Origin of the sequence: Methylobacillus gramineus, from assembly GCF_020532675.1 — a bacterium.
Classification (GTDB): Bacteria; Pseudomonadota; Gammaproteobacteria; order Burkholderiales; family Methylophilaceae; genus Methylobacillus; species Methylobacillus gramineus.
In genome coordinates this window covers 115,344-230,686 of the sequence record NZ_JAJAVE010000003.1, presented here as the reverse complement: position 1 = coordinate 230,686, position 115,343 = coordinate 115,344, and the positions used below count along the sequence as shown (strand labels likewise).

Genomic DNA, 115,343 nt, shown 5'->3' with positions numbered 1-115,343 from the left:
CGGCACAGGCGTGATATAAGGACGGTAGGCAGGAAGGACTGCATAGCCAGCCTGGAAATAAGGCCGGTGATCCCGATTGACCATGCGCAGGCTGCGATCATACTGGTGACGCAAGCGATACCGGTCATCATCGCGAAAATGGTAGTGCACATCCTGCTGGATAATCACGGGACGTGCTGCCTGCCGATGATTCCAGCGCCTGTCGTCATGACGGTCACGACCGCGCTTTTCCCACTGGCCATGATCATGACCACGGCCCCTGTCTCCACGCTGCTCATGCCGGTCTCGACGATCTTCGCGATCATCCCGGTCAGCATAAGCGCTAGTAATGCTCATTGTTCCTGTCATCAGCACCAGCAATAAGGCTGGCAAGCTATGTGTAATGGACTTTTTCATGACTTCCTCCTGTGATACTGCTAAAAAGCTGTATTCGCTATTTAAATAGGGTGGCTGGGTTAAGTTTCAGCCCCACCCACTTATTCCCGATAATCTGGCGGGACTGTGGCTGATAATGGTTGCCCTTTGTAACCGGGTGGCGGGGGAGGCGCAACAGCAGGAGCAGCACTAATGGACTGGCCCTGCGGACGGCTTTGTGCCAGCCTGCCAGACACTGCCACCTTGTGACCCTTGGCGTACATGCATTGGGTATATGCGTTGTCATAGCGCTGCTGGGCAGAATAATAAGAATCAGATGACGCTTCAGAGCCCGCCACCGTTCCCACCAGCAACCCAGAGCCAGCGCCAATCGCTGCACCTTGATGACCACCAACCGCAGCCCCTAGCAAACCACCCACCACCGTGCCCACAGCGGCACTGGTCAATGCGCTTTCCTTGGTGGCGGCCTTGACTGAGCCACTCTGCTCCAGGCCAAACTGGCGACAAGTACTATCGTCATAACGGAACTGATCGAAACCCTTACCTGTTCCTGGCAACGCCATCCTGCTGGGGCCATCAGGTGGCACCGTGGCACATCCCGCCAGCAAGGCCAACGGGATCAATACAGCTGCAATTTTCATGATGCGCCTCGTTTACTGTGAAGGTGGTTGAGGGTTTACCTTTTGCCAACCTTGTGGGCATTCCTTGACATACGGGTAGTAGCCTTCAGGCTGATTGCAGTGGTACCAGAAACTACCTGCCTGGCTTGAGGCCGGTGGTACTGGTGCTGCTTCCTGCGGTGCCTGTTCTATGTAGACCGGTGGTGGTACCGGAGCGGGAGCAGGTGCCACAATCACAGGCGGGTAGTAGGGATAGGTGGGTACTGCATAATAGGGCCTTGGATAGTAAGGGCCCCAACCCGGACCATAATAACCAGGGCCTGGACCGAAGCCGGAACCATAACCGGGGCCAAAATAGAAACCGATATTGGCGCCGCCGCCATGACGATGACCACCATGCCAGGGGTCAGCACTGGCTGATCCACTGATGACCACGCCAGCCAGCAAACCAACTAACATGATCTTTTTGAATGTACGCATTTTCAACCTCGCCTGTATAAACCCATCAAGTGGGCATTAATTAAGACTGGTGGAGCAAATGCTAAGTTTTAGCGGTTTTTGTAAAGATGCGTAATTTTTCGTAAGTCATCATGCCGCTGTGTAAAGCACTATCCCCTATTCATTACTTTGCAACATTGTTGCTAAATAGAGCCAAAATCGACTAGAATTTACGTCTTTAGCAAAACTGCGTATTAACCATTCACTCTTTCAAGCAAAAATTGATCAACTGGGACAAGCTGGGTAACGCCCTGTCCTTCCTCTGCCTGATTCACTGCATCATGTTGCCGTGGCTGGCCGTGACACTGCCTTTATCCATTTTCCTGGATGAGCGTGTGCACGTCTGGCTATTTATTGCGTTACTGCCAGCCGCTATATTTGGCGCATGGTCAGGCTGGCGCCACCATCATGACCTCAAGCCGAGCATCCTGTTAGCGGGAGGTTTGGTTCTGGTAGGCATTGCTGCCTTTTTGCCAGTCAGTGAAGCCACGGAAATCGCCGTAACAATACCGGGTAGTTTGCTCCTCATTGCAGGACACAGCCTTAATCGTCGCTTGAAAACCCTCTCCCACATGCTCGCTTCCCAAGCAGCTAATCCTTAATCAATATCAATTTTTCCAAAATTCCCGGAACTCCGGCTTTGTGCCTTTTGCCATATAGGTCTATAGTTTGACTTGAAAGTCGCTGTACCGATTTGTATATATCGTGATGTGACGTCGGCTTTCGTTCCTTTCCACCCTACTTAATAAGAAGCAATCATTATGAGTACAAATACGGCAGATATTGGCCTCATTGGTTTAGCAGTCATGGGGCAAAACTTGGCATTGAATATCGCAGATCACAATTACACGATCTCGGTATACAACCGCAATCCGGAAAAAACCCGCGATTTCATCGCACATTGCAAGGAAAACGAACCGTCAGCAGACCGTCTCATCGGCTTTGAAGATCTTGCCACCTTTGTTCTGAGTATCAAGCGACCACGCAAGATCGTGCTGCTGGTCAAGGCTGGCAGTGCCACCGACGTGACGATTAATGCCCTCGTCCCTTTTCTTGAAGAAGGCGACATCATCATCGATGGGGGCAACGCGCTTTGGACAGACACCATACGCCGCGAGAAAGAGTTGCGCGCCAAAGGCCTTGAGTTCATAGGCTCAGGCGTATCCGGTGGCGAAACGGGTGCCCGCTTCGGCCCATCGCTCATGCCTAGCGGCACGCGCAAAGCCTGGTCTTCACTGGAGCCGATCTGGCGTGACATTGCCGCCAAGGTAGATCCCCGCACTGGCAACCCGATCGAGGGCGCCACGCCTGGCAAACCAGTTCAAGGCGGATTTGCATGTGCTGAATACATAGGGCCGGACGGTGCAGGCCACTACGTGAAAATGGTGCACAACGGCATTGAATACATCGATATGCAGCTCATCTGTGAAGCCTACTGGCTCATGAAGAACTTGCTGGGCATGCGTGCTGATGAAATCGGCAAGGTGTTCGAAGAATGGAACAAAGGTGAGTTATCAAGCTTCCTGATCGAGATTACCGGCGATATCCTGCAACAAAAAGACCCGGCAGGTGATGGGTTCCTGGTCGACAAGATCATGGATGCCGCAGGTCAAAAAGGCACTGGGCAATGGACAGCAGCGAATGCGCTTGAGTTGGGCTCCCCAGCCAATGCGATTGCAGCGGCAGTATTTGCACGCGCACTTTCCACGGTCAAGGATGAACGTGTCGCCGCCAGCGCTATTCTCAAGGGCCCTGAAATCAAGCAAGAGGGAGATCGAAAGAAGATCATCGAGTCGATCCGCAATGCGCTGTATTGCTCCAAGATATGTGCATATGCCCAGGGTTTCCAGCTCATCGACAAGGCACAAGAGGCTTACAACTGGAAACTCAACTTTGGCGAGATTGCCCAGATCTGGCGCGGTGGTTGTATTATCCGCGCACGCTTCCTGCAGAAGATTACCGATGCTTACGCGCTGGATTCACGCCTGAAAAACCTGATGTTGGATCCTTACTTCACCCTGGCCCTGGAAGAAGGTCAATCCAGCTGGCGTGATGTAGTAGCATTGGCTGTGCGCAATGGTATTCCAGCCCAGGCATTCTGCGCGGCACTGTCATACTATGATGGCTATCGTAGCGCTTCCTTGCCAGCCAATTTGCTGCAAGCCCAGCGCGATTATTTCGGTGCCCATACCTATGAGCGTATAGACCAGCCTCGCGGTAAATTCTTCCACGTAGACTGGCCCGAAGCCGAGCGCCCACAACTGGAAATCTAAAGCAAGCAAGGCGGAACTGTGTTCAGGTCCGCCTTGCCTCAACGCACATAGCATCTCATTCGGATTGAGCTTCTAACTGCTTGGCAATCGCATGCAATTCAGCATGCACGTCATCAAAATCCTCATATCGCTGTTGCGTATGCCGATACCAATAGCGGCTATTCCATTCATCGCCTTCAATCTTGTGTAATACCGCGTGCAGCCAGTGAGCCTCCTGTGTACTGGAGTCCTGGGCAATCTGATGTGCTGTATCCCAATCCCCTTTTAAAGCTGCCTCTACTGCCGCCAGCAAGCTGGTGTTCATATTGTCCTCCTCAACTCCGTTCTGCAATCACCATGCAAAACTTGCAGGATCTTGCGTTTAGTTAACCGTCAGCACGCAAATAATGCAGACATTCACTGCATGCATACCTCTCCTATCAAGGTATTGAATGAGGCTGCCAGGATAAACAGGCACCCAAACCATAAATAACACAATGAATACAAAGCGTATTTACACATCTTTTCTTTCAGGCACATCCCTTGCTGAGTATTGTGCCTATCGCACCCAATGTTAACGACTTTATGCCCAGCCTGACGAAAGCCATCAATACCAACAAAATCCTGGCTTGTTATTTTCTACTGACCTATCTGCTAGTCCTCTTCATTGCCGCCGACTCCATTGAACTCATCAACGCATGGCATGCAGGCGCTGGGGCATTCGGCTTGGTCATGGCAAGCTGGCTTTGTTATGGCTGGTATTACCTGTTGCCTGCAGTTGCGCTCACCAGCGCCACAAACCTTATCAGCCATTGGTTTACCCGACATCACTCATCGCAATCTCCCTGGCCAGCTTATATCGTTGCCATTCTCACGGGAGGCATCACCACCTTGTTGTTTTACGCCAATGCCAAGATTCATGCGCTCTATGGCACCTTTATCAACGGCTTCATTATCAATCTGATCACCACCCCTGGCGGCATTGAGTCACTGGGCGGAAGCAACGCATCCAATCTAAGCCTTGCCTTGATAGGACTTGGTTTTTTTGCGTTACAAGCCCTGCTGCTATTGGCTATACACCAGATCTATCAGCGCCCACTCTTTACCCGTTATACATCGCCTAGCAACAAGGCAACAAGGCGGCTAGCGCTATTAAGCCTCATACTCACCAGCCTGGGAGTCCATCTTGGTTATGCCGCGGAGGATGCATTTGGCAAGGCCTCCGTGACGGAATTGATCGAACAAGTACCATTCTTCCAGCCTGTCACGGCCAAAAGTTTTTTCAAACTGCTGGGGGCAGAGGTCAAACCCAAAGCCAAGCTGAATGTGGATGGACGCCTGAACTACCCCTTAAAGCCATTCAATATCCAGGCACCCAGACAACCCTACAATATTATCTGGCTCACCTCTGAGTCATGGCGCGCAGACATGCTGAACCCCGACGTCATGCCTGAAACCTGGAGATTTGCTGCCCAAGCACAACGCTTCACCAACCACTATAGCGGCGGCAATGGCACCCGCATGGGCGTGTTCTCCATGTTCACCGGCTTGCCTGGCAACTACTGGTTCCCGTTCCTGCGCGATCAACGCGGGGCCGCCATGATTGACGTATTGCAGCAACAGCAATACCAGATCAGCCTCTATACCAGCGCACTATTCAGCTACCCGGAATTTGACCGCACCATTTTCAGCCACGTGCCTTCAGCCAATACGCAGGCCTTGCAACACAATGGCCGGGCAGGCTGGGAAAATGACAGGTCCAATGTGGATGACATGCTGCATTTCATCGACACCAGAGACCCGCTCAAACCTTTCTTTACCTTTATGTTCTTTGAGTCCCCGCATGCGCGCTATCACTTCCCCGAGGAGAGCGTGATTCGCCGTCCGTACAAGGATGACATCAATTACGCCACGCTCAGCAAGGCTGCACTGGCCCACGATATGCCGCAAATCAAGAACCGCTACATCAATGCCGTACATCATCTGGACAGCCAGTTTGCGCGCGTCATGCAGCATCTGCGTGAAAAAAACCTGCTGGATAACACCATTGTCATCATGGTCGGCGATCATGGCGAGGAATTCATGGAGCACGGCTACTGGGGACACAACTCCACCTTCGTCAATGAACAGGTACGTACCCCTTTAGTGCTTTGGCTGCCAGGAATGAAGGCAAAAGTGCATACGGAACTCAGTAGTCATATGGATATCGTGCCGACGCTGATGCCCTATCTGGGAGTTACCAACACTCCAGCGGATTATTCTCTGGGGCACGACTTGATCAATGGAGCAGAACGGCAATACACCTATATGTCGGACTGGAACCGTATCGCTTATCTGGACCACACGATTAAATCCACCATGAATATCAACGGATACTCTTCCGGGACATTGACCAGCGCCAATGACCAGGCACTGTCAGCGAGCCAGACGGCAGATATCAACCGCAACAAAAGCCGCATCATGCTGCAAATCATGCATGACCTGACCAGATTCATAGACAAAAAATCCTGAATTGGTCACCCATATATCGCATACAAAGGACATCGTATGATGGAAATTATCAGCCAACTTTCTTTACGCATTGCCAATGGCATTGCCTTAATGATCTTGTATGCCCAGCATATCGTCAGCCTCATCGCGGGTTGAAACCTGTTGTGCGCCGGATAACTCGATAACTCATGGTGTATTTGACAATAGATCACAATCTCTCCCCTCCTCTTTTCCTGTAATTGGCATAAGATAGTGTGGCTGTTTATTCCACAACAATATGATGAGGAGTTATGCCCATGAAATCACTGATCACTGCTGTCTTGCTTGCTTCGCTGGCCATCAACGTGGCATATGCTGGTACTCAGCAAGACAAGATGAAAGCCTGTAACGCAGAGGCTTCTGGCAAGAGCCTGACTGGTGACACGCGTAAGGCTTTCATGAAAGTCTGCCTCTCGGCCACACCAGACACGGCAGACACGGCAGAAAATACGCAACAGCAAAAAATGAAATCCTGTAATACCGAAGCAGGGGATAAAAGCCTGAAAGGCGATGAACGCAAAGCCTTCATGAAAAACTGTCTGTCGGCCAATCCCCAAGCTAGCAGCAACACCCAGCAACTCAAGATGAAGACCTGTAATACCGAAGCCTCCAGCAAAAAACTGGAAGGTAATGAACGCAAGACCTTTATGCAAAGCTGCCTTTCCTCCAGCAAGTAAGCCATACAGCGGGTTGGCCCATACAGACAATCCGCTGTCTTTACCGCGTGATTAATCCTGCATTGCGCGCTGTAGCACGATAGAATATCGGTCATTATCAATAGACCTACTGTGGGAGGAACCACGCAATGCTGATTCAAAGCCATATCGTCGATCTGGAAACCCCAACCGGTGTCATGCGAACCTATGTTCACCGCCCTGCAGGTGAAGGCCGCTTCCCGGCCATCCTGTTCTACTCGGAAATTTTCCAGCAAACCGGACCGATTGAACGTGCTGCCAAAATCATCGCGGGCAGCGGTTACGCCGTGTTGGTGCCAGAAGTTTTCCACGAGCTCAATCCAATTGGCACCGTGCTGGCATATGATGATGCAGGCCGTGACAAGGGCAATGCCGACAAGTCAGCCAAGGATGTACAAGGCTACGACAGCGACAACCGCGCCATGATCGAATGGGCAAAGACCCAACCCTGGTTCAACGGTAATATCGGTGCTGCAGGCTTCTGTATCGGCGGCCACCTGGCATTCCGTGCTGCATTGCAACCAGAAGTAAAAGCCACTGCCTGTTTCTATGCCACTGACCTGCATACCCAGGTCATCCCCAACCAGCCAGGTCAACACAGCATGGAACGCCTGGCCGACATCAAGGGCGAACTGCTCATGATCTGGGGCAAGCAGGACAACCATATCCCCACCGCAGGCCGTATTCAGGTCTACCAGCAACTGACAGACGCTGGCCTCAGCTTCACCTGGCACGAGTTCAACGGCCAGCACGCATTCATGCGCGACGAGGGAGAACGTTACGATCCACAACTGGCAGCGACTGGCTACCAGCTTGCACTGCAATTGTTTGGTCGCACCTTGTAAACTCTGCATCAAATTGCCAGTAGGAATGTCTACTGGCACCACGTGAATCCCCCTGTCCGTAACCCACGGACAGGTTTTTTTGTATCTAGAAGGACGTTTTATCCACCACTGACTACTGAAAAAAGGAGCACTCCATGAAGAGAATGGCAATTTTCGCTGACGGCACCTGGAACTCACCCGAACAGGGAAACCCGACCAACGTATTGAGCATGGCGCAAGCTGTGCAGCCCAAAGTCAAGGATATTGACCAGGTGGCATTTTACGATTGGGGGGTTGGCTCTGACGGCAATAAAATCAGTGGTGGGATTACCGGCGCAGGTATAGACAAGAACATCATGGATTGCTACCGGTTCATCGTGCATAACTATGATCCCGGCGATGAGTTGTATTTTTTTGGCTTTAGCCGCGGTGCCTACACCGTGCGTTCCTTGGCTGGTTTCATCCGTAACAGCGGCCTGCTCAAGCGTGAATTCGCTAACAGGATTCCCGATGCTTACAAGCTGTACCGCAAACGCTCACGCACCAGTGGCCCCAATCAGCCCGAGGCCATCAAATTCCGCCAGGATTATGCCGTAGCCGACATTACTTACATCAACTTCGTGGGTGTCTGGGACACTGTCGGGGCGCTGGGCATTCCCATTCCATTCTGGGGTACCCTGGGTGAGCGCGAATTCCTCTTTCACGATACCGAACCCAGCAAGATCATTCTCCGTGCACGTCATGCCGTGTCGATTGACGAGAATCGCAAGGATTTTGAACCGACCCTATGGAGCGAAAAACCCGAACTGGACTTGAAGCAAGTCTGGTTTGCTGGCGTGCATTCTGACATAGGCGGAGGCTATGATCAGCCAGGATTAAGCTACTGTGCAGCACAGTGGATGATCTATGAAGCAGAAGAATGTGGACTGATTTTTGAACCTCACCTGAAGAATACCATCCAACCTGATGAGAACGGCCAGCAACACAACGAACGGAAAGGCATTTACTTGGCGCGTGAAGAACATGTCCGCGATATTTCAGGGCCACTTCATATATCAGTTAAACAGCGCTGGGACGCCAACTCAGACAATTACCGCAGCAAAAGCAAAGCCCTGGCCCGATTATTGGAGGCAGCAGGTAACGACTGGACGAAGATACAGCTGACCAAGTAATCAATTGCCACTCAACTCCGTATTTATGCGCAGTTGCCGTTCACGGTAAATAAAAAAGGAGCAACATTGGCACTTAACAAGCGAAATTTCAAACAAGAAAACGGCCATGCTGTCGCCATTTTCGGCGAAGTACTGGCCGATATCTTCCCTGATGGAAGCGTACTCGGCGGCGCACCTTTCAATGTTGCACGTCACCTGCATGCATTCGGGCTACACCCGGTCATGATCACGCGAATCGGCCATGATGCCCTTGGCCAGGAACTGCTGGATGAAATGACGCATCTGGGCATGGACACTACCGGCGTGCAAGCCGATCCCATTCATCCCACGGGTCAAGTCAAGGTACATATGGCGGACGACGGCCATCGCTTTGAGATTCTGCCTTCCCAGGCCTACGATTACATCAATGCGGGTGTCACCCATATGGTGACCATGTCGACCAAGCCTGATCTGGTGTATTTCGGCACCCTCGCCCAACGCAATATGGAAGCCCGGCTGGCCCTGGATAACTTTCTCAATTACGGCACCAGCCCGCGCTTTCTCGATATCAATCTGCGGGATCCATGGTATGACAAGCACACGGTACGACGCTCCTTGCTGCGCGCAGATATCGTCAAGATGAACGATGATGAGCTGGATGTGCTGGCTTCCATGTTGCGCCTGCCTGGCAAGACTGCGCTCGAATATGCCACAGCCATGCTCAAACGCTTCAACCTGGACATGATATTGGTCACTGCCGGCGCAGAGGGCGCATGGATACTGAACAAGGATGGCAAGGTGACGGAAATCACTGGAAGTGACGTACCTGATCCTTTCATGGACACCGTAGGCGCAGGTGATGGTTTTGCCTCCGCCTACATTCTCGGCATTCTCAAAGGCTGGCCTATTGAGCTCACGCTTCAACGCGCCAACCAGTTTGCCGCCGCTTTATGTACGATTCGTGGTGCAGCCCCTAGCTCTGCCGATTTTTACCTGCCATTTCTCAAGGAGTGGCAGTCATGACACCCCCCAAGCCATCGCCAGAGAGAAACAACGAGCACCCCATCTACATTCTGATGATCAGCATGCATGGCCTGATTCGTTCCGAAAATCTGGAATTGGGCCGCGATGCCGATACAGGCGGGCAGATTACTTATGTCGTTGAATTAGCACATGCACTATCCAAGCACGCACAGGTAGAAAAAGTCGACCTCCTCACCCGCTTGATCGACGATGACAGCCTGCCTGAAGATTACAAGCGGCCGCAAGAGAACCTGGAGGACAATGCCCGCATTATCCGCCTGCCATGTGGCCCCAAGCGCTATTTGCGCAAGGAATCCTTATGGCCGCATCTCGATCAAATGGTGGATCAGTGCCTGCATTTCCTGCGCCAGCAAGGGGGGCGTCTGCCGGATTTACTGCATACGCATTACGCAGATGCGGGTTATGTCGGGCAGCAGTTGTCGCTGCTACTCGGCATTCCCCAAGTACATACCGGTCACTCCTTGGGCCACACCAAACGTGAACGCTTACTAGCTTCCGGAAAGAAGCCGCAAAGCATAGAACGTCAATTCAATTTTGAGCGGCGTATTGCAGTAGAAGAATCCGTGCTGGAGCATGCCTCCATGATTATCACCAGCACGCAGCAGGAAATTGATGAGCAATACAGCAAGTATCGCCATTTTGACCATCAGCGTTTTCGTGTCATTCCCCCCGGCACCAATACTTCACGTTTTTCCCCACCGGGCCGCAAGAAAATGTCCTCCACCCTGCAGGAAACAGTGGACCGTTTTTTCAGCCAGCCAGACAAGCCCTTGATACTCACCATTTGCAGACCCGAGCTCAGGAAGAATATCAAAGGACTGATTGCCGCTTATGGGGAAGATGAACAACTGCAGCAAAGCGCCAATTTGCTGATTGTGGCCGGTACCCGCCAGAACATTCTCGACCTGGAGGAATCCCAGCAGCAGGTCATGCTGGATCTCTTGCTGGATATTGACCGATATGACCTTTGGGGCAAGGTATCCATTCCCAAGCACATTACCCAGGACGATATCCCTGAGCTTTATCGCCTGGCAGCACGCCGCCGTGGTGTCTTCGTCAATGCCGCCCTCACAGAACCTTTTGGCTTGACCTTGATAGAAGCGGCTGCCAGCGGCTTGCCCTTTGTTGCCCCGGATGACGGCGGCCCGCGAGATATTGTCGGCAATTGCCGTAGTGGCGTGATCGCCAATACGCTGGATAGCCAGGCAATTGCCGGGGCATTGCGTGAGGTGCTGGAAGACAAGAAACGCTGGAGACAATGGGCCAAGAATGGCCTGGTTGGCGTCAAGCGTCATTACAACTGGCCTGCCCACGTCAACACCTACATGAAGCAAGTGCAGCATGTGTTACGCCGTGATCGCAAGCGCTGGCGCCGCCAGCTGGTTATCACACTAGATTCGGGAAAATCCTATATGCCACTGGTGAACTCCGCCCTCATCAGCGATATCGACAACACCTTGCTTGGCGACAAGCGCGCCTTGCGCAAACTGGTGACCTGGCTGAAGGAACACAAGGGCAAACAGGCCTTTGGCATTGCGACTGGTCGTCCATTGGAGAGTGCAGTTGCGATCCTGAAGGAATGGCAGGTGCCTATCCCCGAAGTGCTGATCACCTCTGTAGGTAGTGAAATTCATTATGGCTCCCGCCTGATTCCTGACACCGGCTGGGCTAACCACATCCGGCATAAATGGCGTCGGGAAGACCTGGCTGCTGCCATGAGCAAGATAGCAGGACTCACCTTGCAAGCCCCGGAGAATCAGCGTGAATTCAAGCTGAGTTATATCGTTGATCCAGCCACCATGCCATCACTAGAAGAGATCAATCACCAGCTGCGTGAACAGCAATTATTTGCCCAACTCATCTATTCGCATGGCGAGTTTCTCGATCTTCTGCCTATCCGCGCATCCAAGGGTCATGCCATTCGCTATCTTGCTTATAAATGGGGAGTGCCGCTAAGAAACTTCCTGGTAGCTGGTGACTCTGGCAATGACCATGAAATGCTGGTGGGCGACACCCTAGGCGTCGTGGTGGGCAACCACAGCGAGGAGCTGGAAAAACTACGTGGCATGGAACAAGTGTATTTTGCCCAGGGCCATTATGCTGCAGGCATTCTGGAAGGTATCGAGCATTATCGCTTTGAAGAGATTGAGCCAGAACCCGTGGCGGAACACTGAGCCAGGGCATTCCGTGTAGAGCTAATCAATAAAAAAGAAAGTGAATCGGCATGTATGAACAAGTCTCGCACTCACTACTCAACGACATCCTGATTGGGCTTGACCCCAAGGTCGATAGTAATGATCTCAAGCACTTTTATATCCGGCTGGGGGCCAATTTTTACGCCATCCATTCGCTGTTTCACCAGCTTTATGGGGACCGCCGCGATTTCCGCCTGCAAATGCACAAGCTGGTGGAGGTCATGGCCAAGCAATACACCAACCGCTCCAGCGAGCTCAGGCAAAGTGACCTTGCACGAGAGAAAGACCATGACTGGTTCCTGAGCCAGAAGCTGGCAGGGTATGCGCTGTATTGCCAGGAGTATGCAGACAGCATTCACGGCATGCATAGCAAACTGGATTACCTGCAGGAACTCGGCATCAACCTGGTGCACATCATGCCTTTGCTGGATGGCCCCAAGGGACGTAACGACGGGGGCTATGCGGTACGTGATTTCCGCAAGATTGATAGCAAATATGGCACCCTGAAAGACCTGGATAACCTGAGCGCTGATATGCGCTCTCGCGACATGCTGCTGGTATTGGATGTCGTGGTCAACCACACTTCCGATGAACACGAGTGGGCCACCAAGGCACGCAAGGGCCAGAAAAAATACCAGGATTATTACTACACCTACACCGACCGCAAAATACCTGACCTGTTCGAGCAAACCATGCCGGAGGTCTTTCCCGAAACTGCACCAGGCAATTTCACCTGGAACGCGGAAATGGAGAAGTGGGTGATGACGGTATTCAATGATTTTCAGTGGGATCTCAATTACAAAAATCCCGCTGTTTTCATTGAGATGATCGATATCATCCTGTTCTGGGCCAATCATGGGGCCGACGTCATCCGCCTTGATGCAGTCGCTTTTCTCTGGAAAAAAGTCGGCAGCACCTGTCAGAATGAACGTGAAGCTCACCTGATTTTGCAATTGATGAAGGACTGCTGCCAGGTGACCGCACCAGGTGCCTTGTTCATTGCCGAGGCCATTGTTGCACCAGTGGAAATCATCAAGTATTTTGGTGAAGATGCAGTCAATGCCAAAGAATGTGAGATCGCCTACAACGCGACTTTCATGGCCCTACTATGGGAAGCGGTTGCCACCAAAAAGACCATCCTGCTGGAAAAAGGGGTACGTAGCCTGCCCACCAAATTGGATCGGGCTACCTGGCTCAATTACATCCGCTGCCACGATGACATCGGCCTGGGCTTTGATGATAACGATATTCGCGAGGCAGGTTATGACCCTCAGCTACACCGGCGATTCCTGGTCGATTATTACACTGGACAATATCCCGCCTCCACCGCCACCGGCGTTGCGTTTGGCCGCAATGAAAAAACCGGGGATGCCCGCATTTCCGGCTCATTAGCGTCCCTGGCAGGCCTGGAAAATGCCTTGCTGATCCACGATGAAGCTGCCACTGCGATCAGTATCAATACCATTATCCTGTTGCACAGCATGATTGCCTCTTTTGGTGGCATTCCACTGCTGTATTACGGGGACTCGATTGGCACCCTTAATGACAATACTTACCTGTCGGATGAGAACAAGCACCATGACAGTCGCTGGGTACATCGACCACGCCTGAACTGGGACAATGCAGAAAAACGCCATGTGGAAGGCACTGTGGAATATCGCATTTTCCACCCGATCAAAAAAATCCTTGCCATCCGCAAGCAGATCCCCGCCTTTGCCGACCTCAATAATCGCGAGATGCTGACGATCAGCAATCCGCACCTGTTTGCATTCTTGCGCTTCACGTCTAGTGGCATCCACTCCCGTGTGCTGGTCGTCGCCAATTTTGATACCGCAGCACAAACCCTGGAGCTGAAGGACCTGGAGGCGGTGAATGTGTTTGAACACACTCAGGTACGTGAACTCTACACGGACAAAGTGCTGTCTACCCGCCATGGCCAGCTCGTGATCCCGCCACTAGGCTTTTACTGGCTGCAACTTTAACTCTCTGTAAGGAACCTCATGGAACAATATTTAAGCTCACTGGGTATCTCCAACACGGCAGGCCTCGCACACTTCATTCAATCAGGCCTCCGCATCGTGCTCGTCATCATCGCCGCAATTGTACTGATTCGCCTCAGCAACAATGCCATCCGCCTGCTCAAGGGCAGGTTGCGCCAGCATGCCCAGCAAAACCTTGAAGAACTCAAACGCATTGAGACCCTGGGACGTGTCATCAGCTATATCGCTACCACCGTAATTGGCGGCATTGCCGTTGTTGAAGTGCTCCATGAGCTGGGTGTCTCGATTGCCCCCATTCTGGCCGCAGCGGGTATTGTCGGTGTCGCTGTTGGTTTTGGTGCCCAAAGCCTGGTGAAGGATTATTTCAATGGCCTGGTCATGTTGCTGGAAAACCAGATTCGCCAGGGTGATTCCGTGGAAGCCGCTGGCAAGCGCGGGACTGTAGAAGAAGTCACCTTGCGCCACATCCGCCTGCGTGATTATGAAGGTAGCGTACATTTCATTCCCAACAGTGTCATCACCACGGTCAGCAACATGAGTCGTGGCTTTGCCTATGCCGTGATTGATTTCAAAGTACCGGTAGCCAGTAACTTGAGCCACATCCTGCAAGTCATGCGCGAGATAGGGGCAGAATTACGTGCCGATAAACACTACAAAGACAAGATAGACAGCGACCTGGAAATTGCCGGTATTGAGCAAATGGACCATGAAACTGCCGTACTACGAGGCCGCTTGCAGGTAAAACCACAGGATAAAAGCATTGTGCGCAGGGAGTTTATCTATCGCTTGAAACAAGCACTGGATACCCCTGTACAGCCAGCAAGTTAAAAATCTGATGCTGGAGCATGGTTTTTCTGGCATTTTTTAAGGGCTTACCTCTGAAACTACCCTGTTTAGCAGGATGGGCTCAGGCTGCTCAGCCAATCTCTACTGGCAAGCCAGCCATCATCAAAAACCTAACACGCTATCCATGCAGACGATTACTATGTGATTAGCATCATAATCATCAGGCTTTCAGTAGTAGAATTCCCTTTTTTATTTTTCCAGATATCACTATGGGCTTTGAACAACTCGCAGAACTAAAAAAACAACTGGCAGCCACGGCAAAGACCGAGCAACCAGCCAAGCCAAAGACGGCTGCTACCAAACCACGTCAACCAGCGAAAGCGAATCCCAACCCGGTGGATCCGGTGGTGCTGACAATAGGCAGGCTGCAAAAACATTTCCCCAAGTCGTTTCCCAAGAATCCGGCGCCTAAGCTGCCGCTCAAAATTGGCATTCATCAGGAGTTGCTTGCCAAGGCAAAGGACCTCGGTTTGGAAGAGGTTGCCATCACGGAAGCAGTTAAAACCTGGTGCCGCGGTACACGCTATTGGGCAAGCATTGTTGAGGATGCCCCCCGTGTCGACCTGGAAGGGAATCCGGCAGGACAAGTGACCTCAAGGGATGCGGCCCAGGCTCGCTCGCTAGAGGCACGCCGCAAACAGCCGCGCAAACCCAAGGCAGTAAAAGTCACAGAAACTGCGGCATCCAGCGAGACAAAGGCAGATGAGCCAGCAGCCTGAACATAGTGTGCAATCGATGTAATATGGACTTTGTAAGCTCCTCCATCGCATATCGCTAATAAAATCGCTGCTAATCAAATCAATAATTAAGCTGATGCTTTATCCAATCCCTGCGGTCATTGCCGTTGTTGTTCACAATAACCGCATATTGCTGGTGCGGAGAGCCAATCCACCTGATGCGGGCTACTGGGGATTTCCTGGCGGCAAGATCAATACTGGTGAAAGCATCGAGAGTGCAGCGGTCCGCGAATTGTTTGAGGAAACCGGCATTCAATCTGAAGCATTGCGTGTTATCACTGCGGTTGATGCTTTTGATCGTGACGACAACCATACACTGCAAGAACATTTTGTTCTGGTAGCAGTGCTATGCAGCTGGGTTTCAGGTCACGCAGTCGCCGCAGATGATGCGCTTGAGGTTGGTTGGTTTGCACTTGAAGACATTAATGAAACCAGTCTGTGCTTGAGCAAAGATGTGGTGAAAGTTGCCAGAATGGGTGTGACACTCGCATCAGATGCCGCATTCAAAGTGCTGTAGATGATTAGCGAGTCATATTAAACGCATGAATATTCAGGGCATACTCCTCGCAGCCGGTCACTCACGCCGATTTTCGCATGGCAACAAGCTGCTTCATCCACTGCAAGCAGACCAGCCCACGGCTGTGGTTTCAGCCAATAATCTGGTTGCTGCCCTCCCCCATAGCCTTGCAGTAGTGCGGCCTGAAGCACCTGAGCTTGCTAAGCTGATGTCTGGTGCTGGTTTGGAGACCTTGCCCTGCCAAGCACATCAGCAGCAAATGGCCGACAGCTTAGCTGCGGCTGTACATCATCTCTCTTCTCAAGACTCTCCCCCTGATGCCATTGTAATTGCGCTGGCGGATATGCCATTTATTCGCCCGGCAACCATCGCCAGCATTGCGCTGAAACTGGCGGCAGGGGCTGGCATTGTCGTGCCGACTTACCAGCAGCAACGCGGCCACCCGGTGGGTTTCAATCGCCGTTTTTATGCCGAGCTGATGGCGCTCACGGGCGACGAAGGTGCACGTTCTGTCCTGCGCCGCCATACGGGAGAGGTCCATTTTCTGGAGTGTGATGACCTGGGCATCCTGCAAGACATTGATACCTGGGAAGATCTGGAGCGACTAAGCTCCAGCTAAGCTAGTTTATCCAAGGCCTAGAACATGGCTTAACTGGCGCAAGCACTGCCTGCAGGGAAAGCCTGGGCAATTGACTGGCTGGTGAGTGCGGCAGCACGTTGTTGAGAGCGAATCTGGATGATCTCGGCCAGAATGGCGACGGCGATTTCAGCGGGCGTTCTGCTGCCAATCGGCAAGCCTACCGGGCCATGCAACCGGCCAATTTCCTCGTCATTCAAGTCAAACATGCGCAAGCGTTCGCGGCGTTTTTCCTGGTTGAGTCTGGAACCTAGCGCACCTATGTAGAAAGCTTCAGATTTCAGTGCTTCCAGCAAAGCCATGTCATCCAGCTTGGGGTCATGCGTCACCGCGACAATAGCGGTAAAGGAATCAGGCGTAATATCCAGCACCACATCATCCGGCATACCCGATTGCCAGCTCACGCCATCCACACGCCACTGCGCACGCATGTCTTCACGCGGGTCACACATCAATACCTGAAACTCCAGTGCTTGCGCCATCGTCGCCAACATAGCACCAAGCTGGTTGGCACCAATGATGAGCAGCCTCCACTGGGGGCCGAAATAGCTGTGGAACCAGTCACCATCCAGCGCGGCTACCGATCCTGGCATCGCATCCGCCAGCATGACTTCGCCAGTACCCAGACGCACGGATCGCTTCACCAAACGACGCTCGTGCAGACTTTGCAGCACTCGCTGGATGTGCTGCGTGTTTTTCAATGGCTCGACAAATATCTGTAAGCGTCCCCCACAAGGGATGCCATAACGCTGGGCCTCATCACGACTGACCCCATACTCAAGCAGCGCGGTCTTGGTGGGCAGTACGCCTTCCCTGGCTTTGTCAGCCAGATCATCCTCAATACACCCCCCAGAAACCGAGCCAACCAACTGACCATCATCACGCACCGCCAGCAAAGCGCCCGGCAGGCGAGGCGCAGATCCCCAGGTTTGCACCACAGTAAAAAGATGCACCTCATGATCAGCATTGATCCATGCCAACGCCTGCTCAAGCACCTCCTGCTCCAATGCATGCATGCTGGTCATGGATTAAACCTTGCTCAATTGATCACGGATAGGCAGGGTACGTATCCGTTTGCCCGTTGCCGCAAAAATGGCATTGCAGAGGGCAGGCGCAATGGTCGGCGTAGCAGGTTCACCTATGCCGCCCAGTGGGACATCCAAGCCATGTTCCACAATATGCACCTGAATATCCCGCGGGGCTTCATTGATGCGCAACACTTCATACTGGTGAAAATTACTTTGCTCGGCTATCCCATTCTTGAACGTAATCTCGCCGCTCAATGCCAAGCTGGCGCCCATGATACAAGCGCCTTCCACCTGTGAACGTATGCGGTCAGGATTCACCTGGGGACCACAATCCACTGCCAGGTCTACGCGGGGAATGCTGATTTCACCATTCTCCGCGACCACGACCTCAACCACGGTGGCGACATACGTCACAAAGCTATAGCACAGCGATAGGCCCAGACCATGTCCTTTGGGCAACTTACGCCCCCATCCCGCTTTCTTGCACGCCAATTCAATCACATTGCGCATACGACCAATATCCAGCGGATAACGCTCGGGTGACTCCCCATAATTCCAGCTATCGGAAATATCATCAGGATTGATCTTGCGGGCCGGCCCGAGCAGATCAAGCAGGTAATCCTTGTGATCGCGCTTTGCCTTGTGTGCAAGCTCAGCAGCAAAAGACTGCACGGCAAACGCATGCGGAATATTGGACACTGAGCGGAACCAACCTATACGGGTGTGGGCAGCCACTTCCGGGGTTTCTACCCGCACGTTAGGGATATTGAATGGCATGTTCACCGCTGACATGCCTAGCTCAAATGGTGCGCCACCTTTAGCCCCGGCCACAAAGGTCGATGCAATGGTAGGCGCCGTGGTACGGTGCAGCCAAGCAGTAGGGAGGCCTTTTTCATCCAATGCGCACTCAATGCGTTCCAGCGAAACCGTGTGGAAATAATCATGGTGGATGTCATCCTCACGGGTCCAGGTTACCTTAACTGGCTTGCCCTTCATGGCTTGTGACAGAAGTGCTGCCTCAGCGACGAAATCTGGCTTGGATTTACGGCCAAACCCACCACCGAGCAAGGTAACGTTGACTTTGACGTTTTCTGGCTTGAGTCCCAAGTGCGCTGCCACTGTTTCAAGCGTGGCCTGTGGTGCCTGCACGCAGGCCCATACTTCGCACTTGCCGTTGACGATACGCACCGTTGCCGCAGGCGGCTCCATAGAGGAATGTGCAATATGAGGCTGGTAATACTCCGCCTCAAATTTTTGCTTGGCCTTGGCCAATACTGCGCTCGCATTGCCGTTATTGCGTACAGCCTTGGCCGGTTTACGGGCAGCAGCTTCTAGTGTTTTCCTGAAGGCAGGCGAGTTATAACTGGCATTGGGGCCATGATCCCAGGTGATCTTGAGTGCTTCACGCCCCTTGGTGGCAGACCAGGTGTTGGTCGCCAAGACGGCAATACCGCCCAGTGGATGGAACAGCGGAGGAAGATTGCTGCCCTTGAGCTCCAGCACCTTCACCACGCCAGGCACTTTCAGCGCCGCACTCGCATCAAAATGTTTGACCTTGCCACCAAATACCGGGGGACGCGCGATCACCGCATGCAGCATGCCGTCCAGCTGGGTATCTATACCGTAATGCGTAGCGCCAGTCACGATCTTCCTGCCATCGATATTGCGTGTATTCTGCTTACCGATATAGCGAAACTGGGCTGGCGTCTTCAAACGCAGGCTCTCACGCGCAGGTACCGCGAGCTTGCCAGCCGCAGTCGCAAGTTCGCCATAGCCTAGTTTCTTGCCCGTGCGTTTATTGATGACTTCATGATGCTTGGCTTCCACCTCACTGACTGGCACTCCCCATTGGGCTGCTGCCGCGGTTTCCAGCATGTGGCGGGCCGTCGCACCCACGCGTCGCATCGGCTCAAATGAATGGCGCAGGCTGCGTGAACCATCGGTGTTCTGGTTACCGTACTTGGCTTCATTGCCTTCCGCTTGCACCACACGTACCTTGCTCCAGTCAGCCTCCAACTCATCGGCGACCACCATAGGCAAGCTCGTGCGTACACCCTGACCCATTTCAGACCGGTGGGCCACGATGCTGACAATGCCGTCCGTCCCGATGGAGACAAATACCAGTGCATCATCCTTAAGGCCACCCGGCATGGCGTCACCACCAAATTTCTTCGGCTCTTCCACCGCTGCCCGCACCAGCCCGCTCACACCGATAGTCAATGCCAGACCCGTAATGGCGCCTGCGCCCTTCAACCACTGGCGACGGCTGAGGTTGGGTAGATCCAGTTGTTCAATATCCACATTCATTTCGCCGCTCCTTTGGCTGCCTGCTTGATGGCTGCACGTATCCGCGGATATGTCCCGCAACGACAAATGTTGCCACTCATGGCCTCATCGATTTCCTCATCACTGGGGTTAGGGGTGGCCTTCAACAGGGCAGTAGCCGACATCACCTGGCCCGCCTGGCAGTATCCACATTGCGCTACTCCCAGATCCAGCCAGGCTTTTTGCACGGCTTCTCCCACCGGGTCAGTGGAAATCTGCTCCACTGTGGTGATTTTCTTGCCGGCCGCCGCAGAGACTGGAGTGACACAAGATCGTACTGGCTCACCATCAAGATGAATGGTGCAAGCACCACACAAGGCCATTCCACAGCCAAACTTGGTCCCTGTCAGGTGCTCAATGTCACGCAAGGCCCAGAGAATCGGCATTTCACCAGGCACATCCAGCTGCCTGTCCTTGCCGTTGATATTTAAACTGACCATGAAGCATTCCTTTTAAAAGCAAAAATCCTGTTGATAACGTTATATATGTTTAAATATATCGTTAGAAATCAATCATATGTCCAATCATATGTCCAGAGTATGCGGAAATTCCCCTACTGAATAAATGGAAATATGCTTATTTTAGAATTCCATAATGTGGAATAATGACAATATCCATTTTTACACTGCCTCATCATGCTTAATCGCCTGGAAATGATGCGCATCTTCTGCGCCACTGCCGAAGCATCTAGCTTCAAGGAAGCAGCCGCCCGCCTGGGTGTCTCGCCACAGGCCGTTACACGTGCGGTGAAAGAGCTGGAAACCATTCTTGGAGAACCGCTGTTTTACCGCAACACTCGGCAGATGCGTATTACCGAGTTTGGCGAACAGCTGGCATTGCGTGCACGCGATACGATTGCGGATGTAGACGAACTGTTTCTGCGTTCAGGCAAACAACTTGCCAGCGAGATGAGCGGCATCGTCCGTATTACCGCCCCTATCGTCATCGGCAAGCTTTTCCTGATGCCCATCCTGGGCAAGATTGCCCGTGAACATCCGCAGATCACCATAGATTTACGGCTCTCCGATACGCATAGCGATGTGGTGGAACAGCAGATTGATATTGGTGTGAGAGTGGGATTTTTACGCGACAGCAGCTTTGTCGCTCGCGCTCTATCCAAAGTATCGTTTTTTGTGGCAGGTACGCCAGAGCTAGTCGCCCGTAACGGCAAGCCACGCACTCTGCAGGAGCTGCATGACCACCCCACTATTGCACTGGTGGACAAAAGCAGCGGCAAGACCTGGCCCTGGTTTTTTGCCGATGGTCAGCAACTTAGTCCCAAGACCACCAGCTTTATCACCGATGACTCTAGCGTAGAGCTTGACCTGGCCTTGAGCGGGGTCGGGTTTGCCCAACTTGCGGCCCCATTCGTTATTCCGCATCTTCATAGCGGACGCCTGATCACCGTTCTGGATGACCACATCGCACCTTCCTGGGATTTATATGTATACCGCCCCAAGCGTGGCCCGGTGCCAGATCGTATACGCCTGGTCTATGACGAAATCGCCAGGGCGCTCACAGACCAGGCCGTGTTTCCTACCCAGCGTTAACCAATACAGGCTCTCAGTGCAGATCTCGCATATTGAGTTTGCGCAGGCCGGGAGCCCATTTAGCGACCGCCCCTACTACGGCTATCGTCATGGCACCACCGAAAATAACGGAAGGAATCAAGCCCATCAGGCGCGCCATCATGCCGGATTCAAACGCGCCCAGCTCATTGGAGGACCCGATAAAAATGCCATTGATGGCAGATACCCTGCCCCGCATCGCATCCGGTGTGACCAGTTGCATAATCGTGGTGCGGACCACAACGGACACGCCGTCACATATGCCAGAGATCAGCAATAACATTGCCGCCATCCAGAAGCTACCGCTGAGCGCAAACGCAATAATACTGAGACCAAAACCTGCCACCGCCACTAGCAGAATACGCCCAGCATGTAAGTTAACCGGATGGCGTGTCAGCCATATACCGGTGGCAATGCCCCCAATGGCCGGAGCTGCCCGCAGAATACCCAGGCCTTCTGGCCCGTAGTGGAATACATCGTGGATAAACATGGGCAACATCGCCACAGCACCGCCAAACAATACGGCAAACATATCAAGGGCCTGCGCGCCGAGCATGATCTGGTTGCCGAATACGAACCGCAAGCCCTGGGCAATGCTGGCAAATACCGGCGTGCTGTCTGTGCCCGGTGGTTCCTTCACTCTCAAGCTCAACATGGCAATCACTGCAAACAAGGCAAATAACGCAGACATCAGGTAGGCCGAGGTAATACCAGCCCAGGCGATCATGCCACCGCCAATCGCCGGCCCCAGCACCAGCCCCGTCTGCAACACTGAACTGCCGATGCTGGCAGCGCGCGCAAACTGCTGTCGCGGCAATACCAATGCAAACAAAGCACTATAGGATGGCCCGATAAATGCCCGGGCAAATCCAACGCAGGCAATCGAGGCGTAAATAAATAGTGAAGACTCGCTTTCATGCAAGAGCAGGCCTGCTGCAATCGCGGCCAGCACCAGTGCATTCAATACCAGCAGGGTACTGGCCATGACCCCAAACATACGCCGCGAATAGTGATCAACGGCATGCCCGGCAAACAATGCGGTACAGAAGTAAGGAAAGACTTCAGCGAGACCTATCAACCCCAATGACAGCGGGTCATGCGTGATCTGATACACATGCCAGCCCACCACCACCGCCATGATCTGATAGGAGAACGTAATGCTGACGCGAAACGCCAGCAGGCGAATAAACGCGATATTACGTAAGGGGAAGGCAGTATCTGGTGCTTGAATGTTTGACGGCATGCAGGCTATTTACATTGAAATGAGTGGAATAACACATATGGACTGGAAAGCTATTGCAGACTAATCGCGCTTACCCAGCCGCCACCATGTCCTCAATACTGAAATCACCGGCAATGCGGCAAGACCACCCACCGCATCCGCCAGCAAATCATCCAGGCCAGCCTGGCGTCCCTGAATGAATATTTGATGGAATTCATCAGCAGCACCCACCGCGACCACCAGCACCCAGATCAAAAGCAACGGGATACGAGGAAAAGCGATACCGGAGAGTACGCCTATGGTGCCGAAAGCAAAGAAATGGACCACTTTGTCCCACGGCGGGATAAATAAGCCACCAGCACCAGGCGCCTCGCCACCGATAAAAATCCCCGCGACCAGCAGGATAAGCATGCCCAGTGCTAATTGCGTCAGGCGTTCTGGAGTAATCAAATCTTTATTTCTAAGGTTAGGGAATGCTGATTGTGAGTTCAAGGCCATCGGCCATGCGCTCATATAAATTGGTAAGTACAATCTACTGAAAGGTGCGTTAACAGCGGGCTATCCTAGCATGCTCGTAATGATCATACCAATCCGCCAGGGAAAACATGCGCTTCCCCTAGTTCAAGCTTTTAGTCCAGTCTTTACCGCATCCATTCATATCCGCTGTGTCATCACAATATGGGGGATACCCAGTTGGGGGAAATACGCTCCCTGCTCCACAAATCCCAAGCAACGATAAAAATTCACTGCCGTTTGCCTCGCATCTAATGTCATGTCAGTAAAACCACGCTCACGCAGCAGGACTATCGCTTGAGCCAGCAACTGCCGCCCTAATCCCTGGTCTTGCAATGCAGGGGAAACCGCCATTTGCCGCAGTTTTGCACTCGCATGAGGCTGAGGTTTGATCACAAGGCAAGCTTGCAGCACATCATCCTGGATGAATCCCCAATGCCATTGCTCTTCTTCCCCAATCACATCCGTTTCATTCAACACCAACCCTAGCGGGGTACGTAAAACCAACTGTCGCAAGGCCAGGCTTTGTTGATACAAACTGGAGCCAAACACCATCTCAACTAGGATCATGGCTCCTGCTCACCTGCTCCAATAACCCGGTTGCGCCCACTCTGCTTGGCTTTATATAAAGCAGCATCTGCGCGTGGAACCAGGTCGGCGGCTGGCTCTGTCGACTGGCGCTCGGCCACACCAGCACTGAAGGTAATCAGGACCCGCTCATTCTTGTGCATAAAAAAGCTGCGCGTCAGCTCACGCTGGGAGCGTTTCACAATGTCTATCGCTTCGCTCTCGCCAGTACCGGGCAGAATAATAATAAACTCCTCGCCGCCATAACGTGCCAGCACATCTGTCGTACGCAGGGACTCCTTGATAATCTTGGCTAAATGCACCAGCGCTTTGTCACCGGTCGCATGACCCAGCTTGTCGTTGAGTTTCTTGAAATGATCAATATCCATCATGGCCAGACTGAGTTGAGTCGCATGCCGGTCGGCCCGGTCAAACTCGCGCTCCAGCGCTTCTTCCATCCCGCGGCGATTAAGCGTGCCTGTCAGGTAATCTTCATGGGCCACTTCGCTAAAGTAATCCAGCTTGGATGTGAGCTCATCTATAAGCCGCTCGGCTTCCACCACTTTCAGCTGGGTTTCACTTAGCATTTCACGCGACTGACGGATATTCAGGCCGATATTACGCGTGTCTTCCATCATGCTATCAATCAGCTTATTAAGCTCCAGGATATCCTCTGTCTCGGTAATCTTCTGCTTGTACACATCAATCTTGCTCTGATATTCGCTGGTACTCTCAGTCATATCGGTCAGGCGCATGATAAAGATTTCTGCCATCTTTTTGACCGCGTCCCTGGCATCGATCAGTCGAGGCTTGATCTGCCCCTGCTTGAAGATCAGCTCTTTAAAGCTGCTTTCAGCATCAAACAACATATCCAGATTCATCGGGCGCGAGAGAATATCGCGCAATATCAGGGTTTGCCCATGCAACCATTTATCCTCCATCACCAGCTCGCTCATGCTGGTGATCGACAGGCGCAATAACTGTAGCAATGCCTCATGCATACGATGTTGCGAATCCCCATGCATTTCCAGCGTGAACAGAATGGACTTGAGATTTTCACCCTGGCGTAATACATCCTCTTCCGAGTAGGCAAGCTTGATATCCGCCAGCAAAGCTTCTGCCTTCTGCGCCACCTCAGGCAGGGCTGACAGTTGGGGAATAATAATGAGGTTCAATGTCCGCATCAGCATATCGCGCCAATAATCAGATACGCGAGCGTAATATTCGCGCGCAGGCTCCCGGTTTGCTTCACCAGGGCCGGTCACCGCATTGGCAGGGGCAGAGGCGCTACCCTCCATGGTATCCATGATCTCCAGATCATCGGTGTTACTGCTACCCCAGGAGTTGATCAATGACTGCATTTTCTGGGGCAATGCCTCATCATGCTCAAACTTGCTGAGCAGGCGATTCAAGCCCTCACGCTTGCGCGTCAAGGTCACGCCCTTGTGGCTCATATCCAGTTGCTTCAACAGATTACGTACCGTCGCAGGCCAGCTCACCCCCTCATCCACTGCGCTGGAAACCGGCAGGAGATTGCCAAGCTGCTCTGCCAACTTCGGCCAGTTTCGGCTTTCTATCGACTGTTTAACAGACTGGGCCGCCGTACTGTATTTAGGGCTCTGCTGCCCTGCGCTTACCAGTACATCGTTCAGGGTGTTTGCCAGATCAACAGAACTATCGGCTGATTTAACGCCGGCAATTTCGTCATAGACGGTACGAAAGTTATCAGGGGTAGGCTGGATTTTGCGCGATGCCAGCTGCATCAGGGTCTGACGCGCAATATCTATGGAAGAGGCTGATTGTTGCATGGCATCTGCATCTCGGAAAATGGTTGAATTTCCCCCGTCACGGAGGCTCCAGTGACCATGCAAGGTGGTCACCGATGCAGTAGCATATCGCAATATTGCAGTTTCAATAGCGCAATCAAGTTGATTTTTAGTGGGTCAATTCCGCGGTGTAGATCGACCATCCAACATGGCTTACTCCACCGAAAATACTTTGGGCTGTTGTCCGGCCGCAGGAATGCTATAAACCGTGAGTGTGCCTGGCTTCATTTCCCCCATCCCTGGCGAGTTCATCGGCATCTCCGGGACGCTGATACCAATGATGGCGGGTTTTTCCGTGAGCAGTTTATTAATAGCTGCCACCGGAACATGCCCTTCTACCACATAGCCACCGATAAGCGCCGTATGACAACTTGCCACCCGGGAAACGCCATACCTGAGCTTGATCTGTGACATATCACTTCGATCAAATGCATCCACTTTAAAGCCATGCTGACGTAAATACATCACATACTTTTGACAGCATCCACAATTGGCATCCTTGTACAAGGTCACCAACGGCGTCGCCCAGGCAATGGCGGCGCTCATAAGCCACACCACTGCAAAAAAACGCATCCATCCCAACATCGCAATCCCTCTCAACCCATGATAGCTGCAGTGGCTTAAGCCAACATGTCAGCCGCCTTTTCTCAACATTTTACTTCAAACCTCCAGCCAGTTTGCGGCAAGAAAAAACCCCTTGGAATCTCTCAAGGGGTTGATACATGTGGCTACGCTTGCTCAGCGTTACTTGGCACACTTTTCCTTTTTCTTGGTTTCGATTTCCTGCACCAGGCCATCTTCAATTTCGACCTCTACGCAAGCGCCTTTGACTAAAGGCCCATGATCGTTTTCAAGCTCAGTGTCTTTCGTTACATTCAGCTTGCGGCCACCGATTACCCATGTCCCCACATTTTCCTGCGGACGGCTCTCAATCACGCCATAGAATTCTTCATCAGCCGCCTGGGCACCAAGAGACAAGCCGGATAATACGCCTGCACAGCAGATCGCCAATAGGGTCTTTTTCATACGTTCTCCTCATATGAACCACGTCATGGTAATGAAAAATTTCATCACCTACAGGGAATAGTTCCCCATGCTTCATAGAATGTCAACCGCTCAGCCCAGCTTGAAGGCCTGCTCAAACTGAACCAGGGAGATAGGAGCACCGAACAGGTAACCCTGATACGCCAAGCACCCTTCATCTGCCAGAAATCTTTGCTGCTCTTGGGTTTCAACGCCTTCCGCAATGACTTTCAGCCCCAAGCCATGACCCAAGGCAATGATGGTACGCACAATAGAGGCATCGTTGGAGTCAATCAGCAGATCCCTCACAAAGGACCGGTCAATTTTCAGTTGCGACAATGGCAGACGCTTCAAGTAGGACAATGAGGAATAACCGGTACCAAAATCATCCATGGAAAAACCAACCCCCATGGCTTTTAGCGCATTCATCTTGACGATCACGTCCTCAATATTGTCCACCAGCATGCTCTCGGTCAGCTCAAGCTTGAGATAAGCAGGATCAGCCCCTGTCTCCTCGAGAATGAGTAGCACCTGCTCAACAAAATCGGGCTGGCGGAACTGGCGGGCGCTGACATTGACGGACAGGCTCAAGCGAGCAGTTTCTGTCTGGTGAGACCACAACACAAGCTGACGACATGCGGTTTCCAGCACCCAGTTACCAATCGGCAATATCAAGCCAGTTTCTTCCGCCAGAGAAATAAACCCTGCGGGTGACAACAGGCCATGGCGAGGGTGCTGCCACCGCAATAAAACTTCTGCGCCGAACAATTTGGCCTTTTCATCTACCTGGGGCTGATAGAACAGTATCAGCTCATGGCGTGGCAGTGCTTGTCGCAAATCCTCTTCCATGGCTGCCCGTTCACTAATCAAGGCCTGCATGGCAGGATCAAAGAAACGGAAGGTATTCCTGCCCGCTGACTTCGCCTGGTACATCGCCAGATCGGCACGCTTCAAGAGCTCATCTACGGTAACCTGCTGCTGAGGTCCGAATAAGGCGACGCCGACACTACTGGAAGAATAATGCTCATAGCCGGCCAGATGAAAAGGCTGGAAGAAAGAGGCGAGGATTTTTTCCGCCACCGTACGCGTCTCTTGTGCCGCCAGTTGTAGGTCTTTGCTCAGTCCGTCCAGCACCACCACAAACTCATCACCACCGAGCCTGGCCACGGTATCGCTGACACGCACACTTTCTACAATACGCTGCGCGACCAGTTCCAGCAGCATGTCGCCAAAATCATGGCCATGGGTATCATTCAGGGTTTTGAAATTATCAAGATCAATAAACAGCAAGGCTCCCGAAGTATTCAGCCTGATGGAATTCACTAGCACGTATTCCAGCCTATCCAGCAATAACAGGCGATTGGGCAGGTTAGTCAGCACATCGTAGAAAGCCAGATGCTGAATCTTGCTTTCAGCCGCCTTACGTTCTGTAATATCACGCTCAACGGCTACCCAATGAGTATATTGCCCCGCTGCATTCGCAATCGGCAGGATATCCATTTCCAGCCAGATTTCTTCACCATTTTTCTTGTAATTGATTAACTCAGTCCTGATGGACTCTCCATTCTTTAGTGCCGCTTTGACCTTACTGAGCTCTTCCTGTTGAGTATTGGGTCCATCCAGCAACCGTAGAGGCTTGCCGATCACATCCTCAGCGCTGTACCCGGTCAATTGCTCAAATGCCTTATTCACAAAAATAGTGTGGGGGCTATGTAATCCGCGAGGGTCAGCCTCGGCAATCAGTACGATATCGTTCAGGCGGGCAATACTGGTTTCAAGCAACCTGAGCTGGTCTTCTGCACGGGCCCGCTCAATCGCAATCCCCACAATATGTGAGCAGGCAGCGACCAGGTCCATCTCTTCACTTTCCGGAACGCGAGGATGCTTTCCATACACGGCAAAGGTGCCCAATACCTGCTGGGTACTGGAAAAAATAGGCATGGACCAACAGGCGCGCAAATCATATTGCTGGGCAATTGCACGATATTCTCTCCATAGTCTATCCTCTGCAATATCTTCCACAATAACGGTTCTGCGCTCGTAAGCTGCCGTGCCACAAGACCCGACAGAGGGTCCAATTTTTAATCCGTGCAGTGCATCCAGATACCCATCAGGCAATCGCGTCGAAACCGCGTTCATGAAGCACTCATCCTTGTCCAGCAACATGATGGAACACATGACTTCTGGAGATTGCGCCTCTATCAATTCTACCGCGGCATGCAAGGTTTCATTAAGTACGCCCCCTGCGGCAATTTTCTCCAGCAATGCCCGCTGCTCAACCCGCAGCAACTCCTGTCTTTTTTCCTGCTCAATATTCTCTACCACCTTGATCAGGTGAATCGGTGCACCATCAGCACCCAACACAACGGATGCACTGATCCGCACCCACACCGGCCGACCTGATTTTGTCCGGTAGCGCTTTTCAACCACTGAATAGCTGATTTCCCCATGCAATAAACGCTGCCGATTCTTAATCGCTTCAATGCTGTCTTGTTCATAAATCAGGGCATCACAATCAAGCGCCCTTAGTTCATCCTCTGAATACCCTACGATGTCGCAATAGGCAGGGTTGGTCAGGATGAAACGTCCCTGTATGGTGATCATTGCAATCCCGGCAGCAGCGGCACCAAATGTCAGCTTGACCAACTCCTGACTCGATTGCAGTTCTTTTTCAATCAGCTTTCGCTGCAGGATTTCGGCATTGAGGTCGCGCGTACTTTCCTGCACCTTGCGGCGGATCTGCAGGTTCCAGAACAACACCAGCGCCATGACAATACCGACAATCAAGGTGATCAAGGCAAACCAGCGCACCAAATGCGCATTATTCGCCGCCGTGGGCCGCATAAAACCGGATAAGTCATAGCCAGGCTTGGCAACCCCGACATCGGTCATGACCTTGGCAATAAACTCCCAGCGCGCCTGATTCATATGCCCGATTTCCACCACTTCCGGCATGATGTGGCGGTGCATGTCACGAGCTTCGTACATCAGTTGCTTCATGGTGACATGCCGCTCGACCACACCCGGCATGGTTAAAATCAGCTGGGCAATTTCATGCGGGTTTTCCAGGGCATATTTCCAGCCTTTCAGGCTGGCGCTCACAAATGCATCGACTCTATCAGGGTGTGCAGATACTTCAGCCTCAGAGGTGAACAAGGTATCGCCATAGAAATCAATGCCGTAATCCATACTGCTCAAAATGGCGGGCTCTATCCCCAGCTCCAGCATGCGCAATGGCTCTACCGTGGCATAGGCGGATATCACATCAACTTTATCTGCCAGCAAATCATCCAGATTACGGCTATGAGGGACTATCGTCAGCTTGCGGATATCAACCCCCTCCCTCAATAACAAGGCTTTATGCTGTGCGTCGCGATTATCGCCAGCCAGCATGATGCGTTTGCCAACCAAGTCTGCGGGTGTATTGATATTGCTCGATTTCTTGCTGAGCAAAATATGGGGAGTGTGTTGGAATATGGAAGCCAGGGCGACTAGCGGCTCCCCCTGAATACGGGCTAATACAATTTCCGAGTCGCCTACGCCAAACTGGACGCGACCGCTCACGACCTCATTGATCGGTACACGCCCCTTGCCACCTTCAAGGATTTCTACATCCAGCCCGGCATCTCGATAATATCCTTGTGTCTGGGCTGCATAATATCCGGCAAACTGAAACTGGTGATACCACTTAAGCTGAAGTTTGACTTTCTCCAGAGGCGCTGCCGAGACACCAAGCGCGGATGAGGAAAGTATGAGAAACAGCACGACCGATGTGATCGTACTAGATATTGAAAAACGCTTGCCAGCTAATACCCCATCAAGCATAGCAAACCTTCTTTGTGCCATTCTGAATTCCCGATGCTCATATTTTATCCATTTTTATAGCGGCAACAATGCTGAGGATGACACGCTGATCTTTTATCAGGAGCTACCAACTCTAAAGATCATACTGAAGATTTATCGGTAAATGTCATGACCAATACATCGCGATAGGCAGGCAACGCAGGATCAATCTGCTCCACTGGCGTCACCCCGTGCATGCGGCGCTTGTCATCCACCAACGCCCAGTCCAGCGGATTCGTCAGTGTAAAGCTATCCAGCACCTGCTTGTTCAAATCATGTAATGTCGTCGTGCCACTGGAAATATTGACCCGCTTGACCATCATCACCAGCACATAATCCACGCCATCCCTGTGTACTCCCTCAGGAGCTGGTTGTCCATGTTCCTGCTGGCTGGCTTCTATGCGAAACTGATGGCATTCAATATGCCAGCGCGCTTTAGGGCGCATCTGGCTAAATAAATCACGACAGAAATGCAACACCCCCTGCATGCTCTGCCCTTGCACAATAGCATCAGGAATCGGCTCATACATACGTGCCACCCCACCATTCAATGAGTTGTACTCACGACTCTGGTAATGCGGCTGATGAGGCTCCAGCAGGATAACCCCTTCACTTTCCGCGCTCAAGGTAGCAAAGCGTCGACGCCGGTAGCGACCACCATCCGCCATATACTCATCCAGCGGCATACTTTCCCAGCTGGCATCAAAAACTGCCCAATCATCAAGTGCATCGACATGCTTTTCCAGCAACCAGGCACGTGCCTGGGCAGCACTGACAAAACTGAATCCATCCTCTTGGATTTTTGTCGCCAGGGATATCACATCTGTTACCTGCTGATCGCTCATAAATACTTATACCTTGGAAAGATAAGCATATTAGCGAATCACACCGCATCTTTGAAATAAAGTTGTTGACGGATGGAACTAAATAACTAATTATTTAGTTATGAAAAGCGTTCGCGACATCCCCCAGGAGTGGAAAGACATCTCTGATTTATTCGTAGCCCTTGGTGACGAGCACCGGCAACGTATCCTGCTGTCATTCGAATCGGGGGAACAACTCAGCATCAGACAGATCGTCGAGGCATCCACGCTGAGCCGCACTGCAGTTACTCATCACCTTAAAGTGCTGGAGCAGGGAGGAGCGCTTAAAAGCCAGAAAGTCGGCAAAGAAGTACTGTTCGGTATCGACAAGCACCATATGCAGATCGCGTTACAGAACGTATTGCACTACATCAATGAAGACATCTAAACCCAAGGAGACCCCATGCTGTTGTCATTAACAAGATGGATCACCAGGCTGCTGTTCCGTGTTGAAGTCACCGGTCAGCAATATATTCCCGCACAGGAAAAACTGCTGATCATCGCTAATCACGAATCTTTTTTGGATGGATTTCTGCTCGGCCTGTTCCTGCCTGTACGTACCACCTTCATCGTGCATACAACTGTGCTGGATAACTGGTTGTTTCGTCGCATTCTCAGTTATGTTCCTCACTTGGCCGTGGACACCAACATCCCGCTGGCGATGAAAAAGGTCATCCGCTTACTGGAAGCAGGCGAGTCGGTCATGATCTTCCCGGAAGGTCGTATCACGCTGACAGGCAGTCTGATGAAGGTCTATGCTGGCCCTGCATTTGTTGCAGCCAAGACCGGTGCCACTATCTTGCCAGTACGCATCATGGGCGCTGCACGTAGCTGGTTTGGCCGACTGGGCAGTGATTACCCGCACCAGCTTTTACCAAAAATTACCCTCTCCATCCAGCCACCTACACATATCGCCATGCCGGAGGCCCCAACTGCCAAGGTGAGACGGCGTATGGCAGGTGAGCATATGCAACGCATCATGCAGGACATGCTGTTCACCTCGCAACCGATCACTACCATTTACAGTGCATTCATCGACGCCGTAAATACTTATGGTAAGCGAACCAAAGTGGTAGAAGACGTACAAATGCTGGAAGAAAACTATGGTGACCTGCTGAAGAAGAGCCTGGCACTGGGCCGCCTGGTTGAGAAAGTCACGCAGCAGAATGAAACAGTAGGCGTCCTGATGCCGAATGTCACCAATACGGTTTGCCTGATTTTCGGCATGAGCGCCATGCAACGCATCCCGGCCATGTTGAATTACACCGCAGGCACCAGTGGCATGCAGAACGCATGTACAGCCGCCGCCATTAGCACCGTCATCACTTCAAGAAAATTCCTTGAGGCAGCCAAACTCACCGAAGCCGTGGGGAAACTGCAACAGCTGAATATCGTTTACCTGGAAGATTTACGCAGTCAATTCACCTTGCCCGACAAGTTGTGGCTGATGGCCTATGCCATCTGGCTCCCTTCCCGCATAGAAAAAAACCGCAACCCTGATGCCCCAGCCGCTGTATTGTTTACCTCGGGTTCAGAAGGTAAACCCAAAGGCGTCGTGCACTCCCACCGCAGCATCATGTCGAATATCGCGCAGATTCGGGCGGTAATCGACTTTTCACACAAAGACAAATTCATGATGGCGTTACCGCTATTCCACGCATTTGGATTCAGCTGTGGCGGCATCATGCCCTTGGTCTGCGGCAGCAAGGTCTTTATTTATCCCTCCCCGCTGCATTACCGCGTAATTCCCGAAGTGGTCTATGACCGTGGTTGTACCGTAATTTTCGGCACCAGCACCTTCCTTGGCAATTACGCCAGGTTTGCTCATCCTTATGACTTCTACAAGATGCGCTATGTTGTCGCAGGTGCGGAGAAACTCAGCAGTGAAGTACGCAAGTTATGGATAGAGAAGTTTGGCATCCGCATTTTGGAGGGATATGGCGCAACAGAGTGTGCGCCAGTATTGGCAGTGAACACGCCGATGGCGCACCTTGCTGGCACGGTAGGAACATTGTTGCCATCGCTGAATTACAAATTGACACCTGTGCCCGGGATAGAAGAAGGTGGCCTGCTCCATGTAAAGGGGCCTAACGTGATGCTCGGTTATTATCTCCATGATCAGCCAGGGAAGCTGCAACCGCCTCCCGATGGCTGGTATGACACTGGGGATATCGTCAATATTGATCCCAATGGCTTTGTCACGATTTGTGGCCGGGTAAAACGCTTCGCCAAGATTGCGGGTGAAATGGTTTCACTGGAAACCGTGGAGCAACTTGCCAATACCGCCTCACCCGAACACCAGCATGCAGCCACCACACAAACTGACATACAGCGCGGCGAGAATATCGTGCTCTATACCACCGACTCCAACCTGAGTCGTGAACCGCTGGCAATTGCAGCCAAAAAACTGGGCGCCAGCGAACTGGCGATTGCACGCAAGATTATTGTCGTCAAATCCTTGCCGGTGCTTGGCACTGGCAAGACAGATTACGTCTGCCTTAAACAGATGGCTGAAAATGCTTAAGCAGACAAGGCAACCATGAAACATACTGACTCCCTAATTTCACGCGGCATGATTGCGGTCATGATTGCGCAGTTCATTTCTGCGCTGGCGGACAACGCGCTACTGTTTGCTGCCATTGCCTTGCTCAAGGCGGATATGGCACCTTCCTGGCAAATTCCGTTGCTGCAGGAATTCTTCGTTATTGCCTACATTATCCTGGCCCCGTTTGTCGGCCCCTTTGCCGACAGCTTGCCCAAGGGAAGGGTGATGCTGATCGCCAACACCATGAAGTTCCTTGGTGCAGCATCCATGCTTGCAGGTCTGCATCCATTACTGGCATACGGCATGGTCGGACTTGGCGCAGCGGCGTACTCACCTGCCAAATACGGCATTCTCGCCGAAATGGTCAGTTCCGATAAACTAGTCAAAGCCAACAGTCTGATGGAAGGCTCAACCATTATCGCCATTCTGTTGGGTGCAGTGCTCGGTGGCTTGCTGGCCGATAATTGGCTGGATGCTGCGCTTTATATCGTGGCAGGCTGTTACTTACTGGCCGCTGCCGCCAACCTCCTGATCCCGCGCCTGGCTCCTTCTCACCCGGTGGAGACCTTTGTACCCATGGTCTTAATCAAGGATTTTCTTCAGGCTACGCGCAAATTGATGAGCAATAGCGATGCGCGCTTTTCCATTATTTGCTCCAGCATTTTCTGGGGAGCCGGTAGCACTTTGCGTTTCCTGCTTGTTGCCTGGGTACCAATTGCGCTTAATATCACCGACCTCAGCACTCCAGCCAACCTCAGCGGCGCAGTGGCAATAGGGGTAGCCATAGGAGCGATTGCCGCTGCCCGCTATGTCACTCTGCATACGATTAACCTGGCACTTCCCGCAGGTGTACTCATCGGTTTGCTGATTGTAGGCTTCGCCTTTTCGAGCAATCTGTATATGGCGGCAATCTGGCTCATCCTGATCGGCTGCTGCGGCGGCTTTTATGTGGTGCCACTCAATGCCTTGTTACAGGAGCGAGGGCATCACTCTGTAGGCGCAGGCCATGCGATTGCCATCCAGAACCTGTTTGAGAATTTCTGCATGCTGATCATGATGGGGTTCTACATTTTGCTCAGCCGACAGCAAATGCCCGTCGTCCCGGCCACTGTGGCTATTGGCCTGCTGGTATTTCTCAGTATTGGATTATTGGCCTGGTTGCGTCTCAGAAGTGTCAGAATTATCTGACAGGCATTTCAGCTGAAATCCTAACCTACTGTTGAGCTTAACCATTTATATTGGTCGCACATGACAATTTGTGAAGGAATAAACAAATGAAAAAATTGACTGCTTTTTTCCTCCTATGCGGATTCATCTTACTGACAGGCTGTAACACCATGAAGGGTGCTGGTCAGGATATCCAGCGCGGTGGTGAAAAACTTGAAGATGCGGCTGATCGCCATAAGTAAGTAAACCGGATGCATCCAGCAGCTCATGAAAATCATGAGCTGTTTTTAATGGCTAACACCCATGCGTAGAACATCTTAGACGCGTACAGTCTGCTTCACGTACTGCACAACAGTATGCTCACTCTGAAAACACGCTAAGGAGATCTACCATGTGGACCAAACCAGAAGTTACCGAAATGCGTTTTGGCTTTGAAGTAACCATGTACGTTTGCAATCGCTAATTAACTACCAAGTTAATGCATGCATGTAAGATCAACGGGAGCTCAGGCTCCCGTTTTCTTTTCAGGCTCTCTCTTCTTGTTTGAACCAATCCTGCAGGAAATCGGCAAAAGTCCTCACCATCAGGGATGATTGCCTGTGCTGAGGATAGAGCGCATAGATAGCCCCAATGCTACCGGTAAACTCTTGTAGCACCGCTACCAACTGCCCGGATTTCAGGGCTTTTCTGACATAAAACTCCGGTAGCCCAGTAATGCCCAAACCAGCAATTGCCGCCTCGCACATCACTTCCCCATGATTGGACCTAAGCGTGGGATGTACTTGTATCTTGAGAGTTTCCCCATCTTGCTCAAACACCCACTCTCCTGCCCGAGAAGTAATACATTGATGCATGCCTAATTGCATGGGTAACTCTGGCATGCCATAACGAGCAATATAACTTGGGCTACAACAATAAATCAGTGAGGAATCCGCCAGTTTACGGGCTACCATCCCCTCGTCTGGATGCTTGGTGATACGGATCACCATATCGTAGCCCTCGCCAACGACATCGACCAGGCGGTTATCCACATCCAGCGCGACTTCCAGCTTGGGATGCTGCAACATGAAACTATTGAGCGCGGGTGACAATACCATGCTGGCAAAAGAGACTGGCACTGACAGGCGCAACAACCCGCGTAACTCCCCACTGCTGCTGGAAACCTCTTGCTCGGCCTCAGTGACCTGAAGCAAAATTTCCAGACAACGCTCAAAAAACACCTTACCAAGCTCCGTGGGCGACAGCTTGCGTGTAGTGCGATTCAATAGACGCGCACCTAACCGCTGTTCCAGATCCATGACACGGCGACTAACCAACTGTTTACTAATCCCGAGTTGATGCGCCGCCACTGTGAAGTTACCTCGCTTGACCACTTCGGCATAAATCCGCATTTCGTCTAACTGACTCACATTGTCCACCTTTAATTGACAGTCTTACTAATTCAAGGTGGATTATCAACATAACTCTTCAATACTACAATGTACTCATCCCATATTAATCAGGAAATCACTCATGAATACTCTCTCAAACACCACCCTGCTGCTTGGCCGCGCATTTCTGGCACTCATTTTTATTGCCAGCGGTTTTGGCAAACTGGCAGACCCCAGTGGCACCATTGCCTATATCAGCAGCGTTGGCGCTCCATTGCCTGAACTGGGCTACGCCATTGCACTGATTGTAGAAGTCGGCCTTGGGCTCAGCTTGTTGTTCGGCTATCGCACCAACATCTCTGCAACCATCCTTGCTGCTTTCACATTGGCCACTGCGCTCATGTTTCATAATGACTTCAGTAACCAGATTCAATTGATCATGTTCCTCAAGAACATCGCCATCATTGGCGGACTATTGCAGGTGTCGGTTCATGGTGCGGGTAGCTATAGCCTGGATCGTCTACGTCGCTAAATAACGCCACCGTAAAACGCCATGGCCACGCCCCAGCGTGGCCGTTGTTGCTGACTCACCTACAGGAACTCAAGCATGACTACCTTATTTATCTCGCATGGCGCACCCACATTGGCTATGGAGCCAGGTGCCACTGGTCGCTTGCTGGCAGAATTAGGGCGGTCGTTACCCCAACCAGATGCCATCCTGGTCATCTCAGCGCATTGGGATACAACCCAGCCACGGGTAAGCGCAGTTGAAACACCGGAAACCATCCATGATTTTGGAGGTTTTCCACGCGAAATGTATGAGATGCAATACCCAGCGCCAGGAGCGCCAGACCTTGCTATGCGTGTGGTGGAAGCACTGGCTGACTCTTTTCCTACCACTAGCATGGATGCAAGCAGAGGACTGGATCATGGTGGCTGGGTTCCCTTAATGCTCATGTATCCCCAGGCAGACATCCCGGTGACTCAACTTTCCATCCAGAGCCATGCTGGGCCATTGAAACATTATCAAATAGGGCAAGCACTGACGGGCCTGCAACAGGAGAATATCTTGTTGCTTTGTTCCGGTGCCATCACCCATAACCTGCACGATTTTTTCACCGCAGAACGTGATGCACCAGTATTAGATTATGTCCCGGCATTCACCAATTGGATGGCACAGAAAATTGCCGACCACGATATCGACGCCCTGCTCGACTATAGAACCCAGGCACCGGGCGGTCATCGAGCCCATCCCCATGAGGACCACCTCATGCCACTGTTTGTCGCATTAGGCGCTGCGCAAGGTAGCGGAATACGTTACCAGCCAGAGAATACCTACGGCATATTGGCGATGGATACTTACGTGTGGAGTTAACTGGAACACTACTGGTGAATGCATTAACCAGAGGGAGACAAACGCCGGTGGTCGTGGTGGGAGTCCGTCATATAGTCTAATCAATATATAAAGAGCCGATACCATGACAATCTGGGCCCTATTTTATTCGAGGGAGCGCTGGCATCAGCAACGCTACTCATATTGCAGGATTATTGACCTGCCCCTGTCGGCACCACAAATCCCTTAGGCAATAACACCCAGATGCGCCCTGACTGCTTCATGGAGCCCGCCTTCTGCCCTGCTGCTTCACCGGCACCCCAGAAGAAATCTGCCCGCACACCGCCTTTGATAGCACCGCCAGTGTCCTGGGCCAGCATCAGGCGATTTAATGGCGCGCTGCTATTGGGATAGGTAGTCGCCAGAAAAACCGGCGCACCGAGCGGGATATACTTGGGGTCAACCGCTACCACGCGTTCGCCCAGGATAGGCACACCGAGCGAGCCAAGAGGTCCAGGCAGGCCAGCAGGAAGTTCACGAAAAAACACATAACTGGGATTGGTATTAAGCAATTCCTGCAATTTGCCTGGATTACTGCGCGCCCAATTCTTGATGCCCTGCATGGAAGCCTTGTCCAGCGTCAACTCACCTCGCTCCACCAAGGTACGGCCTATGGATTGGTAGGTCATGCCATTCTGGTCTGCATAGCCCACATGGACTTCCTGACCATTATTAAGCTGCACCAATCCCGAGCCCTGCACGTGCAGGAAGAATAGATCAATAGGATCACTCACCCACAATAATTCATTGCCCTGTATGGGCGCTATGCCACTCTCAATCTCGGCACGGTTATAGTAAGGCAGGAGCTTGTTGCCCACCAGCCGCCCGCGCACCCGCTTGTTGGCAAGCTCGGGAAACAGGCTGGCAAGCTCCACGGTGATCAAGTCGGCAGGACGCCCATAGAGTGGATAGCGATATAGCTCACTGCGTGTACGACTGCCTTTGAGCAAGGGTTCGTAATACCCGGTGATCATGCCGCTATCGCTACCGTCCGCATTGGTAGCCTGATACACATTGAAATATTGCCTGAAGTAACTTTGCACCATGGCATCAGTAGGGCTGGCTGGCAGCTGGCTCGCGGCTTGACAGGCAGCTTGCCAGGGCTGGCGATTTTTCAGGGTGGTGCAGCCTTGCTGCCAGGCAGGCCAGGCTTTGGCCAGATCAGCCTGCTCAAAACCGGCCAGCGCACTCCAGTCTGCTGACTTTAACAAACCATAGTCAGGGATTTTGCTGGCCGATGGTTTTTCTACAGGCGGTTGCTTGGGGACTTCAGGAACGGGTAATGCCGGTTGTGGAATAGTCTGCTGGGGCGCAGGGCATGATGGGCAGGCTTGTGCATGATCATCCAGCTTAACGTGCTTGTGGTCACCACAAGCTGCCAATAACAACGCCAACAATAAAGGCAGGTAACTTCTGATCAATCTCATGCGCTCAGGCTTAATGCAACACTCTGGGCATATTGAGGGTAAAAGGCGCGATCTCGCTGTCAAACTGCGTGCCATCCTCTGCCGTCATATGATAACTGCCTCGCATCGTCCCCACCGGGGTCGCCACGATAGTGCCACTGGTGTACTCGAAATGTTCGCCCGGCTTGAGCAGGGGCTGCGCTCCCACGACGCCGAGGCCTTTCACTTCATTGACCTTGCCGGTAGCATCGGTAATGACCCAATGGCGACTGATCAGTTGTGCCGCCACGGTGCCAGTGTTGGTAATGCGGACCGTATAGGTGAACACATAGCGATTCTGCTCCACGTCCGATTGATCTGGCACAAACGCCGTGTCTACCTTGGTCGAGAACTCATAACGCTTATGTTCTGACATATCAGTCCTCAGGCAATCAAGCCGCTGGTAGGCGAACTGGGAGAAGCAGAATACAGCTTCTTGGGCATACGGCCTGCAAGGTAGGCTTCGCGCCCGGCTTCAACCGCTTTTTTCATCGCTCCTGCCATCAAGACCGGATCTTTCGCCGCCGCAATAGCAGTATTCATGAGTACGCCCTGACAACCCAGCTCCATGGCGATGGCCGCATCGGAAGCGGTACCCACACCTGCGTCCACCAGCACCGGGATCTTGGCATTATCAATAATGATCTGCAGGTTCCATGGATTGAGTATGCCCATACCGGAACCAATCAACGAAGCCAATGGCATGACGGCAGCACAGCCCAACTCTTCCAGTTGCTTGGCAATAATCGGATCATCCGAACAGTACACCATGACATCGAAACCATCCTTGACCAGGGTTGCCGCGGCCTTGATGGTTTCCAGCATATTGGGGTACAAGGTATTAGGATCGCCCAGCACTTCCAGCTTGACCAGCTTGTGTCCATCCAGCAACTCACGCGCCAGCCGCAAGGTGCGCACGGCATCATCCGCAGAATAACAGCCTGCGGTATTGGGCAGATAGGTAAACTCTTCTGGCGGCAGGAACTCGAGCAATGAAGGCTCACCGGCATTTTGGCCGATATTGGTGCGACGAATCGCGACGGTAATGATTTCCGCGCCACTGGCGTCTATTGCTGCACGTGTTTGCGCAAAATCCTGGTACTTGCCAGTCCCCACCAGCAGGCGCGATTGGTAACTCTTGCCTGCAATATTCAATGTATCCATTAACCGCCTCCTACTGCGCCGACAATTTCTAGTTTGTCATGGCTATTTAACACCGCATCGGCAAACGCGCCGCGCGGGACGATTTCACCATTTCGTTCGATTGCCAGACGCTTGCCGGTCAGGCCAAGCTTTTCCACAAGCTCGCCCACTGTCAGGCTTTCAACCTCGAACTGCCGTGAATTCCCGTTGATGGTCAGATGAATCAATTGAATACTACCTAGTGAAATACACAAGAATGATTAGATATTTGGCGAACATCCCGCCATCCCTGTATTTTACGTAGGTTCATGGGCAATTAGCAAACCAGTTTGGAAAACTGCGTGGGCAGGAGGACAATTGCTGAATAGCAGGGTAATTACCTGACTGATCTCAAATTCCGATGAAAATGACCGATAGTAATATCACAGTACCACCATGCACGCTGCCGCCCTGCTTGACGGGATATGCAGTGGCATATAGGCTTGCGCAGGTTCTCCCGAGCAATGGCAACATCATAATAATGAGATAGACAAGGCAGATAAATTGTCACAGCAGCCATCCCCCACCTCCGAAGAGTTATTTCAGGCCGGCCTTGACGCCGAAGCTGCGCACAATGATCTTGAAGCCCTCTATAAATTCACTGCAGCCCTGGAGTTGGGCAGCAACCAGATTGCCATCTGGCTCAAAATAGGCAATCTTTTCCTGCGCACCATGAAATACCAGCAGGCAGCAGAAACCATGGAGTTTGTCGTGGGCATGGAACCCGGTAATCTGCAGGCCATTTACGGCCTCGCCATTTCCTATTTCTATCTGGGTCGACTGGAAGAAGCCTGCGCCTTCATCGACCATGCAGTAGAGATGCAGCCCGATAACTCATCGTTTGTACTGGATCGCGCCAATATCCACTCCATTGCCCGCCCTGACCCCCAGAAAAAACTGGCCCTTTACCGTGAGTGGGGACAGCGTTTTGCTGATCCCCTGGTCAACAGCAGGCCCTTCCACCATGACCGCGCCCCAGACCGCATACTGCGCATAGGCTATGTGTCAGGTGACATGCGCGACCATGCCGTGGCTTACTTTATGGAGCCAGTGTTTGCCCATCATGATCCCAAGCAAGTGGACGTGCATGTGTTCTCCACCTCCAAACAACAGGATGCAACGACTAAGCGCCTGAAAATACTGGTACCACATTGGCACGATGTTTCCCAAATTACTGACGATGCGCTTTACCAACTGATCCGCAAGGAAAAGATTGATGTCCTGATCGATTTGTCTGGTCACACACAAGGCCATCGCCTCTATGTGTTTGCCAGACGCGCAGCCCCAGTACAAGTTACCTGGCTGGGCTATATCGGCAGTACCCTGGGCATGAAAGAGATGGATTACCGCCTCACCGACTGGGGCATGGATCCGTTCGGTAATGAGCAATTCTATCTAGAGAAACTGTTCCGCTTGCATTGCATGGCGAGTTATATTCCTCCGGCCAATGCGCCGCTGGAAGCCGCCCCTCCAATGCTGCGGGGCAACCCGCCTACACTGGGATCGCTCAACAGCTCACGCAAGTTGACCGACCAGACTCTGCTTGTGTGGAAACGCATTCTGGAAGCCAGACCAGATGTTCAACTGCTTCTCCACGTACAAGAAACCACCATTGACGATGCAGTGCATACGATAGAGCCACGTCTGGTAGAACTTGGACTGCCCCTGGACCGCATCATCGTTTCGCCCATAGTATCCATGGAGGAGTTCATGTCCCGTGGCGATATTGTGGATATTGCGCTCGATAGTTTCCCGATTTCCGGTGGTACCACCACGCTGCATAGCTTGTGGATGGGGCTACCGATCGTGGCCATGAACGCCACTGATGCTGTTTCTGCCTCGACCTCCACCATACTGAGAGGCCTGGGTCTGGAGCAATGGATTGCCGATGATGAGGAAGCCTATATTGCCAAGGTGCTGCACCTGCTTGACCATCCGGAATTACTGACTGAGTTCCGTAGCCGGGCACGCCCGTTGCTGCAAAAGTCACTTTTGATGGACTATGCAGGCCGCTGTCGCGACCTGGAAACCAGTTATCGCCAGTTATGGCTCAATTACCTGCTGGGCAAGGCAAAATTCCTCATGGTGCAGGCGCCATACGCCAATGACTTGCAACAGCTACGTGCGGCCCATGAGCCATCACAAGGACAATCCAAATGAGTGTGCGTACTGCCATCCCGCTTCTGACTCCGCTCTTGCCAGACCGGGATTCACTTGCGCCTTATCTCGCCCAGCTGGACCAGAACCGCCACTACTCAAATTTTGGCCCACTCAACACCGCACTGGAACAGCGCCTGTCCTCGCTGTTTGAAGTCCACAGCAGCCACCCCATGCATGTCACCACCACCAGTAGTGCCACGCTTGGCCTGGAGCTGGTGCTCAGCAGTCTGGACCTGCCTCCAGGCAGCAAGGTGATCGTCCCGGCGCTGACATTTGTCGCCTCCCTTACCACCATCATCCGCGCGGGCTATATTCCCGTGATTGCCGATATAGACCCAGATAGCTGGTTGCTTACACCGGCCATTGCTGCAGAAGCGGCTACTCAAAGTGGTGCAAAGGCCGTGCTTGCGGTCGCGGCATTTGGCCAGCCGCAAGATACACTGGGCTGGAGTGAATTCCAGCGCCAGTCTGGCATCCATGTCGTGATTGATGCTGCAGGAGCATTTGGCAGCCAGTGGGTAGAGGCGCCAGATATCCCCGTGGTTTATAGCATGCACGCCACCAAATCGCTTGCAGCAGGCGAGGGAGGGATAGTCGTCAGCGGCAACGCCACCGTCAATAATACCGTGCGCCAGCTGAGCAATTTTGGCATCAACCTAGATGCCAATGCCGGCTTCCCGGTCGGCCACCTTTCCTTTGTAGGCAGCAATGCCAAACTTTCCGAGTATCATGCGGCCGTGGCCCATGCCAGTCTGGATCAATGGGATGCCCAGGCCACCCTGAGACATCGTATTTATCACGACTACCGTGAGGCCCTGGAACATAGCTGTGGTGACAGCCTGCAATGGCAAATAGGCATACGATTAGCGGCCCCGACTATTTTCTGCGTACGCATGGCCGCAGAAGCGCGCGACCGGCTGGAGAAGATTTGCCAACATAGACAGATTGCCACTCGCCGCTGGTATCAACCACTGTTGCACCAGCATGCAGCCAAAGTAGCGCCCATCATCAAACAACCCACCCCCATCGCTGAAGCGGTAGCGAATGGACTGATTGGGCTGCCGTTTTCTACCTTTATCTCGAACCAAGACATTACCGATGTAGTAGAAGCCGTGAGCCTCGCCATCGCGAATATCGCGCCTATCAATCAATTGAAATGAGAATGAACATGGACAACATCGACACCTTTATTGAGAAATTCATCACCGCAGTGGACTTTCAGGAAGCGGTGGAAATCACCCCGGACACCATCCTCAAGGACTTGCCGGAATGGGATTCCCTGGCAGCGCTGGGCGTGATTGTCCTCAGTGATATGGAATACGGCAAAACCATTACTGGCGAACACTTAAAGCAAGTGAGCACCGTCAACGATCTCTATCAGTTACTGAATTAAGTTGTCGATATGGCCACTTCAACGCTAAAAAATGTACGTTTTGCCGGCATGGCGACTTGCGTGCCCAAGCATGTGATCCACAACGTTAATGATGTGCCGCCACACCTGCGCTCTGAACGTGAGCGCCTGGTGCGCAATATCGGCATAGAGACGCGCCGGGTATGCCCGGACTGGCAATGCTTTTCTGATTTAGCATACGACGCTGCCGACAAGCTGCTGAACGACCTGCAGTGGTCACGCGATGAAGTGGATGCCTTGATTGTGGTGACACAATCCCCTGATTACCTGGTACCGGCCACGGCCATCATCCTGCAGGACCGGCTGGGCCTGGCGCATTCGACGATTGCGTTTGACGTCAACCTGGGCTGCTCGTCCTACCCATTCGCCTTGCAGATCATGGGCAGCATGATTGCTTCAGGCGCGATCAAGAAAGGGCTGATCCTGCTGGGTGACCGTTCCAGCTACAAGCACAAGGACCCATTAAAAGATCCTCTGTTTTCAGACGCTGGAACGGCCACAGCACTGGAGTACAAAGAAGGTGCACCGCCCATGTACTTTGACCTCAACAGTGATGGAAGTGGTTACAAGGCCATCATCGTGCCGGTGGGTGGCCATAGAAACCCGTTCCAGCTTGAGCATGGCATTGCCCGCAAGGGAGACGATGGCTTCTGGCGCTCAGACCTGGACCTGATCCTGGATGGCCCAGCCGTGATCAGTTTCTCTACCCAGCGCGTGCCGCCCATGGTGGAAAAACTGCTTGGATATGCCAATATCGCCAAGGATGAGATCGATTACTTCATCTTTCACCAGGCCAACCGCATGATCAACGAAACCATACGCAAGAAACTGGGCCTGCCTGAAGACAAAGTCCCGTCCACCCTGCGTGAATTCGGTAACACCAGCGGCGCATCGCTACCTGTCACGGTTACCGTGCGCCTGCGTGATCAGCTGGCTGCGGGCAAGCAACGTTTGTTGTTGTGCGGCTTTGGTGTGGGCTTGTCATGGGGCGGTGCAATTGTGGATGTGGAAGATGCCATCTTCCCACAACTGATTATTTCATGAGTGTAGTGCAGGATCCTTTTTCACTCAGCGGAAAGCGTGTGTTGGTCACGGGGGCTTCTTCCGGCATCGGCCGACAGATTGCCATCACTTGCTCGCAGATGGGCGCACAAGTTGTCATTAGCGGGCGCAACCCTGAACGCCTGCAGGCAACGGCGGCAGCCCTTCACGGGGAGGGCCATATCGCCATCACGGCAGATTTATCGCAGCAGGAAGGTATAGATCAGCTTGTAGCAGTGTCAGACACACTCCATGGCGTGGTGCATGCAGCGGGCATTTCCAAGCTGGTGCCTTTTCGCCTGATCAACAAACAGCATCTAACCGACATCTTCGACAGCAACACATTTGCCCCAATGCTACTGACCAGAGGCTTGCTCGCGAAAAAACGTATCGCCCAGAACGGCTCCATCCTCTTCATCTCAGCGCTGTCATCACATAGTGGAGCACTTGCAACATCGGCATATGCGGCAAGCAAATCTGCGCTACTAGGTGCCATGCGCTCACTCGCATTAGAAATCGCAAAGCAAGGCATGCGGGTCAACTGCATTGCACCCGGTTATGTGCATACGCCGATGCTGGATGGCCTAGGGCAGGGTGGAGGCAATATGGATGCTCTATTTGACCTCACGCCATTAGGAATGGGTGAGCCAGAGGATGTGGCTTATGCGTCAGTATTCTATTTAGCGGATGCAAGCCGCTGGATCACGCGCAATTATTTTATTCTAGATGGCGGCTTAAGCACACCTATGGATATCTACGCGTGAACATACCTGTCATTAGCCCTTTTTCCCTGGAAGGAAAAACTATCTTGGTCACCGGAGCCTCTTCTGGCCTGGGCCAACATATTGCCATTCGTTTTGCTCAGCGCGGCGCGCGCCTAATCATTACTGGGCGTGACAAAAGCAGGCTACAAACCACCTATGACCAGCTAAAGGGAGAAGGTCATGTACAGGTCACGGCAAACCTGACTATCGCAGAAGAAAGAACCTTTCTGGCAAAATCCGCTAGCAACCTTAATGGGCTAGTCCATTGTGCTGGCATACAAAAACACTGCCCGATCAGGCAGCTATCCGAACAGCTCATGACAGAAATGTACCAAGTCAATTTTCTAGCTCCTGTCATGCTGACACAAAGCCTGCTCCAAGCAAATGCCATCGCCCAGCAAGGATCCATCCTCTTCATGCTCTCAACCGCTGCACATATCGGCACGCGCGGGCTGGGTCCATACTCCGCCATGAAATCAGGCCTGATAGGCATCATCAAGTGCTTGGCGCTTGAGCAAGCCAAACGCAAGATTCGTGTCAATGGCATCTCACCATCTGTCATTGCTACCCCAATGTGGGATGTACATCAAGAATTGCTAACACAGCAAAAAGCCCGGCATCCACTAGGGTTGGGAACCCTGGATGATGTCGCTAATGGCGCAATTTATATGTTATCTGACGCCAGCCGCTGGGTCACAGGCACCAGCCTGGTCATGGATGGTGGAGCAGTCATTTGATGAAGAAAGCCTATATCATCGGTGCCGGTGGCTGGGGACGCGAAGTACTGGTGCAAATGCGCGATGACCCTGCATGCGGCAAGGCATGGGAGATTGCAGGTTTTCTGGATACACGCCCACACATGCTTGATGGCATAGACTGTGGCGCGCATATCGTGGGAACCCCCCTGACACACATGCCACAAGACGATGAAGTGTTTGTTTGTGCCATCGGATTGCCTCTCGGACGCGAACAATATGCACAGCCTCTGCTCGACAAGGGCGCACAATTCATCCATATCCGCACCCCTTACAACACCGACGGTTACATCAGCGTACGCGTCCATCTTGGCACAGGGTGCTTCTGGGCCGCGCGCGTACAGATCAGTCCGGATGTTCACATCGGAGATTTTGCCAATATCCATAGCGCCACCATCATCAGCCATGACGTGCGCATCGGAAATTACGCACAAATCGGTGCCATGGTCTTCATCGGTGGCGGCGCACAGATTGGCGACCATGCCATTGTATACCCTCATGCCACGATTACCCCAGGTATCAAGATAGGCAAGGGCGCCACCGTAGGTGCTGGGGCAGTAGTCATCAAGGATGTGCCGCCCGGCGCCACCGTCTTCGGCAACCCGGCCAAAGTGATTTTTTAATTGTGCATAGCTGACAGGAAGAATTAATGCAATCCCGCATGCACCCCAAATATTACCTCTCGCAAGAAATCTTTGACCGCGAGCAGATCAAGATTTTTCGCAAGGTGTGGTTGTTTGCTGGCCTGACTTCGCTGGTCGCGGAAAATAACGCATTCATCACGCGCAAGATCGCGGGCATTCCCGTCGTCATCCAAAATTTCAAAGGGGAGATTAAAGCATTCGAGAATATCTGTTTGCACCGCAGCGCACCTTTGCAACAGGGTTTTTGTGGACGCCGCGCCTTGGTATGTCCTTATCATGCGTGGAGTTATGACGCCACGGGCGCCGTCAAGAATATCCCTGATTGCGAGGCGATTTATCGCTTCAGTGCTGACGAAAAACAATCGCTGAAACTACGTGAGTTTGCCTTGAAACAAGTCGGCAGCATGTTGTTCATAAATCTGAGCACCGAGCCAATGGCATTCGAAGAGCAGTTCAAGCCAGAATTTGTCGCACTGATGGAAAGCGCTGCGCAATCCTTTGACACCGAGGTGATGGTGACTACCTGGCATGGTAAATTCAACTGGAAGCTGGTGTATGAAAACCTGCGCGACTTCAACCATGTCAAGTTCCTGCATGCCAAAAGCCTGGCGGCAATCGCTGACTTCCCATTCGAAGCTCCTATCCAAGCAGATCTTGCGCTAACACCATTGGAAGACATTTCCATCCCAGGCTTGCGCAAGGCCATGCGTCCATTTAGCTACGGTGGCCCTGAAGGTAAAATCGACGCAGTACGACCAGTACCCTGGCTGAACATGGTAGAACGCTGGGGAACAGAGGATGCCTATTTCAACTGGCTCGCCTACCCTAATCTGCATATTGCCTGCGGCAACGGTGGTTACTCGTTTACCATTGAACACCATATCCCGATAGCACCGGGCCAAACCGATATTGAGATTTACTTCATCACAGCGAAAAAGAAACAGCCTTATGCAGCATCGTATCAAGTTCTGCTATCCAATATGCACTACAGCAAAACCATCCTGACCGAGGATATTGATATGCTGGAGCAAGTGCAATCCGCGCTGCATATTGACGCACCAATACCCACTCAAGGCGCGTACGAAAGTACCAATCGCCAGATCGAACGCTGGTACACAGAACTAATGGAGACCGAGCATGAAATCTAGATGGGTCGTAGGCACAGGAGATTATCTGGACTTAGCCTATCATGCCTGGACACAGGCATCTGCCACCGAGGATGTGCAGAAGATCACAGTACCCCAAGGGGCAGATTATGAGTTTGATTTATCCATCTTCGACACCTTGCATCCAGAGCTTGGTGATGTCTTCATTGCCGTCGATGACCGCTTTGGCAATTTCAAGCGCATGGAGCTATTTCGCGTTGCATTGGAGCGAGGCTTTACGCTGTCCTCCTTTGTAAGTGCGAATGCAGATGTTGCCTCAGAGGCTAAGATAGGCAAGAACGTTTTCATTGGCCCCCAAGCCATCATCGGCCATCACTGCAAAATAGAGTACAACAGCGTTGTCCATGCTGGTGCGCAGATCGGTGCCAATAGTCACCTGCGCGCATCCGTATGGATAGAGCCAGGCGTACAGATTGGCTCCAGAGTAGAAATCGGTACCCATGCCATTATCCGCACGGGTGCTATCGTGCGTAGCGGTATCAAGGTGGGCAAGGGTGCAGAACTGGGCTGGCCCCAGCTATATAGCGCTGACATAGCAGATAAAACCGTTTATGACACTCGCTATGATGAACCGATTCTTGTTTACGGCAGCTAATCATGCAATCCCGCATGCGGCCCGAGTATTACCTCTCGCAAGAGATTTTTGAACGCGAGCAAGCAAAAATCTTTCGCAAAACATGGCTGTTTGCGGGCCTAAAGGCACTGATACCCGACCATGGCAACACCATGGTCCGCATGCTTGCTGGCTTCCCGGTCACAATCAGTAATCACTATGGGGTATTTCAGGCTCATCATGGACAAGAAGCCCAGGCTATCCAGGCCGTTGGCCAGCTCTTGTTCGTCAATCTTGCTCCCGACCCCATGCCAATTCATGATCATTTTTCTCCCAGCTTTTTCTCATCCCTGGAAAGCTGTTCCACAGCTTGGGGCTCTGAAGTATTACATACTGTTTGGCATGCCAAATTTAACTGGAAGCTCATCTTTGAAAACCTGCGCGACATGAATCATGTGCGCTTCCTGCACGGCGGTAATTTTGCCAACTATCTGGACATGACCATTCCCGTGCCGGAAGAATTGGCAGAGGAGGCTGCACAACCGCTTGACGACACCTCCGCACAAAGCCTGCGCGCCGCAATCCGCCGCTTTAACTGGGGAGGAGCCACGCCAGTCCTCATTCCCCATCGCCGCAAAGTACCATGGCATGCCATGGTACAACCTTGGGGAGGTGAAGACCGCTATTATGACTGGCTAGCCTATCCCAACTTGCACATTGCCAGTGGCAATGCTGGACACTCTTTTACCTTGGAGTGTTACACCCCAGTTTCACCCGGCAGAACAGATGTTGAACTCTTCTGGATCATGGCCCGCAAGACCCAAGATTTTGATTTTTCATCCCAGGCATTGCTCGCCAATATGCATGGCAGCAAACAGATCGTCGGGGAAGACATTGCAATGCTAGAGGCCGTACAAAACGTACTACATTCCCGGGCCCCCATGCCTCATCAAGGTGCTTATGAGGCACAAAACCGTTTGATTGAACGTTGTTATGCCACCCTGATGGATACAGAAAGCGAGTTTTGAATGCACAAATCTAACTCTCCTCATCTGCCAAGCATGAGTGGTGCATTTTACACTGCCCTACAATCCATGCAGAACGATCCCTTGTTCAGCATCCCCCCGGATGTACGGGCCACCATTGCAAGAAATGGCAAGATGACGAAAGTTGTCTTACTCGGCACCCAAGGGCTTGGCAAATATTTGTTAGATATAGTCGCATCAAAACGTCACTGCGATGTCATCGCAGTAGTGGATGACCCTCTCAGTGAGCGGGAATCAACCTACAGAAACCTGCCGCTACTGACAACATCTGACTTCCTTGCATTGTCCAGGCAAATCCGTGACCTGGTCGCCATCAACACCTGCGGTCATGAAAAACCAAAGCAATTCTTCACCCGGATCTGCCATGACAATGGCATCGCCTGTATTAATTTTGAGCAAGCCATCCGTGCATTTGGTCTGCACGGCAAACTGGATTGCCGAGTTGAGGACTGGGGGCCGGAGATCGCTCGCAATGCAACGCGCCTTGAGGCACTAGGCAAACGCATGGCGGATAACCAATCCGTCACAACGCTGCATGCATTGCTGACGCATTACCTGACTTGCGATCCATCGTATTTGCAAGCTGTGCAATTACCCTATTCCAGCCTGTACTTCGGCTCCGGCCTACTGGATTTTGGCAATCAGGAAAAAATGGTGGATTGTGGTGCATCCATCGGGGAGTCGCTGCAAGGATTGATTAAACACACCCAGGGTGAATTTTCGCATAGCTGGATAATCGAGCCCGATCGCAACAATCTGGCAATCCTACAAGCCATCATAGATGGTTATCAGGGTACTGCACTGGAAAACCGGATCAGCCTACACGCTTGCGGCGTCGGTGAAACCGCACAGCAAGTTTGCTTCACCCATGAAGGCGGACATGGCAGCAGCATTATCACAGACAGCACTGTAGACGAAGTCAATATGATCGAAATACGTCCAGTGGACGACATCATTGATGATGCCCCGACCTTCCTCAAGATGGATATCGAAGGATCAGAATTACCCGCATTGAAAGGCGCACGCCATACCATCACCACCCATAAACCCAAGCTGGCCATCTCTGCGTACCATCGCTCGATGGATTTACTGGATCTGACTGACTATGTACTGTCACTGCGCCCGGATTACCGCGTAGGGTTGCGCCATCACACCCCATTCCGGTGGGATACCTGTCTATATTTTTACTAAGATGACAATGAATATCCAACGACTGGACCCGCTGACCTATATGCTCATTATTTCGCGCAACGATGAAGACTTTCCTGCCGAAGCGATAGAGTGTTACAGCCCAGTTTTGCCCGGCAGAACAGATGTTGAGCGTTGTTATGCCACCCTGATGGAGACCGATCATGAGATCTAGATGGATCATCGGCGGGGGAGAATACCTGGACCTGGTATATCACGCGTGGAAGCAGGCCAGCCCGAAAGAGGATTTGCCATGACCTCCTCCATCAGCGCCAGTGCCGATGTAGCAGACAAAACCGTATACGACATCCGTTAGATGAGCCGATATACTTCTACAACCATTAAGGCATCACTTACATGACGAGCCCATCCCCCCATCCCCTCATCTCAGTGATCATACTGGGCTCCCCAGCGTCCAGCTTTCTCCCGCAGGCCATCGCATCAGTACATGCGCAAGGTATAGAGCATCTTGAAATACTGATTGGCGACGATATCCAGCAGGCAAGGGGCCGATATATCGCCTTTCTGGAGTCAGATGGCGCTTTTGAGGCCGACGCATTACGATCCCGCCTGGACTATTTGCAGCAGAATCCCGAGGCAAAGCTGGTGCATAGCCCGGTCAAACTGATTGACGACAAAGGCAACGATCTTGGCGCCACAATCTCGCGTCCCAAGGAAATGGCATTTGACGCTGCCGTCAACCCGATTCATCTCAGTGGGGTAATGGGAGAAACCGCTTTGTTTCGTGGCCTGTCTTTGCATGAGTCCGAGGTACCAGGCTGGTATCAAGGTTGGCTATTGTTTGCCAAGATACTCAGTACCGGAACCGTATCTCACTACGTCGAACACTGCGGTGCCCAACATAGAGTGATCGAGGCATGCACTCTGGCAACCGAGCACCAGCAGCACGATAGCGCCATACGGGATGTACTTGGCTGGATATATGCGCCATCGCAACTCGCCCTCCTGACACCAGATTACAGAGTGCCTCCGCTCAGGGTAGCCAGACGTTTACGCGAATTTTCCCTGTTCATCTGGAGTCTGATCAGTGATCACACCCAGGTATGCCGTTCCATGATGGAGAGTGCTGGCCTGGTGGCATTTCTGAACACCTGGCTGGTGAAATCCATCAAGGATGAAATCCATCTACAGGTTGCCCGTCACTACCGTATCAACCTGAAAACACAGCCTGGGCAATTGGCACCAGGCCTCAAGCAAAACATCATGCATCAGGCTATCCAGCTTGGGCTGGAAGATAGTGCTCCTTCTGTGTTGCTTGCACTATGTGAATGTTTCGGCATTGCCTATCCACATGACAGCGACACCCAGCAGGTGGATGGCATTCCTGCCCATAGCCCCATGATCGTCAATCCTCCAGCACTTCGCCCTTTTGTGCTGATCACGACCTTCCGCACCGAGGGCGCCGCAGATGAAGTAAGAAACTGCGCAGAGATCCTGCTGGAAAATTGCCGTATTCCGCTCATCTCTCATCTGCATGTGTTGCTTGAAGGACCGGTTGCTGCCCTGGAAAATAGCCTGAATGCTGAAGAAGTCCAGATACTCCGATCACTGCTGGCCAGCGGCAAATTAATTTTCTCTCCGATTTTTGCACGCCCGCACTATCAAACCCTGTTTAATTACGCAAATTCGCTAGGCAAGGTGACAGCTGCCATCGTCAATGCGGACATGCTGCTACCGACACAGGCGGTGCATGACCTGACCACAGGCCGCGCGGCCGATGGCTCTCCCATCTATGCATTGACACGCTGGAACCAAACGTCGACAGGCGAATATCTGCAGAGCCTGCAACCGCACACGCCCTGGTCACCATGGACGCCCAATGGCCGCTGCCATTTCGAGAAAAATTATCTCTCGTATGATTGCTACGTGTTCGACACCCCCGTCTCAGTACCAGCGGAGCTCGCATCGGTACTGATAGGCACCCTGGGCTGCGATACCGCGATTGCAGCACTGCTGCGCACAGAGGGCTATAGCGTCCGGAATCCATGTCTGTCGGTGCGCACCTTGCACAGGGACGAAAAGCTGCGTGACTATTCAGACCAGCGCGGCCAGCAACACCTGAAGAATAATATCAAGGCATGCGCCAGCGGATTGCTGCGCAAGTACGCACAACATGCCGCATATTCAAGCAGTCTGCACAATCTGCAGGCCTTGAACAAAAAAACCGCCTGGCTCGGCGGCCCAGGCAGTACCAAAGTGATGCCCACCATATTCCTCAATCTTGGTGCGAGCCCTTGGGGCCAGCAACATGCACATGCACCTTTTTCCATCCTCACCATTCATATCCAGCATGGTGACCTGGAAAGCGCTGCAACAGAGCTGGCCCGCATACCCGATGCCATCGATCAGGATCTGTTTATCATGTGGGAGCTGTCAGGTTTTGGCCCGGAAGGCGGTCATATTGCCGACCTGCTCATCAAGCACGAGCGGTTCGAGGCCCTGGGTTACCCGTTATTTGGCTATCAGCGACAAGCCATCATCCATCGAGACCTCGCCAGCAAAAGCGCTCAACAGGTGCTGGATGACATGTGCCACATGATAGGGGAGATATTGCGCCGATGACCGCCTCGCTCCGAGTCCCCGTTCAAATGCTGGGCCAATCTGGCTGCCGCTTAGGCTTTGCCGGCTGCACGGTCTATGTTGACCCTTACCTGTCTAACTCGGTCCAGGAACTGGATGCGCCTGACCTGGATCGTTTATTACCCATCCCCATCTTGCCTGAAGAAGTCAGGGATGCTGACTGGGTGCTGATCACGCATGCGCACATCGATCATTGCGACCCGCACACCCTGCCCAAGCTGGCCGCCGCATCGCCGCAGGCACGCTTTGTCGGGCCGGCTCCCGTCATTCAGCTACTGGCAGAATGGGGTATTGCTGATGACCGATTATTGCTTGCAGAGGAAACATGGCAGGCGTTGGGCGCAACAGGACTGCGCCTGCATGCCATCCCGGCAGCGCACCCTGAGCTGGTGCGGGACAAAGCAGGCAACCTGGCCTGTGTAGGTTTTGTGCTGGAGTATGCCGGGCAAAGGCTCTATGTCGCCGGTGATACCATGGTCAAGCAGGAGATCATTGATGCCCTGGCCCGGCTTGCTCCGCTCCACACGGCCTTCCTGCCAGTAAATGAACATAATTTCTTTCGCGGCAGGCGTGGCATCATCGGCAATATGTCCATACGCGAGGCCTTCCAGTTTGGTCAGGAAATCGGCGTACGTCAGGTGGTGGCAGTGCACTGGGACATGTTTTCCATCAATGCGGTGGACCCGGATGAAATCCGCCTGCTGCACCAGAAGCTGAACCCCGGCTTTGACCTGCTGCTGCGCCCGACCAGCATCAACCTGGGCAAGGTACGCGCCAGCATCATCATCCGCACCCTGAACGAAGCCCGCCACCTGGAATCAGTGTTGCAAAGCATTGCCAGCCAGACCCTCAATGACTGGAGCCATGAAGTGATCCTGGTCGATTCGGGCTCTACAGATGATACCTTGCAGATTGCAGAGCGGTACGGCTGCCGCATCCAACATATCACGCGGGAGGAGTTTTCCTTTGGTCGCTCGCTGAACCGCGGATGTGAGGCCGCCATGGGCGATATCCTGGTATTCATCAGCGGACACTGCGTACCCACGGACGCACATTGGCTGCAAACCCTGTGCCAACCCATCCTCGAACAACGTGCAGACTATGCCTACGGAAAACAACTGGGAGGGGAACAGAGCCACTTCAGTGAAAAACGTATTTTTGCCAAATATTTCCCCGCAATCTCAGCATTACCGCAGGCCGGTTTCTTTTGCAACAACGCCAATGCCGCGTTATCCCGCAAGGCCTGGCAACAATATCGTTTTGACGAAGACCTGACCGGGCTGGAAGATATGGACCTGGCGCAAAGGCTGACCCGAGATCACGGCAGGGTAGGATATATTGCGGAAGCGGCGGTATACCACCATCATGATGAAAACTGGCCACAGGTAAGGCGGCGGTTTGAGCGAGAAGCGATCGCCTTGCAAAGAATCATGCCGCAGCTGCATGTAGGCCTGTTGGATACCGTGCGCTATATCCTGAGCAGCTTCTTCAAGGATGTGCGGCAAGCATGGCGTGGCGGTATCAAAATTAGCATCCTGGATGTGTTTTGCTACCGCCTCAACCAGTACTGGGGTGCCTACAAGGGCAACCATGAGCACAGGCGGATGTCGCGTGCCGAAAAAGAAAAATACTTTTACCCTCAATAATTTTTTTGTGAGCCAATAACATGAGCAATTCCAAGCCACGCATCATTGCGTTGCTACCGATGAAAGCCAATAGCGTGCGCGTCAAGGGCAAGAATTTCCGTGAATTCTGCGGAAAGCCGCTATTCCGCTGGATTCTGGACACCTTGCTGTCCGTCGATGACATTGACGAGATCATCATCAACACCGACGCACGCGATATCCTTGCCGAAAATGGCCTGGTAGACGGCGGCAAGATCCGCATCCGTGACCGCAAACCGGACATCTGCGGCGACCTTGTCAGCATGAACCTGGTCCTGGCAGATGATATCGCCGCTGTGCCCGCGGATATCTACCTGATGACGCATACCACCAACCCGTTAATGTCAGCAGAAACCATACGCAAGGCGCTGGCAGCCTACCAGGCAAAGCTGGCAAACGACGAAGCAGATTCACTGTTTACCGTGGACAAGATCCAGACACGCTTCTACCGCGCTGATGGCAGTGCGGTCAACCATGACCCGGATAACCTGATCCGCACCCAGGACCTGGAACCCTGGTTTGAGGAAAACTCCAACCTCTACCTGTTCACCGCAGAGAGCTTTGCCAGGACCCAGGCCCGTATCGGCAAAAAACCGATGATGTATGAAGGGCCTCGCATAGAATCGATTGATATAGACGATCAAGAAGACTGGGAATTTGCCGTGATTGCCACCCACTATTTGCAAAACCAGAAAGCAGGTGTCCAATGAAAATCTTGGTGACCTGCCCGCCCATGCTGGGCATGATAGACGCCTTCCGCCCACGTTTTGCCCAATATGGCGTGGAGCTGACTGCGGCCAAGGTGGTCCAAACCTTGTCGGTGGAAGAACTGAAAGACATCGTGCCTCAGCATGACGGCTGGATCATCGGCGATGACCCAGCCACGCGCGAGGTGTTCCTGACTGGCCAGGCAGGCAAGCTAAAGGCTGCTGTCAAATGGGGCATAGGTGTTGATAACGTCGACTTCGCCGCCTGCAAGGAGCTGGGTATCCCCATCACCAACACCCCCAATATGTTTGGTGGTGAAGTTGCCGACATTGCGGTGGGGTATGTGATTGCCCTGGCACGTGAAACCTTCCAGATTGATGCCGCTGTCAAACAAGGCCAATGGCCCAAACCGCGCGGTATCTCGCTGGCAGGCAAAACCGTGGCGCTGGTCGGCTTTGGCGATATAGGCAGGCATACGGCACGCCGCCTGTTGGCCTCTGACATGCAAGTGATTGCTTACGACCCCAGCGCAGCCGACGTTCCCGAACTGGCCTCAGTACAGCGTGCTACCTGGCCAGATCGCCTGGAAGAAGCAGACTTTATCGTCATCACTTGCGCGTTGAATACCAGCAGCCGCCATATGCTCAATGCAGACACACTGGCACAGGCCAAGCATGGTGTGAGGATTGTCAATGTCGGACGCGGGCCGATTATTGACGAATCTGCGCTGGAAGCCGCCCTGCACTCCGGTAAGGTCTATTCCGCAGCGCTTGATGTGTTCGAAGTGGAGCCATTACCCTCGACATCCTCATTGCGCTCCCATCCCCGCTGTATTTTCGGCTCCCACAATGCATCCAACACAGCAGATGCCGTGGTACGCACCAGTGAAATCGCCATCGACAAGCTCATGGACTTTCTGGGAGTGAAGGCACCATGAGTGCCGCACCGCAGCGCCATGTACTGATCACAGGAGCCGCAGGCGGCATCGGCCGTGCGCTGGTGGAGACTTTCCACAGCGATGGCTACCACGTCATTGCAACCGACATCGGCACACGGCCTGCATGGTTAGCCAGTGATGACACCTGGTTGAGTGCCGACCTGATACGCGTGGTAAGAGAGCCGGACTACGCCGCCAACTTTCTCGCGGAAGTACGCACCGCATTGCCACAATCCGCATTGCACAGTCTGGTGAACAATGCCGCCATCCAGATCCTGGCCGATACCGCCGAGCTGAGTGATGCAGATTGGCAAACCACGCTGGATGTCAACCTGAGCGCCCCTTTCATGCTCATCAAGCACCTGTTGCCAGAACTGGAAGCGGCACGGGGGGCGGTAGTCAATATCAGCAGCATTCATGCCGCCCAAACCAAGCAGCGCTTTGTAGCCTATGCCACCAGCAAGGCCGCCTTGAGTGGCATGACGCGAGCCCTGGCGGTGGACCTGGGTGATCGTGTCCGGGTCAATGCGATTGAACCTGCAGCCATTGATACCGAGATGTTGAAGGCTGGCTTCAGCGACAATCCAGAAGGTCTGGTCGCATTACAGCAATACCACCCGGTAGGCCATATCGGGCAACAGGAAGAAGTAGCCAGGCTGGCCTTGATGTTATGCAGCGACGCTTTGCCCTTTGCCAATGGCAGCTGCATTGCATTGGATGGAGGTATTCGAGGAAAACTACATGACCCAGATTGAAGACACATCCATGCACGCCTCCCTTCCATTCGCTCGCCACATCCTCAGCCATCATATCAATCTTGAAGGCATTCCTCTGGAAGTGCTGGCTGATAAATATGACGCAACCTGGTATCAGCAGCGAAAGACTTTTGAGGAAAAGGTATCACTGCTTTATCGCTTTATCCGGGATGAACGGTTTGTGCAGTTCGTCGATGTGGGCGCTAACGTTGGCCTGATTTCGATCCTGGCGCATCGTGCAGCGCCACAGCTGCATTGCATTGCCCTGGAAGCCGATCCACGCCTGGCTGAACTCATGCGCCGTAATTTCAGTCACCTTGGACTGGACAATATCCAGATCATCAATGCCATCGTCGGCATGGAACAGCAAGCAAGCACGGCCTTCAGCCTGGATAACCGCGTCAATATCGATGGCTGGGAAAAAACCTTTCTGCCCATGGTGACACTGGATCAGGTACTCAACGAACACGGGATCACCGGGAAAACATTTTTCAAAATCGATACCCAGGGATTTGAATATCACGTGTTGCGTGGGTGTGAATCCTGGTTGCGTCAGCATCACGACTGGATCATCAAAATGGAGTTTGCCCCAAACTGGCTGCAATCCCAGGGTACCGATCCCCTGGCATTATTGGCCTGGTTACAGGACGAATGTGATTTTGAGATTGCAGAGTTTACTGAGCGCATCCCATTTGGCACTCCCGGCATCGATGCATTGTTCTCTTACCCCGTGACACAGGATGAGCGTGAAGCGTTCCTCGCACATGTCATCTCACTGAACAAGGATGGGCTTGGCTGGGTGGATCTGTTGGTTCGCCCGCGTCCAGAGCGCTAAATCAACCTCCATGGACCAAGACCTATGCTGAATAACCACACACCCACATTGCCCACACAATGTATAGATCTGGCGCAACACTGCATGACAAGCACAGATGTGCTTGAGGCGGTGGATACCATACTGTTCAGTGATGCACTAGATGAAAAAAAGAGATTCCTGTTTTATCTCGCGCTCTCCGATGAGTTCAAGCACATCAATAACCGCATGGCAGCCATCGGTTTCCTGCAGATGGCAAGAGAGCACCTCGCAGCCGTCAACACGGATCATTACCCTTTGCTGATCCAGCGCCTGGTCACATTGGGAGAGACTGATGAAGCCCTGGACCTAGTGTGTCGCCACTATATTGAAAAGCTGCCGGGCTTACACCTGGAAGAGGGCAACAAACGCTCCTTGCTTGAGCGATATGTAGAGCAAAATGCACACAGAAAGCGCAACATCCAGCATGGTCATGATGTATTGCTGAATCACCTGCATGACAACCTGCACAAGATCGGCAAACGATCCGATGGAAGAAAGCGGGTATTGATTGAAATTGGCACGGTACGGGAAAATGTTCCGGGCCAGGGCTCCACAAAAATACTTGCCGAATTTTGCCGATCACATGACCTGCATTTCATCACGGTAGACATGGACCCGCATAACACGCGCATGGCCAATGATATGTTTACCCGCCTGGGGATGCCATTTGAAGCCATCACGATGAAGGGTGAGGATTATCTTCGCGATTATCCAGCAGAATTCGATTTCCTGTTCCTTGATGCCTATGACTTTGACCACGGTATGCATTCCGAACTCAGGCAAAGCCGTTATATCAAGATGCTGGGCGCTCCCATCAGCGATGCTGCTTGTCATCAAATGCACCTGGAGTGCGCTCATGCTGTGGATGAAAAATTAGCCCCCGATGGCTTGGTCTGCTTTGATGATACCTGGCTGGAAAATGACCAATGGGTAGCAAAGGGCACCACCGCCATGCCCTGGCTACTGGAGCATGGGCTGCAAGTCATCGAGGCGCGCAATCGGGCTGCATTGCTCAAGCGCAGTGAATAGAAACAGGCGATACCAACAGAGCGAGAGTTGAATTTCATATGAGCATCACCAACATCATCTGCCTGCCAGATTTGTTCAACAACAGGCTGTCACGACAGCACGGCATGCTGGACCTGATTCGCGAACCCATCCGGCAGGGTTGTCATATTGATATTGCCTATCCACCCACCATCAGGAAGAAGCTATCGGGCTTGCTGCCAGGGTTTGATCTTGAACAGTTTATTACGCTCGCAGGATCGCAACGCACACCATGGAATATCCCCCAGGCCGCCGTCGATTATCTGTTTGCGCACATCCCTGCGGACACCCTGGTGCTATCAATCGATATGCCACCATGGCTGGCACAAGCATGCAAAGCACGCGCTTACGATTTCATTGATGTCAGGACATCCCCACTACGCTTTGCGCGCGATCTTTACATCGCCATACGATCCTCAAGTGCGGACATATTCCAGAGGATCAACATCCATGCCGTCAAGCATGAAGAAATCCGCCTTGAGGCAGCCGCATTGGCTGCCAATGTACGCATGCATAAGGCACAACTGGAAGAAGAGGGTAGCTTCCATTTCGACAATCTTGATGACAGCCTGATCTATATCGCCCAGACACCTTACGACAGCGCCTTGCAGAAGCCTGATAGCAAGCTGCTCCATTGTGATGAATTCGCTGAGCAACTCCATACACTGAGCCAGGGAAGGCGTCTGCTTTACAAGACCACTTCCCCAACTGCCAGCTTTGCACAAGAGGAGCGTGCAGCATTGACGCTCATTACCGGGCAGGCCGCCACCCTGTGCCAGCAGGGCAGCTATCAAATCCTTTCCTCCAATGAAGACCTGATACTTGCCGGCATCAACGCTGAAATCCTGCAAGAAGCAGAATGGTTTGATAAAACCGCTTACCTGTTTTACCAGCCGTTGATCCCGCTCGCAGGGGCATTGTTTTCTGAGCAGGCCTATCAGCAAATACATTTCCGTGATTTCCTCTCGCCCTTATTCTGGCAGCAGACCCTGACACCCGAGCGGCAAGCTCCCGTTGTCGCCCATATCCCCGTGATGGCCCACCACCATGCAAGGGAAACGCTGGATCAATGGGGAGACTATTCCGCTGTCATGACTTGGGGCAGGACATTACCCCACGAGTCATTCCTGCGCTCAGGGGGTCTCAGCCTGATCCGCCGTATTGAAGCACTGGAAGCATCAGAGGCGACAAGACATACGCAGGAAACTGGTTCAGGGATGCGTCGCACCAACAAACTGGTGGTACTGGGAAATGGACCTTCGCTCAAGCACGTTGATCTTCACTCATTATCTGGCGTTGATACGATAGGCATGAATGCGGCCTATCGCCATTGGGACCGTATCAACTGGTATCCGGATCACTATGTCTGCCTGGACGACCAGTTGATCGAGACACACGCCAGCGCCATCCACCAGATGATTGTGTCCGGCAAAGTCAGGAGCGCTTTTTTACTCAGCAAGATATTGAATTACTATCCCGACCTGCGGGACAGACAGAATGTTTTCTTCCTTGAATCATTCCGTGGACTACCCAAGAAAGCCTCTTTGCGTGGCCTCAAACTCCAGTCTTCCATCCCCATCAAGGGCTTGGATCCAGTCAATGGCATCGTCACAACAGGCGCCTTTGCAGTGCGTTACGGTGCACATCTGGGCTATTCGGAAATCGCCATTCTGGGGGTGGATTTACGCTATGTCGAAATCATCCCCGAAGCCCAATCTGCAGGTGGGGTGAAGCTGGTCATCGCCGAAACCCCCAAGCACAATCCCAATTATTTCTTTGATGATTATCAGCAGGCAGGCGATAAATACAATATCCCTAATCCAGGGCAGGAGCTGCATGTCAGCGCATTCCGAGACATTGCCAGGGACAGCCAGGCTCAATCCTGGCCTTCGGTCGTGATCAACTCAAATCCGCAGTCCGTATTGTTTGATGAAGCGATTTTCCCTTTCGTGCCGCTTGAGGTGTTTATTAGTCCTTCTTGAGCAATATCATCGTACCCAAAGCAGGAAGCAATGGAAGCTTACCTGCTGTGGGTAATGCAGGGGAACTGGTTACCGATCAGTAATTTTCAGGGATAAAGGCCTGGAGTTTATTCACGAAATCGTATGGCCGGAGATATTGCAGGCCACATTGGTGATCAATCATCATTTGCGTGTTGAGAAACACCAAATCCACCTGCCAGAGATAATTGTCGTAGTAACAGATATCCACGATATCGAATAAGGTGAATCCAGCAGCCTCCAGGGCTTTCGCACGCTCCATCAAGCTCCTGATGGAGGCCTCTACAATCACGACACTGCATTGCTTCAAGGTCTCTTGCGCCCCTTTCAGGATCGGCATTTCATGCCCATCGACATCAATTTTCAGCAGGTAGGGGGCAGGGTGCACTTGATGATCAAGCAACACGGTATCCAGCTTGAACATGGGCACCGTTATACTCTGGCGTCCAGGCTCTGGCTCTTCTACGATAGCGGTATGGGTAACTGCATATTCTGGATTGACTGATCGTAGCTCAAGCGTGGCAGTGCCGTCCTGATCGGAAACGGCAATATTGATGATGTCATGGGAAATCTCCCGATAATGATGGGATATTTTTTCATTCCAGCCTGGATATGGCTCAAAAAGCAGGTGATGCTTGTCTGGAAAGGCCGCAATCAGCTCTGTCGTTCTTGTCAACACGCCCACGTCAAGAATGGTCCCTATCGGCATGCCAATGTTCTTAATCTTTTCCAAGGTATGTGTCTTGCTCGGGTGGCGCATAAAATGATGACTCCATGTTTGTGCCCTGTTGAGCATTTATTATTAGGGGTGCGCACGTATTATATATACTCAGCCGCCGTGTATATTATCTTAGCAGCACTTGGCTGCTACATATGAAGGTGGGATATCAACAGTTAGATAGCATAAGCACAATTCAGATATTAACCGGGTGTTATCCCGACTGTTCAGACAATAAAGCACATCTTGCACAGCGTATAATTTTCGAAGCAAATCTTAATATTGAATCGCAAAAAGGTGGTAAGGAATGGCAAGTGAATTTCCGCTGGTCAGCATCGTCATGCCAGCTTACAAGCTACAGTATTTGAAGCAATCGTTGCACAGTGCACTTGCCCAGACTTATCCGACATTAGAACTGGTCATCTACGATGACAGTGCAGATGAACATATCGCTGAACTGGTAAAACAGGAACAGGCGGGCTCTCCATTCCCCATTCGTTATTTCAAGACTGAATATCGTTTTGGAGAGCGTGCCAACACCGCGATGGGCATATATCACGCCAGAGGAAAATACATCAAGTTCCTGCACGACGACGATGTGCTGGATCCTGCATGCGTAGCCGAACTGGCTGCAGTGATAGAAAACGAGCCAGATATTGCCCTGGCTTCCTCTCGACGCCTGCGGATTGATGATGATGGCGAGTCATTGCCCGACATTCTGCCGACCTGCTTCCCTTTTTCTGGAGATGTGCTGCTGGATGGCAAGGAGCTGGTGTCGTTTCTCGGTGACCACACCATCAACTTTATTGGCGAGCCCAGCTGCATCATGGCGCGGCGTGAGGACCTGCGGGAGATTGCAGATCAACTGATGTCGCTCAATGGCAAGGAAATTTCCTGGGTCGGTGACTTAGCGTTATATGCCAAATTATTGCAAAAAGGCAACCTGGCTTTCCTCGCCAAGCCATTGACCAAGTTCCGGGTATCGCAAGCACAGTTCAGCCAGGTCGGACGAGATCAGCCCGGGATAGGCCGGCAGGGACATGATGATTTTCGCCAGACTATCCGCGACCTTGGCTGGTATCGCTCATCTGGCGATAACCGCCTGGTGAATGTAGCACCGATCACCCGCCTCAAGGCGCGCGTGTTCAAACCAGTGAACTTGCTGGCGGCCCTGCACCGGGCAGCAGGCCTGGGCAGTGTGCCATTGTCATCATGGCTGGAAGCACGTGTGCCCAGCGCTGCGCAACATCCCCTGATTGCACAGCGCCTGTCATCCCTCAATAGCGGGCCACGCATCGCCATTTTATTGATTGACCAAACAGGGAACCCAGCGGCGATTGAACGTACACTGAACAGCCTTGCTGATACCAATCGCTATCAGAATCTGGAAGTGTCGGTATTGACACCATCATCCTTGCCCACGACTCAACAGCAGGCGAGGGTGCTAACTTTCAGCGAGGGTCATCTTCTCCATGTCATCAACCAAGAGGTGGCAAGACTGGAAACAGACTGGCTACTGCTGGTGGAAGCTGGCAGCGAATTCATGCCCAGCGGCCTATTGATCACCGCCCTGGAGCTCGCCACCTTACCTGACACTTGCCATGCGGCCTATGCCGATGAACTGGTGCGGCTGGAGGATGATGAACTGGGGCTGATATTGCGGCCAGACTTCAACCTCGACCTCCTGCTCAGCTTTCCGGCAAGCGTGTCTCCGCATTGGCTGTTGCGCAGGACAACCTGGCTGGAGCATGGCGGATTCAATACCGAATTTTCACAGGCTTTTGAGCTGGAATATCAGCTGCGCCTGATCGAGCAACATGGTACAAGCGCTATCGGCCACATCAGCGAACCACTACTGACAGGCAACTCTTTCCTGCTGGAAGAGCACACAGAAGAACAGATGGTGATTGAACGCCATCTAAGGGCACGCGGTTATGAGCAGCCGCAAATCACCAGCCGCCTGCCCAGATGCTACGACATCCATTACGGTCACCCGCAACAACCTGCGGTGAGCATCATGATCGTCGTCAAGGATAGGCTCTCTCAGGTACAGCGTTGCCTGGACACCTTGCTGGCAAACACCACCTACCCGCACTATGAAGTCCTGTTGCTGGACCATGGCAATCACGCAGCCGACGTTTGCACCTGGCTGGCTGGTATTGAAGCCATGGAGGTAGCACAGCTGCGTGTATTGCGCTTTACTGGTGAGCTCTCTCATACCACATTGTGTAACCAGGCCGCTCAACAGGCCCAAGGGGATTTCCTGCTATGGCTGGGTGCCGGTGCTGGCATCCTGAGCCAGGACTGGCTGCAGCAACTGCTCAACCATGGCCAGCGCCCTGAAGTAGGCATCGTCGGTAGCAAGCTGCTGTCTGCTGATGGCAAAATCCGCCATGCAGGGCTGCTGCTAGGCTTGAATGGCCCAACTGGACGCGCGTTTGAAGGGTTCTCCCACGAGGATGGCGGCTATATGCAACGCCTGCAGGTGGACCAGAATTATTCCGCCCTCAGCGGTGAATGCCTGATGCTGCGTCGGGATTTGTTTCTGGAAGCAGGCGGTTTTGATGAAGAGCCCTTGCTCTCACGCTGGCCTGATGTGGACCTGTGCCTGAAACTGCAACAGGCTGGCTTTCTCAATGTCTGGACACCACGTGTGCAGCTACTCATGGATATGCCGACTGCCACCAGCGCCAGCGCAGAGGAAGAAGATGCCATGTATGCCCGCTGGCTGCCCGTGTTGTCCCGTGATCCGGCCTACAACCCAGGATTTTCGCTACATAACGAACAAGGCTTCAAGCTGGCCGAATCTTATTTGTCCTGGCGGCCATTGCAATCCTGGCGTCCTTTACCAAGCCTGCTGGCGCACCATTCAGACGCGGCAGGCTGTGGTCATTATCGGGTTATTCAACCATTGACTGCTTTGCGTGATGCGGGTGTGGTGGACGGTGCGCTGTCCATGCAGTTTCTATCCCCAGCTGAACTGGAACGCTTTGCACCCGATGTGATTGTGCTACAACAGCCTACCTCAGAGGATCGCCTGGAATCCACGCGCAGGATCCACGCCTTTTCCCAGGCCTTCAAGGTCTATGAACTGGATGACTACCTGCCCAATCTGCCTATGAGGAGCATACATCGCCAGCGCATGCCCAAGGACATCGTCAAAACCATGCGCCGTGGATTGAGCCTGGTGGACCGCTTTGTCGTCTCCACCCCGGCGCTGGCAGAAGCTCTTGCTGGCATGCATCCGGATATCCGCGTGATCAAGAACCTCCTGCCTGTGGCCTGGTGGAAGGACTTGCAGGGCAAGCGCCGCACCAGCGCCAAACCACGGGTTGGTTGGGCCGGGGGAGACAGCCATACCGGTGACCTGGAACTGATTATCGATGTCGTCAAGGAACTGGCTGATGAGGTTGAATGGGTATTTTTTGGCATGTGCCCAATCCAATTGCAGCCCTATGTACATGAGTACCATACAGGTCTCCCCATCAGTCAATATCCGGCAGCCCTGGCCAGGCTGAACCTGGACCTGGCGCTGGCACCGGTTGAGCAGCACCTGTTCAACGAGTGCAAGAGCAACTTGCGTCTGCTGGAATATGGTGCCTGCGGCTTCCCTGTCATTTGCAGCGATGTACGCTGTTACCAGGAAGATAATCTGCCTGTTACGCGCGTTAAAAACCGCTTCCGCGACTGGGTGGATGCCATCCGCATGCACATCAATGACCTCGATGCCACAGCCAGGGCCGGTGACGAATTGCAACGCGTTATCCATGCCAAATGGATGCTGGCGGGAGCAAATCTGGAAACATGGCGCAGGGCATGGATGCCAGATAACCATTGATCGGATGTGTTATGAGGTTATGTCAGCGAACACTGACATGCAGTTCAGTGAGCTACCGACTGTCCGACCACGACTCTCCCTTTATGATGTGCTTCATGGTGAATCGCATGACGATCAATCACCAGATTTTCACTCACTGCTAAGGAGCACACAATGAATTGGGATCAAGTTGAAGGTAACTGGAAGCAACTCAAAGGTAAGGTTCGCCAGCAATGGGGCAAGCTGACAGATGATCAGTTTGAACAGATCAAGGGTAACCGCGAAATGCTGTCAGGCAAGTTGCAGGAGCTCTATGGCATTTCGAAGGAAGAAGCTGAAAAGCAGATCGAATCCTTCAATAACAGCTGTACCAAACACTAGTCAAATAGTGTGATTTGATTCTCCTCTAGTCATACTCCCATTAACCGGCCCATGTGGCCGGTTTTTTTATGGCAGGTGGTGCAGCTTTTGCTTACCATGAGAAGTCAGTATCTTTGATTGATTCAATCTATGTCTCCCCCCAGCTTTAGTTATGTCAATTGCAGTTTTTCCGGTATCAATTTCATCCTGCGTATAGAAACCCGGCTGCTTTCACCTGCCATACTTGCAGGCAGCAGAATCGTCCAGACCACACCTGCACCGGCGTTTTGCCAAGGTATTCCTGCTGAATACTTCTCTGCAATAGAAGGCAACAAACTGTATAAGCTGGCGTATCACCTGCAAAACCTGTCTTCCCTGTCACCCACAAAAAACCTATGGAGCCACGGTTCGGCTCAATCCAATGCCATGCTGGCATTGAGTGCACTTGCACAACTGATGGGCGCGGAATTCCATTACGTACTGCCTTATCTGTCGGATGAGCTCAAAGCCAGGCCTAAAGGCAATCTGGCATTGGCGCTGGAGCGCGGTATGCACATGCATGTGGATAGCGAGCTTTATCGCCGCATGACACGCAAGACATTTGTACCTGCTGAAGACGACCTGGTGTTTGGCGAAGGCGCTCACCATGCCTCAGTGGCGCATGGCTTCCAGCTGCTTGCGGCGGAAATTGATCATGTCGCAACAGGCTTGGGAATCAGTAGCGTATTTCTTCCTTCTGGGACTGGCGTCAGCGCTTTTCATCTGGCAGTAGCGATGCAAGGCATGGATGTGTTCACTACCCCGGTATATGGGGATGCCGCCTATCTGCAAGCAGAATTTAGCTCACTAGCGCAGCATGCCCACCCCCCACATCCAATACCCCAAATTCTTACCGGCAGCCGCCATTATCATTTCGGGGCGCTCCATCGTGAGTTGTGGCAACTGCAGGCAGAGCTGGAGGTGGAAACAGGCATTGAGTTTGACCTGCTGTATGACGTGGTCGCTTGGGCTAACCTGCTGGAAAACCGCGAGACAATCGGGCAGGGCTGGCTGTACCTGCATCAAGGCGGCATGCAGGGCAGCGTCACCATGCGCGAACGCTATCACAGGATGTTTGGGCCAGCACTCACTCAAGGAGCACCAGCCTGAAATGGCTAGTAGATAGCTGAATCAGAATAAATGAGTATAATGGCGGCCTGCGCGGGCGTAGTTCAATGGTAGAACGGCAGCTTCCCAAGCTGCATACGCGGGTTCGATTCCCGTCGCCCGCTCCAGTCAATCACCATGTCACCTCGCCTCCAACACGCCTACTCCCTACAAGTTGAGTCACATATGTGCTGCTGGATTACACTCCTGCGTGTCCCGATGTCATCGGTAGGCGAGTATGTCGCGGCATGCTATTGTGATGCACCCAAAGAGTGCACAAGTACATGAACTATCTATTACCTCTCATCGCTTTACTGCTGGGCATCAGCATCACCAGCTTGGCACAGGCAGGGGAAACCAACAGCGAGCATCCACTCACCATCAGTGGATATGCAGAAGCCTATTATCTGCGTGACTTCAACAAGCCCGCCAACAACAAACGTCCCGAGTTCATATACAGCCACAATCGTGCGGATGAACCCAGTATCAATCTGGCGCTCATCCATGCCAATATCAGCACAGAGAGATTCAGGGCCAATCTTGGCATTGCCACGGGCACCTATATGCGCGCCAACTATGCTGCAGAGCCTGGCCTGCTGAATAATCTCTATGAGGCAAACCTCGGCTTCAAGTTATCGGACACTGATGAGCTCTGGCTGGATGTCGGTGTCATGCCTTCGCATATTGGCTTTGAAAGTGCCATCGGCAAAGATAACTGGACTGTCACGCGCAGCCTGGTCGCAGAGAACTCGCCTTATTTTGAGACTGGGGCAAAACTTTCCTACACCTCTGCAGATGGAAAATGGATGATCAGCGGCCTGCTGCTGAATGGATGGCAACGCATCCAGAGAGCGGACGGCAATACAACGCCTGCGATTGGTCACCAATTGACCTATAAGCCAAATGACAGGGTAACTGTTAACAGCAGCTCATTGATTGGCAATGACAAATCAGACCAACAGCGGCAGATGCGTTACTTTCATAACCTGTACGGGCAATTCCAGCTCGACCGTCAATGGAGCGTCATTGCAGGCCTCGATATAGGGGCAGAACAAGTAGAAAAAGGCAGCAGCCGTTACCACACATGGTTTGCGCCTGTGATAATCGCGCGCTATAGCGCCACCGATAAACTCAGCCTGGCCGCCAGGGCTGAGTATTATCAGGACAAGCACGGAGTGATTGTGAGCACGGGTACGCCAGATGGCTTTCAGGTATTTGGATATTCCTTCAATGTGGATTACCGGATTTCACCGCATCTGCTGTGGCGCAATGAGGTAAGAAAGTTTAATAGCCCGGATGCCATCTTCATGAAAGGCAATGACACATTCACGTCCGGCAACCTCATGGCCGTCACCGCCCTGGCGATCAGTTTTTAATGGGCAATTGCCCTGGCAGCCACTGTCACATTCAAAGTGGAAAATCCTCGTTCTCCACCCACTAAGTATTTTGCCAATTATTGAGTCCCATGACTGATTCCCCGCTCCAGCGCCGTCGCGCCTTATTCTTGTTTTTCCTGGTGACAGGACTTGCCGTCGCCTCCTGGGTCACACGTACTCCCGCGATCCGCGATCAGCTGGAAGTCACTTTGTCAGAGATGGGTCTGATACTGTTGAGCATTTCCATTGGGGCCATGACGGGTATTCTCAGCTCAGGCAAACTGGTGGAGAGGCTGGGTACCAAAGCTGTAATCACGGCTGGCATGCTCATGATGCTATCGGGACTCTTGCTGCTGGGTGCAGGCCTGAGCTGTAAGCTGGTTCCAGGGGTTGCAGCTGGCTTGATGCTGTTTGGGCTTGGCATCGGCGTAGGCGAGATCGCACTGAATGTGGAAGGTGCAGAAGTGGAGCGCATCATGCGCAAGCCTGCACTGTCCAATCTGCATGCCGGGTTCAGCCTGGGCACCTTCATTGGCGGGCTTATCGGCATCGGCCTGAGCAGCATTGCCTTTCCTGTCAGCTGGCATGTAACTCTCACCGCACTGGCCACTTTGCCTCCTACACTATGGGCGCTCAGGGCTATTCCACCTGGACTAGGGCAACACTCTGCCTGCACTCAAGCAGCGGATACCCGCAAACCATCAATATGGCAGGATAAACAACTGTTGTGCATAGGCCTGATCGTGCTCGGCATGGCACTGGCGGAGGGATCGGCTACTGACTGGATTCCCCTGCTCATGGTAGATGATCACGGTTTTGATGCCGCGACTGGTTCCATGATTTATACCGGGTTTGCCGGCATGATGGCACTGGGGCGTTTCTCCGGTGATTTCTTTCTGGCCCGATTCAGTCGCGCGTCAGTAGTCCGCACCAGCGCACTGCTGGGTGTGATCGGAATCGGCTTGGTGATTTTTGCCGATCATCCCTATCTGGCGGCCACTGCGGTGCTGTTTTGGGGACTGGGAACCTCACTTGGATTTCCTCTGGCTATCTCGGCCGCCGGTGATACCGGCAATAACCCGGTAGCGCGGGTAGGCCTAGTGGCAACCGCTGGTTATGTAGCATTTCTGGTCGGCCCGCCCTTGCTGGGCTTTCTCGGGGAACATTTCACCCTGCGCTATGCTTTGTTGGTAGTACTGTTTTTTGTCGGGCTGGCATTTATCCTGGCACCTGCCGTTACTCCCGGCAAACACAGCCACCATGCCTAAACGATCTAGATATCACCAAACACGTTGTTCTGTTTTCTACTGACAAGCACGGGCATAGCAGAAAATACAACCTGATTTGAGCAGTAAGGTCCATGCAGGGATAACAGCCATGCTTATCTCAGGTGTGATTAGCGCAGACCGTGGAATTAGTACGGACTGATATCAATTTTTCAGCTAACTATATCAAGGCATTAATGCTGAAATAGGTGTAAATAGCTGGCTTGTTGTTATTCAAAACCCAGTCTCTGGTTTATGATGCTAATGAGACTGAATCTCTGCAAGACCGATGTATATAAGTGTAGGGGACTACACCTATTTATAATAGGCAATACAACTCCCCCCCAGGACTAGTAATTTAAGGTGTTTATGAAGAATCTCAACCTCGTCGATACCGCCAAGGTATTGATATTGGATGATCAAGCCGTCAGCCGTTCAATCCTGTCGAAAATCGTCAGGAACCTCGGGCGCGGCATCAAAACTTTCGAGTTTTCCTCGCCCACCGAAGCCTTGCTCTGGGCGCAGGAGAACACAGCAGACCTGCTATTGGTAGATTATGAAATGCCCGGCATGAATGGGCTATGTTTCATTAATGAAATCACGCGTTTGCCGGATTATCAATCCGTCCCCACCATCATGATCACGATCAAGCAGGATGTGGAAATTCGCTATGCCGCATTGGATGCTGGCGTCACCGATTTTCTCACCAAGCCGGTAGACATGCATGAATGCATGGCACGCTGCAAAAACCTCATCACCTTGCGTCAACAAAGACTCAGCCTGGAAGATAAAAGCCGCCTGCTGGAAAGTATGGTGCGCGAAGCCACTGAGAATATTCTCATGCGCGAGAAAGAAACCCTGATGCATCTTGCACGTGCCGGGGAATATAGAGATTACGATACTGCCCAGCATTTATTGCGCATGTCACTTTACAGCCGCGTATTGGCTGAAGCACTGGACTTTCCTGATGATGAGATCGAGCTGATTGAACTGGCTTCGCCACTTCACGATATTGGCAAGATCGGCATCCCGGACAGTGTGCTGTTGAAGCAGGGCCCGTTCACCCCGGAAGAAAAGAAAATCATGCAGCAGCACCCGCTGATTGGCTATGAAATTCTGCAGGGTAGCCCATCCAAATATTTGCAAAAGGGCAGCGAAATTGCACTGGCCCATCATGAAAAATACGATGGCACTGGCTATCCATACGGCATCTCGGGACATGAAATTCCATTGTCTGCGCGTATTGTGGCAGTAGCTGATGTGTTTGATGCCCTTACCAGCCGCCGTCCCTACAAGGAAGCCTGGAGCGTGGAAAGTGCCATAGATTATCTGTATGCAGAAAGTGGCAAACATTTTGATCCTGAGCTGATCAAGCTGATCCCCGATGTGCGCGTACTATTTGAGGAGATCCATAACCGTCACGCCTCATAAGCATGCACACTGCGCCATCATGGGGCTTGAATATCACGTGATCTGAGCGCAACCTATATCAACATCAATGACGATTGTGAGCGGCAATGCCATTGTGGTGCTTTCCAACCTTTTAAAAATTTGACCAGCATGATGTCATTCATACAACCTTTCAAGCGGATCAGGCAATACTGGCTGACTCTACGTGGGCAATGCGACCCGCTGGAGCTTGAGCAGGCCGTAATCCGCATTTGGCTATGCTTGGCATTTATCTCTTTCCTGGTCTACCGGGAAATAACCGGGCTTAATAACGCCAATAATACCTTCCCGCTCGCCATCACGATGACCGTGGTATTCCAGCTGTTATCATTTGTATTATTCGGCCTGATTCTGTTCACCAGAAAGCACCCTAAACTGCGCAGGTTATCCGGTGCGTGGCTGGATATCGGCCTGCCCACCATGTTCATGGCCACGACCGGTGAAATGGGCGTCATCCTGGTAGGGGTATATCTCTGGGTCACGTTTGGCAACGGTTTCCGCTTTGGCAAGAAGTACCTGATTCACTCGCAGATACTGAGCGTGGTCGGCTTTCTCTACACCATCAACGTCAATCCGTTCTGGCTACAGCACAAAACCATCAGTTACAGCCTGCTGCTCATGCTGGTAGCGTTGCCGCTGTATGTAGCGACCCTGATCACCCGCATTGAAGAAGCCAGGCAAAAAGCCGAGGTGGCCAACCACGCAAAAACACGCTTTGTGGCCAATATGAGCCATGAAATCCGCACCCCGCTCAACGGCATCATCGGCATCAGCACCCTGTTGCGCAACACGCGGCTCAACAGTGACCAGGATGAATTACTGCGTACGCTGGAAAGCTCCTCAAAACTGCTGCTGGCCCAACTCAACAATGTGCTGGATTTTTCCAAAATTGAGCAGGAAAAGCTGCAGGTAGAACAGATCGAACTCTCGCTGCGTGAGCTGGTGGAGCAAACCGTTGAAGTATTCAAAGGCCAGGCGCTCAACAAGCGGATTACTCTCGGGACAATCATTGATGTGAATGAAGCGCGCGTCAAAAGCGACCCTTACGTGTTGCAGCAAATCCTCGCCAACCTGGTAGGCAACGCCGTGAAATTTACCGAGCGCGGCTCGGTCACGCTGGCGTTACATACGCTGCAAAGCACAGAACACCACAGCACCTATCGCTTTGAGGTTATCGATACCGGTTTGGGCATCTCTCTCGAACAGCGCGAACGCATCTTTGAAAGCTTTACCCAGGCAGACATTTCTACCACCCGCAAATATGGCGGCAGCGGTCTGGGACTGACCATTGCGAAACGCCTGGTGGAAGCGCTTGGTGGTCACCTCGACTTGAACAGCACGCCCAATGTCGGCAGTCGTTTCTGGTTCGACCTCACACTGGAAACGATGGGGGCAGCACCTATCCTCCCATTCCAGCCTGCTGAAAACAGGCTGGAAACAACCGATAAATCACTCAAAATCCTGGTGTGCGAAGACGATGCCACCAACCAGACCATTATCGTCAGGTTGTTGCAATTGCCCGGCCATCAGGTGTCAGTGGCCAACAATGCAGACGAGTTGCTCGACAAGCTTGAGCTGGAACAGTTTGACCTGGTGATCTCCGATCTCAATATGGCGGAAATGAACGGCATTGATGCCTTGAAGCTTTATCGGTTCCTGCGTCCAGACGATCTTGACACCAAGTTCATCCTCTTCACCGCCGATGCCACTGTGGAAACAAAGACAGCTGCGGAAGTAGCAGGTTTTGACGCTTACCTGACCAAACCGATTGAAACCAAGCTGTTGTTTGACACCATTGCCAATCTCAATGGCAGCATGCCGGTGTCCAGCCAGGTTGCCCAGCTATATGCCAGGCAAGATGCGCGTCCTCAACAGGAAACGTTAAACAATGATGTGCTATCCGGCGCAACGCTGTCGGAGCTGGAAATGTTGGGGGGGAAGGACAGTATGTTTGTCCCGCGCCTGCTCAACAAATATATCAGCGACTGTGGCGCGCTGATTAAGCTTATCAAGCAAAACCTGGCGGCCAAGCGTTACGGTGAGCTGCATGAGTTTTGTCATGCACTGAAGGGTAACAGTCTAAGCATAGGCGCACTAACCGTCAGCAAACAAGCTGACCTCATGGACAAAGCCAGTCCCGAGGAGCTGCGTTTCCGCGGCACCATTCTCCTGGATCAATTGGAAAGCGAATTCGAGGCAGCCAAGCAGGCCATCAACGACTACCTCAGTAGCCGACAGGCTGCCTCCAGCTAGGCATTCAACCTACTGCTCTTACGCTTAGGCTCAGATCTTCCTGCGAGCCCACCTTGCTGTTCTGGGCGCGCACCAGGCGGTCCATCACCTTGAGGTTACGATCCGTCAGGCGCATGGCAGCATCAACCCAAATCTCCGTAATATCAAGGAGCTCCTGCTTGGTAAGCGGATTGACCCGCTGCTTGGCTTTCTGGATGGCCTGGAAGGAATTCAACGACTTATGCGTCTTGCGCACCCAATCCTGCAAAGCCTTTTCACCCTGACCAGCTTCGGCCAGCACATCCACCACTCCCATCTCATACAGCTCTTCTGCCGTGTAAATCTTGCCTGAACGTATGAGCTTCTCTGCAGCATTCAAGCCTATACGACGTGCAAGAAAGCTCATCGCCCCCATACCGGGGAACAAGTTGAATAGCACTTCTGGCAAGCCCATGAGTGCCCCTTTCTCTGCCACCAGCACATGCGCAGACAGGGCAGATTCAAACCCGCCACCCATGGCCTGCCCCTTGACCAGCGCAATAGTGGTGATAGGGGCCTGCATGTTATAGAAGGTCCAGACATTGTCTATGCACAAACGCGCATACTCCAGCAGCTTGCTTCTTTCCTGTTTCAGTATGGCTTCCTTGAATATTGCCAGGTCACCACCGAGGTTGAATACACCTTCGATATCGGAGGCCAGCACCAGGTAATTGGTCGGCTGCTGAGGGCGATGCTGTGGATTGGCATGAGAGGCTTCAATCTGTGTTTGATTCAGCAACAACTCGCTCATGCAAATGCGATTGAAGCATGGTCGTGGACTAGGACGCATAAACAACCAGGTAATACCGAACTCAGGCTCATATTCGGCGCGGACTTGCTCAAACTGGACGGTGCTTAACGGATTAAAATCAACGATGGCATTCATAAGTAACTCCCCATAACATAAGGTTAAAAAAGCACTACATGAATAGACGTAGCACAATTGTATTGCAAGGTAAATGAATGATTGATCATTGATATTTATTAACAAACACGGATTCTTGCCGTTAATATCAACTATGAAACTATGGAATGTGGGACATAATTAATGAGTAATCGCGCTGTCTGGGTATTTTTAATGGGGATGACTGCGGCACCAGCCTATGCTGCCGGGTTTGCATTGATTGAGCAAAGCGCTTCCGGCTTGGGCAATTCATACGCTGGCATGGCTGCCAGATCAGATGATGCGAGCACACAATTCTTCAATCCTGCCAATTTGTCTTTTCTCCCTCAAGGGCGACAAGTGGTGTTTGGCTTAAGCGCCATCTTGCCCAGCGCAAAAATGGACGATCCCACTGGCGATGTCAGATTTAATAACACCCAGTCCCCGGTCACTGGCAATAATGGTGGCAATGTTGCATCCCTGGCCATGGTGCCAAATTTTTACTTTGCTGACGATATCAATGACACCCTCAAATACGGGGTAGGCATCACCGTGCCTTATGGCCTCAGTTCAGAGTTCAAAGATGGCTGGGTAGGGCGCTATAGCGCGCTTAAATCAGAGCTCGAAACACTGAACATCAATCCGGTCATCTCGTGGAAGGCCTCAGAACGCTTATCGATTGCTGGCGGGATCAACCTGCAATATGTCAAAGCCACGCTTACCAACGCGATAGACTCTAGCTCGCTATGTCTGGCAAACCAAGCACCTACGGGGGCAATTCCTGCAGGATCCTGTAATGCAGTCGGCCTTGGGCAACCTGGCAATGCCGCTGCTGACAGCTATGCAAAACTGTCTGGTGATGACCTGAGCTGGGGCTTTAATCTGGGTGTGGTATTCAAACCTGTTGCAGGCACCACGATTGGCGCCGCCTATCGATCCCATATCAAGCATCAACTCTCCGGGGATGCCAGCTTCAGGAGGTCGGCTCAAATCAATCGGATAGCCCCGCTTGCCAGCCGACTAAGTGATGGCGATATCCAGGCAAAACTATCATTACCTGAAACCGTGTCCCTGAGTCTGGCACAGCAACTCAATGACAAATTCGAGTTGCTGGCTGATGTCACCTGGACCAACTGGAGCCGGTTCAAGGAGTTGCGCATACAATTTGATAGTGGGGATGACAATGTCACCACCACCAAATGGAATAACAGCTATCGTTTTTCGCTCGGCGGCAATTACCGATACAGTGAGGCCGTGACCTTGAGGATGGGGGTAGCGTATGACCAAACGGCAGTGCCCGATGCCGAGCACAGGACACCACGCATTCCCGATGCAGACCGCACCTGGGTGTCACTGGGCGCGCGCTGGAAAATGGATGCAATCAACACGTTTGATATTGGTTATGCCTATCTCTTCATGAAAGAAGCCAAGCTCAATCACAGCACTGAAGGAGCGTCTGTTCAGCACAGGGTGCAAGGCGAATTTTCGCCCAACGTCAATCTCCTCAGCGTGCAATGGACCAGGGTTTTCTAAGCTGAGCCCCAAGGGGAAACTGAGCTGGCTATTCATTATTCCACACAAGAAAATGGCGTATCCCTGACTCAACATCAGGCATACGCCAGCTACACTTGTATCAACACCAGAATTTAACTATTGAGTGGCTTGTTAGACCAATCCTGCATTGCCTGATCACCAGGCCTATCAACAGTCACCTGGGCATCATCAGTGGCAGTCACCCAGCTCACGGGAATGTAATGGTGCTGACCTTGTTCATCTTTCTGTAGCTTGATCTGATTGCTACCCTCCATGTGATCCACCGTGGCAAACTGGCCACCCTGAGAACAGATCACTGGCATACCTGGCAAAATTCCATGGGAAAGACTCATGATGTGCTCCTATCAAGAATGAGGTTGTAGCTTATCCTCAGTGTTGGCAGCACATGATAGGCGGCATGCTGAAAGTATTGTCAGACTTACTTAAGGATAGGCTAACTAGATGGAATGTTTGCCCTGAAAACACCAATGCCACGGCTCATAAATATAGCCATAACGATTGTTTCTGGGATAAGACATGACAAATCCGCAGTTGGACGCATGTCCTGATAACCACTCAAAAGCTGAGGTCTGCTCAAAGCAAGCATCCAGACTCAAAGATTCCGGCGTACCAATATCAACGGCTCTTCCCGTATGGTGTTCACTGTATCCAGGAATTGCACTGACAGATAATATTACCTCCAAACTTATGCCTTGTTGCAATTTGCGACGAATGATATCGGCCTGATAATCCACACTCCGAAATGCTGACACTAGCACCAGATCAATGCCATCCACTTTGGCTGATCGCTGGAGCATGTTCCATGCACTGGCTGCCTCAGGTTCCAGTAAAAACAGCCTGCCCTCTTTACCCTTGCACACAGCTTCCACCAAGACTTCAGTTTCCAGACAAAGCGACAAACCCCTATCAGTGACTATCTGCCTTGGAATACCAAGCTCATGCATCAAGGCATTAACCCGCTCTTGATATTCAGCCTCCATCATGACGGTGCTGACTCAACTCCGCGCGATCAACACATCACAGGGCACAGTATCCAATATGCGTGTTGCCACGCTGCCAAGCAGGGCACCCAGCAATCCACTACGCCCCTTGGTAGCGACCACCACTAAGTCGACATTGTGATCCAGTACATATTTTTCCAGTAGCAAGTCGGGTTCACCATATTCAACCAACACTTCCATCTGAGCCGCCACCACGTCCCCTGCAACCTGCGCAATGAAGTCCTTGCAGTTCTGGATCGCATCAACCCGCAATTCACTTTCATAGCCGGTTCTGTCATCCATGCGACTGGCAAAATGGGCATACGCGGCATGAAACAACACGATATTGTCTGGACCGAATAAATCCAGAGCACGTGCCAGGGCAGGGCGAGAAATTTCTGAAAGATCAGTGGCCACCACGATTTTCCGATAGGGCGTACGCACACGTTTTTTGACGATCAAAACCGGGACATTGGAGCTGCGCGCAAGCTCGGTCACCGTATCGCCCAATAAGGCCTTCTCAAAAGCACCATCGCGCTTGATACCTGTCAATATCAAGTCAGCCTGCTCTTCTTCCGTTACCTTGAGCACAACCTCAGCAGGCTTACCCTTGACCACGCGTGCACTGACACCAGGCAGCACCATGGTGCCCAGCTCCTCTTCCAATGCAGCCTGTACTGCCAGCGCAGGATCTTCAGGATGACGCCATCGTGGCTGATCAGAAAAGTCATATTCCGCTTCAAATGCATGCACCAAGGTCAGTTTGGCCTGCCAGACCTGAGCCAGTTGTATGGAACGATCAAGGGCACGATCACACCGTGCACCAAGATCAGTGGCTAACAATATATGGCCTGGGGGCTTGGTCTTGTATTCAATCGTCACCGCATTTCCTTTCTGGGCTGCTGATCATTCGTATGTCTTTTATTAGCGATATCTCGCTGTCTTTTCTGGCTATACGTCTCATTATCAACACGAGACCATTCAGAAAATCACACGCAAAAATAAGCGCTATAAGTGTGCAGGATAGGTGAAAGCCTATTAAGCGGCAATCCTCTGAGACAACCTCATGGCCTTGTAAGACTGAATCCCTATTCCAACGTTGAGTAGCATCACTACCTTGCTTTTTTATTCTGCAACTTTACGTAGGCTAGGTAAAACCATTTTTATCACATGGGATATATGCCCTGATACTTTGACTAATCCTCATCTTTCACCCTGATCACTGTTTTCTGTATTTTCGGTGATGTTAAACAACGATTAGGCTAAAATACTTCTCTCAATTGCATGTGCGCATGGCAAGACCTTGAATTCTTCGTCATCTCCCGCCGCCGCACTTACAGGACAACCTTGCTGCTATGGATAGAATAAACCTGCTCCCTCCCACCGTACTGACTTTTGCCGCGAGCGACCCCAGCGGTGGCGCTGGCCTGCAAGCTGACATATTAGCCCTGGCAAGTATAGGCTGCCATCCCTTGTCGGTAGTCACCGCCATTACAGTTCAGGACACCGTAGGGGTGGAAAATGTGGTCGCCCTGGACTCCGACCTGGTGAATGAACAAGCCCGTACGTTACTTGAAGACATGCAGGTTTCTGCATTCAAGCTGGGCATGCTGGGCAGTGTGGAAAATATTGCCGTGATTGCCGAAATTGTGGCCGACTATCCCGATGTACCGTTGCTGATAGACCCGATACTTTCTTCTGGCCGGGGCGATGAACTGGCAAACGATGAAATGCAGGAAGCCATGATAGACCTGCTGTTTCCGCAGGCCACCCTGATTACACCTAACAGCCTGGAAGCACGCCGTCTGGCCTATGCCATTGACGATAGTGATGACATGGAAAACGCCTCACTGGATGAAGTGGTTGAACGCCTGCTGGCGCTTGGTCCCGAGTATGTCTTGGTGACCGGCACCCATGAACGCTCGCCGCAGGTCATCAACAATCTGTATGGCTCACAAAAGTTACTGCGCTCCTATCCTTGCGAACGCCTGCCGGGTAGCTACCATGGCTCAGGCTGCACGCTGACCTCCGCGATTGCTGCCTGCATTGCTCATGGCCTGACCATGGAGGAAGCAATTGCCGAAGCACAGGAATATACATGGCAATCACTCAAGCATGCCTTCCGTCCAGGCATGGGCCAATACATCCCAGACCGCTTGTTCTGGGCACGTGACGAAGATGACGCAGAGTAATCCCGGTCAGCGTATTCGCGGGCTGTATGCCATTACGCCCGATGAAACTGATCTGATCCGCTTGCTGAAAAATACCGAAGTGGCACTCACAGGAGGTGCCTCTGTGCTGCAGTATCGCAATAAACGTGTCCATGGCGCAGCGGCCAAAGCACAGGCACAAGCCCTGCTGGCGTTATGTCGCCGCTATCAAGTGCCGCTCATCATCAATGATGATATAGACCTGGCAGCTGAACTGGATGCTGATGGCGTTCATCTGGGCATTGATGATGGCGATATCACCAAGGCACGGTTGAGACTGGGCCCCGGTAAAATTATCGGTGCCTCCTGTTACAACAATCTGGCATTGGCGCAGCAAGCAAAACAGCTGGGCGCTGATTATGTCGCATTTGGCGCCTGTTTTCCTTCCACGACCAAGCCCGATGCGCCACGCGCTGATCGCACTTTATTCAGCCAGGCAGCCACGCTAGGCCTGCCCTTGACGGCAATCGGTGGCATCACGCTGGAGAATGCAGACAGCATTATCAGCGCAGGTGCTCATGCCATTGCCGTCATCGGCGCACTCTGGAACACCACCGATATCCACGCGACCGCCACACAATTTACCCAACTTTTTACAGAGTCATCCCATGAGTAGAAACCAGCAGTTATTTGAAAAATCCAAAACCCTGATTCCCGGCGGAGTGAATTCCCCGGTACGTGCCTTTGGTTCAGTGGGTGGCACCCCGGTATTTTTCAAGCGCGGCCTCGGTTCCAGGCTTTGGGATGAGGACGGCAAGGAATACATAGACTATGTAGGCTCCTGGGGGCCGATGATTCTCGGCCATGCCCAGCAAGAGGTCATCACCGCAGTACAGCAAGCAGCCACCAACAGCCTGTCTTTCGGTGCACCCACCGCATTGGAACTGGAAATGGCGGAGCTGCTGACCCAACTGGTGCCCAGCATGGAACAGGTTCGCCTGGTCAGTTCAGGCACTGAAGCCACCATGAGCGCCATACGCCTGGCACGTGGTTTTACCAGCCGCTCCAAGATCCTGAAGTTCGAAGGTTGCTATCATGGCCATGCTGACTCCCTGCTGGTCAAGGCAGGCTCCGGGGCGTTGACCTTTGGCCAACCAAGTTCTGCTGGCGTCCCGCCAGAACTGGCTGCACATACCCTGACCCTGCCATATAACGATAGCGCCGCTCTGGAACAATTATTTGCTCAAATAGGTGGCGAAATTGCCTGCGTCATCCTGGAACCAGTGGCAGGCAACATGAACCTGATCCAACCCAAGCCAGAGTTCCTCAAGGCCTTGCGTACCCTATGCAGCCAATCCGGTGCACTGCTGATATTTGATGAAGTGATGACTGGTTTCCGCGTTGCACTTGGTGGTGCGCAACAGCTATTCAATATCAAGCCTGACCTGACCACCCTGGGCAAAGTCATCGGTGGTGGTTTACCAGTAGGTGCATTTGGTGGACGTGCGGATGTCATGGCGTATCTGGCCCCGCTTGGTCCGGTATACCAGGCAGGGACTCTCTCTGGCAACCCAGTTGCTGTTGCGGCTGGGTTAGCTACACTCAAGCTGTTGCAACGCCCAGGCTTTCACGATGAACTGGCTGCCAAGACCACCTTACTCACCGATGGGCTCAGCCAGGCTGCCCGTGAAGCGGGCTTGGCGTTTAGTGCACAAAGCGTGGGTGGCATGTTTGGCATTTATTTCAGTGAACATTGCCCCACCAGCTTTGAAGAGGTGATGAAAGCCGACAAACTGGCGTTCAACCGCTTTTTCCATGCCATGCTGGAGGGCGGGGTCTATCTGGCGCCATCCGCTTTTGAAGCAGGTTTTGTCTCCATCGCGCATAGCGAAGCCGATATTACCCAGACCATAGATGTAGCGCGCAAGGCGTTTAGCAGGATGGGCAACACGCGCTAGCAACGGCCCCAGACAACTCTCTATGTTATTGAAATAATTATCATTTACTAAAAAATTTATTGTTGTTCCTTCTTGCAATTTACCCGTAGTAATACTAAGGTTAAAGGCTTTCCAGGCATCGCCTGCGCTGCTGATTGTGGCGTAGTCGAAAATGCCGTGTTGACCACAGATATGCAAGAGGGTAACCACAATGAGTTCCAGCAGGTCGTCACATCTTGGAGCGGCTAGCGCCCTGAATCCAGGCAAGCAGGGCATGTATGATCCCAGGCAAGAGCATGATGCCTGTGGAGTGGGGTTTATTGCCAACATCAAGGGCATCAAGAGTCACCAGATCATACGCAATGGCCTGCGTATCCTCGCCAACCTGACCCACCGCGGCGCTACTGGTTACGACCCGAAGCTAGGAGATGGCGCCGGTATTCTGATGCAGATGCCGGATGCCTTTATGCGCAAGGAAGCCCTCAAACTCGGCATCCAACTGCCAGCTGAGGGAGCATACGCGTGTGGCACCATTTTCCTGCCGCAATCCAGTAATGGCCGCCTGGCCTGCGAATCCATCATTACCCGTATCATTCATGAAGAATCCCAGCAGTTCCTGGGCTGGCGTGATGTGCCCCGCGACCACAGCAATATTGCAGATGCTGCCCGTGCGGTAGAACCAGTGATGCGCCAGGTGTTCATCCAACAGGGCCAAGAGACTCCCGATCAAGGGGCTTTTGAGCGCAAGCTGTTTGTGATCCGTAAACGCGTGGAACACGCGGTACGAGCACTCAAGCTGGATGACATGGCGCAGTTCTACATCCCTTCACTTTCCAGCCGCACCATTGTCTACAAAGGCATGCTGCTAGCGAACGAAGTTGGTGTTTACTATCAGGATTTGCAGGATGAAACCATGGTGTCAGCATTAGCGCTGGTACACCAACGCTTTTCCACCAACACCTTCCCAGCCTGGGATCTGGCCCACCCATTCCGCATGATTGCCCACAACGGCGAGATCAACACCATGCAGGGTAACGTCAACTGGATGGCGGCTCGCCATGAAACCATGCGCTCCGCCTTGATTGGTGAAGACCTGGAAAAACTATGGCCACTGATCGTAGAGGGGCAGTCTGACTCTGCCGCTTTCGATAATGCACTCGAGCTATTGGTGGCAGGCGGTTATTCATTGCCCCATGCCATGATGATGCTGATCCCTGAAGCATGGTCAGGCAATCCTCTCATGGATGAAGACCGTCGTGCTTTCTATGAATATCATGCCGCGCTCATGGAGCCCTGGGATGGCCCCGCTGCAGTGGCCTTTACCGATGGCCGGCTGATAGGGGCCACGCTGGACCGCAACGGCCTGCGGCCTGCACGTTATTTGATCACTGATGATGACCACGTCATGCTGGCTTCTGAGATGGGCGTACTGACATTTCCTGAAGAACGCATCGTCAAGAAATGGCGGCTGGAACCCGGCAAGATGTTCCTGATTGATATGGAACAGGGCCGTATTATTGATGATGTCGAAATCAAGAACAGCCTGTCGCGGGCCAGGCCTTACCGGGACCTGGTCGCACAATCCCGCGTGTTCGTCGGCGACCTGCCCGAAACCGAGCTCAAACCCAAACTCAGGGCACCATTACTGGACCTACAACAGGCTTTCGGCTACTCCCAGGAAGACATCAAGTTCATCCTGCAGCCCATGATCAACAATGGAGAAGAAGGAGCTGGCTCCATGGGCAATGACAGCGCACTCCCGGTGCTCTCCAGCAAACCCAAACAGCTATATACCTATTTCAAGCAGCTGTTTGCACAGGTGACCAACCCCCCGATTGACCCCATCCGTGAAGAACTGGTCATGTCACTGGTCACCTTTATCGGCCCCAAACCCAACCTGTTTGGCACAGATGAGGCCAAGCCACCGTTACGCCTTGAAGCCAGCCAGCCCGTGCTGACGCTATCAGAGCTGGAACAGCTAAAAACCATAGATAGCACCACTGAGGGTCGCTATCGCACACTGGTATTGGACATCACTTACCCTGCCAGCCTTGGTGCACAAGGATTGTCGCCTGCCGTGGAATCATTGGGTAAGTCTGCCAAGGATGCCGTGAACGCCGGGTTCAACCTGCTGATTTTATCTGACCGCAATGCCAGCGCTGACCGCCTGGCAATCCCGGCACTGCTCGCCTGTTCCGCCACCCATCAAGGATTGGTGCATGCAGGTCTGCGCACCAGCACTGGCCTCGTCATCGACACAGGCTCCGCGCGTGAAGTCCACCACTTTGCACTGCTAGCTGGCTACGGGGCAGAGGCGGTGTGCCCATGGCTGGCCTATGAAACCATTGCCCACATGTTGCCTCAGGGCGCTGATCCGGCTGACAGTAACAAGAAATTCATCAAGGCAATTAATAAAGGGCTGCATAAGGTCATGTCCAAAATGGGCATTTCCACTTACCAGTCTTATTGCGGTGCTCAAATATTCGAAGCCATCGGGCTGAATTCCGAGTTTGTCCGCAAATACTTCACCGGCACTTCCACTACCATAGAGGGTATCGGCCTGGCAGAAGTAGCAGAAGAAAACCTGCGCTTGCATCTTAGCGCCTATGGAGATGACCCTGTGCTATCCAATGCGCTGGAAGCAGGAGGTGAATACGCCTTCCGTGTACGTGGAGAGGAGCACCTGTGGACGCCAGATTCCATCGCCAAACTACAACATGCCACCCGTACCAATGAAGCCAGCACTTATAAGGAATACGCAAAACTGATCAACGACCAGACCAAGCGTCACATGACCTTGCGCGGACTGTTCCAGATCAAGCCCGTCGGCTCCCCGGTGCCGCTGAATGAAGTAGAAGCAGCAAGCGAGATCGTCAAACGCTTTGCCACCGGGGCCATGTCGCTGGGTTCAATTTCCACGGAGGCCCATGCCACGTTGGCAGTAGCAATGAACCGTATCGGTGGGCGCTCCAACACAGGCGAAGGCGGGGAGGATCCCAAACGCTTTGTCACACTGACAGAAGACAGCAGCATGGCAGCCGTGATTGGCGCCCACAATATTGCAAAAGACATCCCCTTGAAGGCGGGTGACTCCCTGCGCTCCAGCATCAAGCAAATTGCGTCTGGCCGTTTCGGTGTCACAGCAGAGTACTTGGCCAATGCCGACCAGATCCAGCTCAAGATGGCACAAGGTGCCAAACCGGGAGAAGGTGGACAGCTACCCGGACACAAAGTCAGTGCCTATATCGCCCAACTGCGTCACTCCGTGCCTGGCGTCGGCCTCATCTCGCCTCCACCACATCATGATATCTATTCGATTGAAGACCTGGCCCAGCTGATTCACGATGCCAAGAACGCCAATCCCAAGGCCGCCATCTCGGTGAAGCTGGTCTCAGAAAGCGGGATTGGTACCGTGGCCGCCGGTGTTGCCAAGGCCAAGGCCGATCATATCGTGGTGGCTGGCCATGACGGCGGTACAGGTGCTTCCCCTATATCCTCCATCAAGCATGCCGGCACGCCCTGGGAATTGGGCCTGGCTGAAACCCAGCAAACCCTGGTATTGAATCAACTGCGTGGGCGTATCGTGCTGCAAGTGGATGGCCAGATCAAGACTGGGCGCGATGTAGTGATCGGCGCCTTGCTCGGGGCAGATGAGTTCGGCTTTGCCACTGCACCACTGGTGGTAGAAGGCTGCATCATGATGCGTAAGTGCCATCTCAACACCTGCCCTGTCGGGGTTGCAACCCAAGACCCTGTATTGCGCCAGCGCTTCACCGGGCAGCCGGAGCATGTCGTCAATTATTTCTTCTTTGTGGCAGAGGAAGTTCGTGAACTCATGGCACAAATGGGCCTGCGCAAGTTTGATGAGCTGGTGGGACGCTCCGACCTGCTGGATGTACAGGAAGGCATTGCGCATTGGAAAACACGTGGCCTCGACTTCACCCGGGTTTTCCACCAGCCTGTAGTAGACGACACGGTATCGCGTCGCCATAACGAGAAGCAGGAGCATGGCCTGGACAAGGCGCTGGATAAACAGCTAATTGCCAAGGTCGGAGATGCGCTGGATACCGGTGAAAAAGTCGTGATCGACAGCCCCATCGTCAACACCAACCGCACCGTCGGCACTATGCTGTCCTATGAGGTTGCGCGCCGCTATGGTCGTACCGGCCTGCCTGACGACAGCATCACCATCAAGCTGAGTGGGACTGCAGGGCAGAGCTTCGCGGCTTTCCTGAACAAAGGTATCACGCTGGAACTCAGTGGCGAAGGCAATGATTACGTCGGCAAGGGGCTGTGTGGTGGACGTATCGTCATCAAGCCACCAGCGGCTTTCCGCGGGCTTGCAGAACACAACATTATCGTCGGCAATACCGTCATGTATGGCGCAACTTCCGGTGAAAGCTATTTCCGCGGGGTCGCAGGTGAGCGCTTCTGCGTGCGTAACTCCGGGGCTTCGGCCGTGGTTGAGGGCGTAGGCAATCATGGCTGTGAATACATGACCGGTGGTACGGTAGTGGTGCTGGGTAAGACTGGCCTTAATTTCGCGGCTGGCATGTCGGGTGGCGTGGCCTATGTGCTGGATGAAGACGGGCTATTCCACAAGCGCTGCAATATGAGCATGGTCAGCCTGGAGACAGTCGAAGCCAGCGGCCCAGAAGCCGGAAAAACCAACCACCTGGGCCTTGATGATGAGACCATTTTGAAGACCTTGATAGAGAAACATGCCCGCTACAGTGGCAGCGAACAAGCACTGGCTATCCTGAAGCACTGGGATACTTATCGCCCGAGATTCATTAAGGTCTTGCCAAACGAATACAAGCGCGCCCTCACTGAAATGGCCGCAGCAGCACATAAGGAAGCAGCATAGATGGGTAAGGTCACAGGTTTTCTTGAGTTTGATCGTCTGAATGAGGGCTACCTGCCCGTCACGGATCGCGTAAAGAACTATCATGAGTTCGTGCTGCATTTGAGTGACGCAGATGCCAGTATTCAGGGGGCTAGATGCATGGATTGCGGCATTCCGTTCTGCACCACCGGCTGCCCGGTCAACAATATCATTCCGGACTGGAATGACCTGGTGTACCAACAGGATTGGCAGCAGGCAATAACAGTGTTGCATTCCACCAATAATTTCCCCGAGTTCACAGGGCGCATCTGCCCTGCACCGTGTGAGTCCGCCTGTACCCTCAACATCAATGATGATGCAGTCGGCATCAAATCCATTGAGCACGCCATCATAGACAAAGCCTGGGATAGCGGCTGGGTCCAGGCCCAGCCCCCTGTCGATAAAACCGGCAAGAAAATAGCGATCGTCGGATCTGGTCCCGCCGGGCTGGCCGCAGCACAGCAGTTGGGGCGCGCTGGACATAATGTGGTGGTACTGGAAAAAGAAAGCCGCATCGGCGGGCTATTGCGTTACGGCATTCCCGATTTCAAGCTTGAGAAACACCAGATTGATCGCCGCATGGTGCAAATGCAGGCAGAGGGGGTGGAATTCCGTGTTAATCAGCATGTAGGTGAAAACGTCGCTGCCAGCGACCTGCTTAAGGACTATGACGCCGTGATCCTTGCTGGTGGGGCAGAATACCCTCGCGATCTCCCCATTTCTGGGCGTGAGTTTGATGGCGTCCATTTCGCCATGGATTTCCTGGTCGCGCAAAACAAAGTGGTCGCCGGGGACCATATCCCCGACCAGATCATAGCCACCGACCAACATGTGATCGTGATTGGTGGTGGAGATACCGGTTCTGACTGTGTAGGCACCTCCAATCGCCATGGCGCAGCGTCCATCGTTCAGTTTGAGTTGATGCCACAACCACCTGCCGAGGAGAACAAGGAACTGGTCTGGCCCAACTGGCCCATCAAGATGCGCAGCTCCAGCTCGCATGAAGAAGGTTGTGAGCGAGATTGGTCAGTACTCACCAAGGAGCTGATTGGCGAAAACGGCAAGGTCACCGGGCTTAAGGCTGTGCGGGTTGAGTGGAAAGACGGCAAGATGAGCGAGATTCCCGGCTCTGACTTCACATTGAAGGCAGACCTGGTATTGCTGGCCATGGGCTTTGTCAGCCCCATACAGAAAGTGCTTGATGCATTTGGCGTTGAAAAAGACCATAGAGGTAACGCCAAGGCCACCACTGAAGGCGAGCAAAGTTACGCTACTTCCCAGCCCACCGTGTTTGCTGCGGGGGACATGCGTCGCGGTCAATCATTGGTGGTATGGGCGATCCGTGAAGGCCGCCAGTGCGCACGCGCTGTGGATGAGTTCCTCATGGGAAGCAGCACCCTACCCAGATAATCCAAGCCAGAATTGTAAGCACAAGCGAGGGTTTTCTCGCTATGCCTGCCGGGCTACCCATATTCCAGGTAGCCCTTTTCATTTCATAGCCAGTAGAATATAGCCTCGCATATGGAACCTGCCGCAATGACCTTATTGAAAAACGATACCTTTCTTCGCGCACTACAACGCCAGCGCACTGAATACACCCCTGTCTGGATGATGCGCCAGGCTGGACGCTACTTGCCTGAGTATCGTGCCAGTCGCAAGAATGCCGGTAGTTTCCTGAGCCTGTGCAAGAACCCGGATTTTGCCACTGAAGTGACACTGCAACCGCTGGACAGGTATCCACTGGATGCCGCCATCCTGTTCTCCGATATCCTGACTATTCCTGATGCCATGGGTCTGGGGCTGTATTTTGAAGAGGGCGAGGGTCCTAAGTTTGAGCGGACACTGCGCGAAGAAAGCGACATCCTCAAGCTGGCAGTGCCGGATATAGGCACCGACCTCAAGTATGTCACCGATGCCGTCAGCCAGATTTATAACGCTCTGGACGGCCGTGTTCCATTGATCGGTTTCTCTGGCAGCCCGTGGACGCTTGCGACTTACATGGTGGAAGGCAAGGGCGGTACTGACTTCCTCACTATCAAGCAGATGGCGTATGCCCGTCCAGACTTGCTTCACCATATTCTCAGCATTACCGCCGAAACAGTCACAGCTTACCTCAATGCGCAAATTGCAGCAGGTGCGCAGGCTGTGATGATTTTTGACTCCTGGGGTGGCGCACTGTCACACCATGCTTATCAGGAATTCTCTCTGCAATACATGAAGCAGATTGTCAGCGGTCTGACCAAGGAAAACGCCGGGCGTAAAGTACCGAGCATCGTCTTTACCAAAGGTGGCGGCCTGTGGCTGGAAGCCCAGGCGGATACGGGTGCAGATGCCCTGGGCCTTGACTGGACAATTTCCCTGGGAGAAGCCAGAAAGCGCGTAGGCAACAAAGTGGCCCTGCAAGGCAATATGGATCCGGCCATCCTCCTGTCCACACCAGAAGCGGTGGAAAAGGAAGTAGCGCGCATTCTGGCAGATTACGGGGTAGGCAACGGCCATGTATTCAACCTCGGCCACGGCATTACCCAATTTACCCCGCCGGAAAATGCGGCAGCCATGATCCAAGCAGTCCGTGCCATCAGCAGCAAATACCATTTATAAAACAATCGGAAATGTAAGGTAGGGGTAAACATACAATTCCATTGTCAGGAAAACTATCGCAGTCCACCATGGTCGTAACGAGCATGCATGCCAGCAGCATTAATACGCGTTATGATAGGCATGCCATTCTGCAAGATGATGCAGGCATACTGGGAGTGACCGGATTGCAATGATGCGCCGGCCAGCTTCTGTGTCCCACCCATAAAACCAATAGGAGATTCATATGAAACTGGTTTCAAAGTCCGTTCTAGCCTTATTCCTCGCCAGCCTGGCCCTGAGTGCATGCAGCAACAAGGAAGAAGAAAATGTAGAAGCCGCTGCTGCTCAAGCCGTTGAAGAAGCAAAAGATGCAGCGGAGCACGCAGAGCATAAAGCTGAAGAAGCTGCAGAACACGCGGAGCACAAGGCAGAAGAAGCTGCTGACAAGGTGGAAGATGCTGCCGAGCATGCAGAAGAAAAAGCCAAGGATGCTGTTAACTAAGCTCCATTAGCTAACACCCAAAAGGCCATCAGACGATGGCCTTTATTTTTGTGCTTTACCAAGCCATTTCTGCCTACATGCATCAGGTAGCCTGATTCCTACATCAGGATCAGTGGCTTACTGATAACTGGCTATCTCAGGTTTTCTTATACTGATTTCCTCAACAAGCGAGGATAACAAAATGAAAATCCGCACATTATTCAGCACTCTCTCCATACTTACTGTCAGCACGTTGCTCTTGAGTAGCCCTGTCATGGCTGATTCAGAATTCAAGGGTCGCATAGACTCACGTCCTGCTGGCAATCTCGGTATCTGGACAATTAGCGGCCAGCAAGTTGAAGTCACGGAAAAAACCGATATTGATCCTGATCAGGGGCCTTTGGTGGTTGGCGCCTGTGTTGAGGTGGAACATGACAAAGGAGTGGCATCAGAAATTGAAACCATAAAGCCAGAAAAATGCGGTAAATAGCCATACACTTCTGAGCTAATCTGCCTAGAACTCCTGCGGGTCCACATCCAATGCCCAGCGTATTTTATTGCTGAGCGGATGGGCTCGCAACAATGGCACCAATTGCCGCAAGACTACTTGCATGGCTTGGCGATTATTGGCCTGGAACAGGAGCTGTCCACGCTCCATGCCCTTTAATCGCTCCATTTGCGGCCTCACTGGGTCATACACCAATACCTCATTGCCCAATTCACGAGCCGTATCGCTGGCATATTGTAGGAAACGATGTACGGGGCTGTACTCATTGGCCTCCGCCTTGACCAGCGCAAGAAATTCATAAGGTGGGAACTGGGCGGTTTCACGTTCATGCAGCAGACTCACCGCATAGGCAGGAAAATCCTGCCTGCGTAAAGCATTGAACAGGCTATGTTCTGGGAAGGTGGTCTGGATCAGAACCTCACCTGGTTTATCAGCACGCCCGGCTCGTCCTGCCACTTGCATCAGCTGCGCAAACAGGCGTTCTGCAGCCCGGAAATCCGGGCTGAATAAAGCACTATCCGTATCCAGCACGCCTACCAACGTCAGATTGGGAAAATCATGACCCTTGGCCAGCATCTGCGTACCTACCAACACATCCACCTCGCCAGCATGCACGGCTACCAGCATATCACTCAGGGCATGCTTGCGCCGGGTACTATCCCGGTCTACACGCAATACGCGCGCCTCCGGCAATAGCTTGGCCAGGGTTTCTTCCAGGCGCTGGGTGCCATGCCCGGTCGGATGCAGGTCCGGGTTGCCACAACTAGGGCACTGTCTGACGATCTTCTGCTCATGCCCACAGTGATGGCAACGCAGGAAACCCTGGCGCAAATGCACCACCAGCCTACTGCTGCAGCGCATACAGGGCGCAATCCATTGGCAGGCCGTACACAACAACACCGGCGAATAACCGCGGCGGTTGATGAACAACAAGCTTTGCTCCCCACGCTCCAGCCGCTCCCGCATCGCCTTGATCAGGTGTGGTGACAAGCCATCCTGCAACTCCACCTTGGAAACATCGACACACACCACTTTGGGCAATTGCGACTGGCTCACCGCACGCTCCTGCATGGATAACAAGCCATAACGCCCGGTCTGGGCATTGTGCCAGGTCTCCAATGCGGGCGTGGCTGACCCCAACAGGATGGGGATGTTACGCCGCTGCGCCCTTACCAGCGCCACATCACGGGCGTGATAACGCATGCTGTCCTGTTGCTTGTATGAGGTGTCGTGCTCTTCATCCACGATCACCAGCTTGAGCTTGGGCAATGGGGTAAACACGGAAAGCCGGGTTCCAATGATAATGCGTGCTGCCCCAGATTGCGCCAAACGCCAGTTTTGCAAGCGCTCACTCTCGCCAAGATTGCTATGCAGAGAGACCAGAGGGAATTCTGGTAAGCGACTACGAAAACGCGCTTCCAGTTGTGGGGTCAGGTTGATTTCAGGCACCAGGACCAATGCCTGGCCATCATTATCCGCCAGCATGGCCTGCAGCAAGCGGATGTAAACCTCGGTCTTGCCGCTGCCGGTAATGCCGTGCAACAACCAGGGCTTGAAGCTGCCGGATTCAGCAAGAATGGCATGAACCGCGTGCGCTTGCTCTGGGTTGAGCTCAGGCTGCACGGACGATGCGGTCAGGCTCTGGCGCAAGCCAGCAAAAGTTTCCTCTGCTCCGACCCAGCCTTGTTCGAGCATGGCATTGATTGCCTTGCGCCAGCCAGGGCTAAGCTCGGCCAGGGCGCTCTCGTTCAGATTGCCATGTTCCAGCAAGGCAGCATAGACGCGTCGCTGGACGGCTTGCCGCGCAGGAATGGCATCGATGCCTGCTGACACGCCCACTACATTTAGTGCATAGGCAAACTGCCGCCTGGCAGTGGCAGGTTCAGTTTGGCGCAAGCGGCCTGGCAAGGCGGATAACAGGGCCTGTCCATAGGGATATTGATAATAGTCTGCACAAAATTTGAGCAGTGCAAATATCTCGCTATCCAGCGGAGGCTCGTCTTCAAATGATTGCAGGATGGATTTGAGTTTTGCCGCAGGTACATCGGTACTGTCGGTCACTTCCAGCACGATGCCCACCTGTTTGCGCGGCCCGAATGGCACCACCACACGCTGGCCAACCGCAACACCGGAACCATTGCTACGGTAATCAAATACACCATCCAGCGGGACATCCAGTGCGACCCTGAGGATTTCACCCACGGCATCAGTCATGGGCATTACTCAGGAACTTCGATAATTGCATATCAGTGCAAGCGTCCAGTAGGTTAAAATAGCTCTTTTATTCACGTTCTTATTGTAGCTCGCCTTGAAAGCACATCTTACCGAATTACTGCATGCGGCCGCAAACAGCCTTGCATCCGATGCTGGAGCACTCTCCATCCAGCTGGAACGCCCAAAAACCGCTCAACATGGCGATTTTTCCACTAATCTAGCCATGATGCTGGCCAAACCCTTGCGCCAGAATCCGCGCGCGATCGCTGAAAGCCTGATCAAGGCTTTGCCTGCCTCTGAATATATCTCCAAGGTGGAGATTGCCGGTGCTGGTTTCATCAACTTCTTCCTCAGCCCTGCTGCCAAGCAGGCGGTGATCAAGGAAATCCAGAAACAGGGCGCTGCATTTGGCCGCAATGCCAATGGTCATGATACGAAAGGCAAGGCGCGTAAGGTACAAGTCGAGTTTGTCTCCGCCAACCCCACGGGGCCATTGCATGTCGGCCATGGACGAGGTGCAGCTGTCGGCGACTGTCTGGCGCGGCTGCTGGATGCCAGCGGCTGGGACGTCACACGCGAGTTTTATTATAACGATGCAGGTGCCCAGATCGACAACCTCACGGTTTCCGTACAATCCCGCTGCAAGGGGATACACCCCGACCATGCAGAGTGGCCGGAAGCAGGCTATCGTGGTGATTACATTGCCGATGTCGCTACGGCCTACATGACCAGACAAACCGTGACCGCTGATGACCAGCAAGTCACTGGTGCGGGCGATGCAGACAATGCAGAAGCCATCCGCCAATTTGCCGTGGCCTACCTGCGGCATGAACAGGATCTGGACCTAACCGCGTTCCAGATTCGTTTTGACGTGTTTTCCCTGGAGTCCGCCCTTTACAGCGAAGGCAAGGTAGAAGCCGTTGTACAAAACCTCATCAAGAGTGGTCATACCTATGAGCAGGATGACGCACTATGGCTGCGTACCACGGATTTCGGCGATGACAAGGATCGCGTGATGCGCAAGCGCGAAGGGGGTTACACCTACTTCGTGCCTGACGTGGCCTACCACCTGGATAAATGGCAACGCGGTTTCGAGCGAGTCATCAACGAGCAGGGCGCAGACCACCACAGCACCATCACCCGCGTCAGAGCAGGTTTGCAGGCGATGAACGTCGGCATTCCACAACAATGGCCGGATTATGTACTGCACCAGATGGTGACCGTGATGCGCGGCGGCGAGGAAGTAAAGCTTTCCAAACGTGCTGGCAGCTATGTCACCCTGCGCGACCTGATTGAGGAAGTGGGTTGCGATGCCACGCGCTACTTCCTGGCCGCACGTCGTGCCGATTCCCAACTGGTGTTCGATATCGACCTGGCGCGGGCACAAAGCAACGACAACCCGGTGTATTACATCCAGTATGCCCACGCACGCATCAATAGTGTGCTGAACGAGTGGGGCGGCGATGTTGCCAGCCTGACGCAAGCTGACCTGGCACCTTTGAGCACCGAGCATGAAGCCGCATTGATGCAGCGCCTGAGCGAGTTTCCGGAAACTGTGGAAAATGCCACTGCAGAACTGGCGCCGCATATTATTGCCAATTATCTGAAGGAGCTGGCCAGTGACCTGCACAGCTATTACAACGCCCACAAATTCCTGGTGGAAGATGCCACACTGACCACAGCGCGTATTGCGCTGGTCAGCGCCACCCAGCAAGTATTGAAAAACGGCCTGCAATTACTGGGTGTCAGCGCCCCGGAAAAAATGTAACGCAGACAACTGCGCAATTATTAAAGCCCACCGGCTGCCTCATCTGTCGCTATAGCAGAGTCTGGGCAGCCATCCGGCGCAAATCGTTAAAAAGGAATTATCGTGAGTCGAGACTACAAGCCAGCACAGCGTAAAGCGAGCACCAGCAGCAAGGGTAGCCCCTTCTTTACCGGCCTGTTGGTCGGCCTGTTGTTGGGCGTCGGGATTTCAGTGGTGGTCGCTGTCCTGGTCATGGGTAGTGATAGCCCCTTTGTCAATAAGTCAGGCAAGAGCAAGACCGAAGAAGGCCAGTTTGAACTTCCCAAGGCTGCACCTGAAACCAACACCAAGCAGAATGCCGACAACCAGCAAGGAGCGAGCGAGAAACCACGTTTTGATTTCTATACCATCTTGCCAGGCAGCGAAAGCCAGGTGACTGAGCAGGAAATCAAACAAAAGGAATCCGCAGCTTCACCCGCACAGGTTCAAGAAAGCTATTTCCTGCAAGTAGGGGCTTTCCAAACCGAGCAGGAAGCCGATAACATGAAGGCCAAGCTGGCATTGCTGGGCCTGGAAGCCATCGTGCAAACCGCCACCATCCCCGAAAAGGGGGTATGGCACCGGGTACGCGTGGGACCATTTGCTGACTTGAACCAAATCAACACGGCCAAGTCTGATCTGGCGCAAAATGGCTTCAAGGCAGATTTGATCAAGGTAAACAGCCCTGGGCAATAAATGTTGTAAGCAGCACTGGATTTGTGCGCGTCAGCACAAGTCAGGATTAAAAATAAGACATCACTACACTCATAAGGACCAACCATGAAAAAGTTTCTCGCCGCCCTGATGCTGCTGGCTTCTGCGACGGTAATGGCCGAGCCGCAACTTGGCAACGAATTCAACCAGACCGCTAAAACCATCAAGACTGATACTCCAGCCAAAATCGAAGTGCTGGAGATTTTCTGGTATGGCTGCCCCCATTGTTACCACCTTGAACCCACGCTAGAACCATGGGTGAAAAAACTACCTGCCGATGTGTATTTCAAGCGTGTACCCGGTGTGCCACGTCCTGACTGGGCACCAGCCGCCAAGGCTTTTTATGCGCTGGAAGCCCTGGGCCTGACCAACAAACTGCATACGCAATTGTTTGATGCTATCCACAAAGGGCGTACGCTCAATCCTACCTCCGATGCACCGCTGATCGACTGGATCAGCCAAAAGGGCGGGCTGGATCGCAAAAAAGTGGAAGAAGCGTTCAACTCATTCTCCACCAATAACAATGTGGTCAAAGCCATGAATACTTTCCGTGACTCCGGTGCCACAGGTGTACCGGCACTGATTATTGACGGTCGCTATATCACGTCCAGCTCAATGGCTGGCGGCAACCAGGCGGTATTGAAAGTGGCTGATTACCTGATTGAGAATGTACGCAAGGAAAGAACGGGCGGCGCTGCCAAGTAAGCAGCTTCACTTTACTACGCTAATGCTTAATCAGCACACCAGAAAACCCGCTGCCAGCCAGCGGGTTTTTATTACCGGCGCCTCCAGCGGTATCGGCCAGGCCCTGGCACGACATTATCTCAAGCAAGGTGCAATCGTTGGCCTGGTAGCCCGCAGACGTGAGCTATTGGAATCCATCATGGCAGAGACTCCAACCGGACAATGCCTGATTTATAGCGTAGATGTGCGTGACGCGGAAGCGATGCATTCAGCGGCAGCCGATTTCTACCACCAAGTCGGTGTGCCCCATATCGTCATTGCCAATGCAGGCGTCAGCCGTGGCACACTCACCGAACACCGTGAGGATATCGCCGCTTTTAGGGCGGTTTTTGAGATCAATGTCTTCGGCATGGTCAACACCTTCCAGCCTTTCATCTTCTTCATGGATCAAGCCCGCCAGCAAGAACCTGGCTACCATGGTCAATTGGTAGGCATCGCCAGCGTCGCTGGGATACGCGGACTGCCCGGCGCAGGCGCTTACAGCGCCTCAAAATCGGCAGCCATCACCTATCTGGAAAGCCTGCGTACAGAAATGCAGCACCACCATATCGGGGTGACGACCATAGCGCCAGGCTATATCCGCACCCCTATGACCGACGTCAATGACTACAGCATGCCTTTTCTCATGGACGTCAATCTGGCTGCCGAAAAGTTTGCTGTCGCCATTGCAAAGCGCCAGCGCTTTGTCATCATCCCCTGGCAAATGGGCTGGGTAGCACGCATATTGCGCATCATCCCACGCTGGCTTTGGGACAGATTAACGCGCAATTCACCCCACAAACCCCGCATTCATCAATAACAGGCAAACACTGTATAACTAGGATGCCGATGATCATTAAAATCTGCATTAATCAGCGCGCCTCGAAAAGCAAGATGAGATCAGGCAGTGCGCAAGGCGATATTCAATTGATCAATCATTTCTGCCCAATCTGCATCCTGCAATAAGCCTTCCCGCAGAAAAGCCGCCTGGGCCGCATTCCAGAAGGGGGCATCCGGCAGTGGAATATCGTGCGCCAGCGGAGAATGAGAGGTGAGGAAATCGCGGATACCCTGATCATCCGAAGGCAAGCCAAGCTGGGCAAACAACTCTGAAAAGTGATGAAAAGTCTGGCTCATGACAATGTCCAATCTGAAGTGTGATGGTGGTGTGGATCTGGCGCACCCCATTGGAACACAGCTCACGCGCGCGGTTCAATCATAAAGGTCGATGTTCAGATGTCCTTGATATCTTTCCAGTCGATTTCCACCACTTGCCCAGGGCCACCATCGAGCAAGATATAAAATTCCCCTGCAGGCCGTTTGAAGCGGATGCGTGAATGATCATCCAATTTGCCCGCTAACAGGGTTTTCTCGTCATACGCTATGACCTCAATCAATGCATCTGGTAATGGATGACCATCAGACTCCCCGCCTTCACAGAGGATATCCTTGGCTTCAACCCAACATTTACCAATCGGGATATGCACTTCATGGGCTAATACCGGTGCGCTGGCGAGCAGCAAGAGCCACATGGCAGCCCTAGTGATGGATGTTAAAACGGATGGCATGTTATCGCTTCTCCTCAATAAAACGTGCAGTGGCTGGAGATAAACGCGCGATATCAAACGCCTGGTGATAGACCTCTCCACGCTTGCTTTCCACCGTCAGCCAGATCTGATCTTCCAGTTTAGCGGCCGGAGGAATGTAAATGGCCACTTCGCGTGTCCACCGCGCACCATGGAACGCCAGCCCAGCGGCCCTGAGTGAACGCGGCTTGCGAATCTTGAGATATGCAGCGCGAATCTCGCGATCACATTCATCACAAAACCGCAGGTGAAACTCCTTGATAGGGGTGGTGCCAGCCACAATATCTGGTGCTCCCTGGTCTTCTTCTGCAATGACAAATTTCCATGGCCCAATCTGCCCATGAACCGCATCATCGCGTAACACTGCTTGCTCGGACACTTTCCAGGCATTGCCAATCAACCATGCAGGCAATGCGATCAACCCCAGAATCAGCACCGCACGCACTGGCCATGCCAACACCGAGTCCGGCAACGATGCTACCGACTTCTCCTTGCGTGGGTGATGCTTGGGCTGCAATGGCCACCATGGCATCAGGAATGCCAGTGCCACACCCGCCACACTGAGCCAGCCCACGAGCACTACCGGACCAATATTCCAATGCCAGCCAGCCGCCCCTATCGCCAGGGCTACCGCCAGCGATGTCCAGCCCAACCAATATACCCATTGACGCTGGCGCGCTGGGAGTTCTCTCCCTATCAATTGCAGCGTATGTTTTTCCATGCTGATCGCCAGGGCGGCAAAACCCGCCAGGCTAAAGAACAACACGGCGAGATGATAAGTACTCATGCTGCCCCTCCCGGCATTAGCCACCAGCATAGCAGGCTGATGATCGCCAGTGGGATTAATAAGCCGATCCAGGCACGTAGTACGCTCTTGGTCGCAAACACCCAGAGCACCACAGCCGCATAGATGGCAAAACTCAGCATCGTGGAAGCCAGTACAGCTTCTGCCTTGGGAATGGGCCAGATCAATGCGAGCAATATGGATATCGCCGAAGCCAGGGCATAGCCCACCACCACGGCCGCCAGGATACGTGAGGCCACCATCCAGCGATAACGCGTCATGGACTTCATGCTGCGGCCTCCTGTTTCAGCCACCGCTTCTTGAGCTTGTATGCCATGTATGCAAACGCAGCAGCAAAACCCAGCATGGTGAGGTCGAAACCTGCCAGTACCCAATCGCCATAGGGAATCGTAATGCCCAGGTGCTTATCGGTGGTGAGGAAATTCAATAGGGGAATCAAGCCAAACGCCGCCACTGCGATATACAGGCTTTCCAGCCAGGAACGCTTGAGTGGGCGTAAGGCGGCATACATAAACATCCAGCCCCAGGTAGCAAACAAGCAATGCATTTCCCATTCAGCACGGTTCGCCATTTCAATCGGCAACAATCGATTGGCCCAGAAATAAGCCGCTACCGCCACCGGCAATCCCACTATCGTGCCTACATTCAATACCTCGACCAGCCTATGCCCAAAGCCTGGCTGACCGCCATGCTTGGCAAGATGATTGTTGCGGCGCTTCACCGTCCACAACACCAGCCCGGTGCCTATCATCGCGCAACCCAGCACGCCAGAGAGGAAATACAGCCAGCGCAGCCACCAGCCGGCAAAGTGACCTTCGTGCAAGGCCAACATGACATTACGCGTCAACATGGACGCATTGGTCTTGTCATCCAAGGTCATGCGTTCACCCGTCTCGGCATTGAACCTCAACTTGGGCGGGAATCCCCGGTTCAGGCTCTCGGAAGTATCGCCAATGACCTCAACATAGGCTCCCTCATCTACAGGATGACGCAGCATCACTGTGGCCACAGGTAGCTTGCCCCATGCAGTCTGGGCAGTCGCGATCATCTCTGGAACCGAGGCTGTGGGCCGCTTTACGGCTTCAAATGCCTTATCCACCGGGTCGCGCTTGAACAACTCATCGTACAGCTGTCGCAAGTGTTTTTCTGAAGCGCCGTACACCACATTCTTCACTGCTGGCATGTATTGAAAGGTGTAAAACACCAAGCCGCTGTAGGTGATCATGATGAAAAATGGCAAGGCCATCACACTGATTACATTGTGCGCATCCAGCCAGCTACGCTGACCTTTCCGAGGACGGAAAGTGAAGAAATCCTTGAAAATCTTTTTGTGCGTGATCACACCACTAATAATCGCCAGCAGCATGAACATGGTGCAGACACCGACTATGCGGAACGCCACATCGTAATTGATGTAATGCAGCGCATAATGCATTTCATAGAGCTCCCAGCCCGCACCCGTTGCACGTCCCTCAACAGGCTGGTCCGGTGCCCCGGTCACCGGGTCGAAACCCTCATTGCCACGCCGCCCACGCTCAAGTCCCGGCCGCGGCATATCTTCCCAGGCAATGGTCGCCTCACGGTCAGTACGCTGCGCAAGACCGCGGTGCGGCAGTGTCACACTCCACATCCTGGCATCGGGCGCGACTTGCTCCAGTCGATCAAAGGCAAAGCCCAACACCTGCTCAGGTGGCACTTCAATCAACTGCCTGGGCAATGGCAACTCAGGCTGCATCCAGCGAGAAATCTCACCGTTCACATACCCCGTGGTACCCGTCACAAATACAAAAAACAACACCCAGCCAACCAGCAGGCCAACCCAGGTGTGCAGCCAGGCCATACTTTGGCGAAAACCTTCTTTCACGGCAAATCCTTGCTTGACTCAATCAAAAGGCGGATAGGGTACCTGTCCCGTCCGCCTCGCATAATAGAAACTTGATGAGATTGTATATCATTACACATCAGATACCTGCATCAAGAGGGCGTTAATCATGCCCCTTCTACTAGTAATGACACTTGAGAATCAAAAAAGGACACCCCACAGTGAAAATATTTAATTTCCCCAGCTCATTCCGAGCGGAATAATGATCAATTGGGCATTTTAAAATTCAACAGAGCGATGGATATTGGCCTATCCCCATCGCCCTGCAAATAGATCAGCGGAAAACCTGGCCTTACCAGATCACAGCCGATCAGAACTGGTATTTCAGGTTCGCCATGATTCTACGCGGCTCTGCAAATGTGGTGTAATTCAGGCTATCTACAGTGGCATAGTAACGACGGTCAAACAAGTTATTCACAATCAAGTTGAGCTCTGTTTTTGTATTGATCTGGTATTTTGCCGTCAACCCAACGATCGCCAACCCGCCACGCTGGATGTCATAGTCGGTTGCATCCTGATTGTACAGTCGGCCATACGCACGAATATTGCCCCCAATGCTCCAGTCAGTGCGGGGGATACGATAGTAACTTGCCAAGCTTAAACTATGCTTTGGCAGAGTCGTCATGTAACGATCGCCTTTTTGCTCCCCTGAACCATATTCGCTGTGCACATAGGTGTAGCCTGCGGCTACATTCCAACCGGCACTAACCTCGCCATTCAGGTTGAACTCAATCCCTTCGCTGACGATCTTGTCTGCGGCTTTATAGCAATTCCCTTGGCAAATATTGCCCATATCAAAAAGCACCGAGGTATCGATCCTAGCGAGATTGGTTTGCTCGAGCCTGAAAAACGCTGCCGCTACATTCAATTGCTTGTTCAACAATTCGCCCTTGATACCCACCTCGTAATTGATGCCGACCACAGGATCCACACGGCTGCCACTGGCGCTGCGATTATCCTGGGGTTTGAAAATGTCGGTATAACTAGCATAGATCGAATATTTATCATTGAGGTCGTAAACCAGCCCGGCATAAGGCGTGACTACGCCTGTTTCCGTTTGCCTTCCCGTTCCCATCAAGTCGGAATAGCGATACCAGCTAACGCGCGATCCCAAAATTAGCTTGAGTGAATCACTCAGGTTGAATCTTCCCACCGCAAACATCCCATGTTGCCGAATGACCTCATCACTGCCATACATGCCACCGGGCAGTGGCGTTACCACGGTATTAGGATCAAATTCATAGCCATTAGGAATGGTTGCTGCCAACATATAGTCCGTTCCCTTGGTTTCGGAACGCAACTTTGACCCGTTCATGCCGAATGTCACTTCGTGCGTGCGCCCGAACAATGTCACTGGTCCAGAAGCGTATATATCCAGCGCATCCGATTTCATATCTCGCGTTAGCTTGACGTTCTGGAATAGGCGTAGACCGGCCCCCGTTACTGGATTGAGCCGGCCACTCAACCAGCTGTCTTTTGATTGATAAACATCGGTCATACCCCGCATGTAAGTGGCTTTCAGTAACCAATCATCAAACAGCTTTTGCTCAATACCCACTGTATACAGCGTGTAATTCTTATTGTTCTGGCTATCGGGATTGCCAAAGAAAGAAGAACGTTTAAGACCAGCATCACTGCCATCTGCAGCATATGGCACACCCAGGTGGTGACGCCCCAGGTCTTTCTGGTATTGCATACTGGCACTTATCAAAGTCGTTGGCGTTATATCTGCTTCAAGTACACCGTACGCACCTTGCTTGTTATTGAAAGCATAATCGATAAAAGAATTGCCATCATCCACCAAGGCAACAAACCGGCCTCGCACCTTGCCGGACTCAGTCAGCGGACCTGAAACATCGCCTACCCAGCGGCGCTGATCCCATGAGCCGACTTGCACTTCCATCCGTGCCTGAAACTCCTGAGTGGGACGCTTGCGTACCAAGTTTATTGTACCGCCAGGAGAACCTGCGCCGTTGAGCAAGCCCGAAGCCCCTTGCAACACCTCCACCCGGTCAAGAAAGGCATTGTCGATCAGAGGATTTCGATTGGAATCACTGATACCTGCTGGATTGAGCATACCGTCGTACTGAGATTGCATGGCGAATCCACGGCTGTAATAGTCATTGCCATTCGCACCCCGCTCGTACACAAACACCCCGCTGGCCGCCTTCAATGCATCATCAACAGATATCATTCCAAAATCATCCATTTGCTTGCGGCCGACAACCGTCACGGTTTGCGGGGTTTCTCGAGGTGATAGTGCGAGTTTGGTCGCAGTGCTGGTGTATTTCGCACGATAAGAAGAATAGCCTTCAGTAATTTCATCGCGCTCTGACTGTGCTGCCACACTTACTTCCGGCAATGTCTCTTCTGCCGATTTCTGCAATTGGCTGGTCGTGACAGCTTTCAAGGTAAAGCGCCCTGGCTGCACCTCGACAGCCTGTAGGCCGCTGCCTTGCAGCAGCGCGTCAAACCCTCGTTTGACGCTGTAATTGCCTTTCAGGCCCTTAGTCGCCAGACGCCTAGCCTGCTCCGCATCGAACGACAGCACCACGCCCGCCTCCCCGGCAAAGCGGCTCAATGCGCTACCCAGCGCTCCGGCTGGAATATCGTAAGCGCGCACCGCTTCGCTTTCTGCCGCAATAGCGGGCGATACGAACATTCCCAAGGGCAATGTGGCAAGGCTGAAGGTCGTTGCCAGTATGGCACCTAGCATATTGCGCTGCAGTTGATGGTGATGGATGGCTTTAGATGGCCGTTTCATTTCGTCTCCCTTTTCACTTCGTTTCCCTAGAATGAATCGCTTCATGGGATTGGTCGGACGAAATCAGGAAAGGGACAATCCAAATAGAAAGTTTTAAGTTTTATTGAAATAATCAGGAGACAGGGCGCAAGGTGACCCAATAACGAGTGAAATAATCAATCTGCACTTGCGGCAATGCAGTCTGGATCGCTTCCAGCGCGACATCCGTATCCTCCAACGGAAAAGCACCTGAAATCCGTTGCTCTGCTAGCTGTAAATCACACCGCAAATATCCCCGGCGATAACGGTTCAACTCTGCAACCAGGTCTTCAAGTCGCCAGTCGGTCACCACAAGCATGCCACGCTGCCAGCTTGTTTCATTGCCAGTCAAGGCAAGCAACGACCCTATGGCATGATGGCTCATCGTGAGATGCTGCCCCGCAGACACAGTGTAGAAAGGCCCCCCATTGGCAGGACTCACCTCGACCGCATGCTGCATCACCCCCAGCCAGGTAGATGCTGCAAACTGCCTGACCATAAACTGCGTCCCCAATGCGCGCAAGCTAGCCTGTGCAGTCTTTACAATAAACGGCCGCTTCTGCGCCCCAGCACCGTGGCCCGTGTCTATATAGATTTCACCTTTGACCAGTTGCACCATACGCAGATGCTGATCAAAGACAATATTCACAGCACTATCCGAATTGAGAATAAGGCGAGTGCCGTCTGCCAACTGCCATTCCCTGCGCTCGCCAATGGATGTGCTGTAATCGGCCAGCACGGCCTGCCATGGTGGCGTGCGCCAACCCTGATAGGCAAGGGGACAAGCAACTGCCGTAATACCCAGTCCTTTGAGCAAGGCCCGGCGCCTGGCATGCATGTCCTCGGCGCTGACCTGTAGCACATGACGCGTCATCTGGCCCGGTGCTACCGACAATTGCTGCTGCAAATGCTCCACGCGCGACCAGGCCCATTGCTGCTCCCAACCTTGCTCAAGCCAGTGTTGCCACGCCAGCTTTTCCTCCATCGACACTTCTCCTGAGCATAATTGGCTATACCAAAGGGAAGCCTCGCGAATCACCTGGCGCGCAGTATGGGGATCAGGGGTCAAGGTTTCAGTCATGTCAGTGAAAACAGCAAACAATGCTCTATAGCGCGTGCCATATATTTCTTGATGGAACTAACAGACAGATTCATGCGCTCGGCAATTTCCTGATACGTCAGGCCATCAAGCTGTGATAGCAAAAATGCCCGGCGGGGCTTTTCACCCAGAGCGTCCAGCATGGCATCTATCTCACACAAGGTTTCGATCACTATCGTGCGCTCTTCAACGGAAATCTGTACCGGCTCTGGCAAACTAGCCAGCGCGTCAAGGTAGGCACGCTCTAATGCACTGCGCCGAAAATAATCCACCATGACACGCCGAGCCACCGTGGCCAGGTAAACTCGCGGCTCCAATATGCTCTTGGCATTGCGCGCCGCAATCACTCTGATAAAGGTGTCATGGGCGAGGTCAGCGGCATTTTCTCGGCAATGCAATTGCCTGCGTAACCACGAACGTAACCAGCCATGATGGTGGGCATACAGCTGTTCCACCTCAGCTTGCAAGGAGGGGTCTGGAAGATTGGACTGCAACGTGGACATGCGCTCTGGAATCCGCAGATGGTCTGCAAATAAGAAGCATTATATTCTGTGTATCTAAAAATGAGAATGATTTACGGAATACCCTCAGCTCTGCCGGTCTCATTCCTCATTTCAAGACTAGGCTGCCTGTCGTGCTACTCCCTATCTGTGGCCCGCATAATACAAAACCCCCTCCATATTATTTCTGGAAGGGGTCATGGATACTCACTACGCTTGTAATTAGAAGCTACCTCGCAAGGTCAGCATGAAGTTGCGTGGCTCACCAAAGAAAGTTTGCCTGGTCCAGCCCTCTACTTTGGAGAAGTATTTTTTGTCGAACAAGTTATTACCGGTCAAACTGATATCCCAGTGTGGGTTGATACGGTAAGCAACCTGTAGGGATGCTAGTGTATAACCTCCCTGTTTCCAGGTTGTGCCGCTATCAACCGCATAAATACCACTATTGATATTGAATCCTCCACCGATGCTCCACCCCTGAGTTGAATCTCCAGTAAGCTTGTATTTGTTCCATACCTTTAACAAATGCTTGGGATTATTAGGCGCAAATTTAGCGCCTTGCAGCGTTTCTTCTGCATCCAGATACTTGGTGTCGGTATAAGCATAACCTGCTGTCAGGTCCCATTTTGGCATGATGCGGCCACTGATTTCGCTTTCAAATCCCTGACTGCGAACCTTACCTGAGGCCAGGGAGAAATCCGGATTGCTCGGATCACTGACAGGACGGTTCTCATCAATGATGCGGAAGATGGCAGCATGCATATTCAGGCGCCCCTGATCAAACTCACCTTTGATCCCCAGCTCTCCCTGCTTACCCACCCGCGGTTTCAATATGCTGAAATCCGCCTTCTGGGAAGTTTGCGGCACGAAGATGTCGCTGTAACTGCCATACACAGAGAACTGCTGATTCAAGTCAACAATCAGACCGGTATAAGGCGTGAATTTCTGCGTGATGTTTTCAGAGGCAAGTGGATTATCCCTGGTTTCCGTTTTCCAGTTACTAAGCCTGCCGCCCAGTATCAGCTTGGTATTCTCCAGCACCTGCAGAATTGCGCGGCCATAAATACCGGTCTGGGTAGTCTTGGTAATACTAGGATCATCAAACACAAACTCAGGCTTGGCAATGTCATCGTTGGGATTGAAAATATTCTGTGTCGGTCCACCCGCATAGGCATAATTGGTCGAGAATCGGTAAATTCTCGAGTTCACGCCTGCCATGAATTGATGCTCACGACCCAGCATCTCTATGGGCTTGCTCACATAGGCATCCACACCATAATCATGGGAACGTGTCTTGGCACTTAAAGACCGAGTGGCAAAGTCACCAGTTGCACGGTTAATATAACCATTGCCATTGATGAATTCCACATCCATATCCCTGTCCATGGCGCTCAACCGAAGCTTGGCTTCACCGCCAGTCTCAAACTTATGCTCCAGCTCAACAAAATAACTCTGGCTGTGCTCAGTTTTTTTGTCCCAACGTGCACCAATAAATGTTGAGCGACTGATATTAGTAGGATTGCCACCATCCAGATAGGTTGGCAAGCCGATAGTAGGCACAACATCCATGCTCTGCAGAGTAATGCCTGCTGAGAGAGTGGTACGCGGGGCCAGGTCATATTCGAGAGTGCCATAAAGCAGGGGTTTACGCGAGTTAACATGGTTAATGAATGACCCACGATCATCATACATAGCCACCAATCTTCCGCGTAATCTGCCTTCGCCATCCAGAGCACCCGTGACATCAAACTCTCCACGGTAGGTATCCCAGGAACCAGCGAGGAAATTCGTCTTGATGGCAAACTCTGACAATGCTCGTTTACGCACCAGATTAATCGTGCCTCCAGGCTCACCCGCGCCTTGCAGCAACCCTGCGGCACCACGCAACACTTCAACGCGATCATAGGTAGCTAGGTCAAAGCTGCTGTTGCCCCACGTTCCCTGGTCGGTATTGACTGCAATACCGTCCACTTGAATGGCCTGGATCTGGTAGCCCCTCATCATGAGGCCGCTAGTTCCACTACCATAACTCACCACCGTCACACCTGTCGTCTGTTCCATTGCCTCAGCCACAGTGGTCATGTTTTGATCTTCAATCCGCTGACGCGTGACTATGCTGATTGATTGTGGGATATCCCGTAGACGTTGCTGCCCTTTGCCCATGGATACCAGGTTGGAAGTATAGGATTGGCTATTTTCCGTGGTGGCATCCGCCTCCACATTGGCTGATACAGCCACTTCTGGCAACACAGCAGGGTTTCCCTGCATGCTGGTAGTCGGCACTGTTTTCAATGTGTAACCGCCATCAGCGGTGGGTGCCACTTGTAAGCGGCTATTTAGCAAGAGTGCATCAAACCCTTGCTTGAGGGTATAGCTGCCCTTGAGACCATTGCTGCTCTTGCCTGCGGTCAATGCGGGGTCGAACGATAACACCACGCCCGTTGCCTGGGCAAAACTGTTAAGTACGCTGGTGAGCGATCCTGCGGGAATATCGAAGCTACGTAGACTTTCTGCCTGGATCGCAGTGTCGGCATATACCGATTGTGAGGCAAACGCGATGAATGAACATGCCAGCAGCACCTGTATGGCAAATGCCCCCGGTTTCTGCTTGAGATGAAATGACTGCATTGAAAAACTCTCCCTGAGTGTTGTATTCAATATTGATGACGCACCAGACTCAAGTAGGGACAGTAAATGGGAAATATTTTTATTTATCGACTTTAATCATGGTCAGCCAGGGAGTGTATTGCGTCATGCTGACCGAGGTAGTATCTGCCAACACCTTGAGGGTGCGGGCAGTGTCATTCAGCGCGAATACCCCTGAAACATGGATATGAGCCATCGCTTCTGCATTGAAATACAAATGTCCACGGTGATAGCGTTGCACTTCGCGCAAAACATCCGCCAGCGGCATATCGTCGGCCACCAGCTTGAACTGTGTCCAGGCCATCTCGGTCTGGAGATCCACCTGCGCCTTACTGACTGCCAACTCCTGTTGCAGGCGAGTTGAATCTCCCGGTTGCAGAGTCACACATGCTCGCTGCAGATTGCATGCTTCCACGCTGGATTCAAGCACTGTCACCTGCGTCACCTTCCTCTGCCGCCTGACGGCATATTGCGTGCCCAATGCCCGCGCCATGCCTTCAGCAGTTTCAACGATGAATGGCCGTTGCTTGTCCTTGGCTACCTGAATCAGCATTTTGCCTTGCAATAATTCCACCTGGCGTTGCCCGGCGCTGAAATCCACATTCACCGCACTATGGGTATCCAAGGTAATAAGGCTGCTATCCGCGAGTTGGATTACGCGCTGCTCGCCTATGCCAGTGCTGTAATCCGCCATCATGACGCGAGCTGGCTGGGTGTGCGCCGTCAATCCTGCGATCACGACCACAATAAGCACCGACAATATGCTGGCTGCCGTTTTCACACGTTTACGGCGCGCTGGCTTGATTACGGCATTTAATGTGGCCTTACCTGGGACATCCTGCACATGGTCAAAACTTGACCAGAGCTTTTCCATGCGGGCATAAGCCTCGGCATGCTTCATATCGACATGGCGCCATTGCTCAAACTCTTCCTGTTCTGCTGCACTGGCCTGACCAGAATGCATATGCGCATGCCATTGTGCAGCCTGCTCGATAATGCTGGGAATGTGGCTGGATGAAGTCATCAGACGAACACATCATTGCTGTGCACAATGTCATGGCAATGCACCATGGCCTGGGCGATATACTGCTTGACCATGCTGCTGGAGACGCCCAGCACAGTGCCAATTTCAGGATAGGTCAGATGCTCCAACCGGCTGAGCATGAACGCCTGGCGAGGCTTCTCGGCCATAGTATCCAGCATGCCGACAATCATGGTCAGGGCCTCCATGGTCAACAAGTGCTGCTCGGGGGAAATGGCATGCAGGCCATCCTGCGACAAAGCCAACGCCTCCATATAGGCCTGTTCCACTTTTTGCCGCCGCGCCTGGTCGATCATCAAGCGCGTTGCCGTGGTGGTGAGATAAGCTCGCGGCGTTTTCAATGCCGCCAAGTCCACTCGCGATACCGAAAATATTCGGCTGAACGTCTCCTGCGACAAGTCAGCCGCTTGGTGACGACAACCCAGCTTATGGCGTAGCCAACTCTGTAACCAGCCTTGATGGTCAAGATACAGGGTGCGCAACAGCTCAGTGTGGGAAGGTGGGATTGCCGAGGACATGGCAGCAGGAGCAATGCTCAATGAACAAGAATGGTTCTCATTTTATTCTCTGAGACACAGATTAAGCAATAGAAATCCACCCACCCGTTTTCACACGAGAGGGTAGGTCTTAGCAAGACAGGGAATTAGAATGTATAGCGGGCAGTCAGCCTGGCACTACGAGGTTCACCGTACACATCGGTTGGCCCCCATGCCACACCATTGGCAATGCTACGGTAATAATGCTTGTCGAGCAGGTTGTTGATATTGAGCTGCAGATCAAGCTTGGGACTGACTTTATATCCCACGATCACATCAAGAACGGCGTAGGCCTTTTGTTGCACCGTAGCAACCGAACCAGCTTCAGATGCCGACACATGCATTCGGCTTTGCTGGTACACATTCGCCCCAACACGCCACTGCTCAAGGTCGCCAAGCAGATGATACATGGTCGTCAATTTGAACATATGCTCAGGCAACTTCGTATCAAAGCGGTCGCCTTTCTCATAAGAATTATCCTTGATGTACTCGGTATTGGTATAGGTATATCCCGCTCCCACTTGCCAGTTAGGACGCAGAGCTCCTTGCAGTTCCATATCTACACCCCGGCTACGCACCTCACCTGATGCCTCATAGCAGCTGGCACCGACCAGACATTGGCTCACATCCCTGACCAATCTTGCACGATTGTTCTGGTCTATCTGGAACAGGGCAATGCTGGTATTGAGTGTGCCTTCAAAATATTCACCTTTAAGACCGATTTCATAATTCTCGCCGTCAATCGGTCTAAGTACGTTGCCGCTCCTGGCAACACTGCTTTGTGGACTGAAAATATCAGTGAAGCTCGCATACAGCGAATGCTGCCGATTGATATCGTAAATCAGGCCCGCATAGCGCGTGACATTGCGTGTGACCTTGTAACCAGAGGTATCACGATAGTTATCGAACTCGTACCAATCCAGACGTGCACCCAATATGAATTTCAGCTGATCAGCCACATTAAAACGCGCTGTTGCATAAATACCATCTTGGCTAGTACGTGTATGTCCTGTGCCGGTATAGGAAAGATTGGGCTTGGCAAGACTGCTTGGACTCCAGTTGTACACATTGACATCATTACTGATGTAAGCAGTACTATACTCGCGCGGATTGGAATCAAACTGGTTCCGGTTGGCCCCGATTACTACCTCATGTCGACGCCCAAACCAGTCCACATTCCCATTGACTGCCAGGTCGTAACTCGAGGCCTTGTTATCCTGTTGACCACGCCATGCCCAGTGCTGCCTGTCCACCGTTGCACCAGAAGTATCGCTATACATATAGGTGCCCAACCCATCAATCTTGGACCATATGTTTGTGGCATTAAACTTCATCTTCCAGTCATCATTAAACTGGTGTTCTAGAATTGCGAACACGCTGTTCATTTCCTGATCTAGGTATTCCCAATTTGCCGCGAGGGAAGTGGAACGCTTGAGATTGAAATGCTTGCCGCTTTGATCAACCGGTAAACCGCCCCACCAAGTGCCATTGCTACTGTCCTTCTGTGAGAACGCACCCACGGTAAGCGTTGTTTTCTCGGTTAAATCTGCTTCCCCAACCGCATAGAAAAGATGATTGTCATAGCTTTGGCCTTCCCGGAAGCTACCTGAATCCTGCAAAGAAACGACAGTACGTCCGCGTAATGTACCAGCATCATTCAATGATCCCCCCACATCCAGGATGCTGCCGTAATTATCCCAACTACCAGTATAGGCAGTCAGCGATGCCTTGAATTCACTGGTCGGCCTCTTGCGCACCAAGTTGACCGCTGCTGATGGGTTCCCCGCGCCTTGCATCAAGCCTGTTGCACCCCGTACCACTTCAACCCTGTCGTACATCGCCAGATTGGCCTGTGCACTGGGAACAAAAGAGGACCACGGCATCAATGACCCGTCATACATGATATTGCTTACACCAAATCCACGCGCAACAAAATTAGGGCGTCCCGGACCATCAGTATTACTCAGGAAGATACCTGGTGTGCTCTTGATCGCATCGGTGATATTCAGCATGCCCTGGTCATCCATGCGCTGGCGTGTGATGACGGTCACGGATTGCGGTGTTTCACGGATGGATAATGGCAAACGTGTCGCAGTATTCATCGCCTTCGTGGTATAGGAGCTGCTGCCCTCTGTGGTGCCATCTGACAGGCTAGTCGACTTGACCGCCACCTCTGGCAAGGCATTATCCTGCAACGCGCTACTCACTTGTGCACCTGTACGGATAACAAAGCCGCCTGCCTCATTCGCCACGACTTGCAAGCCAGTCCCTACCAGCGCTTGCTCTATCGCCTGCCGCGGTGAATAACTGCCGCGCACGGCACCAGCGCGTTTACCCTCGACCAGTTTAGGATCAGCGACGATGTTCTGCCCGCTACGCTGTGCAATCTGGCTTAATGCATCTGCCAAGACCACGGTCGCAATATCATATTGCTGCACGACTACCGCAGTGGCAGGTTCAGCTGCCACTGCAGCGGATGCAGGAAATGCGGAAGCAATCGCCATTGCCAGCAGGCAAGGGCGTAAAGAATAGAATGACATGAGATGGTTCCCTGAAATAGTAATTTGAACTTCAATATCTTTGTCCAACAAGCTCAGGAAAACCCCTCATTTTTTCTTAACATTTTTTGATCAATTTTGCGTAAGTACTAAGGATAAGCCGGAGGAGTGTGGGTGCTATATCATTCCGGACGAAAGCCTGGCACCTTACATTGCATCACTGATGCTCACACTATTTGATATCAATGCTTTACCACCCACTGACAAGCGTATTTAAAGAAGATCAATCATGGTCAGGACATTTCCATAACGCTTGATGGTAATCGGCAATACCGCCTGCAGGGAATATAACGCCTGTCCGACATCATCCAGGCGAAACATGCCAAACACCCGCAGGCTGGCAGCTCTGGGTGAAACCCTGATCCAGCCATGATGATAGGCACGTAGACTCTCCACCACTTCCGCAAGACTCTGGTTGCGCACATCCAACATGCCATGAATCCACGCTGAACGGGCCATGAAATCCGACACCTTGCGTTGCACATGCGCTGCATCAAACCAGGCCGCCTCATCATGCCCTAACGTCAATGTCTGCTGTTCGGTATTGACCAACTTCACTGCCTGCTGCTGCACCATGACAACACTTTGCTGCGCCGCAACCAGCGCGAGCAGATGCGAACCACTGACCACATGCACCACGCCATGCGGCGTTTGCAGCAACAATGGACGCACGGCATCAGATGCCACCTCAAGCAAGCATTCGCCACTGTGGAGGCGCAGCACTCGCTGCGTGTGCGTGAAGTCCACATCCAGTGCAGAGCGCGCATTCAACCGGACTTGTGTGCCATCAGCCAGCATCATACTGTGCCGTTCGCCGGTGCCCGTGACATAGTCCGCATTGAAATGGGCGAGCGGAGTCACCCGGTTAACCAGATACCCAGTACCTGCGCCCAGCACTACCACTGCCATCCCACCTCGTAGAAACTTACGACGCTGTGTAGAAATTTTTTTATTGGAAATAGCTTGATATACCGCGCTAGCATGTCCGGCGTGCTGATAACCCAGGCTTTGCATCTGCTGAAAACCAGTCAAGCTCTGCGAAATCTCATTCCATGCAGTGCGATGGCCTGGATCGGCTTCCAGCCACTGATGAAATTGCAGCTGCAAGGCTTCATCAACATCACCCGCTTCCAGCCTGACCATCCAGTCCACAGCCGCTTCAATCACTGATGACGGAATCTCGTTCTGCAGCACCGACATCAGGGCACGTCCCGCAAACGGGCTTGATGACAATGCAAAATGGCCTGCTTCATATAGCGCTCGATGGTGGCCACGGAAAGATGCATTTCCTGGCTGATCGCCACATAGGTCATGCCTTCCAGCCGATTAAGCAGGAACGCCTGCTTCACCTTTTCCGGCAGGCCATCCAGCTGGCGGTCTATGATCAGGATGGCCTCGCGTAATACAGCATAGTCCTCCTGTGACAAGCCCAGATGTTCCGGCATATGGGACAGCGCATCCAGATAAGCAGTCTCCAGCTCGCGCCGCCGCCAGAAGTTATAGAGTTCACGCTTGGCCACTACCGTGAGAAAAGCGCGCGGCTCTACTACCTGTTCCAATTGCTGTGACTTGAAAACCCGGATAAACGTATCCTGTGCCAGATCATCGGCTTGCTGCGAGCCATCCATTTTTCGTCGTAACCAGCTCACCAGCCAGGAATGGTGACTGCTATACCATTCACTCAGCAGGTTCCGGCGTGATAATGAATCATGGCCCATCAGGATACTGCTCCAACCAGACAAAAAGAAGGCTGGCAACATTGCCAGCCTGTGAAGGACATCATTGGCGGAGAAAGTATGTGCCAAGAATGCATAAGTGCTATCGTCTGTTAAATAAGAATCATTGTCAATAATATTCTCATCATATTCAAAAAAGATGATACCGGTTGGAAGTATTACGCTGAGATTCATCAAGGCAGTGTGCCGCCATTATTTCATTTGTCACACTATCATCATTTTCTCAACACGAACTCTTCATAAATCCCATCTAAGATGAACTCGTAGCTTGGTTATATCATCCATCCCCCCGAAGATTACGATACACCCCGGCTGCCCGGCCCCGAACTTTCGGGGCCTTTTCATTGCTGCTATCAATACGCGAATATCACCACGGATCAATTTTAAAACGAGCATGAAAAAGCCCTCTTGCGAGGGCTTTTTTATTCACATGGTTATACTCAGAAAGTGCCGCGAACTGTCAGCATGGCGCTTTGTGGTTCGCCATACCACATGCCAGCTGCATTGGTGTAATAGCGCCTGTCGAATAGGTTGTTGATATTCAGTGACGCGGTCCAGTGCTCATCAACACGATAGCTTGCATGCACATTCCACACACTATATCCGCCTTGACGACGAGGGATGTCCTCACCCCAGTATGTATCTGCAGAAAGCTCGCTCTGGATGGTGACACCACCACCTAGAGTGACCTTGTCCAAGCTTCCAGGTAATCGATAGGTCGCCCAGCTACGTAGTAAATGCCTCGGATTGAAAGCACTGTTATAGGGCCTGCCTTCATCCAGAGTAGGGATACCGTTCGCATCCCTATCCCGGACAGTTTTGGTGGCGTTATAGGTATACCCGGTAAACAATTGCACACGCGGCAGGATTTCGCCATTGATCTCGGCGTCAAACCCCTGGCTTTTGACCTTGCCACCATTGATGGAGCAACCGCCTGATACTGGAGCACCTGGACATATGGTTGGGTTGTTCGGATCTATTTGTGCCAGATCATCCATGACGATACGGAACACGGAGAATGATGTATTCAACTTGCCATCGTTCAGCTCGCCCTTGATGCCCGCCTCATAATTGCTGCCCATGGCGGGCTTGAGCGGGTTGCCACTTGCCGTGAATGACTGACTTTGTGGGCGGAAAATATCGGTATAACTGCCATACAAGGACCATTGCTCATTCAGCCGCCAGATTACAGCGGCATACGGCGTTACTTCATGTGTCTGTTTATACGCGCTACCCCCCGAGTTATTGAAGTCATACCAGCTTACGCGGCCACCCAGAATCACTTTCAACGGTTCAAGCAACTGCAGCTTCAGGTTGCCGTATATCCCCTGCGTGGTCTCTTGATCCGAGTAATTGCTATACGCACCGCGATACAGTCTTGGGAGCGCAGACAGATTAATCGCATTGAGATTGACCGCAACCGGCGTGCTGTAGAGGCTCTCTGCTGACTTGGATGAAGGGACGGTACTTTTTTGCCAGTTAGCCCCGACAAAGAGCGTATGCTGTTGGCCCCAGGCATCAAACTTGCCCTGCACCTGGGCATCCACCCCCTTGCGACGATATTGCGTGTCTTCAAATGCAATACCCGTCAATTCAAACCCGCTGAGCGTCGCCGGGTTGACATTGCCGTTCGTCATCATCGTTGCATCCTGGCGATTGCTACTTTGATACGTGCCACTCACCTTGACCGACCAGTCATCATTGAAATGATGCGTCACATCCCCGAATACCTCTTTGACTTCGCTCTCAAACCAGGTCCAGCTTGGTCCAAAGGCGGTAGAACGCGGCAGTTTTATATGGCTGCCATCAGTGGTCACCGGCAAACCACCAGCCCAGCGCCCGCCATCCTGCTTGAAATGCTGATAGCGGATACCAGCTGCGGCTACTGTATGCTCACCCAGATCGGCCTCAAGGATGCCGTAGAACAAAGGCAGCCGGGTCTTGGCTTCATCATAGGAGTAATGGCGATCCTCATAGCCCGCGACCAATCGCCCACGCAAGGTCCCACTTTCGTTGATCGGCCCGGTGATATCCCCATCCAGGCGGTAGTAATCCCAGCTGCCAGCCCGTGCGGTCAATTGAACCTGCTTTTCAGCCAGGGGCCGTTTACGCACAAAATTCACCGTGCCGCCCGGGTCACCATTCCCAATCAGCAAGCCTGGGGCACCACGCAAGACTTCCACACGGTCAAAAATGGCGGTATCCGGCGCAATGCCCAAACCGCCGTAATATCCCATGGGCACGCCATCGGTCATGAAACTGCTAATTTCAAATCCGC

Annotated in this window: 102 protein-coding genes and 1 tRNA gene (2 of these 103 cut by a window edge); 62 read left to right on the top strand and 41 right to left on the bottom strand. The window is 52.6% G+C overall.

The features are described from left to right. From LG201_RS11645 to LG201_RS11635, 3 genes are all read right to left on the bottom strand, one after another. Positions 1-396, bottom strand: partial view of a hypothetical protein gene (locus tag LG201_RS11645; protein ID WP_226772374.1) — the 5' portion only. It extends 126 nt beyond the left edge of the window; only the first 396 of its 522 coding nucleotides appear in the window; the start codon lies at positions 394-396; its stop codon lies off the left edge, out of view. Between the two features lie 80 nt (positions 397-476). Then, a complete protein-coding gene (locus LG201_RS11640) occupies positions 477-1,016 on the bottom strand; it encodes a YMGG-like glycine zipper-containing protein (protein WP_226772373.1) in 540 nt (179 codons plus the stop codon). A gap of 12 nt (positions 1,017-1,028) precedes the next feature. Next, the gene (locus tag LG201_RS11635; RefSeq protein ID WP_226772372.1) at positions 1,029-1,475 is read right to left on the bottom strand and encodes a hypothetical protein; all 447 of its coding nucleotides are present in this window, start codon (positions 1,473-1,475) and stop codon (positions 1,029-1,031) included. Positions 1,476-1,714: 239 nt separating this feature from the next. On the opposite strand from LG201_RS11635, the gene LG201_RS11630 reads away from it, so the two are divergent. Beyond that, positions 1,715-2,095, top strand: coding sequence for a MerC domain-containing protein (locus LG201_RS11630; RefSeq protein ID WP_226772371.1), 381 nt, complete (start codon positions 1,715-1,717; stop codon positions 2,093-2,095). Between the two features lie 159 nt (positions 2,096-2,254). Further along, positions 2,255-3,766, top strand: coding sequence for an NADP-dependent phosphogluconate dehydrogenase (gene gndA, locus LG201_RS11625; RefSeq protein WP_226772370.1), 1,512 nt, complete (start codon positions 2,255-2,257; stop codon positions 3,764-3,766). Between the two features lie 55 nt (positions 3,767-3,821). Here gndA and LG201_RS11620 read toward each other — a convergent pair whose 3' ends face one another. Further along, entirely contained in the window at positions 3,822-4,070 is a 249-nt protein-coding gene (locus tag LG201_RS11620) for a hypothetical protein (protein WP_226772369.1), read from the bottom strand. Between the two features lie 218 nt (positions 4,071-4,288). On the opposite strand from LG201_RS11620, the gene LG201_RS11615 reads away from it, so the two are divergent. The 11 genes from LG201_RS11615 (at position 4,289) to LG201_RS11565 (ending at position 16,902) form a co-directional block, all read left to right on the top strand. After that, on the top strand, positions 4,289-6,256 hold the full coding sequence (locus LG201_RS11615; protein ID WP_226772368.1) for a sulfatase-like hydrolase/transferase: 1,968 nt from the start codon (positions 4,289-4,291) through the stop codon (positions 6,254-6,256). A gap of 275 nt (positions 6,257-6,531) precedes the next feature. Next, the gene (locus LG201_RS11610; RefSeq protein WP_226772367.1) at positions 6,532-6,951 is read left to right on the top strand and encodes a PsiF family protein; all 420 of its coding nucleotides are present in this window, start codon (positions 6,532-6,534) and stop codon (positions 6,949-6,951) included. Positions 6,952-7,079: 128 nt separating this feature from the next. Then, a complete protein-coding gene (locus LG201_RS11605) occupies positions 7,080-7,814 on the top strand; it encodes a dienelactone hydrolase family protein (protein WP_226772366.1) in 735 nt (244 codons plus the stop codon). 134 nt (positions 7,815-7,948) lie between these two features. Beyond that, on the top strand, positions 7,949-8,965 hold the full coding sequence (locus LG201_RS11600; protein ID WP_226772365.1) for a DUF2235 domain-containing protein: 1,017 nt from the start codon (positions 7,949-7,951) through the stop codon (positions 8,963-8,965). Between the two features lie 66 nt (positions 8,966-9,031). Further along, the gene (locus LG201_RS11595) at positions 9,032-9,967 is read left to right on the top strand and encodes a carbohydrate kinase family protein (RefSeq protein WP_226772364.1); all 936 of its coding nucleotides are present in this window, start codon (positions 9,032-9,034) and stop codon (positions 9,965-9,967) included. Continuing rightward, the gene (locus LG201_RS11590) at positions 9,964-12,162 is read left to right on the top strand and encodes an HAD-IIB family hydrolase (protein ID WP_226772363.1); all 2,199 of its coding nucleotides are present in this window, start codon (positions 9,964-9,966) and stop codon (positions 12,160-12,162) included. Before LG201_RS11595 ends, LG201_RS11590 begins: the two co-directional genes overlap by 4 nt. 50 nt (positions 12,163-12,212) lie before the next feature. Beyond that, the gene (locus LG201_RS11585; protein ID WP_226772362.1) at positions 12,213-14,165 is read left to right on the top strand and encodes an alpha-amylase family glycosyl hydrolase; all 1,953 of its coding nucleotides are present in this window, start codon (positions 12,213-12,215) and stop codon (positions 14,163-14,165) included. 18 nt (positions 14,166-14,183) lie between these two features. Next, on the top strand, positions 14,184-15,011 hold the full coding sequence (locus LG201_RS11580; RefSeq protein ID WP_226772361.1) for a mechanosensitive ion channel family protein: 828 nt from the start codon (positions 14,184-14,186) through the stop codon (positions 15,009-15,011). Positions 15,012-15,238: 227 nt separating this feature from the next. Continuing rightward, entirely contained in the window at positions 15,239-15,748 is a 510-nt protein-coding gene (locus tag LG201_RS11575; protein WP_226772360.1) for a ProQ/FinO family protein, read from the top strand. A 94-nt stretch (positions 15,749-15,842) separates the two neighbouring features. After that, the gene (locus LG201_RS11570) at positions 15,843-16,283 is read left to right on the top strand and encodes an NUDIX hydrolase (protein ID WP_226772359.1); all 441 of its coding nucleotides are present in this window, start codon (positions 15,843-15,845) and stop codon (positions 16,281-16,283) included. Positions 16,284-16,308: 25 nt separating this feature from the next. After that, positions 16,309-16,902, top strand: a complete 594-nt coding sequence (locus LG201_RS11565) for a nucleotidyltransferase family protein (protein WP_226772358.1) — start codon at positions 16,309-16,311, stop codon at positions 16,900-16,902. Between the two features lie 29 nt (positions 16,903-16,931). Here the strand turns inward: LG201_RS11565 and LG201_RS11560 are convergent, their stop codons facing one another. Genes LG201_RS11560 through LG201_RS11550 form a run of 3 tightly spaced genes read right to left on the bottom strand, consistent with a single transcriptional unit; the run spans position 16,932 to position 20,713 of the window. Then, positions 16,932-17,936 carry an XdhC family protein gene (locus tag LG201_RS11560; protein WP_226772884.1) on the bottom strand — a complete coding sequence of 335 codons (1,005 nt, stop codon included), beginning with the start codon at positions 17,934-17,936 and terminating at the stop codon, positions 16,932-16,934. A gap of 12 nt (positions 17,937-17,948) precedes the next feature. Further along, positions 17,949-20,255 (bottom strand): xanthine dehydrogenase family protein molybdopterin-binding subunit, encoded by a 2,307-nt coding sequence (locus tag LG201_RS11555; protein WP_226772357.1) that lies wholly within the window; start codon positions 20,253-20,255, stop codon positions 17,949-17,951. After that, positions 20,252-20,713 (bottom strand): (2Fe-2S)-binding protein, encoded by a 462-nt coding sequence (locus LG201_RS11550; protein ID WP_226772356.1) that lies wholly within the window; start codon positions 20,711-20,713, stop codon positions 20,252-20,254. Before LG201_RS11550 ends, LG201_RS11555 begins: the two co-directional genes overlap by 4 nt. Positions 20,714-20,908: 195 nt before the next feature. On the opposite strand from LG201_RS11550, the gene LG201_RS11545 reads away from it, so the two are divergent. Beyond that, positions 20,909-21,823, top strand: a complete 915-nt coding sequence (locus LG201_RS11545; protein ID WP_226772355.1) for a LysR family transcriptional regulator — start codon at positions 20,909-20,911, stop codon at positions 21,821-21,823. 13 nt (positions 21,824-21,836) lie between these two features. Here LG201_RS11545 and LG201_RS11540 read toward each other — a convergent pair whose 3' ends face one another. From LG201_RS11540 to LG201_RS11505, 8 genes are all read right to left on the bottom strand, one after another. Then, positions 21,837-23,084 (bottom strand): MFS transporter, encoded by a 1,248-nt coding sequence (locus LG201_RS11540; protein ID WP_226772354.1) that lies wholly within the window; start codon positions 23,082-23,084, stop codon positions 21,837-21,839. A gap of 60 nt (positions 23,085-23,144) precedes the next feature. Further along, positions 23,145-23,555, bottom strand: coding sequence for a VanZ family protein (locus tag LG201_RS11535; protein WP_226772353.1), 411 nt, complete (start codon positions 23,553-23,555; stop codon positions 23,145-23,147). 162 nt (positions 23,556-23,717) lie between these two features. Next, positions 23,718-24,146 carry a GNAT family N-acetyltransferase gene (locus tag LG201_RS11530; RefSeq protein ID WP_226772352.1) on the bottom strand — a complete coding sequence of 143 codons (429 nt, stop codon included), beginning with the start codon at positions 24,144-24,146 and terminating at the stop codon, positions 23,718-23,720. Next, on the bottom strand, positions 24,143-25,951 hold the full coding sequence (locus LG201_RS11525) for a GGDEF domain-containing protein (protein WP_226772351.1): 1,809 nt from the start codon (positions 25,949-25,951) through the stop codon (positions 24,143-24,145). Before LG201_RS11525 ends, LG201_RS11530 begins: the two co-directional genes overlap by 4 nt. A 171-nt stretch (positions 25,952-26,122) precedes the next feature. Next, complete coding sequence (locus tag LG201_RS11520; RefSeq protein WP_226772350.1) at positions 26,123-26,515, bottom strand: DUF411 domain-containing protein; 393 nt, start codon at positions 26,513-26,515, stop codon at positions 26,123-26,125. Between the two features lie 198 nt (positions 26,516-26,713). Continuing rightward, positions 26,714-26,995 (bottom strand): DUF5666 domain-containing protein, encoded by a 282-nt coding sequence (locus tag LG201_RS11515; RefSeq protein ID WP_226772349.1) that lies wholly within the window; start codon positions 26,993-26,995, stop codon positions 26,714-26,716. A gap of 90 nt (positions 26,996-27,085) precedes the next feature. Continuing rightward, entirely contained in the window at positions 27,086-30,838 is a 3,753-nt protein-coding gene (locus LG201_RS11510; protein ID WP_226772348.1) for an EAL domain-containing protein, read from the bottom strand. Positions 30,839-30,936: 98 nt separating this feature from the next. After that, positions 30,937-31,680 carry a 2OG-Fe dioxygenase family protein gene (locus LG201_RS11505; RefSeq protein WP_226772347.1) on the bottom strand — a complete coding sequence of 248 codons (744 nt, stop codon included), beginning with the start codon at positions 31,678-31,680 and terminating at the stop codon, positions 30,937-30,939. Positions 31,681-31,780: 100 nt separating this feature from the next. On the opposite strand from LG201_RS11505, the gene LG201_RS11500 reads away from it, so the two are divergent. The 5 genes from LG201_RS11500 (at position 31,781) to pqqA (ending at position 35,873) form a co-directional block, all read left to right on the top strand. Continuing rightward, positions 31,781-32,086 (top strand): ArsR/SmtB family transcription factor, encoded by a 306-nt coding sequence (locus tag LG201_RS11500; protein WP_226772346.1) that lies wholly within the window; start codon positions 31,781-31,783, stop codon positions 32,084-32,086. Positions 32,087-32,101: 15 nt separating this feature from the next. Beyond that, positions 32,102-34,222: a bifunctional acyl-ACP--phospholipid O-acyltransferase/long-chain-fatty-acid--ACP ligase gene (aas, locus tag LG201_RS11495; RefSeq protein ID WP_226772345.1), complete on the top strand. Its 2,121-nt coding sequence runs from the start codon at positions 32,102-32,104 to the stop codon at positions 34,220-34,222. 15 nt (positions 34,223-34,237) lie between these two features. Beyond that, positions 34,238-35,431: a lysophospholipid transporter LplT gene (gene lplT, locus LG201_RS11490; RefSeq protein ID WP_226772344.1), complete on the top strand. Its 1,194-nt coding sequence runs from the start codon at positions 34,238-34,240 to the stop codon at positions 35,429-35,431. Between the two features lie 86 nt (positions 35,432-35,517). Continuing rightward, a complete protein-coding gene (locus LG201_RS11485) occupies positions 35,518-35,652 on the top strand; it encodes an entericidin A/B family lipoprotein (RefSeq protein WP_226772343.1) in 135 nt (44 codons plus the stop codon). A 149-nt stretch (positions 35,653-35,801) separates the two neighbouring features. Next, entirely contained in the window at positions 35,802-35,873 is a 72-nt protein-coding gene (pqqA, locus tag LG201_RS11480; protein ID WP_081774944.1) for a pyrroloquinoline quinone precursor peptide PqqA, read from the top strand. A gap of 61 nt (positions 35,874-35,934) precedes the next feature. On the opposite strand, the gene LG201_RS11475 is transcribed toward pqqA, so the two are convergent. Continuing rightward, the gene (locus tag LG201_RS11475; protein ID WP_226772342.1) at positions 35,935-36,819 is read right to left on the bottom strand and encodes a LysR family transcriptional regulator; all 885 of its coding nucleotides are present in this window, start codon (positions 36,817-36,819) and stop codon (positions 35,935-35,937) included. A gap of 103 nt (positions 36,820-36,922) precedes the next feature. On the opposite strand from LG201_RS11475, the gene LG201_RS11470 reads away from it, so the two are divergent. Further along, the gene (locus LG201_RS11470; RefSeq protein WP_226772341.1) at positions 36,923-37,312 is read left to right on the top strand and encodes a DoxX family protein; all 390 of its coding nucleotides are present in this window, start codon (positions 36,923-36,925) and stop codon (positions 37,310-37,312) included. Positions 37,313-37,387: 75 nt separating this feature from the next. Continuing rightward, positions 37,388-38,155: a DODA-type extradiol aromatic ring-opening family dioxygenase gene (locus LG201_RS11465; protein ID WP_226772340.1), complete on the top strand. Its 768-nt coding sequence runs from the start codon at positions 37,388-37,390 to the stop codon at positions 38,153-38,155. A 170-nt stretch (positions 38,156-38,325) separates the two neighbouring features. On the opposite strand, the gene mltA is transcribed toward LG201_RS11465, so the two are convergent. The 4 genes from mltA to thiS are packed head-to-tail and all read right to left on the bottom strand — an operon-like array spanning position 38,326 to position 40,988. Further along, positions 38,326-39,600, bottom strand: a complete 1,275-nt coding sequence (gene mltA / locus LG201_RS11460) for a murein transglycosylase A (protein WP_226772339.1) — start codon at positions 39,598-39,600, stop codon at positions 38,326-38,328. Positions 39,601-39,610: 10 nt separating this feature from the next. Next, on the bottom strand, positions 39,611-39,994 hold the full coding sequence (gene apaG / locus LG201_RS11455) for a Co2+/Mg2+ efflux protein ApaG (protein WP_226772338.1): 384 nt from the start codon (positions 39,992-39,994) through the stop codon (positions 39,611-39,613). A gap of 8 nt (positions 39,995-40,002) precedes the next feature. Further along, on the bottom strand, positions 40,003-40,782 hold the full coding sequence (locus LG201_RS11450) for a thiazole synthase (protein ID WP_226772337.1): 780 nt from the start codon (positions 40,780-40,782) through the stop codon (positions 40,003-40,005). Beyond that, entirely contained in the window at positions 40,782-40,988 is a 207-nt protein-coding gene (gene thiS, locus LG201_RS11445) for a sulfur carrier protein ThiS (protein WP_226772883.1), read from the bottom strand. Before thiS ends, LG201_RS11450 begins: the two co-directional genes overlap by 1 nt. 316 nt (positions 40,989-41,304) lie before the next feature. On the opposite strand from thiS, the gene LG201_RS11440 reads away from it, so the two are divergent. The 20 genes from LG201_RS11440 to LG201_RS11345 all read left to right on the top strand — a co-directional run bounded on the left by LG201_RS11440 (position 41,305) and on the right by LG201_RS11345 (position 62,078). Then, the gene (locus tag LG201_RS11440; RefSeq protein ID WP_226772336.1) at positions 41,305-42,960 is read left to right on the top strand and encodes an O-linked N-acetylglucosamine transferase, SPINDLY family protein; all 1,656 of its coding nucleotides are present in this window, start codon (positions 41,305-41,307) and stop codon (positions 42,958-42,960) included. Next, the gene (locus LG201_RS11435; RefSeq protein WP_226772335.1) at positions 42,957-44,120 is read left to right on the top strand and encodes a DegT/DnrJ/EryC1/StrS family aminotransferase; all 1,164 of its coding nucleotides are present in this window, start codon (positions 42,957-42,959) and stop codon (positions 44,118-44,120) included. The genes LG201_RS11440 and LG201_RS11435 overlap by 4 nt, the downstream gene beginning before the upstream one ends. Before the next feature lie 8 nt (positions 44,121-44,128). Continuing rightward, positions 44,129-44,353, top strand: coding sequence for an acyl carrier protein (locus LG201_RS11430; protein ID WP_226772334.1), 225 nt, complete (start codon positions 44,129-44,131; stop codon positions 44,351-44,353). Between the two features lie 9 nt (positions 44,354-44,362). Then, positions 44,363-45,415, top strand: coding sequence for a ketoacyl-ACP synthase III (locus tag LG201_RS11425; RefSeq protein WP_226772333.1), 1,053 nt, complete (start codon positions 44,363-44,365; stop codon positions 45,413-45,415). After that, complete coding sequence (locus LG201_RS11420; RefSeq protein ID WP_226772332.1) at positions 45,412-46,176, top strand: SDR family NAD(P)-dependent oxidoreductase; 765 nt, start codon at positions 45,412-45,414, stop codon at positions 46,174-46,176. Before LG201_RS11425 ends, LG201_RS11420 begins: the two co-directional genes overlap by 4 nt. Then, positions 46,173-46,913, top strand: a complete 741-nt coding sequence (locus LG201_RS11415; protein ID WP_226772331.1) for an SDR family NAD(P)-dependent oxidoreductase — start codon at positions 46,173-46,175, stop codon at positions 46,911-46,913. Before LG201_RS11420 ends, LG201_RS11415 begins: the two co-directional genes overlap by 4 nt. Continuing rightward, entirely contained in the window at positions 46,913-47,554 is a 642-nt protein-coding gene (locus LG201_RS11410) for an acetyltransferase (RefSeq protein WP_226772330.1), read from the top strand. The genes LG201_RS11415 and LG201_RS11410 overlap by 1 nt, the downstream gene beginning before the upstream one ends. Before the next feature lie 26 nt (positions 47,555-47,580). Beyond that, complete coding sequence (locus LG201_RS11405) at positions 47,581-48,723, top strand: aromatic ring-hydroxylating oxygenase subunit alpha (RefSeq protein WP_226772329.1); 1,143 nt, start codon at positions 47,581-47,583, stop codon at positions 48,721-48,723. Next, the gene (locus tag LG201_RS11400; RefSeq protein WP_226772328.1) at positions 48,713-49,336 is read left to right on the top strand and encodes an LbetaH domain-containing protein; all 624 of its coding nucleotides are present in this window, start codon (positions 48,713-48,715) and stop codon (positions 49,334-49,336) included. Before LG201_RS11405 ends, LG201_RS11400 begins: the two co-directional genes overlap by 11 nt. 2 nt (positions 49,337-49,338) lie before the next feature. Beyond that, complete coding sequence (locus LG201_RS11395) at positions 49,339-50,322, top strand: RHO alpha subunit C-terminal catalytic domain-containing protein (RefSeq protein ID WP_226772327.1); 984 nt, start codon at positions 49,339-49,341, stop codon at positions 50,320-50,322. Positions 50,323-50,355: 33 nt separating this feature from the next. Next, positions 50,356-51,531, top strand: a complete 1,176-nt coding sequence (locus tag LG201_RS11390) for an FkbM family methyltransferase (protein ID WP_226772326.1) — start codon at positions 50,356-50,358, stop codon at positions 51,529-51,531. A gap of 7 nt (positions 51,532-51,538) precedes the next feature. Further along, the gene (locus LG201_RS11385; RefSeq protein WP_226772325.1) at positions 51,539-51,703 is read left to right on the top strand and encodes a hypothetical protein; all 165 of its coding nucleotides are present in this window, start codon (positions 51,539-51,541) and stop codon (positions 51,701-51,703) included. A gap of 182 nt (positions 51,704-51,885) precedes the next feature. After that, the gene (locus LG201_RS11380) at positions 51,886-54,111 is read left to right on the top strand and encodes a glycosyltransferase family protein (RefSeq protein WP_226772324.1); all 2,226 of its coding nucleotides are present in this window, start codon (positions 51,886-51,888) and stop codon (positions 54,109-54,111) included. Continuing rightward, a complete protein-coding gene (locus LG201_RS11375; protein ID WP_226772323.1) occupies positions 54,108-55,775 on the top strand; it encodes an MBL fold metallo-hydrolase in 1,668 nt (555 codons plus the stop codon). The genes LG201_RS11380 and LG201_RS11375 overlap by 4 nt, the downstream gene beginning before the upstream one ends. 20 nt (positions 55,776-55,795) lie before the next feature. Then, entirely contained in the window at positions 55,796-56,503 is a 708-nt protein-coding gene (locus LG201_RS11370; protein WP_226772322.1) for an acylneuraminate cytidylyltransferase family protein, read from the top strand. Further along, the gene (locus tag LG201_RS11365) at positions 56,500-57,438 is read left to right on the top strand and encodes a phosphoglycerate dehydrogenase (protein ID WP_226772321.1); all 939 of its coding nucleotides are present in this window, start codon (positions 56,500-56,502) and stop codon (positions 57,436-57,438) included. The genes LG201_RS11370 and LG201_RS11365 overlap by 4 nt, the downstream gene beginning before the upstream one ends. Then, on the top strand, positions 57,435-58,193 hold the full coding sequence (locus LG201_RS11360) for an SDR family NAD(P)-dependent oxidoreductase (protein WP_226772320.1): 759 nt from the start codon (positions 57,435-57,437) through the stop codon (positions 58,191-58,193). The genes LG201_RS11365 and LG201_RS11360 overlap by 4 nt, the downstream gene beginning before the upstream one ends. Next, positions 58,180-59,028, top strand: coding sequence for an FkbM family methyltransferase (locus tag LG201_RS11355; protein ID WP_226772319.1), 849 nt, complete (start codon positions 58,180-58,182; stop codon positions 59,026-59,028). The genes LG201_RS11360 and LG201_RS11355 overlap by 14 nt, the downstream gene beginning before the upstream one ends. An 84-nt stretch (positions 59,029-59,112) precedes the next feature. Continuing rightward, positions 59,113-60,078: an O-methyltransferase gene (locus LG201_RS11350; RefSeq protein WP_226772318.1), complete on the top strand. Its 966-nt coding sequence runs from the start codon at positions 59,113-59,115 to the stop codon at positions 60,076-60,078. 38 nt (positions 60,079-60,116) lie between these two features. Next, positions 60,117-62,078, top strand: a complete 1,962-nt coding sequence (locus LG201_RS11345; protein ID WP_226772317.1) for a hypothetical protein — start codon at positions 60,117-60,119, stop codon at positions 62,076-62,078. A 76-nt stretch (positions 62,079-62,154) separates the two neighbouring features. Here LG201_RS11345 and LG201_RS11340 read toward each other — a convergent pair whose 3' ends face one another. Continuing rightward, a complete protein-coding gene (locus LG201_RS11340; RefSeq protein WP_226772316.1) occupies positions 62,155-62,856 on the bottom strand; it encodes an FkbM family methyltransferase in 702 nt (233 codons plus the stop codon). Positions 62,857-63,121: 265 nt separating this feature from the next. Here LG201_RS11340 and LG201_RS11335 point away from each other — a divergent pair, with 265 nt between their 5' ends. From LG201_RS11335 to LG201_RS11300, 8 genes are all read left to right on the top strand, one after another. Next, positions 63,122-66,652 (top strand): glycosyltransferase, encoded by a 3,531-nt coding sequence (locus LG201_RS11335; RefSeq protein WP_226772315.1) that lies wholly within the window; start codon positions 63,122-63,124, stop codon positions 66,650-66,652. A gap of 153 nt (positions 66,653-66,805) precedes the next feature. Continuing rightward, positions 66,806-67,012 (top strand): CsbD family protein, encoded by a 207-nt coding sequence (locus tag LG201_RS11330; protein ID WP_226772314.1) that lies wholly within the window; start codon positions 66,806-66,808, stop codon positions 67,010-67,012. A gap of 129 nt (positions 67,013-67,141) precedes the next feature. After that, positions 67,142-68,140 (top strand): hypothetical protein, encoded by a 999-nt coding sequence (locus tag LG201_RS11325; RefSeq protein WP_226772313.1) that lies wholly within the window; start codon positions 67,142-67,144, stop codon positions 68,138-68,140. Between the two features lie 51 nt (positions 68,141-68,191). Further along, a tRNA-Gly gene (locus LG201_RS11320) sits at positions 68,192-68,265 on the top strand. A gap of 156 nt (positions 68,266-68,421) precedes the next feature. Then, on the top strand, positions 68,422-69,513 hold the full coding sequence (locus LG201_RS11315) for a porin (RefSeq protein ID WP_226772312.1): 1,092 nt from the start codon (positions 68,422-68,424) through the stop codon (positions 69,511-69,513). Positions 69,514-69,602: 89 nt separating this feature from the next. Next, positions 69,603-70,781, top strand: coding sequence for an MFS transporter (locus LG201_RS11310; protein ID WP_226772311.1), 1,179 nt, complete (start codon positions 69,603-69,605; stop codon positions 70,779-70,781). 366 nt (positions 70,782-71,147) lie between these two features. Further along, positions 71,148-72,209, top strand: a complete 1,062-nt coding sequence (locus LG201_RS11305; RefSeq protein WP_226772310.1) for a response regulator — start codon at positions 71,148-71,150, stop codon at positions 72,207-72,209. Positions 72,210-72,338: 129 nt separating this feature from the next. Then, positions 72,339-74,480 carry an ATP-binding protein gene (locus LG201_RS11300; protein WP_226772309.1) on the top strand — a complete coding sequence of 714 codons (2,142 nt, stop codon included), beginning with the start codon at positions 72,339-72,341 and terminating at the stop codon, positions 74,478-74,480. A gap of 4 nt (positions 74,481-74,484) precedes the next feature. Here the strand turns inward: LG201_RS11300 and LG201_RS11295 are convergent, their stop codons facing one another. Next, on the bottom strand, positions 74,485-75,384 hold the full coding sequence (locus tag LG201_RS11295) for a crotonase/enoyl-CoA hydratase family protein (RefSeq protein WP_226772308.1): 900 nt from the start codon (positions 75,382-75,384) through the stop codon (positions 74,485-74,487). 162 nt (positions 75,385-75,546) lie between these two features. Between LG201_RS11295 and LG201_RS11290 the strand changes: the two genes are divergently transcribed. After that, positions 75,547-76,914: an OmpP1/FadL family transporter gene (locus LG201_RS11290; RefSeq protein WP_226772307.1), complete on the top strand. Its 1,368-nt coding sequence runs from the start codon at positions 75,547-75,549 to the stop codon at positions 76,912-76,914. 113 nt (positions 76,915-77,027) lie between these two features. On the opposite strand, the gene LG201_RS11285 is transcribed toward LG201_RS11290, so the two are convergent. The 3 genes from LG201_RS11285 to LG201_RS11275 all read right to left on the bottom strand — a co-directional run bounded on the left by LG201_RS11285 (position 77,028) and on the right by LG201_RS11275 (position 78,797). Next, positions 77,028-77,267, bottom strand: a complete 240-nt coding sequence (locus LG201_RS11285; protein ID WP_226772306.1) for a DUF2171 domain-containing protein — start codon at positions 77,265-77,267, stop codon at positions 77,028-77,030. A 105-nt stretch (positions 77,268-77,372) separates the two neighbouring features. Next, positions 77,373-77,918 carry a M15 family metallopeptidase gene (locus tag LG201_RS11280; protein WP_226772305.1) on the bottom strand — a complete coding sequence of 182 codons (546 nt, stop codon included), beginning with the start codon at positions 77,916-77,918 and terminating at the stop codon, positions 77,373-77,375. 12 nt (positions 77,919-77,930) lie between these two features. Continuing rightward, positions 77,931-78,797 (bottom strand): universal stress protein, encoded by an 867-nt coding sequence (locus LG201_RS11275; protein WP_226772304.1) that lies wholly within the window; start codon positions 78,795-78,797, stop codon positions 77,931-77,933. A gap of 473 nt (positions 78,798-79,270) precedes the next feature. Between LG201_RS11275 and thiD the strand changes: the two genes are divergently transcribed. The 8 genes from thiD (at position 79,271) to LG201_RS11235 (ending at position 90,438) form a co-directional block, all read left to right on the top strand. After that, positions 79,271-80,107: a bifunctional hydroxymethylpyrimidine kinase/phosphomethylpyrimidine kinase gene (thiD, locus tag LG201_RS11270; protein ID WP_264193350.1), complete on the top strand. Its 837-nt coding sequence runs from the start codon at positions 79,271-79,273 to the stop codon at positions 80,105-80,107. After that, the gene (thiE, locus tag LG201_RS11265) at positions 80,094-80,741 is read left to right on the top strand and encodes a thiamine phosphate synthase (RefSeq protein ID WP_226772303.1); all 648 of its coding nucleotides are present in this window, start codon (positions 80,094-80,096) and stop codon (positions 80,739-80,741) included. Before thiD ends, thiE begins: the two co-directional genes overlap by 14 nt. Next, positions 80,734-82,023, top strand: coding sequence for a glutamate-1-semialdehyde 2,1-aminomutase (hemL, locus tag LG201_RS11260; protein WP_226772302.1), 1,290 nt, complete (start codon positions 80,734-80,736; stop codon positions 82,021-82,023). The genes thiE and hemL overlap by 8 nt, the downstream gene beginning before the upstream one ends. A 190-nt stretch (positions 82,024-82,213) precedes the next feature. Further along, entirely contained in the window at positions 82,214-86,869 is a 4,656-nt protein-coding gene (locus tag LG201_RS11255; RefSeq protein ID WP_226772301.1) for a glutamate synthase-related protein, read from the top strand. Further along, positions 86,870-88,297, top strand: coding sequence for a glutamate synthase subunit beta (locus LG201_RS11250; RefSeq protein WP_226772300.1), 1,428 nt, complete (start codon positions 86,870-86,872; stop codon positions 88,295-88,297). It abuts the gene before it with no gap. Between the two features lie 126 nt (positions 88,298-88,423). Continuing rightward, positions 88,424-89,488 carry a uroporphyrinogen decarboxylase gene (gene hemE, locus LG201_RS11245; protein ID WP_226772299.1) on the top strand — a complete coding sequence of 355 codons (1,065 nt, stop codon included), beginning with the start codon at positions 88,424-88,426 and terminating at the stop codon, positions 89,486-89,488. Between the two features lie 223 nt (positions 89,489-89,711). Continuing rightward, entirely contained in the window at positions 89,712-89,969 is a 258-nt protein-coding gene (locus LG201_RS11240; RefSeq protein WP_226772298.1) for a hypothetical protein, read from the top strand. 181 nt (positions 89,970-90,150) lie between these two features. Further along, positions 90,151-90,438: a DUF5666 domain-containing protein gene (locus LG201_RS11235; protein WP_226772297.1), complete on the top strand. Its 288-nt coding sequence runs from the start codon at positions 90,151-90,153 to the stop codon at positions 90,436-90,438. A gap of 24 nt (positions 90,439-90,462) precedes the next feature. Here the strand turns inward: LG201_RS11235 and LG201_RS11230 are convergent, their stop codons facing one another. Next, positions 90,463-92,670: a primosomal protein N' gene (locus LG201_RS11230; RefSeq protein ID WP_226772296.1), complete on the bottom strand. Its 2,208-nt coding sequence runs from the start codon at positions 92,668-92,670 to the stop codon at positions 90,463-90,465. A gap of 94 nt (positions 92,671-92,764) precedes the next feature. On the opposite strand from LG201_RS11230, the gene argS reads away from it, so the two are divergent. The 4 genes from argS to LG201_RS11210 all read left to right on the top strand — a co-directional run bounded on the left by argS (position 92,765) and on the right by LG201_RS11210 (position 96,713). Next, positions 92,765-94,438: an arginine--tRNA ligase gene (gene argS, locus LG201_RS11225; protein ID WP_226772295.1), complete on the top strand. Its 1,674-nt coding sequence runs from the start codon at positions 92,765-92,767 to the stop codon at positions 94,436-94,438. A 102-nt stretch (positions 94,439-94,540) separates the two neighbouring features. After that, the gene (locus LG201_RS11220; protein WP_226772294.1) at positions 94,541-95,152 is read left to right on the top strand and encodes an SPOR domain-containing protein; all 612 of its coding nucleotides are present in this window, start codon (positions 94,541-94,543) and stop codon (positions 95,150-95,152) included. Positions 95,153-95,236: 84 nt separating this feature from the next. Beyond that, positions 95,237-95,875, top strand: a complete 639-nt coding sequence (locus LG201_RS11215) for a thiol:disulfide interchange protein DsbA/DsbL (RefSeq protein ID WP_226772293.1) — start codon at positions 95,237-95,239, stop codon at positions 95,873-95,875. 22 nt (positions 95,876-95,897) lie between these two features. Beyond that, entirely contained in the window at positions 95,898-96,713 is an 816-nt protein-coding gene (locus tag LG201_RS11210; protein ID WP_226772292.1) for an SDR family oxidoreductase, read from the top strand. A gap of 80 nt (positions 96,714-96,793) precedes the next feature. Here LG201_RS11210 and LG201_RS11205 read toward each other — a convergent pair whose 3' ends face one another. The 15 genes from LG201_RS11205 to LG201_RS11135 all read right to left on the bottom strand — a co-directional run. Continuing rightward, positions 96,794-97,030 carry a DUF2789 domain-containing protein gene (locus LG201_RS11205; RefSeq protein ID WP_226772291.1) on the bottom strand — a complete coding sequence of 79 codons (237 nt, stop codon included), beginning with the start codon at positions 97,028-97,030 and terminating at the stop codon, positions 96,794-96,796. Positions 97,031-97,125: 95 nt separating this feature from the next. Continuing rightward, positions 97,126-97,461, bottom strand: a complete 336-nt coding sequence (locus tag LG201_RS11200; protein ID WP_226772290.1) for a hypothetical protein — start codon at positions 97,459-97,461, stop codon at positions 97,126-97,128. Position 97,462: 1 nt separating this feature from the next. Beyond that, on the bottom strand, positions 97,463-98,266 hold the full coding sequence (locus tag LG201_RS11195; RefSeq protein ID WP_226772289.1) for a DUF3325 domain-containing protein: 804 nt from the start codon (positions 98,264-98,266) through the stop codon (positions 97,463-97,465). Next, positions 98,263-98,553, bottom strand: a complete 291-nt coding sequence (locus tag LG201_RS11190; RefSeq protein WP_226772288.1) for a DUF3649 domain-containing protein — start codon at positions 98,551-98,553, stop codon at positions 98,263-98,265. Before LG201_RS11190 ends, LG201_RS11195 begins: the two co-directional genes overlap by 4 nt. Further along, positions 98,550-100,148, bottom strand: a complete 1,599-nt coding sequence (locus LG201_RS11185; protein ID WP_226772287.1) for a PepSY-associated TM helix domain-containing protein — start codon at positions 100,146-100,148, stop codon at positions 98,550-98,552. Before LG201_RS11185 ends, LG201_RS11190 begins: the two co-directional genes overlap by 4 nt. A 328-nt stretch (positions 100,149-100,476) precedes the next feature. Further along, positions 100,477-102,930, bottom strand: a complete 2,454-nt coding sequence (locus LG201_RS11180; protein ID WP_226772286.1) for a TonB-dependent siderophore receptor — start codon at positions 102,928-102,930, stop codon at positions 100,477-100,479. A gap of 112 nt (positions 102,931-103,042) precedes the next feature. Beyond that, on the bottom strand, positions 103,043-104,029 hold the full coding sequence (locus LG201_RS11175) for a FecR domain-containing protein (protein WP_226772285.1): 987 nt from the start codon (positions 104,027-104,029) through the stop codon (positions 103,043-103,045). Next, positions 104,026-104,550 carry a sigma-70 family RNA polymerase sigma factor gene (locus LG201_RS11170; protein WP_226772284.1) on the bottom strand — a complete coding sequence of 175 codons (525 nt, stop codon included), beginning with the start codon at positions 104,548-104,550 and terminating at the stop codon, positions 104,026-104,028. The genes LG201_RS11175 and LG201_RS11170 overlap by 4 nt, the downstream gene beginning before the upstream one ends. Before the next feature lie 219 nt (positions 104,551-104,769). Then, positions 104,770-107,175, bottom strand: a complete 2,406-nt coding sequence (locus tag LG201_RS11165; protein ID WP_226772283.1) for a TonB-dependent siderophore receptor — start codon at positions 107,173-107,175, stop codon at positions 104,770-104,772. Between the two features lie 79 nt (positions 107,176-107,254). Next, on the bottom strand, positions 107,255-108,217 hold the full coding sequence (locus LG201_RS11160; protein WP_226772282.1) for a FecR family protein: 963 nt from the start codon (positions 108,215-108,217) through the stop codon (positions 107,255-107,257). Next, a complete protein-coding gene (locus LG201_RS11155; RefSeq protein ID WP_226772281.1) occupies positions 108,217-108,753 on the bottom strand; it encodes a sigma-70 family RNA polymerase sigma factor in 537 nt (178 codons plus the stop codon). The genes LG201_RS11160 and LG201_RS11155 overlap by 1 nt, the downstream gene beginning before the upstream one ends. A 125-nt stretch (positions 108,754-108,878) precedes the next feature. After that, a complete protein-coding gene (locus LG201_RS11150; protein ID WP_226772280.1) occupies positions 108,879-111,311 on the bottom strand; it encodes a TonB-dependent siderophore receptor in 2,433 nt (810 codons plus the stop codon). Between the two features lie 231 nt (positions 111,312-111,542). Next, positions 111,543-112,529, bottom strand: coding sequence for a FecR family protein (locus tag LG201_RS11145; RefSeq protein WP_226772279.1), 987 nt, complete (start codon positions 112,527-112,529; stop codon positions 111,543-111,545). Continuing rightward, on the bottom strand, positions 112,529-113,089 hold the full coding sequence (locus tag LG201_RS11140; RefSeq protein ID WP_226772278.1) for a sigma-70 family RNA polymerase sigma factor: 561 nt from the start codon (positions 113,087-113,089) through the stop codon (positions 112,529-112,531). The genes LG201_RS11145 and LG201_RS11140 overlap by 1 nt, the downstream gene beginning before the upstream one ends. A 416-nt stretch (positions 113,090-113,505) precedes the next feature. Continuing rightward, positions 113,506-115,343 carry the 3' portion of a TonB-dependent siderophore receptor gene (locus LG201_RS11135; RefSeq protein ID WP_226772277.1) on the bottom strand. 661 nt of this gene lie beyond the right edge of the window, so the window shows 1,838 of its 2,499 coding nt (coding positions 662-2,499); the start codon falls outside the window, past its right edge — the gene reads right to left on this strand; the stop codon is at positions 113,506-113,508.

Bases quoted from the DNA above. Each gene is read 5' to 3' on its own strand.
- LG201_RS11380 (WP_226772324.1), top strand. From the start codon at position 51,886: ATGACGAGCCCATCCCCCCATCCCCTCATCTCAGTGATCATACTGGGC.
- LG201_RS11300 (WP_226772309.1), top strand. From the start codon at position 72,339: ATGATGTCATTCATACAACCTTTCAAGCGGATCAGGCAATACTGGCTG.
- LG201_RS11620 (WP_226772369.1), bottom strand. From the start codon at position 4,070: ATGAACACCAGCTTGCTGGCGGCAGTAGAGGCAGCTTTAAAAGGGGAT.
- LG201_RS11640 (WP_226772373.1), bottom strand. From the start codon at position 1,016: ATGAAAATTGCAGCTGTATTGATCCCGTTGGCCTTGCTGGCGGGATGT.
- LG201_RS11555 (WP_226772357.1), bottom strand. From the start codon at position 20,255: ATGAATGTGGATATTGAACAACTGGATCTACCCAACCTCAGCCGTCGC.
- LG201_RS11285 (WP_226772306.1), bottom strand. From the start codon at position 77,267: ATGAGTCTTTCCCATGGAATTTTGCCAGGTATGCCAGTGATCTGTTCT.
- LG201_RS11510 (WP_226772348.1), bottom strand. From the start codon at position 30,838: ATGGCACAAAGAAGGTTTGCTATGCTTGATGGGGTATTAGCTGGCAAG.
- LG201_RS11195 (WP_226772289.1), bottom strand. From the start codon at position 98,266: ATGAGTACTTATCATCTCGCCGTGTTGTTCTTTAGCCTGGCGGGTTTT.
- LG201_RS11335 (WP_226772315.1), top strand. From the start codon at position 63,122: ATGGCAAGTGAATTTCCGCTGGTCAGCATCGTCATGCCAGCTTACAAG.
- LG201_RS11410 (WP_226772330.1), top strand. From the start codon at position 46,913: ATGAAGAAAGCCTATATCATCGGTGCCGGTGGCTGGGGACGCGAAGTA.
- apaG (WP_226772338.1), bottom strand. From the start codon at position 39,994: ATGTCAGAACATAAGCGTTATGAGTTCTCGACCAAGGTAGACACGGCG.
- mltA (WP_226772339.1), bottom strand. From the start codon at position 39,600: ATGAGATTGATCAGAAGTTACCTGCCTTTATTGTTGGCGTTGTTATTG.
- LG201_RS11465 (WP_226772340.1), top strand. From the start codon at position 37,388: ATGACTACCTTATTTATCTCGCATGGCGCACCCACATTGGCTATGGAG.
- LG201_RS11420 (WP_226772332.1), top strand. From the start codon at position 45,412: ATGAGTGTAGTGCAGGATCCTTTTTCACTCAGCGGAAAGCGTGTGTTG.
- LG201_RS11205 (WP_226772291.1), bottom strand. From the start codon at position 97,030: ATGAGCCAGACTTTTCATCACTTTTCAGAGTTGTTTGCCCAGCTTGGC.
- LG201_RS11315 (WP_226772312.1), top strand. From the start codon at position 68,422: ATGAACTATCTATTACCTCTCATCGCTTTACTGCTGGGCATCAGCATC.
- LG201_RS11470 (WP_226772341.1), top strand. From the start codon at position 36,923: ATGAATACTCTCTCAAACACCACCCTGCTGCTTGGCCGCGCATTTCTG.
- LG201_RS11515 (WP_226772349.1), bottom strand. From the start codon at position 26,995: ATGAAAAAGACCCTATTGGCGATCTGCTGTGCAGGCGTATTATCCGGC.
- LG201_RS11635 (WP_226772372.1), bottom strand. From the start codon at position 1,475: ATGCGTACATTCAAAAAGATCATGTTAGTTGGTTTGCTGGCTGGCGTG.
- LG201_RS11150 (WP_226772280.1), bottom strand. From the start codon at position 111,311: ATGTCATTCTATTCTTTACGCCCTTGCCTGCTGGCAATGGCGATTGCT.
- LG201_RS11395 (WP_226772327.1), top strand. From the start codon at position 49,339: ATGCAATCCCGCATGCGGCCCGAGTATTACCTCTCGCAAGAGATTTTT.
- LG201_RS11610 (WP_226772367.1), top strand. From the start codon at position 6,532: ATGAAATCACTGATCACTGCTGTCTTGCTTGCTTCGCTGGCCATCAAC.
- LG201_RS11305 (WP_226772310.1), top strand. From the start codon at position 71,148: ATGAAGAATCTCAACCTCGTCGATACCGCCAAGGTATTGATATTGGAT.
- LG201_RS11215 (WP_226772293.1), top strand. From the start codon at position 95,237: ATGAAAAAGTTTCTCGCCGCCCTGATGCTGCTGGCTTCTGCGACGGTA.
- LG201_RS11255 (WP_226772301.1), top strand. From the start codon at position 82,214: ATGAGTTCCAGCAGGTCGTCACATCTTGGAGCGGCTAGCGCCCTGAAT.
- LG201_RS11165 (WP_226772283.1), bottom strand. From the start codon at position 107,175: ATGCAGTCATTTCATCTCAAGCAGAAACCGGGGGCATTTGCCATACAG.
- LG201_RS11385 (WP_226772325.1), top strand. From the start codon at position 51,539: ATGAATATCCAACGACTGGACCCGCTGACCTATATGCTCATTATTTCG.
- LG201_RS11345 (WP_226772317.1), top strand. From the start codon at position 60,117: ATGAGCATCACCAACATCATCTGCCTGCCAGATTTGTTCAACAACAGG.
- LG201_RS11235 (WP_226772297.1), top strand. From the start codon at position 90,151: ATGAAAATCCGCACATTATTCAGCACTCTCTCCATACTTACTGTCAGC.
- LG201_RS11160 (WP_226772282.1), bottom strand. From the start codon at position 108,217: ATGACTTCATCCAGCCACATTCCCAGCATTATCGAGCAGGCTGCACAA.
- aas (WP_226772345.1), top strand. From the start codon at position 32,102: ATGCTGTTGTCATTAACAAGATGGATCACCAGGCTGCTGTTCCGTGTT.
- LG201_RS11560 (WP_226772884.1), bottom strand. From the start codon at position 17,936: ATGCATGCATTGGAGCAGGAGGTGCTTGAGCAGGCGTTGGCATGGATC.
- LG201_RS11405 (WP_226772329.1), top strand. From the start codon at position 47,581: ATGCAATCCCGCATGCACCCCAAATATTACCTCTCGCAAGAAATCTTT.
- LG201_RS11230 (WP_226772296.1), bottom strand. From the start codon at position 92,670: ATGACTGATGCCGTGGGTGAAATCCTCAGGGTCGCACTGGATGTCCCG.
- gndA (WP_226772370.1), top strand. From the start codon at position 2,255: ATGAGTACAAATACGGCAGATATTGGCCTCATTGGTTTAGCAGTCATG.
- LG201_RS11525 (WP_226772351.1), bottom strand. From the start codon at position 25,951: ATGCAACAATCAGCCTCTTCCATAGATATTGCGCGTCAGACCCTGATG.
- LG201_RS11360 (WP_226772320.1), top strand. From the start codon at position 57,435: ATGAGTGCCGCACCGCAGCGCCATGTACTGATCACAGGAGCCGCAGGC.
- LG201_RS11155 (WP_226772281.1), bottom strand. From the start codon at position 108,753: ATGTCCTCGGCAATCCCACCTTCCCACACTGAGCTGTTGCGCACCCTG.
- LG201_RS11375 (WP_226772323.1), top strand. From the start codon at position 54,108: ATGACCGCCTCGCTCCGAGTCCCCGTTCAAATGCTGGGCCAATCTGGC.
- LG201_RS11295 (WP_226772308.1), bottom strand. From the start codon at position 75,384: ATGAATGCCATCGTTGATTTTAATCCGTTAAGCACCGTCCAGTTTGAG.
- LG201_RS11575 (WP_226772360.1), top strand. From the start codon at position 15,239: ATGGGCTTTGAACAACTCGCAGAACTAAAAAAACAACTGGCAGCCACG.
- LG201_RS11210 (WP_226772292.1), top strand. From the start codon at position 95,898: ATGCTTAATCAGCACACCAGAAAACCCGCTGCCAGCCAGCGGGTTTTT.
- LG201_RS11485 (WP_226772343.1), top strand. From the start codon at position 35,518: ATGAAAAAATTGACTGCTTTTTTCCTCCTATGCGGATTCATCTTACTG.
- LG201_RS11330 (WP_226772314.1), top strand. From the start codon at position 66,806: ATGAATTGGGATCAAGTTGAAGGTAACTGGAAGCAACTCAAAGGTAAG.
- LG201_RS11520 (WP_226772350.1), bottom strand. From the start codon at position 26,515: ATGAGCGCCGCCATTGCCTGGGCGACGCCGTTGGTGACCTTGTACAAG.
- LG201_RS11450 (WP_226772337.1), bottom strand. From the start codon at position 40,782: ATGGATACATTGAATATTGCAGGCAAGAGTTACCAATCGCGCCTGCTG.
- LG201_RS11180 (WP_226772286.1), bottom strand. From the start codon at position 102,930: ATGAAACGGCCATCTAAAGCCATCCATCACCATCAACTGCAGCGCAAT.
- LG201_RS11580 (WP_226772361.1), top strand. From the start codon at position 14,184: ATGGAACAATATTTAAGCTCACTGGGTATCTCCAACACGGCAGGCCTC.
- LG201_RS11280 (WP_226772305.1), bottom strand. From the start codon at position 77,918: ATGATGGAGGCTGAATATCAAGAGCGGGTTAATGCCTTGATGCATGAG.
- LG201_RS11325 (WP_226772313.1), top strand. From the start codon at position 67,142: ATGTCTCCCCCCAGCTTTAGTTATGTCAATTGCAGTTTTTCCGGTATC.
- LG201_RS11290 (WP_226772307.1), top strand. From the start codon at position 75,547: ATGAGTAATCGCGCTGTCTGGGTATTTTTAATGGGGATGACTGCGGCA.
- lplT (WP_226772344.1), top strand. From the start codon at position 34,238: ATGAAACATACTGACTCCCTAATTTCACGCGGCATGATTGCGGTCATG.
- LG201_RS11505 (WP_226772347.1), bottom strand. From the start codon at position 31,680: ATGAGCGATCAGCAGGTAACAGATGTGATATCCCTGGCGACAAAAATC.
- LG201_RS11600 (WP_226772365.1), top strand. From the start codon at position 7,949: ATGAAGAGAATGGCAATTTTCGCTGACGGCACCTGGAACTCACCCGAA.
- LG201_RS11145 (WP_226772279.1), bottom strand. From the start codon at position 112,529: ATGTCGGTGCTGCAGAACGAGATTCCGTCATCAGTGATTGAAGCGGCT.
- LG201_RS11545 (WP_226772355.1), top strand. From the start codon at position 20,909: ATGCTTAATCGCCTGGAAATGATGCGCATCTTCTGCGCCACTGCCGAA.
- LG201_RS11550 (WP_226772356.1), bottom strand. From the start codon at position 20,713: ATGGTCAGTTTAAATATCAACGGCAAGGACAGGCAGCTGGATGTGCCT.
- LG201_RS11310 (WP_226772311.1), top strand. From the start codon at position 69,603: ATGACTGATTCCCCGCTCCAGCGCCGTCGCGCCTTATTCTTGTTTTTC.
- LG201_RS11365 (WP_226772321.1), top strand. From the start codon at position 56,500: ATGAAAATCTTGGTGACCTGCCCGCCCATGCTGGGCATGATAGACGCC.
- LG201_RS11435 (WP_226772335.1), top strand. From the start codon at position 42,957: ATGAGTGTGCGTACTGCCATCCCGCTTCTGACTCCGCTCTTGCCAGAC.
- LG201_RS11400 (WP_226772328.1), top strand. From the start codon at position 48,713: ATGAAATCTAGATGGGTCGTAGGCACAGGAGATTATCTGGACTTAGCC.
- LG201_RS11170 (WP_226772284.1), bottom strand. From the start codon at position 104,550: ATGTCCACGTTGCAGTCCAATCTTCCAGACCCCTCCTTGCAAGCTGAG.
- LG201_RS11355 (WP_226772319.1), top strand. From the start codon at position 58,180: ATGACCCAGATTGAAGACACATCCATGCACGCCTCCCTTCCATTCGCT.
- LG201_RS11590 (WP_226772363.1), top strand. From the start codon at position 9,964: ATGACACCCCCCAAGCCATCGCCAGAGAGAAACAACGAGCACCCCATC.
- LG201_RS11530 (WP_226772352.1), bottom strand. From the start codon at position 24,146: ATGATCCTAGTTGAGATGGTGTTTGGCTCCAGTTTGTATCAACAAAGC.
- LG201_RS11570 (WP_226772359.1), top strand. From the start codon at position 15,843: ATGCTTTATCCAATCCCTGCGGTCATTGCCGTTGTTGTTCACAATAAC.
- thiD (WP_264193350.1), top strand. From the start codon at position 79,271: ATGGATAGAATAAACCTGCTCCCTCCCACCGTACTGACTTTTGCCGCG.
- LG201_RS11240 (WP_226772298.1), top strand. From the start codon at position 89,712: ATGAAACTGGTTTCAAAGTCCGTTCTAGCCTTATTCCTCGCCAGCCTG.
- LG201_RS11585 (WP_226772362.1), top strand. From the start codon at position 12,213: ATGTATGAACAAGTCTCGCACTCACTACTCAACGACATCCTGATTGGG.
- LG201_RS11350 (WP_226772318.1), top strand. From the start codon at position 59,113: ATGACAAGCACAGATGTGCTTGAGGCGGTGGATACCATACTGTTCAGT.
- LG201_RS11340 (WP_226772316.1), bottom strand. From the start codon at position 62,856: ATGCGCCACCCGAGCAAGACACATACCTTGGAAAAGATTAAGAACATT.
- LG201_RS11425 (WP_226772333.1), top strand. From the start codon at position 44,363: ATGGCCACTTCAACGCTAAAAAATGTACGTTTTGCCGGCATGGCGACT.
- LG201_RS11200 (WP_226772290.1), bottom strand. From the start codon at position 97,461: ATGCCATCCGTTTTAACATCCATCACTAGGGCTGCCATGTGGCTCTTG.
- LG201_RS11250 (WP_226772300.1), top strand. From the start codon at position 86,870: ATGGGTAAGGTCACAGGTTTTCTTGAGTTTGATCGTCTGAATGAGGGC.
- hemL (WP_226772302.1), top strand. From the start codon at position 80,734: ATGAGTAGAAACCAGCAGTTATTTGAAAAATCCAAAACCCTGATTCCC.
- hemE (WP_226772299.1), top strand. From the start codon at position 88,424: ATGACCTTATTGAAAAACGATACCTTTCTTCGCGCACTACAACGCCAG.
- LG201_RS11605 (WP_226772366.1), top strand. From the start codon at position 7,080: ATGCTGATTCAAAGCCATATCGTCGATCTGGAAACCCCAACCGGTGTC.
- LG201_RS11500 (WP_226772346.1), top strand. From the start codon at position 31,781: ATGAAAAGCGTTCGCGACATCCCCCAGGAGTGGAAAGACATCTCTGAT.
- LG201_RS11175 (WP_226772285.1), bottom strand. From the start codon at position 104,029: ATGACTGAAACCTTGACCCCTGATCCCCATACTGCGCGCCAGGTGATT.
- LG201_RS11370 (WP_226772322.1), top strand. From the start codon at position 55,796: ATGAGCAATTCCAAGCCACGCATCATTGCGTTGCTACCGATGAAAGCC.
- LG201_RS11540 (WP_226772354.1), bottom strand. From the start codon at position 23,084: ATGCCGTCAAACATTCAAGCACCAGATACTGCCTTCCCCTTACGTAAT.
- LG201_RS11140 (WP_226772278.1), bottom strand. From the start codon at position 113,089: ATGTTGCCAGCCTTCTTTTTGTCTGGTTGGAGCAGTATCCTGATGGGC.
- LG201_RS11390 (WP_226772326.1), top strand. From the start codon at position 50,356: ATGAGTGGTGCATTTTACACTGCCCTACAATCCATGCAGAACGATCCC.
- LG201_RS11565 (WP_226772358.1), top strand. From the start codon at position 16,309: ATGAATATTCAGGGCATACTCCTCGCAGCCGGTCACTCACGCCGATTT.
- thiE (WP_226772303.1), top strand. From the start codon at position 80,094: ATGACGCAGAGTAATCCCGGTCAGCGTATTCGCGGGCTGTATGCCATT.
- LG201_RS11430 (WP_226772334.1), top strand. From the start codon at position 44,129: ATGGACAACATCGACACCTTTATTGAGAAATTCATCACCGCAGTGGAC.
- LG201_RS11190 (WP_226772288.1), bottom strand. From the start codon at position 98,553: ATGAAGTCCATGACGCGTTATCGCTGGATGGTGGCCTCACGTATCCTG.